Here is a 115,343-nt window from a genome sequence, read left to right on the forward strand (position 1 = left end):
CGGGCGAGCAGCACGTGCTCGCGGGTCTGCGGCATGACGCTGTCGAGCGCGCTGACCACGAGGATCGCGCCGTCCATCTGCGCGGCGCCCGTGATCATGTTCTTGATGTAGTCGGCGTGGCCGGGGCAGTCGACGTGCGCGTAGTGGCGGTTCTTCGACTCGTACTCCACGTGCGCAGCCGCGATCGTGACCGTCTTCGTCTCGTCGCGAACGGTGCCGCCCTTGGCGATGTCGGCGTACTTGATCTCTTTCGCAAGCTTCTGCTTGGACTGGACCTTGACGATGGCCGCCGTGAGCGTCGTCTTGCCGTGATCGATGTGACCGATCGTGCCGACGTTCACGTGGGGCTTCGTTCGAGTGAATTTCTCCTTGGCCATTGCCTAACCTCGCTGCTTGGCGACGATCTCTTCCTGGATCGCGACCGGAACTGGTGCGTAATTCGAAATCTGCATCGTGTGCGTCGCGCGGCCCTGCGTCTTCGAACGCACGTCTGTCGCGTAGCCGAACATGGAGGCGAGCGGAACTTCCGCGCGCACGACGCGCGCATTTCCCCGCTGCCCCATGTCCAGGATCCGCCCGCGACGGCTGTTCAGGTCGCCGATGACGTCGCCGAGGTATTGCTCCGGGCAAACCACCTCGACCGACATGACCGGCTCCAGGAGCACGAGGCCCGCGCGCTTGGCCGCCTCCTGGAACGCAATCGAGCCAGCCACCTCGAAGGCAGGGCCCGACGAGTCGACCTCGTGATAGCTGCCGAAGTGCAGCCGCACCTCGACGTCCACCACCGGATAACCAGCGAGCACCCCGCGCCCGAGCGCGTCTCGAATCCCCTTCTCCACGGAGGGGATGAACTCCTTGGGGATGATGCCGCCAGTGATGTCGTTGACGAAGACGAACCCAGCGCCGCGCGGCGCAGGGCCGAGATCGATCACGACGTGACCATATTGACCGTGCCCGCCGGTCTGCCGGACGAACCGGCCCTCGACGTCGGTGACCTTGCGCGTCACCGTCTCGCGATAGGCGACCTCGGGCTTGCCGACGTTGGCGTCGACCTTGAACTCACGCTTCAGGCGGTCGACGATGATCTCGAGGTGCAGCTCGCCCATGCCGGCGATGATCGTCTGCCCCGTCTCCTCGTTCGTGTACGTCCGGAAAGACGGGTCCTCGAACATGAGCTTCTGGAGCGACACGCCGAGCTTGTCGAGATCCGCCTTGGTCTTCGGCTCGATCGCGATCGAGATGACCGGGTCCGGGAACTCCATCCGCTCGAGGACCACGGGGTGCTTCTCGTCGCAGAGCGTGTCGCCCGTGCGCGTGTCGCGCAGACCCACCGCCGCGTAGATGTTGCCGGCGTAGCAGGTCTTGACCTCTTCACGCTTGTTCGCGTGCATGCGCAAGATGCGACCGAAGCGCTCGCGCTTGCCACGCACCGAGTTCAAGACGCTCGAGCCGCTCTCGACCGTGCCCGAGTAGATGCGGAAGTACGTGAGGTGGCCGAAGGGATCGTTCATCACCTTGAACGCCAGCGCGGCGAACGGCTCGTTGTCCGCCGCCTTGCGCGTCACCACCTTGTCCTTCTTGTCCGGATCCGTGCCCTGCACCGGCGGGATGTCCACCGGCGACGGCAGGAACTGGATCACCGCGTCGAGCAAGAGCTGGATGCCCTTGTTCTTGAACGCCGAGCCGCAGAGCACCGGCACGAGCTTGAAGCCGAGCGTGCCCGCGCGAATCGCCGCGTAGATCTCTTCATGGGTGATCGACGCGAGGTCGCCGGCGATGAACTTCTCCATCACCACGTCGCTCGCGTCCGCACACGCCTCGACGAGGCGCTCACGCAGCTCCCGGCACTTGTCCTCGAGATCCGCGGGGACGGCTTCCCACCGGTACTCGGCGCCCTTCGTCTCGTCGTCGAAGACCGCCGCGCGCATCGTCACGAGGTCGATGACGCCACGAAACTTGTCCTCCGCGCCGAGCGGGTAGTGGATCGCCACCGCGTTCGCGCCGAGACGGTCCTTCATCGAGTCGACGCACATGTCGAAGTCCGCGCCGATCTTGTCCATCTTGTTGATGAACGCGATCCGCGGGACCCGGTACTTGTCCGCCTGACGCCAGACCGTCTCGCTCTGCGGCTCCACGCCGTTGCCGCCATCGAACACCGCGACCGCGCCGTCGAGCACACGCAGGCTGCGCTCGACCTCGATCGTGAAGTCCACGTGCCCGGGCGTGTCGATGATGTTGATGCGGTGCCGGATGCCGGCGTTCGGACCTTCCTTCGGCTCCCAGAAGCAGTTCGTCGCAGCAGCCGTGATCGTGATCCCGCGCTCCTGCTCCTGGACCATCCAGTCCATGGTCGCAGCGCCCTCGTGGACCTCGCCCAGCTTGTAGCTGACGCCCGTGTAATAGAGGATGCGCTCGGTCACCGTGGTCTTGCCCGCGTCGATGTGGGCCATGATCCCGATGTTTCTCGTGCGCTCCAGGCTGTATTCGCGGGCCACTGCTTCCTCCTGCGGTCGGTTTGTCTCTGCTGATGTCGGGGCGTCGGTCTCGGTTGCTCGGTTTCGTCTGTGTCGTCGTCGCCTGCGCCGTTCGTCGCTTCGAACCCCGAACGCACGACACCCTCTCCAGCCCTGCCCGCCTCCGTTTGGCGTGCTTCGAGAACCTGGAGAGGGTGTCGGGGTACGTTCGTTGGCGGCGCGCGTCGCACCGCCATGTTCGAGCACGTAACCCGATCCTTATGTCGCCTTCGCCATCTCGCTCGACGTGTCTCCTGCCGTGTCCGACCGCTTCAGGTCCGAACGATCACCAGCGGTAGTGCGCGAAGGCCTTGTTCGCCTCCGCCATCTTGTGCGTGTCGTCCTTCTTCTTCACGGCGTTGCCGCGGTTCTGCGCCGCGTCGATGAGCTCCGCCGCGAGGCGCTCGCGCATCGTCTTCTCGCCGCGTGAACGCGAGTACGTCACGAGCCACCGCATCGCCAGCGCCACGCGACGCTCCGGCCGAACCTCGACCGGGACCTGGTACGTCGCGCCGCCGACACGCCGGCTCTTCACCTCGAGCTTCGGCTTGACGTTGTCGAGCGCCTTCCGGAAGACCTCGATGGGCTCCTCCTTGAAGCGATCGCGGATGACGTCGAACGCCCCGTAGAGGATGCTCTCCGCCGTCGCCTTCTTCCCGCTCAGCATGAGCGAGTTCGTGAACTTGGCGACGAGCTTGTCCTTGAACTTCGGGTCCGGAATGATTCTGCGCTTCGGAACTTCACGTCGACGAGGCATGGTGCTTCCTTATGGCGGACTGTGGTCGGGGGCTCTCGAGAGCGAGCTCTCGCTCAGCTCTTCGGGCGCTTCACGCCGTACTTCGAGCGCTTGCGGTTGCGGGTCGCCTTGTTGGTCGAGCTCGGCCCCGCGGCGCCCGAGGCGTCCAGCGTGCCACGCACGACGTGGTAACGAACGCCCGGCAGATCCTTCACGCGACCCCCGCGGATGAGCACGACCGAGTGCTCCTGCAGGTTGTGCCCCTCGCCCGGGATGTAGCTCGTGACCTCCATCTGGTTGGTGAGGCGCACGCGACACACCTTGCGGAGGGCCGAGTTCGGCTTCTTCGGCGTCGTGGTGTACACGCGGACGCACACGCCACGCCGCTGCGGGCAGGACTTGAGCGCCGGAGAGGCCGTCTTGTAACGAGCGGCTTCGCGGCCGTTTCGGATGAGCTGGCTGATGGTCGGCATGGTGGTTCGTCTACCCGGAATCGGGGGACGCGGAGGATACCCGGCGAAGGAGCCATGTCAAGCCGTCCGAGAACGGACTTGCCGCCCAGGTTGCTTTTCCTGCCCTGGATCCGAGGTTTTGCCTGATCGAACCCGCTTCGGTTAGCGTCGGATCGTGAGCAAAAAGCTTTCCCGTGCCCAGCGCAAGGAGCACCGCGCGCGCGCCGCGCGTTCCCCCTCGGCCTCCACGTCCACCTCCAAGCCGACCCAGACGGCCAGCCCGGCAGAGGCCCGTGACGCCTCGAGCGTAGCTGCACCCTCCACGGCACGCCAGGACACGAAGGTCTCGACAAAACAACCGTCGAGCGCCGAGACGAGCAAGCACGCTGCGCCCGAGACGAACAAGGCGGAGCGCAAGGCAGAGAAGAGCACGAAGGCAAGCACGCGCGTCGCCGCGGCGAAGCCAGCGAAGGAGCACGAGGAGAGCCCGAGCAAGGCGATCGAGCCCGCGAAGAAGGGGCCAAAGAAGGAGCACGCGGTGCTCGTGCTGTTCGGCCTCGTCGCCGCAGCGTTCGTGATCGTCTACCTGCTCGGGCAGCGCAGCTCGTCACAGGCGGTCCAGTCGGACAAACCCGCCGCGACACCGCAAGAGAAGCCCGCGCCGAGGCCCGCGGACAAACCGGAGACGCAGCCCGCGTCGCTGCCGATCGTCCCCGCCGAAGCGCCCGCGCAGCCGGAGGCGCCGAAGCCCGCCACGAGCGACAGCGCCACGAAGGCGAGCGCGACGGTGATCGCGGAAGAGCCACCCGCGCCGCGAGAGGCGCCCACCACGAGCCCGACGTCCGCCCCCACGGCGAAGGCCCAAGCCGCGCCCAAAACCGGCGCGACCAAGCCCGCAGCGCCGAAGCCGAAGCCCCGCGCCTCGGAGGATGCCTACGAGTGATCGAGGCCCGTGGCCCAGGATGCTTGACGCGCCACATGCATCTCGTTTTCCGTTATCGTAGAAGCGAGCGCAGCCCGCGGGGCGCTCGCCCAGCGCCCCCGCCGAAAGGACAGTTTTCGATGCCCACGTTGCCGGATCCGGAGCCTCTTCGCGCGATGCCCGCCGCTCGTCGAGCGCGCGCTTCCCTCGCGTGCGTCGCCGCCTCCGCGCTGGGTCTCTCCCTGCTCTCGCTCGCGCACGACGCGCACGCGCAAGCGGCGCCGCCTCCGCCGCCTCCGCCGGCCGGAGCCCAGGCGCAAGCCCCCGCGCCGCAGCCCGCCGCGCCTCCGCTCGACGCACCTCCGCCCGCGCCGACCGCGCCCGCAGGCGCCGCGCCGGAGGCGCCTCCGCCCGCGCCTCCGCCGCCCACGGGATACGGCTATCCGCAAGGGTATGCGCCTCCGCAGGGGTATGGCCCGCCTCCGCCAGGTTACGGCCCGCCTCCGCAAGGCGGCGAGTACGGCCCGCCTCCGCCAGGAGGCTTCGGCCCGCAGCAAGGTTACCCGTACGGATATCCGTACTACGGCCCGTACTACGGTGAACCGCAGCCTCCGCCGCCGCGTTACGAGCGCAAGAGCACGCCGATGATGATCAGCGGCATCCTGCTCACGACCGCGGGCGTCGTCGGTGTGCTCGCCGGCTCGGCGGTCGCGAGCACCGCGGCCAACCAGATCCCGATCTACTGCGAATCGCAGTTCGGCCCCACGATCTGCGAGACGCGCGCCGACGAGACCCAGCAAGCCGTGGGCTACGGCGTGATGATCACGGGCATCGTGGCCCTCGGCGTGGGCATTCCGCTGTGGGTCATCGGCAGCAAACGCGTGCCCGTGAAGGCGGACGAGACCTCGCCCGCAGCGCCGTCCACGACCACGCCCGCCGCGCCGCAGACGAGCGTGCGCCTGCTCGTGAGCCCCACGTCCGCAGGGCTGCGCGTCACGTTCTGATCACGACGCGTCGGCGTCGTTCAGGTGCAGTTGCCGTTCCCGTCACACGTGTTGAGCACACCGCCGGTGCAGACTGTGCCCATCGCAGCGGGCGCGGTCGACGGCACGCCGCCCGAGCACACGGGGACCGTGCAGTCGCTCGGCGTCGGGTCGGCAGGCACGTCCGTGTCGTCGACTTGATCCATCGTGCCTCCCATGCCGTCGCAGAACGTCGTGCGACAGTCGCCCGGCGTCTCCGAAGCGACGTCGGTCCCCGGGAAGGGCATCTGCACCACGCACGCGCCCGCCGCACATGCGCTCGGTCTGCACGTGGTGGATCCGCCGCACGCCATGCCGTCGGGCACGGGCGTGTGGACGATCGCGCCGCTCTCGCCACACGACTCGATGTCGCAGTCGTTGTCGTCGGGCGCGGGCGTCTCGCCGGGCGCGGGCGCCGGGACGACGAGGCCTTTCATGTCGCAGACGGCGCGCAGGCAGTCGCCCATGTCGACGTTGGAGACCTCCTTGCCGACGGCGATCTCGAGGCCACACGCGTTCGTCATGCCCATGGCGTTGCACACCGGCACGTGGCAGAGGCCGCCCGTCGGACATTGCTCCGCATTGTTGCATCCGACGCAGAGACCGCCGGAGCACGTGAGCTGGTTGCCGGGTGCGCACTGCGCGCCTTCCATCGCGGCATCCGTCGCGTGGTTCGGCACGCTGCCCGAACACGTGTCGAGGGTGCAAGGGTTGTAGTCGTCGGGTTTGTCCGTGTCGTCGACGACCTCCTCGACCGTGCCTTCGGCCGTGCACTGCTTGCGCTTGCAGTCGCCGGGGACGAGGCCCGCGAGGACGAGTGTCCCCGCCGGCGCCTGGGACTCGACGCAGGCGCCCTCGGCGCACCGGGCGGTCTTGCAAGGGTCGGTCGTGCTGCACTGCGCGTCGCTCGTGCACGCAGCGCCCGAGCCGCCGCCCGACGACGAAGAGGACGTCGTGCCGCTCGCCCCTTCCCCGCACGCAGCGACGAACAGAAGGCTTGCGAGACCGAGCCCGAGGAGGTGATCGAAGCGAAGCATGACGCGATCGTGTCCGCGCGCGGCGATCGCTGTCAACTCGCGCGGCTCTAAGGCGTCGTTCGCGCGAGGCAGGAGAGGACCTCGACGCCACACGAGGTCTCGACACACGCGTCACACGCAGCGGTGTCCGTCGAGGTGCCGCCACACGCGGGCGTGAGCGAGCAGCTCGGGAGGCACGGGTTCGCCATGCATCTGCACTTGGAGAGCAAGTCGTAGACGTCCACCGAGCTCGGGCACACCGAGCCGCTCTCGGGCTTGGCGACGCTCGCGCTGGCCACGTTGGCGCACGGGATACACGTCGTCCCACCGCCTCCGGCGCCGCCCATGCCGCCGTCGCCGCCCATGCCGCCGGCCCCGCCGATGCCACCCGTGCCGCCGATGCCACCCATGCCACCTGCGCCGCCCATGCCACCTGCGCCGCCCATGCCGCCGGCCCCGCCGATGCCACCCGCGCCGCCCGCACCACCTGCGCCGCCCTGCCCGGCGCAGCCTTTCGCGCTCGGCTTCCTGTCGCAAAGCGTGTCCCACTCGGTCGAGTGGAAGAGATCACTGCTGCAGGCGATCGACGCGAGCGCGAAGAACGACGGCAGACAAACCCCGAGGCGGAGCCAGATCGAACGAGCGCGCATCGCGAAGGAGAGCATCCGTGATCCTGGGGCGGATCGACAAGGGCGAAGATGCTCGCGTCACGCGTCGAACGCGTCGCGCAGGTGTTCCCCTTCGAGCTCGGCGAGGAACGGCGTCCTCTCGCACGTCGCCTCGATCCACCGCGCCTCGGCCTCGCCGATCCAGCCGCGCCCCGCGAGCCGGCAGAGCCGATCGACGCGGCTCGCGTGCGCGCGGACCCGCGCCGCCGCATACGCCGCCATCTCGCCACGCCGGATCATGAAGCCCCAGTCGCTCGCCTCCAGGAGCACGAGCTCGCGGATCGCCTGATCGAGCGCGCGCCCCGCGACGCCGTCGGCGCCGCGCCTCGCCCGCACGAGCCCCTGCACCGCGTGCTCCGCGTGGCGCACGTGCCGCACGAGGTGCGCGGGTGACATGCCGTCCGTCCTGTCGGGCTCGAGCGCACGTCCGAGCCACGCCTCGCCGAAGCCACCTTCACCCCACGACGAGGCCGAGGGCTCGGCGACCGCGAGATCCGGCTCGGCCGCGAGGTACGCGCCCAGCGTGACGGGCGCGATCTCGCCTGCGAGCTCGGCGCGATGCAGCGCGCGCAGCGCGTGTTCGAGGAAGAGCGGCCCTTCGAACCACCAGTGACCGAAGAGCTCGGCGTCGTACGGCGCCACCACGACGGGCCTCGGCCCGCGGCCCTGCCCTGCGCGGATCGCGCCCACCCGCTCGGCCACGAAGCGCTCGGCGTCCGCGCGGGCGCGCGCCTCGGCCGCGGCCGGATCCCAGAGCTCCTTGTGCGGCCCGGGGCCGGTGATGCGGTGGTACTTGAGCCCCGTCATGAGGCGCGCGCCGCCGGGCCCGATCTCCCCCGCGAGCGCGGCTTCCGGCAGGTCGAAGCCGATGTCGCGATAAAAATCGCGGTAGTCCGGGTGGCCCGGATATCCGGCCTCGCGCGACCAGACCTCCCGCGAAGCCCGCGGATCCCGGCCGAAAAACGCGACGCCCGAGGGCGAGAGGATCGGCGCGAGCACGCCGCGCGGGGGCCTCGGCAACGCGAGCTCGAGGCCGTGCGCGTCGAGCACGGTGTACCCCACGCCCGCCGCCGCGAGCTCGGGCAAGAGGGAAGGATCAAAACCACACTCGGGGAGCCACAACCCGCGTGGCCTTCGCCCCACGAGCGCCTCGAACGCGCGCAGGCCGAGTTTCACCTGCGCGCGCGCGGACGAGCGCGTCAGCGCGGGCAGGTACGCGTGCGTCACGCTCGTCGTCGAGAGCTCGATCGATCCTCGATCCTCGTGGCCCACGAGCGCGCCGAGCACGTCGCCGGAGATGCGCTCCCACGTCGCGCGCGTGGCCTCGATCCGCGCGCGGTAAAACGCCACGATCGGGCGGAGCGCCGCGTCCGAGCGGGTGCGTCGCTCCTCCTGCGCCGCGAGCCGCTCGAGCCGGTCCATGTGCAGGACGAAGCGCTTTCGAAGCAGCGGATCGGCGAGCATCGCCGCGAGCGTCGGCGAGATCGACACCGTGATCCGCGCCGCGATCCCGTCCGCTTCGAGGCGCGCGAGCACGTCGACGAGCGGCAGGTACGACTCCCAGAGCGCCTCGTGGAGCCACCGCTCCTCGAGCGGCCGCGCGTGCTCCGGATGGCGCACCCAGGGCAGGTGCGCGTGCAGGACGATCGCGACGTATCCCAGCATCGGCGGCAGGATCCTCTCAGGCGCGGAGCAACTCCTGCCCGAGATCCAGGCCGACACGCGTCGCCTCCGCGGACGAACCCGGCCACGCGACGCGACGCTCGCCCATCCGCGGACGCGCGCCGTCCGCCTCGGCGATCATGGCCCGGAGCCAGAGCCCCTCGTCCGTGCGCACCGCGTGCGCCGCCACCGGCGTGCGACAGTCGGCCCCGAGCGCGACCATCACGCCACGCTCGGCCGCCACGCGTGTCGACGTCTCGGGATCGTCGATCGGCGCGAGCGCTCGTTGCGTCTCCTCGTCCGCGGCGCGGCACTCGATCCCGAGCGCGCCCTGCCCGATCGCCGGCAGCATCACGGAAGGATCGAGCACCTCGGTCGCGCGACGCTCGAGGTCGAGGCGCCTGAGGCCCGCGAGCGCGAGCACGATCGCCTCCACCTGCCCCTCGTCGAGCTTGCGCAGCCGTGTGTCCACGTTCCCGCGCAGCGGCACGATCCGAAGATCGGGCCGCGCGAGCCCGATCGCCGCGGCGCGCCGCAGGCTCGACGTCCCCACGCGCGCGCCCGCGGGCAGCGTCGCGAGCGTCGCGCCCGCCTGCGTGATGAGCACGTCACGTGGATCCTCGCGCCGCGGCACACACGCGATCACGAGCCCGTCGGGGATCTCGGCCGGCACGTCCTTGTACGAGTGCACTGCGAAGTGAGCGCGACCGTCGAGCAGCGCCTCTTCGAGCTCCTTCACGAAGAGCCCCTTGCCGCCCACGTCCTGCAGCGGCCGATCGGTGATCTTGTCGCCCGACGTCACGACCTCGAGCTCGCCGACCTCGAGGCCGGGCGAGAGGGCGACGAGGGCGCGCGCGAAGGCGCGGGACTGCGCGAGGGCGAGGGCGGAGCGTCGGGTGGCGAGTATCAGGCGGGTCATCCGAGATCCTTTGCGCGCGGCGAGGGAGCCGCAGTTGATGCGGCGGCCTGCGCCGCGGCGGGCGTTCGTGGGATCGGCGGGCTCTGCGCCTTGCCGTTCGTCCCCGCGGTCGGGAGCGAGATCGCTCCGTCGATCGTGCTGCCGTCGCCGCCCGCGAGGGTGATCGCCGACAGGTCGAAGAGGTCGTGCACCGCCTCGACGTACCCCTCGGCGCGCGCGTCGCCCGCGAGCTCCTTGAGGCGCGTCACCGGCGCGTGAAGGAGCTTGTTCGTCGCGGCGTCGACCATGACGAGCAGCGCCTCCTTCTCCGACGCGCCGAGGTGCTTGAGGCGCCCGGCAAAGCTCCGCTCGAGCTCGGCGAGCAGCACCGCGCGTGTCCGGTGGAAGAGCCCCACGATCGTCGGCGTGAGCTCTCGCTCGAGCGTCCAGTGCTCGAAGGCGCGCGCCTCTTCCTCGACGATCTCCTCGGCCCGCGTCGCCTCCGCGGCCCGACCTTCGAGCGACTGCGCCACGATCTGCGAGAGGTCGTCGACGTCGTAGAGGTAGACCCCGTCGAGGTCGTTCACGGTGGGCTCCACGTCGCGCGGCACCGCGATGTCGATCAAGAACAAACTCTTGCCGCGCCGCACCTTCCGCACGCGCTTGACGAGCTCAACCGTGATCACCGGCGTCGGGCTCGACGTCGAGGCGATGGCGATGTCCACTTCGCCGAGCGTCCGCTCGAGCTCCGCCATCCCGCGCGGCTCGCCGCACACGTCGTCCGCGAGCGCCTTCGCGCGCGCCGGGCTCCGGTTCAGCACGACGATCTTCGCGCCCGCCTTCGCGAGCAGCTTCGCCGCGGCCTCGGCCATCTCGCCCGCGCCCACGAGCGCGGCCTTGCGCCCCGTGAGATCCCCGAAGATCTCCTGCGCGAGATCCACGGCCACGCTCGAGACCGACACCTGCCCTTCGCCGATCGCCGTCTCGCTCCGCGCGCGTTTGCCCACCCGGACGGCCCTGAGCATCGCCTTGCCGAGCGTCTGCCCGAGCGCCTTGACCTCCCGCGCGAGCTCGATCGCGTCCTTGAGCTGCCCGAGGATCTGCGGCTCGCCCACGACCAGCGAGTCGAGCGACGACGCCACGCGGAAGAGGTGCCGCACCGCGTCGCCGCCCTCCTTGCGCGCGAGGTGCGTCGCGACCGCGTCTCCTCCGATCGACGTCAGCGCGGCGATCACCGCGCGGCTCGTCGCTTCGAGGGCACCTCCGCGTGACGGCGCGGCGTACACCTCGACGCGGTTGCACGTCGAGAGCACCACGGCCTCGCCGATCGATCCGTCCGAGAGGAGCCGCTCGTAGAGGGCGGGCAGCGCGTCGCGCTGCACCGCGAGCCGCTCGCGCACCGCGATCGGCGCAGTCTTGTGGGAGAGGCCAACGACGACGATCACGCGCGCCCTAGCCTCCGATCCTCGGAGGGCCGAGCTCCACCACGGGCCGCACGAGGTAGACCACGAGCACCGCGGCCACGCAGCAGAACCCCGCGATCGTCCCGTACGCCGCCTTCCGCCCGCGCCAGCCCGCGGCGGCCCGCATGAGCAACACGGCCGCGATCACGAACCACGTCGCGTACCCCAGGATGGCCCGCAGGACCTCGTCCACGGAGCCGTTCTCCAGGCTCTTCGCCCAGATCGTGCCCGTGAGCACGCCGAGCGTGAGCAGCGGAAAGCCGGCGACGAGGAAGCGGTGCACGGCTTGATCGAGGACCTCGAGCGGCGGCAGGTTGCCGATGCGCAGGCGGTCCGTGTGCTTCTTTTTCAGGCGCTTCTCCTGGACGAGGTAGAGCATCGCCGCGCCGCCCGCGAGCAGGAACAGCGCCGTGCCCGCGAGGTTCGCGAGCACGTGCAGCGCGAGAAATACTGGGCCGAGCGAGTGCGCGGGCCCCGGCTCCCCGAGGAAAAACGTGCCGAGCACGAAGACGAGCCCGAGCGGCGCGAGCAAGACGCCGATCGCGTCGATGTGGAAGCGGCGCCGCGCCGGCAGGTACACCGCGATCGCCAGGATGGACGCCATGGAGAGCGAGAAATGCACCGAGTTGACGGGGCACACGTGCACGACGAGGCTGGCGAACGTGACGTAGGCGAGGTGGAACGCCGCGGCCACGCCGAGGCTCGTCACGGCCATCCAGGTGCGCCGAGGCGGAGGCACCGAGCCCCCTCGCGACAGGGTGAGTCGCGTCTCCTTGCGGGCGACATCCAGGAAAAAGAGGGCGCTCGCTACCCCGTAGAGCAGCACGGCCACGAGAAACGTGCCCGTGGAGAGAGCGCGCGTCATGGCGGGAGAAGGTAGCGCGTCTTGGGTACGGCGGCAGGCCGATGCGCTCGGAGATGGATGGAATCCGTCAGAGCTTCGTGGCGAGGAACGCCGCGAGGAGATCCTCGTCCGTCGTCAGGTTCCTGCCCTGCGACGGAGGACCTCCGCGCTGATGATCGGCGAACGTCCCGATCGGCGCGCCCACGAATCCCGGCACGACGTCGTAGGCGTTGTCTCCGAGGATCATCGAGGTCTCCAGGATCTCCGCCCCGAGCTCGGCGAGGAAGGCCTTCGACTTCACCTTGCCGAGCAGCTCGTGGCTGTCGGGCGACCCGCTGACCTCGCTGAGGACGCGGATCGCCTCGATGATGCGGTATTTTCGCCCCTCGCTCTTGATCGTCAGCTCGTCGTTCCTGAGGTCGACCCTGTCCTCACCCAGCCACTCGTCGAGCGCGACCTGCGGGAAAAATACGCGATTCTTCATGGACGGCGCGCAGTCTACATGGTTCGGCCCTGCCGCAAAGTCAAAGCCGTTCCAGGAAGGCCGGGTTCAGGCCGAGGCCGCGGGCGGCGGCTCGCTCGAGTCGCTGGCGATGAGGCTCGCGCGGAGGCGGCGGGGCAGGTGCCACAAGGTCTCCAGGATCCCCATGGAGACGTAACAGCCGAGCAGCCACACCAGGACGAACGCCGGCTGCATCTGCAACGAGACGACGACGGACGAGCCCACCACGAACGCGGCGAGCAGGGCCGTCTGCGCGTTGAACTTCACGTCCTTGAAGGAGCGGAACCGGATCGTCGAGACCATCAGCATCGAGAGGCCGATCGTCACGACGAGCATCATCACGGTGTACTCGGCGCGGCCGAGCATCCCGCCCGCGGCGTGGCTCGCCACGACGAGCGAGACGAGGATGCCCGCGGCGCCCGGGATCGGCAGGCCCACGATGTACTTCGAAGGCTTCGAGGGTTTGCCGTCGTCGCCCGTGGCGAGCACGTTGAACCGCGCCAGGCGGATCGCCCCGCACGCCGTGAACAGGAACGACGCGACGAGGCCCAGCGTGCCGAGCCGGTGCAGCGTCCACTGGTAGAGCAGGAGCGACGGCGCCACGCCGAACGAGATCACGTCGGCGAGCGAGTCGATCTGCAGCCCGAACGCGCTCTGCGTCTTCGTCGCCCGCGCGACGCGACCGTCGAGCGTGTCGAAGAACATCGCGAAGACGATGAGCAACGCGGCGCGGTAGAAGTCCGCCTCGCCTTGCGCCGTGGCCGAGGTGCGGATGCTGTCGAAGCCGCAGAACACGCTGGTGAGCGTGATCAGGTTCGGCAGCAGGAAAAGCGTCTTCTTGAGCTCGAACTTCCGCAGCCGGATGCCCTTCCCCATCGTCCCTCTCTTCCAGCGCATGATGAGGTCGAGCGTAACGACGCAGCGCGCGATGACGCAAGCAAAGCCCGAAGATCGGACGCAGATCTTCCAAGCCTCGGTAGCGCCTTACGCACCCGAGGGGCGCGCGTGGATGGAAGTGGATACGATGCTTCGCACCCGGACGACACGATCGCCCGTCGCTTGACGGAAGCCGAGGCTGCAGGATCGTCCGCGGGCGAACCAATCCGTTGGAGCAGCAACGAATCGCGTACCTACGACGATCGCTTCTTTTTCTTCGGCTTCGCGGGCGCGCTCCTTCGCTTCTGCGCCTTCTTCGGCGCGGGCGCGGGCGCGGGCTCCTTCGCAGGCTCGCGCGGCCCCAGGACCTCGAGCAGGTCCTTCAAGAGCTTGCGGATCGTCCCGCGCTTGAGGTGGCGCGTCAGGTCCACGAGCTTCTGACGGTCACCTCGCTCGGGGAACGTGAGGAGGTCGAGGACATCCACCTCCAGCCGATCCGCGAGGACCTTCAGCGTGTGGATCGTGGGCCTCGCGAGCCCTCGCTCCACGTTCGACAGGTGCCCCTTCGAGCCGAGCTCGCTCTCGAAGGCGAGCTTCTCCATCGTGAGCTTCTGCTCCTCGCGGAGCTGCCTGATGCGGGTCCCAACCTGGAGGGCGAACGGATCTGGCTCGCGTCTTCGCGGCATGTAGGCACGGTACCCAATGTCGCGACGGGACTGGTTTTCCTAGACAAACTTCCACGCGGGCCCCGAGAGGACGCCCCGCACGTCACGCTCCGCCCGGACTTTCCCTTGGTTTTCGGGAGGCGCGAGCGCGCCCGAGCGGCGACCTCGCGCATCCATTGAGAAAGCGCGAACGAGCCGGAGTCGAGGAGGGGGACGGATGCTGTCGGTCGATGTGGCGCACGGGGTGGACGCGGGGATGTTCGTTCGGGACTATCACGCCTCCGCGCGCAAAACCCCGCTCGTGTACCTGCACGGGCTCGCCGGGCACGGGCTCGTGTTCGAGGCCGTCGCGCTGCACCCGCGCCTCGCCGCGCACCGGCACGTCGTGCCCGATCTGCCCGGCCACGGACGGAGCATCCCGGCCCCGAGGCCCGCGCCGCTCACGGCGTTCGCGGATCACTTCGCCCGCTGGCTCGGCGGCCGCTTCGGCGAACGCGTGGCGCTCGTCGGATACGGCCTCGGCGGCACGCTCGCCATGCTCGTCGCGGAGCGACACCCGAGCCTCGTGCGCGCCGTCGTGGACGTCGACGGCCCCAAGACCGTCGACGACTGCGCGTCCCTCCGCCCCGCCGCGGAGCTGACCCTCACCGAGCTCGGCGGACCAGGCATCGGCGCGCTGCGCGACGCGGTGAGGCGCGCCTCGCGGGCCACGACGGCGGCCGAGGATCCGGGCCGCGTCCCCTGCGACGCACGCCTGCTGCACGCCTGGGGCCGCGAGCTCGTGGCGCTCGCCGACGAGGGCTCGCTCGCCCTCCGGCTCGCGCGTTTGTCCGTGCCCGCGCTCTTCGTCACGGGCAGCCGCGGCTCCATCTCGCAGCGCTCGCTCGAGCGGCTGGCAGAGGCGCGTGTCGTGGTCGCGGAGATGCCCGACGCCGGCCCCTCGCCCTTCCTCGATCGCCCACACGAGTTCGCCGCGATCCTGGGCGACTTCCTGCGCTTCAACGCCTGAACGAGCGGCCGACGCCTGCTCGGATCAAGCGCGGACGAGGACGACCTCGCGCCCGGCCGGCGTCTTCTCTTTCAGGGCGCCGAGCCGCTGCGAGACGGGCGAGATGCCCTTGCGCCGATCGAACACCACGAGCCAGCCGTCCTCGATCCCGAGCCGCGCGAGCGCCTCGTCGACCTGCGCGAGCCCCTCGGGGATCGGATCCGGATCCCTGTCGCGACGCACCTTCACCACGAGCGCGACCGCGGCCCCGCCCTGGCGGATGCACACGTCCATGCGGCCGCGGCCGATGGCGTAGACCCGCTCGATGAGGCCGCCGCTCTTCACGACGCGGTTCAAGAACGCGGTGAGCACGAGCGGCGAGAGCTCGCCGTACGGCGCGCTGGAGAAGAGCGCGTCGCCGTGCCTGCGCCAGAAATCGAGGAACGCCTCGAGCAGCCGGTCCGCGTCGAGCCGGCCATCGGGGCCGACCCACGCCGGCTGTCCGACCGGGAACACCGATCGCACCGCGCCCGGCAAGATCCGCGCGACGAGCGCGTGGAAGATCGGGTTCGCGAGGATCACCGTGCCGTCGGCCTGCCTTCGGACGAGCCCGAGATCGAGGGCGAGCCGCACGTCCTCCGCCGGCGGCTCGCGCGTCGCCTCGGCGAGGATCTGCTCGAGCGCCGCCCGGAGCTTTCCGTCGCGCATGCGATCGCCGATCTCGTCGAGCAAGCCGCCGCGCCGATCGAGCAAGAGATCCTTCGCCCGCTCGATGTCCACGGCCGTCAGCGGGCCTCTGCGACCCTCGCACGCCTCGTTGATCCGCTGCGCGAGCGCGTTCACGAGGAACGGGTGTCCCTGCGTGAGCTCGTGGACGCGATCGAGCGCGCCGGGCAGGAGCTCGATCCCCGTCCGTTCTTCGAGGCCCGCGAGCAAGGTCCCCACCTCGGCGCGCGTGAAGCCGGCGAGCGCGAGCACCTCGGCGTCAAGCCCGGTCGAGCTCGCGGGGGCGCGTGTGCTCGAGGGCGCCTGGCCCACGTCGAGCTCGCGCGGCTCGCGCAGCGAAGCGAAGCCGATCGACCACGGGAACGCGCGCGGGCGCCTGGGTTTGCCCGCGCGGATCTGCCGGACCAGCGAGGTCCGCACGTCCCTCGACAGGGTATCGAGGCCGTCGAGGAGGATGACGAGCGGCCGCGGCGCCTCCTGGGAGAAGGCCGAGAGCGCCGCGCCGATGCGGTTGCCTTGCGGCGCGTCGGGCCAGCGAGGGACCGAGACGTCGGCCGGCAGGTAGGCGGCGAGATCGTATCGCCACGAGTCGAGCATCGCGAGCTCGGCCGCGTCGATGCTCGTGAGCGCGGCGCCGGGCTCGAGCGAGAGCACCGCTGCGACGTACTTGCCTTCACGGTTCAGCACGGCGGCGAGGTCGAGCAGCGCGGTCGTTTTGCCCATCTGCCTGGGCGCGTGAAGGATGAAGTAAGTGCCCTGCTCGATGATTTCCCGGACGCCGGGGACACGGGACAGCGCGGGGACCGTGTGGTGGCGCGCCGGATCGTTCGGGCCAGCCGTGTTGAAGCGGCGGGTCATGCGCGGAGGATCCCAGCGCGAAGGTGGGGCGTCAAGCGAACCCCTTGAAGTCGCACGGTTCACGCACGTTGATTTTGCGCGCCTCACGAACCGACACGCGTGGCCAGCAATCTTGCGCACGTGAGGCGCGCGCGTGGCGCGTCGTCACGCAGCGTGATACGCACGAACGTCGAGCCCGGCCACAGGCCTTGGTGCTCCCGGCGTGGCGCGCCGGTGACCACACGCGCCTCCTGTGCTCGATGTCTCCGCCCTTTGCTGGACCTCTCGCGACGACGTCGGGCAGCGACTCCTCCCCCTGCTCGACCTTCGGGGCCGCGCGGGCACGCACGCAGCGCGCCTCTTGGCTCTGCTCGCGCCGCCGTCGCTCGCCGCCGCGCTGACGCGGATCGCGCTCGATCACGACGCCCCCTTCTGGCATCGCGTGTACGCGCTCCGCGCCCTCGCGCGGGCGGGCGTCAGTTTGTCCGACGAGAACCTCGCGCGCCTGCTCGACGAGCTCTGCGCACGCGAGCCCCACGCGGCGCGCGAAGGCGACCGGCCTTTCCCCACGACCCCGCCCCTCATCGAGCTCGCCCCCTTCGCCTCTCGTGGCGCGCGCCGGGCGGAGCTGCTCGCGCGCCTCGAACGCGTGAGCCCAGCGGCGCGCCGCGCGTGGCTCGCCGCGATGGGCCCGTGCGCGGACCACCGCGACGAGGAGCTCGAAGCGTGGCTCGTCGCGCGCTGGATCGACGACGTCGCGCAGAGATCCCCCGAGGAGGAGGACGCCTCGTTCGCGTTGCATCTGGCCGAGGAGCACCCGGACGCGCTCGACGTGCTCGCGGCGTACTTGCGTGTTCATCCCCGGGATGCCGAGATCTTCGAGGAGATCCGCCGCTTCCCCGAGCTCGCCCACCGCCTCGGCGACGAAGCGCGCGCCGAAGCAGCCGCGGCCCTCGTCCTGCCGCGCCGGGACCTCATGCGTCATTTCGGCCTCGCGGCGCTGCGTGAGGCCGTCCGAAAAGCCATCCTCGACCACAACGACGCCCTCCTCGATCCCCTCGAAAGGCCGGAGTACCCCCGTTATCGCGGAGCGCTCGCCTTCCTGGAGGAGGACGAGGAAGGCCCCGCGATCGCGACCGACCTGCTCGCCCACGCGCGCCTCCACGAAAACGGACGCGTCGATCTCGGCCTCGTCCTTTACAAACGCCAGCGCCTCGTCGCGCTCCGCCACCTGCAGGAGCGCGGCGCCGAGCCGGAAAACCTCGCCCTTTCCCGCGCGATCCTCCTCGACATCGCGAAAAACCCCGATACGCGTGATCGCCCCGCGCTCCTCACCGCAATCCGTTTCCCGGATCCCGCGGCCCGTTTCCTCGCCCTCGACGTGCTCGACGCCGTCGCCGAGGACGGCCCCGCGTTTCGCGCCGCGCTCGAATATCTCGCGGAGGATCCCGATCCCTACGTCCGTCTCCGCGTATCGGGTGCCCTCGCGCGGCGCGGCAATGCCGCACGCGTGCAAGACCTCGTGGAGGCCGCTCGATCCTCCGCCGAAGTCGGACTCCGCGGCACGGCCCTCCGGCTCCTCGGCATGCTGGCCGAGGCCCGGGACCATTTTGATCTCTTCGAGCGAGCCCTCCTCGAAGATCACGCCGAGGAAGCGCCCGAGGGCCACAGCCCGGCCGTCGAGCAAGCCGCGATCGCCCTCGGCTCCGTCTTCGGCCCCGAGGCCACGACCGCCCTCCTCCGCGGCCACCTGCTCGCGCCGAGCAACGCCGCGCTCGACGTCATCGAGGCCGCCCTCGTGGTGGTCCTCGACGAATGCGAGGGCAAACCCCGGACGGCCGCCGCGCGGCGCCAGGAGATCACCCTCCGCGACGGCGGACGGTGCGCCTCCTGGTCACCCTTCCCGTCACGGCGATGGCGCGGGTGACGGCGGCGCCACGTCCCGCTTCCGGCACGGCCCCATTTCTTTGAGCACCTCCAGCGGCAGCGCCACGTCCAGCGTGAATCGACCGTCCCGCGGCTTGACCGTCGCGTAATCGAGCAGCTCCCGCAATCGCTCGTCGCCCTCGTCGTCGGCCCCCGCGCGGGCGAGGGTCAGCGCCGTGCCCATCGATTTCGCCAGGTCCGCCACGTCCGCCTGGTTCGGTCCATTCACGTCCGCCACGATGGCCACGTCCTCCGACGTGTCCACGTGCAGATCCACCCGGTCGATCGCGGCCCGTATCCTCGCCGCGATCTCCCCCTGCTGCTCGGGCAACATGTCCGCGAGCTCCTCGGGCGAGAGCACCCCGTAAATGTCGCCGTATTGCGACCATGCCGGGATCGGCGGCTCGCTCTCTGGCGATTTCGACTCGAGCCGCTCGATCGCCGCCTCGATCTCCTCCGCGTCCGCCCCGGCGAGGACGAGCTCGTCCCCCCACGTCCCGATCACCCGGCCGCTCTCCGCCTCCTCCCAGATCGCGCCCTTCTCGCCGAACGAGCGCTTCGGCCAGCCCGTCTTGTCGATCCGCGCCGCGCCCTCGGCGATGGACAGGATCGCCACCTTGTTCGACGAGAGCGCCACCCGCTCGACGTCCTGCATCAAATCGATCCCGAACTGCTCCTTGAAATCCTCGCGCCCGCGCCCTCTCGCCTTCGCCTCGGCTTGCCGCTCCAGCATGCAATCGAGCCATATCTGCCCGATCGGCGAATCCTTCAGCGCCGCCACCTCGAACACCACCGCGCTCTTTCCCTTCTCCGTCGGCAGCGCCACGAGCAGCGGATCCCGCTTTCGCAAGATCCCCTCCTCCTCCCCCGGGCGCGGGGCCGCCGGCGGCAGGGTCCTCCGTTTGCGGTTGCGCTCCTCCTCCCAGGGCTTCGGGAACCGCGGGAACTCGGCTTTCAGCACGCGCTCGGGCTTCTTGGCTTTGTCGCCGCGTGACATCAAGAACGCCGAGAGCCCGAGCAGGACGGCGAACGCGACGAGCCAGGCCACCCGTCTCATCAGAAATCCTTCCGTTCGAAGAGGTGAATGCCGAGCGAGAGCGCCGAAAGGCCGAAGACCACGAGCCCGAGCAACATGCTCGTCAATGCGGCCGAGTCCACGCGCTCCGAGCTCGCGATGTCCGCGGCCGAATGCGCGAGCGACGAGACACGCGGCAAGAACAGGGTGACGCCCCGGAAGATCGAGCGCGAGATCCCCGGATCGAAAAAATCCGCGAGCCGCTCCCGCTCCCCGGCCACGATCCCGAGCAAGACGAGCGCGCCCCCGGACGCCGCCGAGAGCGCCGCGCTGCGAGCGGCGATGGCCACGGTGAGCATCGCGCCATAGATGGCCGTGAACGTCACGCTCGCGAGCAGCGCCGAGACGAGGAGGCTCCACGAATATACGCCCGTCTTCACGCCGAAGATCAGGACGAGCCCGCCCGCTCCATAAAGCGCCCCGATCAGCGCGAGCGCGAGCACGCCGAGGAACGTGCCCACGACGAGCTCGAACCGCCGCACGGGCAGCGATAACAGGTGCTCGATCCGCCCCGGCGCGAGCAGGCTGGGCCCGAAATCGGCGCAGGCCACCACGTAGAAGAGCTGGCCCCCGTAAAAGATCAGGTACGACGACGCCTTGAAGATGGGCCGAAGCGCCAGGTCCGCCGCGCGGATCTGCGAGTTCACCGGTTTGCCGAAGAACCGCGACGCCGCGAGCGCCCCGTCCACGACGTCCATCCGCAAAGACAACCCCAGCACCACGAGCACGAGCGTGATGCCCAGCCCGAGCGCGAGGAACCATTTCCGCGACGCCGCCTCGCGCAGGAGATCTCTGGCCACGACAAACGATTTCACGCGCCTCCCTGTCCCCCGCCCTGCCCGAGCGCCTCCGCCAGCACTTCCTCGAGATCCCGCACGTCGTGCGCGAGCCCCACGAGCCGCGCCCCCGCGCGACGCGCTCCATCGATGTATTCGTTCAGCGCCGAAGGATCCGGCGCGTCCACGACGAACACCCCCTCGCCCTCCCCGGCCCGAAAGCCGAGCGCGAGGAGCGCCGCGGCGTCCACGGGAGGGGCGAACGTCAATCGATACCGCGTCTCGCTCCCGCAGAGCGCCTCGATCGGGCCCTCCCGCAGCAGCCGCCCGCCCGAGAGAATGCCGATACGATCGCAGACACGCTCCGTCTCGGCGAGCAGGTGCGAGTTCAAGAAGAGCGTCGCGCCCCGCGCCCGCTCCTCGGCGAGGATACGCCGGATCTCGGCCCGCCCGAGCGGATCGACCCCGTCCGTCGGCTCGTCGAGCACGAGCAACATCGGCCCCCCGAGCAGCGCCGCCGCGAGCCCGAGCCGCTGGCGCATCCCCTTGGAAAAACCACCAATGCGCCGGGCCTCCTCCCCGGAGAGCCCCACCCTCCCGATCTGCCGCCGCACCTCGTCGTCCGCCCGCGGGAGCCCCTTCAAGCGCGCCACGCTCGAGAGGAATTGCACGGGCGTGAACGCGTGCGGCAAGAAGAGGCGCTCCGGCAGATACCCGATCTGGGCGCGCGCGGCGGGATCCTCCGGGTCCTTGCCGAGGACCCGCACCACGCCCGCGCTCGGCCGCACGACGCCGAGCAGCGACTTGATGAACGTGGTTTTCCCCGCGCCATTGAGCCCGATCAGGCCAAACGCCGCGCCCTCGGGGACCACGAGATCGAGCCCCGCGAGCGCCTCCCGCCCCGCGCCTCTTCTCGGCCAGCCGCCGCCGTACGTTTTACGGAGCCCCCGGGCCTCGATGGCCAGCATGCAGGCGACCCTATCACCCCCTCCGCCGCCGCGCGACGAGCGCGAGGGCCCCGAACAAACTCACGAGCGCGAGGGGCTCTTCCCTCGTCGACCCCGGAAAACCACACGCGCACCCACGCGCGCCCGGCGTGACCTTCCCGCCCCGCGCCGCCGCGCCCGTGCCCTTTGCGCCGGCCGAAGGCTCCTTTCCCATCGGCGACGGATCCCCGAACACGCCGAAGCTCGCCCAGAAGTACGGGTGCGCCGTGGCCTCATCGGCGAGCATCCCGAGCTGCACCTCGCGCAGCGCGGCGCTCCGGCCGCTGCCCTTCGTGACGCGCTGGTAATAGTCCACCATGAGCCGCTGCGTCTCCTCGTCCGCCACCTTCCACAGGCTCGCGACGAGCGCCTCGGCGCCGGCCACGAAGAGCGCGCGCCGCAGGCCGTACACGCCCTCGCCGCGCTGCACGTCGCCGAGCCCCGTCTCACACGCCGAGAGCACCACGAGCTTGGTGCCCCAGAGATCGAGCGAGCTCGCCTCGAGCGCCGTGAGGATCCCGTCCTCGCCGCCCCCGCCCCTCCTCGAATTCGCGCCCGCGAACGCGAGCCCCGAGCGCAGCAGCGGATCGTCCGGCAGCCAGTCCGGCGAGGGCTCGAGCTCGAGCCCACGTTCGCCCTGGGGAGCTCGCGCCGCCGCGCCCTTCGCGGCCAGGAAAAACCCGTGCGTCGCCACGTGCACGATCCGCGGCGCGCGCGCCTTCTTCAGCGTCGACTCCGTCGCCTCGAGGTCCACGCGCACCGCGGCGCCTGGCAGGATCGGCGCGAGCGCGCGCGCCTCCGCCGCCGTCGCCGGCAGCGGCTCGAAGTACGCCTTGTCGAGCCCCCGTGACCTCCCGTCGCCCTTGTCCTCCAGCATCACGAGCGCGCTCTCCGCCTGCTCGCGTGGGCCAAACGCCGGGTTCGCCAGGACGATCGCGCCCGCCCGCTCCGGCGCCGTCCGCGCGAGCCTCAGCAGATCCCGCCCGCTCGTGAGGTACGAGATCTCGTACCGCTCGACGAGATACTTCCCCTCCTCGTCGACGAGCGCCGCGAAGGGCACGAGCGACAGCGCGCCGTCGGCCGCGATCATGAGCCGCGTCTTTCCGCCGAGCAGCGGCCGGATCTTCTGCATCACGAGCGCGTCGAGCGCCCGCGCCGGCTTTCGTGGATCCTGATCGAGCGCCGCCGTCAGCGCCTCCCGCAGCGCCTTCGTCGCCTCCTCGATCGGCGCGCTCTCGCCGAGATCGACGAACGCGACCTTCCCCGACGCATCCAGCACGTACGCCGCGAAACGCGCGGGCCCCTCGGGGCTCGGCATGTCCACGTCCGCCGAGCGCCGCGGCGTGTAGAGCGCGATCTCCACGAGCGCCGTCCCCGCGGGCACTTGCGCCTGCACGCGCTCGATCGAGACGGGCGTCTCCTCGGCCCGGAATACCTCGCTCTGCGCGCCGATCTTCTCCTCGAGCGCCCGCGCCGCCTCCTCGCGCTCGCCGAGCTCCGCCTTGAACGCCTCGAGCGGCGCGCCCGCGGGCCCTCGCATCGCGAGCCGCGCCACCTCGGCCCGCGCCGCCGCGAGCTCGGCGGCGAGCTTCGCCTCCGCGGGATCGAGCCTCTGCCGGAGCGCCGCGAGCGAGCTCGCCATGACGTCGAGCACGCGCCCTTTTCGCTGGAAGATCGTGGTGAGCGCGAGCCTCCTCGCCTCCGGGTCCGCGGGCATCGTCCGCGCGTGCAGGCTCGTCAGGAAATCGGTCCCCGCGCGCATCGTCTCCACGAACGCGCGCTTCTGCGCCTCGGATCCGCCAGCGATCACGAGCGCCGCCTGCCGCTCGCGGATCTCGGCCGCGCGCCTCGCCGCGCGCGCTGCGTGGTCGAGCTTGCCCGCGTCCACGTAGAGCGCCGCGAGCCCTTCGAGCGCCGCCGCGACCTCCTCGTGCTCGCCCCCGAACGTCGCCTCGAAGATCCCGATCGCCCGCTTGTACAGCGCCTCCGCCTCCCCGTCGTTCGACGTTCGGGGCTTCGGGTCGCCTTTGGCGCCCTGCGCCCCGAGCCCCCGCTGCCTTCGCGCGAGATCCGCGAGATCGAGCAGCGACGACGCGACCGCCGGGTGGTCCTTCCCGAACGCCTTCTCGCGCGCCGCGAGCGCCTCCTCGTGCAGCTTCTTTGCGCCCGCCGCGTCCCCGCGTCTCTCGCGGATGCGCCCGAGGATCGCCCTCGACGCGGCGCGCTGCGGGTGCATCGGGGCGAGGGCCTCGTCGCGGATCACGAGCGCGCGCGCCGCGTTTTGCTCCGCCTTGTCGAGCTTCCCGGCGCGGCGATAGAGATCGGCGAGGTTCCCCGCGACCTCGGCCACGGAGGGGGCCTTCGGCCCCTTGTTTTTCTCGTGATACGCGAGCGTGGGCAGGAGCTTCGCCTCGGCGCGCGGAAAGTCTCCCTTCTGCATCGCGATGAGCCCGAAGATCCATTGCAGGACGACGCGCAGCTCGGGCGCGTCGCTCCCCTTGGCGGCGAGTTTGTCGAGGAGCGCCTGCGCGCGCGCGAGCCGCGGCTCGGCCCGATCGAACGCGCCCGTCTCCACGTCGAGCATCGCGCGCTTCACGAGCGCGACCACGTACCCGAGGCTCTCCTCGCCGTCGCCCACTTTGGCGATCGCGACGAGCTCGTCGAGCAGGACGACCGCGCCCGCGTAGTCTTGCAGGGCGATACGCGTGGTGACGAGCTCGTCCATGAGCTCGGTCGCGTTCGAGCGAAACCCGGTCACGCGCGCCTTGAGCTCGAGGGCGCGCGCGCGGATCGGCTCGGCGCGCGTGTACTGGCCGGTCTCGTGATACAAGCGCCCGAGGTTCTGCAGCAGATACCAGTATGGTTTCCCGTCGCGCGTGGCGGCCTCGCTCGCCTCGATCGCGCGCAGCAGCGTGGCCTCGGCCTCGTCGTAGCGCCGCAGCCCCTTCAACGACTCCGCCTTCCCCGCGAGGGGCGCGATCACCGTATCGCCGTCCTTGCCGCCGTGCCGCTGCGAGGCCAGCGAGATCGCGCGCTCGAAGAGCGTGAGGGCGCGCGCGTGATCCCCCGCGCCCTGCACGGCCCGCGCGAGCCACTCGACCTCGCGGAAGAGCTCGTACGCCCCCGGGGGCGCTGTCTTTTCGGTCCTCTTGAGCAGCAGCTCGCGGTAGGGGACCTCGCGCGCGAACTGCTTCGATTCACGATGGAGGTCCGCGACCTCCATGAGGCTCATCCCTGTCTCGTGGCTCTGCGGGTCGATTTTCTCCCGGATCGCGAGGGCCTTCAGCGCGGGCACGAGCGCCTCCGCGAATCGTTTCCTCCTGCGCAGATCCTCGGCCTCGGACACGAGCCTCTGCGCCTCCTCCAGCGCGGCCTTCTCGGCGCTCGTGAGCGCGACTTTCGGCGCGGCGGGCTTCGGCGGCGCGCTCGACGCGGGCGCCGCGACGAGCGTCACCCCTGCGAGCAGGAAGACCGAGGAGATCCGACGGAACGTGCGGGGAGCTCGCGCCATGATGCGCTTCTACCGCTGCCAGGCCCTCGTATCCACATCGTTCCTCCTCCTCGCGGCCTGCGCGGCGCTCAGTGGGCGATGCAGTCGTTCAGCTCCGGCCCGCAATACATCTGCGCGCACGACGAGCATGCCTGCGAAACGGGTCCGCTGCCGGACGTGCAGGTGTCGAGGCAGGGTATGGGGCAGTTGACTTCACAGGCGCAGGCGAGCAGCGCTTCGGCGTACGGCTGCGCGGCGGGGCAGGGCGGGTCCGTCATCCCGAGGAGGATCGAATTACACGTGCTGCATGCCCCGGCGTCGGCGCCCCCGGCGCCGGAGGACGAGGAGCTGCTGGCGGAGCTGCTGCTGCTCGCGGAGCTGCTGCTCGCGGACGCGGACGAGCTGCTGGCGCTCCCCTGACCACACGCCGTCCCGCATGCGACGAGGTCGGGGTCGGGGTTCTGGGTCAAGATCGAGAGGATCTGGGCGCAGTTCGCGTCGAGCGCGCATTGCCCCCGGCACTCCTGCATCGGGCTCGGCATCGAGCAATCGAGGTACTCCGGCGGGCACGACTCCGCGCCGCATTCGAGGACCTTGGCGCAGGCTTTCTCGCAGAGCTGCCCGCCGCCCATCCCGCTCCCGCTGCTGCTCCCGGGGCCGCTCCCCCAGACCTCCTCGTCCCCGCCCGCTCCCCCGCCGCCCGACACCGCCTCGGTTTTGCAAGCGCCGGATACCACCGAAGCGCTCACGAGGAGAGCTCCAACCACGAACCCGAGAAACCTCATCGCGTCACCTCGGGCCGAACGTACCACGTCCCGGCGCTCGATGTGCGGTAAGCTCGCGCCATGACGCGCTTCCACCGCTGCCTTGTCCTCGTTTCCACATCACTGCTCCTCCTCGCGGCCTGCACCTCGGCCCCCCCGTCTTCGAGCGGCGGCGCTGGCGCCGGCGGCACCGGCGGCGACGGTGGGGCCGGCGGCGAAGCGGGCGACCTCATCGTCGGCGGCGATCGCCCTGTGACCGTACACGTCCCGCCCGGCCTCGACCCGGCCAAACCCTCGCCGCTCGTGATCCTTCTGCACGGTTATGGCGCCTCTGGCTTCGTCCAGGAGCTCCTTTTCCAGTTGAAGCCCCAGGCCGACGCGCACGGCTTCCTGTACGCGCACCCCGACGGCACGGTCGACGCGAATTCGAAGCGATTCTGGAACGCGACCGACGCCTGCTGCAATTTCGGCGGCGCTGCCGTGGACGACGTCGCGTACCTCTCGGGCCTCGTCGCGGAGATCGGGCAGCATTACAAGGTCGACCCGAAGCGCGTCTATTTCCTGGGCCACTCCAACGGCGGCTTCATGTCGCACCGGATGGCCTGCGACCGCTCGGACCTCGTCGCCGCCGTCGCGAGCCTCGCCGGCGCGACCTACGGCGACCCGTCGCAATGCACGGCGGAGAAGACCGTCGCGGTGCTGCAGATCCACGGCACGGTGGACGACACGGTGCTCTACGAGGGCGGCGCGCTCGCGGGCGTGGGTTATCCGGGCGCGGTGGCGACGACCGAATCGTGGGCGCAAAAAAACGGCTGCGCGCTCATGGCGTCGCCGGGGGAGGCGCTCGACATCGAGGCGACGCTCGACGGCGCCGAGACGAGCGTTTCGAAGTACGAGGCGGGTTGCAAGGCGGGAGGGGCGGCGGAGCTCTGGACGATCGACGGCGGGACACACGTGCCGGGGCTCGGGGCGAATTTCGCGCCGAAGGTGGTGGAGTGGCTGCTTTCGCATCCGAAGGAGTGAGGGGGTAAGGAGACGCGTGATGGCCAAAAAGGGACGAGCAAACGCTTCGCCTGCGGGAAGCCGGCTGGTGAAGCGTCACCAGAGGGCGAATGACGAGCGCGACGGCAGAACCATCAAGCTTGTTGTGACCGGACCTGCGGGAACGCGTACCGAACCGATGCCGAAACGGGTTCCCGTCCACAAGAATGTGCGCCCGCCCGATGAGCATCCCCGCCCCTCGCTCAAGGACAAGCGAAGGTCATCGGTACCAAGCTATGAACTTTGCTATGCGTGCACGGCCTTCGGAAAGGTCAGACGGTATCGAACGGACGTCGGCCATGTTCATCTCTGCGATGAATGTGCGGAAAAGGCACACGAGGAAACCTTCGGGTTTCGCCACGACGTACGTACAATCCGAGGCGGTGGGGTCGAAACAAACCTGAGAAAGCATTGAAGGTGCGACGACCCGCTTGGGATGCGGGCCCCGTAGCTCGCAGGGAGCACGGGCGGCGAGGGCTGCAAGGGCTACGCCGGCTCGACCCAGGTCCAGACGTCCGAGAAGAGGCAGATGTAGATCGTGGCGGTTCCGAACCCCACCACCCCGACTGCCACGTCCGGCACGACTTCATTTCCTAGCTCCGGCGGGATCGTCTGATATCCGGGGTACGTCTTCTCGATCTCTTCTGCGATCACCGCCGGCTTCTCATCGGCCTCGCCCCTGTCGTGGATTCCGTAATAGGGCCCGAGCAGGCTCACGTGGAAGCTGAGTGAAGCTTTGCGGCCGGGAACGGGCTCCAGATCCTTGGGGCGATAGAGGCGGGCCGAGTAGGCCGGCTCGGTCCACCCCGCGAAGAGGCTGAGCGATTCATCTCGAACGCGATGTCGAGCATACAGGCGGGTGAGCATCGCGTTCCACGTCGGGTACTCCGCGCGGCCGCGGTTGGCGGCTTCCACCAGGCGACGGTGCTCCTCCGTGTCCTCGTAAAAGGGCTCGCCGGGAGGGACATACATGCGGTCGAAGTTACGCACACCCCGCGGGTAGAAGCGGTAGACGAGGTCGAGCAGCTCGGAGCGAGTTCTTTTTGTCATAGCTTCACCGTGGCGCCAAGGTTCGGGTACATGGACTTGAACGTTGCCTTCACCTTCGTGCGGAACGTATCGCAGAAGATCCCCGGCGGGAGGTTGAAGTCCATACCGTAGGCGACCTCCTCCGTGACGTTGACGCTCATGGTGGCCGCGAGGCTCGCCGAGATCATCCCCATCTTCTCGGGCCGGAGCGGCATTCCGATGGTGAGGGGGCAGATCCACGTGGAGCTGCCACTCCTGCGCTTCTTGATGAACTCCAGGTTTGCCTTGGCCTCCTGCCATCCGCCGGCCAGGCCCATGCCGTCATCCGGGACGATGGTGACGAACGGGAACTCCGAGGGGCTGAAGCGCACGACGGTGACCGACCCCATCGCCACGCATGGGTTCTCGGTTGCTTCGGCCGCGAGCGGCTCCCCCCCGGGCGGCGTGAGGAAATCTCCCCCCGTCGTCGCACCGACCCCGGATCCGATCGGGATCGGCTGCTCATCCTCGAAGCCGCCCGACGTGTTGACCCAGCATTCATCCGGGTCGACGGTGTTGCACCCGGCCACGACCATCACGAGGAGCGAAGCGATCGAACGGAACAACGTACGCATGGGAAGATCCTTTCTATCTGGTCAGCGACGAGCTCCAAACCGAACGATGGGCCCCGCAGAGCAACGCACCGAGACGCCGCTCCACACGGCATACGCGGCGCCCGTGATCCACGCGGCCGCGCAGTCGACCGAGACGCCGAGAGTTCCCGAGAGGTACGCGCCGAAGACGTCGAGCCGCAAGCTGGCCCCTGGCGCGACTCCCTGCACCTGGCCGCAGAGCCGCGGGCCGCAGATCGGGAGCGAATACGCCGCGAGGGAGAGCCCTGCGCTCACGTTCACGCGCTCCCAGGAGAGACCGACGCCGACCGTGGTCTCGTTGTTGACCCCGAAGCGTCCGCCATTCGCGCCGAGAAACGAGACGGTGTCGCGCGCGACGAAAAACCCGCGCTCGCCGCGAAGGCTGAGGCTCGCGCTCGGGCTGATGGCGAATCTGCCCTGCGTGATGCCTGCTGCGAGCACGCCGAAGCCAGCTCCCCCCGAGAACTCGACGCCCATCTCGGCGCGGGCGCTCTCGCTGAACGAGAGCAGCGCTGCCAGGGTGATCGGAAACAAGAACGCCCAGGCCCGCCGGACATGGAACCCAGCGGCGATGTCCTCGTTCTGAAGAGCCATGACACGCTCCCTCCCCGTCGCAGCACGCGCCTCGTGTCACAGTGGGGGAGGCTACAGGGACCAACGCGACACGAGCAACCGTTTTCCGGGCACCCAACGACAGGCCGATTCGCGTCTGCCCCCGCCTTTCCGACTTGCCACGTATTCACGTACCGCGTTAATCTCCGCTGCTCGGAGAACCCGTCAATGTCGAAACCGAAGCTCAGCGAGCAAGTCCAGAATCAGATTCGCGTCAGCGAGAGGGTCGCGGCGTCCGCCCGGACGCACGGGCCTGCCATTTCGCCGATCCTCGCCGCGTACGCGGAGGAGGTCCAGGGGCCGGAGACGAAGGCCACGGTCGAGGCATTCCAGACGGTCTTCGGCGTGCTCGCCGACGGCCTCGATCGGCGCACGGCGGCGCTGCGCGAGACCGAACTCGCCCTCGCCGGCGAGCGCGCCGACGACGGACCCGTCCGCGCGACCCGGGACCAGAAGGCCGCCGCGCTCACGGCCCTGCTCTCGCAGCTCCGCCGGGCGGTCGACGACCACCTCGGCGCCGACGCGCTCGCGACCTACGGGCTCGCCACCGAATCGCCTCGTGTCCCGGCGAAGCTCCTCCAGTACGGCATCAACGTGGCGCGCCAGCTCGGCGAATTCCCGAGATCGGTCGTCTCGCCGCTCGGCACCACGTTCGATACCAAGCTCGCCCTCGACGTCCTGAAGACGCATTGCAAGGAGCTCGAGGCCGCCGTCGCGGACGATCATCGCGAGGCGCGGGAGCTGGAGACCGCGCTCGCCGCTCGCAATCGCGCGACGGCCGCGTGGTCCGATACCTACCAGGGCACGGCTTCCTCCCTCGAAGGGCTCTACCGGCTGGCCGGCTATCGGGACCTCGCCGAGAAGGTCCGGCCGACGCACCGCAAGCTCCGCGGCGAAGAAGAGGGCCCCGAGCTCGACGTGGCCACGCCGGACGCCGACTGAGCCTCGTTCACCGAATCTGGCGCCTCCGCGACGACCGCGAACGCGACGGTTTCGGTCGCAGTCGCCTCCGCGGCGACCACGAAGGTACTTTTTCCGTCAAAGACGCCTCTGCGACGCCCGCGAAGGCGCGCGGGTCGGCGCCGCGCGGGTCCGCGGCGACCGCGAACGCGTCTCGCCACGAAAAAACGGGCCCGCGGCGGCCCCCAAGGCGTCCCCTTCCGAGACAACACGACCGCGGCCGCCGCGAAGACGTCCGCGACCGAAACCTCGGCACCGCGGCCGCCGCGGAGCGGTTTCCCACCACGACTTCGGGTCCGCGGCCGCCGCGGAGCCGTTTCCCACCCGGACTTCGGCCTCGTGGTCCGCCCCCGCCCCGCCCCCCCCCTTCCGTCCCCCGCACCCCGCGGCTCGTACGTCGCGCGTTTCTTGCGTGATCACGCAAACCCGCGCGTGCACATCGACCCGCCCCGAAGGCTCTCCCCTCCGCTGCTGCACGCGCCCGGATCCACCTCGTCCCCATTCCTCGACGTACCTGCATCCATCCGGATCCACCTCGCCCCCGTTTCTCCCGGCGTTCGCCCCGAAAACCCCTCCCGCTGTCCAGGCACGACGCCTGCAATCAGAGCCTCCTCGCGACGGAGCCCATTTTCGCGGTCGTCGCTGGAGGATCTCATGTCGAACATCCGCTGCATCATCGCCGAAACCCAGAGACACCTCGACGACGCCGTCCGCGTCCGCTTCGACGTCTTCGCTCGCGAGCTCGGCTACCTCGATTCGAGCGACCACGTCACCCCGCGCGAGCTCGATCCCTTCGATACCCTCTCCACCACCCTCCACCTCGTCGCTTATGACGGCGACCTCGCCGTCGGCACCCTCCGCCTCCTCCTCCCCAACCCCGAGATCGCCGCCACGAATGGCGCCGCCTTCGGCCTCTCCGTCGAGTCCCATTTCGACCTCGCCCCGCTCGCCGCTGCAGGCCTCCGGCTCGCCGAGACCTCCCGGTATTGCGTCCGCGCCACCCACAGAAACTCCATGGCCACGGCCGAGCTCCACGCCGCCGCCGTCCACCTGAGCCGCGTCCTCGGCGTCGACCACTGGATTGCCGCGGCAAACACCGAGACCGACGGCCTCGAGGACGCCCGCCTCATGCAACACGTCGCCGCCGAGCTCGGCTTCGTTCGGAACGATCTCCTCCTCTCCCCTCGCCTCCCGCCGCCGCTCCCCCCCGCCGCGCCGCGACGACCCTTCTTCGACGATCAGGCGCGAAATCAGGCGAAGACCTCGCCCTCGCGATCACGACTCCCCCGCACCCTCGACCTCTACACCCGCCGCATGCGCGCCCGCCTCGTCGGCCCTCCCGTCTACGACCCGCGCTTCCGCATGTGCGCCCTCCCCCTCCTCGCGGCCGTCGCCGAGCAACGCATCGTCCGGCGCCACGCGGGATCCATTGCCGCTTGAACGATAAGGAGCATCATGATGACCTCCCTCACCGACACCCTCGACCACACCGTCTCGGACCTGCTCCGCGCCCTCGACGCGCACCCCGCCGCCCGCCGCCTCCTCGAAGGAGACCTCTCCACCGACGAGTACGCGGCCTTCCTCGGACAAACGTATCTCTACGTCCGCCATACCCGCCCCTTGCTCCGCCGCGCCGGCGAGCGGCTCGCGCGAGCGGGCACGTCCCCCGACCTCGCTCGGCTCTTCCTGCAAAAAGCCGAGGAGGAGCAGGGACACGAGGCGTGGGCCCTCGAAGACCTCGCCCGCATCGGCCGCCCCCTCGAATCCGGCGCGCCCCCGCGGCCCTCGTACGCCGTCGCCGCTTACGTCGCGTGGAACCAGTTCCAGGTCGAGGCCGGCTCGCCCCTCGCCTTCCTCGGCACCGCCTACGTCCTCGAAGCCCTCTCCCTCGCCCGCGCCGGCAAGGCCGCCGAGCGCCTCGTCGCGCGGGGGCGTATCGCCGGCATCGAGCGCGGCGTCCGCTTCCTCCGCGGACACGCCGACGCCGACGAGGGGCACGTCGACGCCCTGCGCAGCCTCTTCGCGCGGCTCGACTCCACCGAAGACCGCCGCGCCATCGCGCTCTCGGCGGCCGTCACGGCGGCGCTCTACCTCGGGATGTTCTCTACCGCTGGCGCCACGCCATGTGAATGAGGGCGGCGCGGTTCGGGATGCCGAGCTTGTCGAAGATGTGGGAGAAATGCTTCTTCACGGTGAGCTCCGTGATGCCGAGCTCGGAGGCGATGAGCGCGTTGTCCCAGCACACGCGCTCGGCGACCTTGAGCTCCGCCGCCGTCAGGACCTTCAGCCACGCGGCGGGGACCGGCACGAGCTGGGGGACCTCCTCGAGCACCATCACGAACGACCCGCCGCTGAAGCTCGGCAGCGTCTGAATCGACACCTTCAGCTCGGCGTGCGCGCCGCTCCGCCAGAACGGATCCGGCGGCAGCGCAGGCTTTTGCTTCACCATCGACGCGAGGCGCGCGGCGAGCGGGGCGGGCAACGCGCCCTCGAACTCGGTCGGCTTGAACCAGGCCTCGAGCATCTTCTCCGCGCTCGCCGTCCGCGCGATCTCCGCGCCCGACGGCCCGAACACGATCGCCTCGTGCCCGAGCCCCGAGAGGATGCCGTCGAGCAACGACGCCCGCTTCGCCATCGCCCCGAAGCTCCGGCAGTTCTTCACCGCGTTCGTGAAATACCGCGGCAGCTCCTGCAGGATCGCGCGCTCGCGGTCCGAGAATGGGATCCGCTTGTCCCGGTAGAGGATGAGCCCCCCGTGCCACGAAGGATCCTCGCGCAGCATGACGGCCATCACGTGCTCGAGCCGCATGCCGATGTCGCGGCAGTGGTTGTAGAGGTAGCTCCGCTCCATGGCCACGCGCGGGAGCATCTCGGTGTCGCGAAGCACCTCGTTCGGCCGCTCGGCCACGGCGATCCGGACGAAGTCGTGCGGGACCATCTCGCCGTAGCCCTGGAAAAACCCCTCGGGCATCTCGGCGACCGCCCAGTCGTAGACGGCCTGCCCTTCGGGCCGGCTCACGCAGAGCGCCCCGTGATCCGCCGGCACGAGCCGCGAGAGCAGGCCATACGCCCGGCCGAGCACCTCGTGCAGATCGAGAGATCCGCCGAGCTCCGCCACGAGGTCGAACATGAGGCCCTGCTCATGCTGCGTGAGATCCGGAGGCCCCCTCATGCGCGCCATGATGAACCCTCTCGGGCCGCGATTCAACGTCCGCCTTCGTCTCGGCCCTTCGAACCCGGTCCGCTCCGCCCGGCCACGTGGGGCCACGAGCGCGCCTCGGGCGAGGCCAGCGGATGCTTCCGATACCATTGATAAAGCGCGTGCCCCGGCGGCGGCGGCGCCCCGCCCCCATCGGCTCCCCCGCCTCCCTTTTCATCGGGCGCGACGTCCTCGTTGCTCGACCGGATCTCGTACTTTCGCATCATCTTCTGGACGAACGCCCGCCCCACGCCCGCGATCCTCGCGGCTTGCGACACGTTGTACCCCGTCTCCCGCAGCGCCCGCTCCACGTAGGCCCGCTTGTAGGCGTTCTCCATGTGCGAGAGCCCCACGTGCAGAGGCAACTCGAGGTTCACCGGGAACCTCGCCGAAGGCGCCTCCTCCGTGTCGTCCGCTGCCCAGGGCGGCTCGTCGAGCCCGAGCGAGAGCATCATCTCCACCTTGTTCCGGAGCTCCCGCACGTTCCCCGGCCAGGGCCGCGGGTGGGCCTTCATTCGCTCGAGCACCTCGTTTGGCAGGAGCGGCGGCGCGTCCTTCCGCCCTTGCCATTCCTTCTCGAAATGGCGCACGAGCAGGGGGATGTCGTCGAGCCGCTCCCGCAAGGGCGGCACCTTCACCTGCACGACGGCCAGCCGATAATAAAGATCCTCGCGGAACCTCCCGCGCTCGACCTCGGCCGAGAGCGAGCGGTTCGTCGCCGCCACGATCCGCACGTCCGCCCGCCGCGGCTCGTTCTCGCCGACCCGGGTGATCGTGCGGGTCTCCAGCGCCCGGAGCAGCTTCGGCTGAAGCGAGAGGGGCAGCTCGCCGATCTCGTCGAGGAACAACGTCCCGCCGTGCGCCGCCTCGAAGCGGCCCACGCGGTTCTCGGTGGCGCCCGTGAAGCCGCCGCGCCGGTGGCCGAAGAGCTCGCTCTCCAGCACGCCCGCGCTCACCGACGAGCAATCGAAGACCATGAACGGCCCGCTCGCGCGCGCGCTCTCCTTGTGGATCGCCGCGGCCACGAGCTCCTTGCCCGTCCCCGTCTCCCCCTCGACGAGCACCGTCGCGTTCGTCTTCGCGACCCGCTCGAGCAGCGCGAAGAGCCGCCGCATCGGCACGCTGGCGCCGACGAGCCCCCCGAAGCTCGTGCGGGACGAGAGCGGCAGCACCACCACGTCTCGGATCATCTGCAGCCGCAGCCCCGAGGTGCCGAGCCCGATCGCCGAGTCGGGCCGGGCGTAGGCGTCGCGGATCCGGACGCCGTCGACCGACGTCCCATTGCGGCTGCTCGTGTCGATCACACGCAAGAGATCGCCCTCGATGCGGAGGAGCAGGTGGTGCCGGCTCACGGTCGGGTCGTCGAGGACGAGATCACAGTCCTTCCCGCTCCCGACCTTCACCTCCGGCCCGAGCACCTCCGTGACGACCCCTGCCATGGGCCCTCGGCTCACCTCGACGCGGATTTTATGCGTCCGGAGCTCGAGCCCCCTGTCGGCCTCCATGGTCCAGGTATTCCAGTCCTTCATAAGAGAACCGTTGTAACCGAGCCGCCACGCGCCGGACAAAAATGACGCAATCCGGCGTCCGTCTCCGGTGCATAGCAACTTGCATCACCGAAGCACTACGACGAAAGTGGTATGAAGGCGACGTGGGCGGGAGCCGTAATCCCTTTTGGCAGGGGCGAGAAGCGACGCTCCGAGCGAGCCAGGGGCGACGGCGATAAGGCTCACCAGATGGCTACCACGAAAGTGGTACGAAGCCTCGGAGCAAACGAGCCGTATCCCCTCATGAGAGGCCGAAGTCGGGGGGGCGCAACGAACGCGACGAACGCGACGAACGCGACGAACGCGACGGGCACGGGTCAGCTTCGGATCGTGGCGCCGAACACGTTCTTGGCGAAATCGGTGTAGGTCATGCGGACGCGCCCTCCGCCTTCCGGCAGCGCGACGCGGGGCGGTTTGTCGCCGCCGTCGTCCCGACCCCACGGGTTTCGGAGGACGATGGAAGCCGGCTTGCCGTCCTTGCCCGCCTCGAGCCACTCGACCGAGCACCAGTGGTACGAGTTGAACTGGAGGATCACGGGCACCTTCTCGCCCCGCGCCGCCGCCCTGGCCACGAGCCCGGCGACCTCGTCCCCGGGCCGCGAGAGCGTGGTCACGCTCGTGAACGGCACGCCCAGGATGGCCTGAAAAAGGCTCGTGAAGCCATACACCGCCATCTGGCTGTCGCCGCGCATGGCCGCCCAGAACGTGTCGTCGTCGTCCGGGTTGTCGTAATCGAAGAGCCAGCTCATCGCCGATGCGTGGTTCATGATCGCCGACTGGAAGAGCCGGTCGAGGTCCACGCGCCCCGATTCGTCCCGCGAGATCGCGCTGCGCGGCATCACGAGCTTCTTGCCCGACCGGAGCGTGACCTCGCGCTCCTGCCGCGTGATGCCGTCGACGAGCCGCACGAGCTCGGCCGGATCTCGCCGCAAGAGCAGATACTCCATCACCCCGGCGCCACACGTCCCGCGCCCCCGGCCCTGCTGCACCCGGAGCGGGTTGTCGACGTGGCGGATCACCTGCCCGAGCAAGAGCTCCGGCTCGATGCCCGCCTCGAGGAGCAGCGCCGGGTTTCGTGGCGTCCGCGCGAACGTCCCGAGGTGCGGCAAGAGCTTGCCCTCGTGCAGGCGCCCCGCCGAGAGGAGCCGCTCGAGCGCCGCGTTCGCGGGCGCGTCGTCGCCGATCGCCCCTCGCACGGCGTCGAAGAGCCCCGCCCGATCGGCAGGCAGCGGCCCCTTCGCGGCTCCGCCCCCACGATCCGCGGCCGGCGGCGGCGAGTCCGGGTCCGCCACGGCCCCGGGCCCCGGGCCCCGAAGCTCCGCCGCGTCCTCGAAGAACGCCACGTCCTTCGGCGAAGGCCCGCCCGTCGCCTCCTCCGCCGCGACCTCGGTCCGCGGCGGCGCGCCGCCGATCGCCGCCGCCATCGCCTCGTGAAGCTTCTGCTTGCCGTCGCTCATTTCGATCCTCCGGTGGGCGCGTGGCCGCCACGCGAATACGATAGCAAACGCTCCCCCATGACGCCCGGGTAGGACATCAAAGTCGCGGATCGACCGGCTCGCTCTCCAGGGCGAGGATCGCAAAGACACATTCGTGTACCCGCCGCAGCGGCTCGCCCCGGACGAAACGCTCGAGCGCCTCGACGCCGAGCGCGAGCTCACGGAGCGCGAGCGACCGCTTCGCGCCGAGGCCACGATTGCGGAGCCGCGAGAGGTTCTCCGGCAAATCGTACTCCGGCCCATAAATGATCCGGAGATACTCACGGCCGCGGCATTTCACCGCCGGCTGCACGAGCCCACGTTTGCCCCGGGCGAGGAAGGAGATCGGCTTCACGACCATCCCCTCGCCGCCCTCCGAGGTGAGCTCCTCCCACCACATCACGCCCGCCCGCTCGCTCTCCTCGTCGCCGGGCGTGACCTCCACGTGCTCCGTGCAGCAGAGGACCTCTCGCCCGTCCGCCTCCGCGAGCCGCGCCGCCGTTCGCAGGTGGAAGAGATGGTCCTGATCGACGAACACGCGCCCCTCGGCCGCGAGCAGATGAAAAGGTGCGACGCGATAATCCTCGATACGCTCGACGGGCCAGCAGTACGGCGCGTAAGCGTCGACGTAGCGCGAAGCGGCCCGCGCCCGCGCCTGCATCCGCTCGAGGAGCGCGCCGGCCTCGATCCCGCGCGCCTGCGCCTGCGAGAGCGCCTCGACCGCGCCCCCGAGCGAGGACCGGGCCGCGCTGCCCACGGGGGCGTATTGCGTCCGGACGAGCGCCTGCGCCTTCGCCGACCACGGCATGATCTCGGCGTCGAGCACGAACCACGGCCCGATCTCCTCGAAGAGCCCGCTCGCCTCGGCCGCGCGCCGCAAGCGCGAGAGCAGCGCCTCTTCGAGCGCCCGATCGTCGAAGAATGGCCTCCCCGTGCGCGTGTACACGATGCCCGCGCGGCCGTCCGTCGCGCCAAACCGCTTCTTCGCCGTCGCGTCGTCGCGACAGACGACGATCACGGCCCGCGAGCCCATGTGTTTCTGTTCGCAGATGACGCGCGGGACGTCATTCCGCCGGAAATACGCGAACGCCTCGGCCGGGTGCTCCAGCGTGCCCGGGAGCTCGCTCGTCTCGGTCGGGGACATCGTCGGCGGCAGGTGGACGAGCCAGCGCGGATCGACGGCGAACCGGCTCATCACCTCCAGCGCCGCCGCCGCGTTCTCCTCGCGCACCGTGACCCACCGGGCGAGGCGCGTGTTCACGGGCCGCTTGCCGATCACGTCCTCGATGTCGAGCGTATCGTCGTGCTGCTGCTGCGCTGTGCGATCTCCCTCGGAGGTCGCGGGGACGAGCGGCCTCTTGGGCTCGCAATATGGACGCGCCGCCGGCACGCTGACGATCTCGCGCTCGGGGTACCGCAGCGCCGTGAGCGCGCCGCCGAAGACGCAGCCCGTGTCGATGCAGATCGTGTTGTTGAGCCAGTCGGCCGTGGGGACGGGCGTGTGGCCATACACGACCGTCGCGCGGCCGCGATAATCGGCCGCCCAGTCGTGCCGCACGGGCAAACCATATTCGTCCGTCTCGCCCGTCGTGTCCCCGTAGAGGCCGAACTCGCGCACGCCGCCCGAGGAGCGCCCCTGCATGGACGCCTTCATCCCGGCGTGCGCCACGCAGAGCTTGCCGTCGTCGAGCACGTAATGGCTCACGAGCTCGTCGATGAAGCGCGCCACGTCGGCCTTGAAGGCGTCCGTCACGCCCTCGAATTCGGCGAGCGTCTCGGCGAGGCCGTGCGTGACCGCGACCTTCCGACCCCGCAAGACCTTGAGCAACTTCACCTCGTGGTTGCCCGGCACGCAGAGCGCGGCCCCGCTCGCGACGGCCGTCATGACGAGGCGCAAGACGTCCACGATCCGCGGACCCCGATCGACGAGATCCCCGAGGAAAATGAGGCGCCGGCCCGGCGGCGCGGTCACGCGGACGCCGTGCGGGGCCGCCGCGGGATCCCACGCGACCGTGTAGCCGAGGTCCTCGAGCAGCGCCTCGAGCTCGTCGCAGCAGCCGTGCACGTCGCCGATGACGTCGAAGGGCCCGTGCTCGTCGCGCCGATCGGTCCAGAGGCGGGTGCGCTCGAGGGTCACGTCCTCGATTTCCTCGGGCCTCCGCAGCACGTGCACCACGCGAATGCCCTCGCGCTCGATCCCGCGCAGCGAGGCGCGTAGCTCCTGCGACTGGCGCCGCACCACGTGGGCCGCGACGTTTCGATCTGCGCGGCCCTCGTTCCGCTCGGCGCAGACCCGCTCGCCCACGTCGAGCGCGATCGCCGTGACGAAGACGTGGTGCTTGCGCGCGATCGAGACGAGCGGCTTGCGATACTCGGGCCGCACGTTCGTCGCGTCGACCACCACGAGCTTGCCGGCCTCGAGGCGTTTGTCCACGACCAGGTGCAGCACCTCGAACGCCGCCGCCGACGCGCTCTGATCGTTCTCGTCGTCCGAGACGAGCGCGCGGAAGCTGTCGGACGAGACGACCTCGGTCGGCGCGAAATGCCTCCGCGCGAAGGTGGTCTTGCCAGAGCCCGACGCGCCGAGCAGCAGGACGAGGCTCGGCGTCGGCAGGGTGATCGTGCGGCCTTTCGCGGGAGCCGTCTCCGCGCCCTGGGTTTCCGTGCTCATCGGGAGAACACCGCCATTTGCGTGGGAGAACCCAGCGTCTCGTCGATCGGCCCGATCGGGGCGAGCCGGACCGCATACCCATGGCGCGCCGCCACGCCGCCCGCCCACGCCTCGAATTCGGCGCGCGACCATTCGAACCGGTGATCCTTGTGCCGCATGCGGCCCGCGGGCAGCGCGGCGAAGAGGGCGTTGTATTCGGCGTTCGGCGTCGTCACGACGACGACGCGGGGGCGCGCGTGCTCGAAGACCACGCGCTCGAGCGCGCCGAGGCGCGAAGGTTCGAGGTGCTCGATGACCTCCACGAGCGCGGCCGCGTCGAAGCCGGAGAGGCGCGCGTCGCGGTAGAGCAACGAGCCGTGCAGGAGCTCGACGCGCTCGGATTTCCGGCCGCCGTGCCGATCGAGCTTGAGCCGCTCCGAGGCGACGTCGAGCGCGCGTTGCGAGACGTCGACGCCCACGATCCGCGTGAACGTCCGGTTTCGTACGAGCTTGCCGATGAGCTTGCCCTCGCCGCAGCCGAGGTCGAGCACCGTCACGGCGCCCTCGTCCGAGAGCGCCCGCGCCACCGCGTCGAGCCGCGCCTCGTCGAGGCGCACGGGGGCCTCGATCGCGGCCTCCTCCTCGGCGTGCGCGGAGGCCTCCGCGTCGGGATCTTTGGCCTCGCCCGCGACGAGCCGATCGAGCGCCGCGCGCGCGAGGCGCGTCCGGTGCTTGAGGTACCGACGCGCGATGAGCTCCTTTTCGGGGTGCGTCGCGAGCCACCCCTCGCCGTGGTAGACGAGCTTCTCCACCTCGTCGTCGCCGACCCAGTAATGCTTGTCGTCATCGAGCACGGGGACGAGCACGTACAGGTGCGAGAGCAGCTCCACGAGCGGGCAGCTCCTGCGCAACGTGACGTCGTGGTGCGCGCCCTCGCCCCAGGCGGGAAACCGCTCGTCGAGCGGCATTCGTTCGGCCGTGACCTCGTAACCGAGCGGCTCGAAGAGCGCGCGGAGGAGCGCCGCGCCGCCCCGGCAAGGCACCGCGGAGAGCTTTGCCTCGAGCGGGATCGGCGTGGCGACGAGCTCCGGGCGATCCTTGCAGCGCCCCGCGAGCGCCGAGCCGAGCACCTGCGCGATGGCCACGCTGAGAAACGACGACGCGGCGTAGGGCCGGTCGTTCACGTACTGATCCACGAGCCCGCCCTCGGAGGAGCCGGGCCTGCCGCGCACGAGGGCGACCGGATCGAGCTCGACGAGCAGCGCGGCCGTCACGGCCTCGTCGGCGGCCTCGGGGTAAAACACGTGCGCGCGCCCGAAAGCGAGGGGGAAGGTCTGGAGTTTGTCGGGGTGCTTGTGCAGCAAGTACCCGAGCCCCGACGCGTGTGGACCCGTGGCGCGGAGGGTGAAGAGCATGCGAAGACCGTTCGGCCGAGGGTAACAAAGCCCGGCGCCGGGGTCACCCCTCGATCGTCCCGCGGGGCGACCGTTCTTCCCGCGAGAGCCGCCTCGCGACGAACGCGGAGAGGCCGACGACGAGCACGATCGGCACGCCGCCGCCCGTCCTGCCCCGGCCCGCGCCCGAGGCCTCGCAGAACACGCCGTTGCCTTCGAAGCCCACGGTGGGCACGGGCTCGCAGGCGCCGATCGTGGAGGTCTCGGAGGTGCAGAACGACCCCGCGGGACAACCGTTGCCCCCGGCGCCGCGGCAGCCCGCCTGGCAGAGGCGCGCCGGGATGTCGCAGACGCGCCCGCTGTCCGCGGCGCCGCAATCGGCGTCCTTCGCGCATTCGTACGGCGCCGCGACACATTCGCCGATCGAGGCGTCCGTCGACGTGCAGAGCTCGCCGTAGGGGCAACCATTGCCCGATTCGCCGCGACAACCCGGCACGCAAGCGCCCGCCTCGCAGACGATACCGCTCACGGGATGGCCGCACTGAGCGTCCGCGAGGCACGGCTCCGCGCAGCCCTCGTCGATCACGTCGTCGCAGTCGTCGTCGATGCCGTTGCACATCTCGGTCGAGGGCATGCCCGGCGTCGCGCCGCAGGTCGCGGCGGAGGACGCGTCGCAGACGATCACGCCCGCCGCGAGGCACGCGCCCACGCCCACCGTGCACGGGTCGCCGAGCCCGAGGCCCTCGTCCACCTCGCCGTCGCAATCGTCATCCACGCCGTTACACGCCTCGATCGAGGGCACGCCCGGCGTCGCGTCACACGTCGTGCCGCGGGGACCGTCACACACCATGACGCCCGCCGCGAGGCACGCGCCCACGCCCACGGCGCACGGCTCCCCGAGCCCGAGGCCCTCGTCCACCTCGCCGTCGCAATCGTCGTCCACGGCATTACACGACTCGAACGCCGAAGGTTCGCCCGGGAAGGCGTCGCAGACGCTCGCCGCTTCATCGGCGCTGCACACGAGGACGCCCGATACGAGGCACGCGCCGATCCCCACGTCACAAGGCGCGCCGAGGTCGAAGCCCTCATCGACCGCGCCGTCGCAATCGTCGTCGATGGCGTTGCAGCGCTCGACGCCGGGCTCGTTGGGGAACGCGTCGCAGGACCGCGTGAGCCCGTCGCACTGGATCGAGCCCGTGGCGAGGCAAGCCCCGACGCCGACGTCACAAGGCTGGCCCGCGTCGAGGCAGTCGTAGAGGCAGGTCGCGCCATAAAGGGCGATCGAATCGGCCGCGAGCCCGGCGAGCGTGAGGGCGCCCTTCTCCGAGATCTGGTCGACCGAGAGGCTCTGCGCGTCGCTCGAAGAGCCACACGCGAGCCGGAACGGCGTCTGGTTGGCGATACCGAGATCCACGCGCGCCACGGCCCAATCGAGGAAGACATCCGCGTCTCCGCTCACCATCGAGGGGGCCACGACGGAACGCGCGTGGGTCGTCGTCGGGTAACTCTTCAGGAGCTGCGCCGAGCTCCGGAGCTCGACGAGGTCCGTGCTCCCGTCGACGCCCATGATGAGCTCGTGGCTCGAAAGGTCGCCGTCGGTGTCGATGAGACAAACCCAGCCGGACGCCTTGAAATTCGCGGGCGGCGCCTCGAGCACCACGTCGTTGATCCGCAGCCGGACGTAAAGGAAATTGGCGTCGCCCGCGAAGTACGCCGCGGCGCCGAGCGCGGGGTCGCTGACGACGTCGCGCTCGGACGCCGCATCCCCGGCGGGATCCATGACCGGCACGCCGCCGCGGACGAGCGGCTTCCAGGCCGCATCGGCGGGGAACGTCTGCGCGTGGGCCGGCTCGATCCCGAGGAACGAGGCGAGCCCGAGCGCCGCGGCGAGCAGGGCGGATCCAGCGAAGCGACGAGGGCGAAAGGTCGAGGCCATGAGACGTCCGATCGATCGTGCCGACAAGCGCGTCGCGGCACAAGAGGCGCTCACGAGAGCTCCGCCATGCGCTCCTCGAAGGCGCGCAGGTTCGGCCTCCCCGCGCCGCGATCGTAGACCGCGAAGACCACCCGATCGAAGGCGCCCTCGAAGCGCGGGTGCACGATCCACCGGGCGAACACGTCCGCGACCTCGCGCGGATCGTTGCGGAACACGCCGCACCCCCAGGCGCCGAGCACGAGGGTGCGGTGGCCGTAGAGGGCCATCGCCGCGAGCACGTACGCCGCGCGCCGCTCGAGGGCCTCGCGGATCGCGGGGCCGGCCTTCTTGTCGCGGCGTAACGCCTCGCCGGCGTTCGGCGCGGGCGCCGTGACGATCGACAACGTGAACGGCGCGTCGAGCAGCACGAGGCGTTCGTCCCGGAAAAACGGCACGTCGGGCGAATAGATGAGGTGATCCGTGTAGATCATGGAGTCCGTCGCCCGGTTCACCTCGTAATACCGGGGCTGCCGGAGGAGGCAGGTATAAAGCGCCGAGCACCTTGCGAGGTCCTCCTCCTGGGCCTTGGCGCCACTCAGGAACCCGCCGCCCGGGTTCTTCGCGGACGCGAAATTGAGCGCGGCGACGCGCGCCTCCCCCTCGCCCACGAGCCTTCGGCCCGCCACCGCGGTCGTCTCGTCCGTCACCTCCACGCGCGCCCGCCCCGCGCGGCGCTCGCGTGGCTCGGCATTCGCGAGGCTGCCCGGCGCGTGAAGCACGGTCCCCGCCGCGGCCGCTTCCACGAGGGGGCCGATTCGCACACGGACGCCCCCCGCGCTCTCGTATTCGCCCCTCGCCACGATGTCGAGGGTCTCCGTCGCGACGCTCGCGAGCTTCATGCCTCCGAGGATACGCGACACGCGCGGCGGCGAAAAGGCCATCCGCTGGATCCGTCGATCTTCCTGTAAGTGCCGGCGCGCGCTTCCGTTATGCTCGGGCCATGACCTCACGTGCGCGTGCTCTCCTCGTGCTCCTCGCGCTCTTCACGACGCTCGCCCCGAGCGCGGGCGGATGCGGCGGCGCCTCGGCTCCTCCCTCGATGGCAGATGCGCCCGCGGGCGCGCCGGCCGCGGAGGGCGCGCCCGCGCCGTACGATTCGACGGAGGCGGAGTCCGCTGCCCCGTCGCGAGGAGCCGAAGCCGAGGAGGCGAGCGCGCCGTCGCCGATGGCGCAGGCCGCTCCCCGCGCGCCCGCGGCCGCGCCGGGCGGCGGCGCAGCCCCGCGCGTGGTGGCCGACGAGAAGGCCGGCGCGAAGGAAGAGGCCGCGGCGAAGCCCAAGCCCGCCGCGGGATCGGCCGAGGCGACCACGTGGAAACGCGCGGAGAGCGGGGCGCACGCGGTGCGCGTCGAGATCGGCGATCACGAGGCGCTGCCGGTGCGCAGCGTGCAAACCAAGGTCGCGATCGACGGCTCCATGGCCCGCGTCGTGCTCGACATCGTGGTCAAGAACAACCGCGCCCAGACCTACGAAGGCACGCTGAAGCTCCGCCTGCCCGTGGGCGCGTCGCCGTATTATTTCGCCTTCGGGCAGGACGCGATGGCCATCGCGGGTGACGCGGCGCCGGCGTTTTTCCCGGCCGAACGGGCGCGCGGCATGGGCAGCGATCCGCTCGAGATCCGGCGCGCGCGGCAGGACGCCTGGCAGGGCGTGAAGGAGGCGCGTATGGTGCCGAAGGAGAAGGCCGCGCTCGCCTACACGCAGACCGTGCGCCGCAACGTCGATCCGGCGCTGCTCGAGTGGGCCGGGCCGAACGTCTTCAACACCCGCGTCTTCCCGCTCGTCGCCGGCAAATCCCACCGCATCGTCCTCGGCTACGACGTGCCGCTGACGCGTATCGGCGAGGACCTCGAGTACAGCTTCGATCTGCCCGAGAACGTCGGCAGCAAGGCGATCGACTTCGCCGTCGCGGCCCCGCAGGGCGCGGCCGTCGAGGTCACGCCGAAGTCCCAGCCCTTCTCGGGCCCGGACAAACGGTTCTATCGCTTCGACGATCCGTCCGGAAAGACCGTCACGCTCCGCATCAAGAAGCCCGCCTCCACGCACCTCGTCGCCACGGACGCCGCGACGGGGCCGTATTTCACGGCCGACATCGCGCCGCAGTTCCCCGCCACGGCCGCGGCGAAGGGCGAGGAGGCCGCGCTCTTCCTCGTCGACACGTCGCTGTCCTCGAACCCCGATCGCATGAACGTCTGGCTGAAGCTGCTCGACGCGATCCTCACGAACAACGAGGACTCGATCAAGCGCTACAACGTCCTCTTCTTCAACGTCGAGCAGAGCTTCTGGAAGCCGAGGTTCGTCACGAACGACGCCGCCTCGCGCAAGGAGCTCCAGGCCTTCGCCGCGAACCTCGCGCTCGAAGGCGCGACCGATCTCGGCGCGGCGCTCGGTCGGGCCGCGAGCGCGCAGGGCGCCCCGCAATACGACGTCTTCCTCCTCAGCGACGGCGCCGCGACCTGGGGCGAGCCCGACGCGCAGACCATGACGCGGCGCCTGCAAAAAACCGCGGTCCGCTCGATTTACGCGTATCAGACCGGGCTCGCGGGCACCGATGTCGATGCGCTCACGCGGCTCACGCGCGAGACCGGCGGCGCGCTCTTTTCGGTCACCGGCGACGCCGAGGTGCAGAAGGCCTCGACCGCGCACAAGAGCCGCCCCTTCCGCCTGGTCTCGGCAAAGGTCTCCGGCGGCGCGGACATCCTCTTCGCCGGCCGCCCCCGCTTCGTATTTCCCGGCCAAACCTTGCGCGTCGCCGGCCGCGGCACGCCCGACAAGGACGCCGCCCTGGAGCTCACGCTCGAATCGGGCAGCGGCACGCAGGTCGTCAAGGCCCCCCTCGGCCAGGCCATCACCTCGCCGCTCGCCATTCGTGGCTATGGCCAGATCGCTGTCGCGCAGATCGAGGAGCTCGCCCCCGCCACCGAGGTCATGGCGAAGGCCTACTCGATCCACTTCCGCGTTCCCGGAAAAACTTCGTCGCTGCTCATGCTCGAATCCGAGGCCGACTACCAGCGCTTCGGCATCGTGCCCGAGGACTTCGCGCGCACGATCAAGTCTGCGGCGGCCTCGCGCGTCGTCGAGGACACGCTGGCCCTCTCGGCCTCCGCGCTCGGGAATCCCAAGGCCACGTTCCTGCGCTGGATCGACGGTCTACCCCAGACCCCCGGCGTGAACGTCGCCGTGCCCACGGGCTTCCGCCGCGCCCTCGATCAGATGCCCGAGGAGAGCTTCCGCGTCGACGCGGCCCCGCTCGTCGTGAAATCCCGCGACAAGAAATCGATCCCCGCCCCCGTGCTCGCCGATCTCGCCGCGCACAAGCTCGATTACGATCGCATGGCGACCGAGGCCGAGCGGCGGCGGAGGTCGCTCGGGCCCGGCGACGCCTTGAAGGCATTGAGCTCGCTCGTCGAGGAGAACCCCGGCGACGCCGTGCTCGCGCGTGACATCGGGGTCACCGCCATGAGCTTCGGCCTCCCCGCGGACGCCTTCCACCTCTTCCGCCGCGTCGCCGCGTCGCGCCCCTACGAGCCGCAGACCTACCGTGCCATGGCGCAGACCCTCGCGCGCCTCGGCCGCGCGGACCTCGCGATGGCCTATTTCGAGGTCGGCCTGGCGGGGCGGTGGGACGCGCGGTTCGGCGAGTTCCGCAAGATCCTCGCGCTCGAATACTTCGACCTGCTCCAGCGCGCGGCGCGCGGCGACATGAAGACGAGCATCCCCGAATACGTCAAGAGCCGCCTGCCCCAGGTGGCCCGCGAGACCCAGCTAAAGAGCGCCGATCTCGTCGTGATGATCACGTGGAACACGGACGCGACCGACATCGACCTGCACGTGACCGAGCCGAGCGGCGACGTCTGCTATTATGGCAACCGCCAGACGCAGATCGGCGGCCAGCTCACCCTCGACGTCACGCAGGGCTACGGCCCCGAGATGTACGTCCTGAAAAACGCGAGGGACGGGCGTTACAAGATCCAGGCCCATTACTTCGCCTCGGACCGGAACCGCGCCTCGACGCGGACGAAGGTGCAGGTGATCGTCTTCGAGGATTTCGGCACGAGCGCGCAAAAGGCGACCGAGAAGGTCGTCACGCTCGAGTATGGCAAGCAGAAGCACGATCTGATCGAGGTGCTGCGCAAGGCGCGGCCCGGCCAGAAGCCGAAGTCGACGCTGGAGATCGCGGGCCCCTGAAGCGGTTGCCTCGATTCAGGGGGATTGCAGGAGGTTCGATTCGTCGATCCCGAGCTGCAGGATGCCCGCCGGCCCCGCCGGGACGTAGACCTGATCGTCGACGATCCGCGCGGGGCCCGTCCCGTGATACCAGTACCAGGTCTTGAAGAACGCCTGCGCGCGCGGCGCCCCCGGGTCGTCGAGGTCCACCAGCACGAGCCCGTTGTACGTCCGGAGGAACGCGCGTTTCTGCTCGACGTGCTCCAGCGTGAGGGAGGTCGGCAAGGGCGTGGTCGAGAGCTCCACGAAATCGTCGCCGTCCGGGCGAGGCGCGAAGACGGAGAACGACGGCTCGATGGACGTGCCATAGAAATAGCTGTACGGCTGCCATTGCAGGCCATGCACGGCGACGGGGAGGCCGCCGTCGTCGACGCCGATCGATCTCACGCGGCGGAACGGCAGGTGCTCGTAGTTCTGCAGGTACGCGAGGTCCTCGTGGAGCTCGAGCCTGGCGATCGCCGAATCCACGAACTGCTGGCCCCACGCCTTGTCGTGCGTGAAGAGCGTCGAGCCCTGCTTGGCGACGAGCTCACCCGGGACGTTGATCGCCGGGCCGAGCGCGGGGGCCGCGGGGTCCGTGAAATCGACACGACGAACGAACTATTGCGCGTAAGGCCGAGGATCCAGCGGCAGCTCGACCGGACGCTTGAGGGTGACGTAGAGCGATCCGTCGTCGTCGAGCAGACGTACGGCGTGGTCCTCCACGGGGGTCTGGAGGACGCCCCCGATCTTCGGATTCGTGGGATCCGAGAGGTCGAGCGCCTCGAACGAGTATCGCGTCCTCACGCGGCCATGAGACGTGTCGTAGCAATAGCTGGACGTATTCGAGCTCGGATCGCCGGGGTACGGCGCGCAGGACGACTCCGCGTCCTCGTGGTCCGTGCAGGAGGCGAAGCCGCCCACGCAATAAGGGGCCTTGCCATCGATTTCGTAGCAGGTCCGCTCGCCGACGTCGTACGTGCAGCCCTCCTCGCCGAGGCAGTCGGCGGTCGTCGAGACGTACTTCCAGCAAGTGTTCACGTGAAACGGCTCACCCCACACGCTCTCGATGCTCGTGAAGACGAGGGAATCGCCGACCACGCGGACGGCGGGGCCGTAGATGTCGCCGAAATACAGATTTCCCGCGGCGGGCAGCTCCGTCGTGACGAGCGAGCCCACCTGCGTGGGATTCGTGGGGTCCGAGAGGTCGAAGACCTGCACGGTGGTCTCGTAATTCGGCCAGCCGTTCGGGACCGATTTCACCGAAACCATCTCGTCGCCGACCTGGAAGAGCTCCGCGCCCTCGGGCACTTCGAAGCTCGCGACGGGCTGGGCGACGTCGACGTCCCCGCCCCTGGGGACGATCTCCACGGTCTTCGGGCCGTTCGGGTCCCACCACCAGTAATACCAGTTCGGCTCCTTCACCCGGGCGATGTACGCATCGCCGATCGGAAACACCTGGCTGTACTCGGGCGCGAGATCGAGCTGGTCCCGGAGCCGGAGAAAACACGCAGCACGTCGCCGCGTAGATCCATGTGAAACTGCGAGCGCACGAAGCCCGGGACGGTGATCTCGTCGCGCAGGGTCATCGAACCGTCGATGTTCGAGATGTCGACGACCGCGACCTGGCTGCTCTCGTTCACCCAGGAGGCGTTGCCGCGGGCCACGAGCAGGACGTCACCCTCCGCGTGCACGTCCGTCACGTCGCCGCCGAGCGTGATCTCCGATTTCGAGACGAGCTTGTTCGGAGCGACGTCGAAGCTCTTCACCGTGCTCTTCAGCACGTAATCCCAGCCGTTCGGCGTCTGGTTGTACTGCCATTCGCTCGCGGCGACGTAGAGCGAGTCCTTGTCAGCGCCGTTCGCATACCGGCTCGTCTGGATGTTGCCCGGAATGTAACGCTGCGAGAGGAGCTTCGGGTGCTGCCGATCGGCGATGTCGACGAGGAGGATGGTCCCGCCCGTCCGGTCCTTCACGATGAACTTCTCGGGGTGCCCCTCGTAGCCGGACCACTCGTTGAGCAGGATGACGGCGCGATCGCCGTCGACGTACATCTCGACCGGCCTGCCGTGGACGGGCAAACGCCCGATGATCTCCGTATTCGAGAGGTCGCTGATGTCGATGACCTGCAGGCCCCGATAAAGATTGAGGTTGAGGAGCACGCCGTCGCCGAGGACGCGGTAGATGTCGCCCTCCTCGAGCTCGCGCTCTTCCTCTTCTTCTTCTTCCTCTTCTTCCTCCTCTTCGCCCCATTGCAGCCAGGGCTCGTCGGCCGAGAGGAACGACGTGGCGCCTTGCGGCGGCGTCGGCGGCGGCGCGGGGCGCGCTCCGGGGCCCGTGGACAGCGGCGGGAGCGGCCGGGCGTCGCGGGGCTCGTCGCCCTGCGGGGAGGGCACCGGTTCGAGGTCGACGTCGCTGCGACCCGCGAGGGATTCCCCGCTCGGCTCGGACGCGCAACCGGCGAACACCACCACGAGCAGGGAGCCACAAAGCCCGGCGCAAGAGAAGCCGGCCTTTCGAGAACGCATGACCAACGTCCTTTCCGGAAATCTGGATGGACCCACGAAATCTCGAAGATCTAACCCAGTCCGGGGAGCTTGGTCAAGCGGGATGCCCGCCAACCATCACGTCGACAATGTGCTGCCCATTCAAGGGTGAACGTACAGGAGCGTGCCGCCGGCGGGTGTCATCGCGCCGTGCCACGCGGGCGGCACGGGCGGATCGGTGAATTCGAAGAGCCAGGCCGCGTCCGCGGGCGAGACATTCACGCAGCCATTGCTGCGGGCCTTGCCGAATTCGTCGTGCCAGTACGCGCCGTGAATGGCGTAGTTCTGGTGGAAGTACTGGACGTAAGGCACGTCGTGCAGCTCGAACGCGGCCTCGCTCGCGGGATCGCCGTCCATCGTCGCCGTCACGTGCTTCGATTGCACGAAAAATGTGCCCTGGACCGTCGCGCCCGTCGTCTCCGGATCGGAGAGGCCACCCCTGCCCGTGGAGACGAGCGTGGCGAAGACAGGGGTCGTCCCCTCGTAAGCGACGAGCATCTGGAGCTCGATGGAGATGTCGATCCAGCGCTTGCCGCGCCTGGCGTGGCCCCAGAGATCCTGCCCGAGCCGGCCGATCCGCAGGCTGCTCGCCGCGAGCCACACACCCTCGGTGGTCTCGAGGTACGCCGCGAGCGCCTCGCCGGGTTTGCCCTCCACGCGGTGCGCGCCGCCGCTCGACGCGTGTCCCGTGAGCACCCAGCCGCTCCGGAAAGGGACGTACTCCGCGGGCCGGAGCTTTCCCTCTTCGTCGGGCCGGAGCGCGCGGAGCCCCTGGTGCATGACGAAGGCCGGCACGCCCGGGGCCTTGAAGACGACGCCGCGTAATTCCGAGAGGTGCGCGGGGCGTGTGCGATCGATCGGGACGAGGTCGAGCTCGGTCGTGAGGCCGAAGCGTCGCCCCGTCCAGTCGAAGGTGGCCATGAGCCCGAACGCCGAGCGAGCCTTGGCGCGGCCGCGGTGCGCGTGGAAACGGACTTTTTCCTCCGCGCCGGCGGGCTTGGGCAAATCGCGGCCCGATTGGAGGAAGGGGGAGACGGGATCGGCCTCGCCGATCATCCTGCCAATCTCCTGCACGATCCATTCATTCATGCCCCGGGCGCCGAGGGGGCGGCCCTCGACGGTGCGCTGCTCCGCGGGCGTGGGGAGGTGGACGTAGAGGTGCGGCGGGGGGCTGCGCGAAACGACGTAATGGTAAGGAAAAGGCTCGCCCCGGCGCGGGCCGCGGACGGCGGCGAGGACGACGGGGTGGTCGACGTCGAGCGTCGCGCCGATGCCCACGCAGACGTAGCCGCGCGGGTGGATCCGATAAAAGCCGCCCTTGCACCGCTTGAAGCCGGCGGGCGCGGCGGCGCGGGGGACGACGGCGCCGGCGCGCAGGTAGCCGAGGCGCGTGGACTGGTAATCGGGCGCGATGTACACGAAATTGCGCATCGCGATGCTGGCGAGCTCGTGGCCCTGGCCGGGCTCGAGGTCCGCCTGCGTGGGCCCCTCGGGCTCGGGCGCGCGCGCGGCCGAGGGCTCGGGCGGCAGCGGGAGCGTGGTCGCCGAGCCGAGCGGCGCCGGTGCCACGGCCGGATCGCGCCCCTCGACGGTGCGGCCCGGCGGCTCGTCCTGCGCGCCACACGCGGGCGACGCGGCGAGGGCCAGGACGAGCGCGGCGACGCGCACGCGCGGCACCTCGTCCTCGGGCGTTCGGCGCGGGTCCACGGCGGGGACTATACTCGATCCTCGCGCCACGCGCGGGGTTTGCCCGCGGAGCAGGAAGGTGGCATTTTTGTGCTGCCAGACGTGCTTCGGATCTGCTACCTTGACGTGGTATGGATCCCAAGCCCGACCGGTCGAGGATGCTGCTCGCTCCGCCTCGTGATGGTGCGGTGCTGTCGTTCCCGCCGCCGGGCTCACGCCCGGGACGTTTCCCGCCGGTGGATGAGCACATCGTCGTGCCGGAGACGACGCGGGACGAGATGATCCGCGGCCGCAAGGTCGTCGCGCAGCCGGCGCTCGAGCCACACGCGGACCTGCAGACGAGCCTGGATTTCTTGATCCTCCCGCACGTTCGGCCGGGCTACCGGCCCTCGACGGAGCTGCTCACCCGCGTGTCCGAGGGGTCGAACTTCGCGACGGACCTGTCGATCCGGCGCGAGGGGCAGGATCCGGCCACGGGGCGGCGGTGGTTGGAGGAGATCTCGTTCGAGATCGTGAACGAGCAGAGCGTCCGCGACGTGCGCGAGAAGGCCGAGGATCTCGTCGAGCGTGGTGTGCGTCGCGTGTTCGCGATCTTCGTCAAGCGCCGCGAGGTCTGCGAGTGGTCGGCGCAAAAACGCGCATTCGTGCCGCTCCCGCTGGATGGCATGCTCGAAGATCCGTGCTTCGTGCGTCCCATTGCGGTGCGGGCGCTGCTCGACGTGCAGAATGCGGAGCGCGAGGTGGTCCGGGCGCTCGAGCGAAAAGGGAACGAAGAGCTCGAACAACTGAAGGAGAGCGCAGCCCAGAAGGGCCGCGAAGAGGGCCGCCGCGAGGTGCTCCGCTCTCTCCTCCGGGCGCGCTTCGGCGAGGTCTCGGCGGCGGTCGAGGCGCGGATCGCCGGGGCGACGTGCGCGACGCTCGACACGTGGACCCTGCGCCTGCTCTCCGCGACGACGCTGGACGACATCTTCGCCGAGCCCTGAGCGCGTCGGTGAGGCACGATGGCTCGCCATGCCTCGCGCCCTCGCCCTGCCCCTCACCCTCGTAACGCTGGTCCTCCTGCCCGCTTGTGGCCCGTCCGAGGCCTCCGGCGGAGGGGCAGCGCGCCCGACGACCTCTATCTCGTGGGCGAGAAGGGCACGATCTGGCGCAAGAAGGGCGGGGCGTGGTCGCTCGTTTTGCCCGCGCCGGCGTCGGCGAAGCTGCTCACGGTGTCCGGGTGCGGGGCGAAGGAGGTGTACGCGGTGGGCGGCGCCGTCGTGCTCCGCTCGAGCGGCGACGGTTTTTCCGAATTGAACATTGATTTGACGAACCTCGTCAACGGCGTCGCCTGTGGGCCCTCGGGGTCGGCGCTCCTCGTGGGTGACGGCGGGCAAAAGCAGAGGCTCGTGAGCGGGGCGTGGATCGACGAGTTCGTGATCGAGCCGTACGACGACCTGCACGCGGCCTGGTCGGACGGGACCGGCTCGTTCTGGGCCGTGGGGGGTGACTTCCATGGCCCGAAGGCCGCGGGGGTGCGGCGCAAGGGCGTCGTCGCTCGATATGGGCCGGGGACGGTCCCCGGCGACGTGCAATGACGCGCCTCAGCCGCCCTCCACCTCGTCGAGCATCGCCGTCAGGGCGCGGAGCGCGTCCACGGTCGTGAACAGACCCACGACGGTGTCGCCCTCGACGACCACGGCCGAGCCGTACTTCTTCTCGGCCATCGTGCGCGTGACCTCGGCGAGCGGGGTCTCGGGCGAGACGCTGTAGGGCGGGCCCAGGATGAAGTCCTCGACGCACGCCATGCCGGCGTCGACGACGCGCATGTTCTCGACGATCTTGAGCTCGCGCTCCGAGAGCAGGCCGATGAGCTTGCCAGCCTCGTCGACGATGGGCAGGTGGCGAAAGCCGTGCTCGTCGAGGAGCTTCATGGCGCGCGCCATGGTGGTCGTGCGCGGGACGGTGAGCGGACTACGGGTCATGTACGTGCGGACGATGCGGCGCGTTCCCATGCGGTAACGCGGTACCGCGGCGCGCCTCGCTCCGCAAGCGGGGAGCAGCCTGCCGCGACACGTCGCGCCCTCAAGGCGACGGCAGGAGGGGCGCGAATCGCTCCTCGAACGCAGCGTCGACGAGCAGGCTGTGATCGAGCTCGACCGTCGTTCCGTCCTTGCCGACGAGCCGGTAACGCGCTTCGCCCATGGCGTCGACCGCGACGAACGAGGTCGTCTGGGCGCGGAGCTGGGGCTCGATCGCGAAATACCGGGTCAAGAAGACACGAATGCGCTCGGCCGCACGCTCGTTGTCCATGTACACGCCGCCGTGCGGGAGGCGGAAATAGACGCGGCTATGGGCGTCGACGCGGACGTAATAAAATGCGTGGCTCTGCACGCCGTGCCCCCAGAAGCCGACGAGCAGGTATCCCTCGGGCGCGCTGCGGAGAAACGGGCCGATCTCGGCCTGGGCGAGGGCGACGCCGTGCGCGTGCGCGACCTCCGATCCCACGAGCATGGCCGCCCCGTCGAAGGGACGCAGCGGACCCGTGGGGAGCATGCCCTCCGGCGGGAGGATGCCGAATCGGTCGTGGAAGGTCTGGACGAGTCGCTTCATCGGCAGGCGAAGGGCTCACGCGAGCACGCGCCCCTCCATTCCGCCGGCGACGAGCAGCGCTTCACCCGAGAGGTGACCCGCCATCGCAGGCGAGGCGAGGAACAACACGGCGCGCGCGACGTCCGTCGGGGTCGCGAGCTTTCGCAGGGGCATGGTGCGCAGCGTGGTCTCGAGCGCGCCGTGCTGCTCGAGGCACGCCTCGACCATCGGCGTCACGGTCCAGCCGGGCTCGACGAGGTTGACGCGGCCGCGCGGATCGAGGGCCACGATCTCGTTCTTGAGCGAGAGCGAGAGGCCCCGGAGCCCGGCCTTGCTGGCCGCATATTCGCTGTGCCCGCGCTCGCCGAAACGGCCGGCGGTGGAGCCGACGAGCACGAGGCTCGCGCCGCGCTCGTCCTCGCGCGGGCCCGTTCGCGCGAGGGAGGCGAGGAACGCGCGGGCGGTCCAGATGGCGCCGAGCAGGTTCGTCTCGATCACGTCGCGGGCGCGGGCGGGCGCCATCTCGTGCAGCGGGGTCGCGTCGGGCGGCCAGACGCCGGCGCACGCGACGCAGACGTCGACGCGGCCGAACCGAGCCTCGGCCTCGCGCATGGCCTGGTCGACGGCCGAGGGATCACGCACGTCGCCCACGAGCGAGACGGCGCGCGCGCGGTCTCCCTCGGGCATGCCGCGGCGCGAGAAGGCCGCGACGGAGGCGCCCTCTGCGAGGAAGGCGCGGCATATCTCGTTGCCGATGCCGCCGGAGGCGCCGGTCACGAAGACGACGGAGCCCTGTAGTTCCAGGTCCACGGACGTGCGCATAAAACGAACGCGGCCCGACGACAAGCAGGAGAGCACGGCCGAACCCTCCTTCAGCGCACGAACACCGGATTCGTGAACGAGAGGGGCGGGACGCCGGGCACGTAGGCGTCCATCGTCCTCGTGCCTCGCGCGATGGCGAGGATCCAGTCGCCCTTCTCGAAGGTCTCGCGAAAGCGCTGCTCGACGGGGCCCTTGCGGCCGGTGATGGGGAAGGTCCGCAAGGTCTTTCCGCGCTTGACGAGCTCGATCCGGTCGACGTCGATCCAGGGCGGCGCGTCCACGCGGACCGTGACCTCGGCCTCGCCCGGCGGGATCGTCTCGCCCATTCCAGCGCCAGCGACCTCGATCCGGACGAACGGCCCTCCCGACACGCTGACGTTCCCCTTCCGCAATGCGTCCACGAACGCCGCCTCCGAGAAGGCGCCCTTCGCGTCGCTCCCGACGAACACCAGGTTCCGGGGCAAACCCGCCTCGTGATAAGCGAGCTTGTGCGAGTCGGAGTTGCCCGTGCCGACGACGCGGAAGCCGGCGTCGAGGAGCGCATACCAGTCGCGCATGACGGGCTCGACGCCGGCGATGTAACGGGAGTGGTCGCCGTTGTAGACCTCGAGCAGATCGAAGCCGAGGTCGGCGAGCGGCGAGCGATCGAGCCAGCCCTTCACGTCGTCGGGATCGAAGCGGAGGAGCTCGAAGTACCCGATCCCGCCCCAGCGAGGGTGGTTCACCTGGAGGATCGTGCTCGTACCGTAGGGTTTCTGGGCCCGCGCGGCGGCGAAGATCTCGGCCGGCAAGACGCCGATCCAGGGGAGCGCCGGGGCGGCCGGGAGCATCGGAAAAACGTTGAAATGGCCCCAGGCGGGGGAGGTGACCTCGTCGCCGACGATGCTGACGAGATCGGCGCCGAGGCCCATTTCGCGGATCGTGGGGCCGTAATCGGTGACGGCGTTGTGATCGGTGGCGACGGCGACGTCGACGCCCACGGAGACGAGGCTCCGCACGCGCTCGGCGAGCGGCGCGGGGGCGTCGGGGGAGGGCTCGGCGTGGAGGTGCAGATCGGCCGAGACAAACCCCTTCGTGTCGACGACGCGCTCGAGCTTGGCGCGGACCACGACGTCCCGGCCAGCCGTGATCTCGACGTCCTCCTCGTGGGCCGAGTACGCGAAGCCGCGCGTGAGGGCGACGTGGTATTTGCCGGGCGGGACGAAGAGCTCGCGCTCGCCGCGGTCGAGGTAGGCCACGTTGAGCGAAGCGCCGGAGACGGGTTCGTCGCCCCAGTCGGGATCGGGCGTGCCGTCCTTGCCACGCACGAGGAGCCGCGCGGGGATGGGATTTCCGGCCTCGGTGACGCTGACGCGCAGGCGGCCGGCGATCGGCTGGGCGCGGGCCGCCTCGGCGGCGAGGGATTCGACGCGAAACCAGGGCCCCGGGGCGTGGCCCGGCGCGACGAGGCGCGCGTCGAAGCAGCCCTCGGGCAGCTCGATCGTGCGGTCTGTCTTGCCAACCACACGCGGGTCGGCGGCGAGCTCGGCATAAACGCGGCGGCGGCCGGCGCCGTCGCAGCGGGCGAGCTCGACGCGGCCGCCGCGGGCGGCGACCGTGGGAAGGGCGACGCGGCGGCGCGCGGCGGGGGCGCGGCAGGGCAAGGCGAGCGCGGCGTCGCCAGCGGAGCGGTCGCTCAGGGTGACGGCGACGCGGCGACGCTCGGAAAAGCCGGCGTGGACGACGGGGACGACCCGCTCGCCGGTGAGGGCGGCCTCGAAAAACCCATATTCGGGGGAGCCGAAGCGCGCGAAGAGGGGGCCCTCCTCGGAGCAGAGCGCGTACGCGGTGCCGAGGCTGTCGCGGGCGACGAACTCGGCGCGGAAATGCAGGGCTCGGGTGACGGCGCCCGCGCCCTCGACCCACGTGGGCACGTTGCCCCAATGGATGTTCTCGCCGAGGGTGACGGCGAGCGCGGGGAGGCGCTTGGCGGCGCCGAGGGGGCCGGGATCGACGGGCTCGATCTCGGGCGCGGCGACGGCGGCGCTCTCGATCCAGAGCGCGTCGCCGGTGCCGAAATGATAAAAACTCACGTGCGAGAGGGGCTGTCCCCGCACGGCGCGATCGACGCGGACCACGTTTTTCTTCTCGCCGACGAGATCGACGCGGACGACGTCGGAGGCCGCGACGCCGAGGCCGATCTGGAGCACGGATTGGAGGGAGACCATTCCATCCGCGCCGCCCTCGAGGCCATAATCGACGAGGTGGCCCTTCGCCGAGACGACGGCGACACGCCCGGCGTGCGAGAGCACGAAATCCCCGGGGCGGGCGTCGACACGCAGGCCCTTCAGGGGAACTTTGTCGCGGGCTTCGACGGGCGCGGCGGTGCCGAGGGCGCCACGCGGAGGCTCGAGGGAGACCTCGCGCGGGACGACGGGCGCAGGCGGCTCTTCGGGCGGATCCGAGGCCGAAGCGCCCGTGGGGCCGGTGGGCGCAGCGGCGCAGGAGGCGGCGAGCGCAGCGAACGCGAGGACGAACGGGGAGGAGAGGCGCATCGAGGGGCGGGAGGATAACCGAAATGCGTCAGCTCCGGCCGAGGATCTTTCCGAGGAGCTCCCGCACGCCCCGCTTGTCGAGCTTGCTCTCCTCCCCCGGCGCCGCGTGGCATTGCGGAATTTGCAGGCACGACGGGCACCCGTCGGGCGCGGCACAACGCGAAGGGCAACGCTCGACGATCGCCAGGGAAAAACCACACACGACGCGCAGGACGTCGAGCGTCACCGCCTCGGAAAAACCCACGCCGCCGGGGTGGGCGTCGACGAACACGATCGCCGGGGTTTCTGTCGCGCCGAAGCGCGCGACGCGCACGATGAGCAGGTCCTCCTCGCGGCACCACACGAACGCGGGCAAGGTCACGCGGAAGAGGTGCACGAGCGCGTGCAGCGTGCCCTCGCCGATCGGCCCGAACGAGGCCTCGGGCAGGGCGAGGACCGCCGCTTTCGTCGCGTGACGAAACACGAGCGGATCGGCGTACATCGTGACGTCGCGCGGCTCTCCGTCGGGGCCGTGGCGGCGCAGGCCGAGGCTGCGCTCCTCGACCTCGACGAGCCGGCGCTCGAAGAGGAACGGCGCGCCGCCGAGCGACCTCCGTGGCTCGGCGCGGCGCTCGGCTCGCTCCCCTTCCCGGCCGTCTTTTTGCGGAGCTTCTTTGCGGCGCTCGACGGGCGTGACCGAGACCTCGCGAATGGGGCTCGTGACGAGCGCGCGCTCCTCGCGCTCGCACGCGATGCGGCCGGAGGCGAGGCCGTCCTGCTCGGAGGCGGGTTTGACCACGTAACGGCCGCCGCGAAACACGAAAATGCGGCCCGGGTACGCGGCCGAGAGCATGCGGGCGCGCTCGACGCCGTAGAGGACCTCGCCCGTGTGGCGATCGACGAGCCACGCCGGCTCGGCCGCGACGTCGAAACAAAGCGCCGGGTGCGCCTCGCCGGCAGCCGAGAACCGGTGGACCTCGCGGCGCTCGCCGGTCTGCGGGTCGAGGACCGTCAACGTGGTCCGCGCGAGGCGCGTGGCCTCGGTAGAATCGGCTTTCCCAGGCGAAAGCGCGCTCTCGACGACGGGACGGGAGAAGTCCGCGGCGAGCTCGTCCTCGCTCCACGCGGCCTCGACGAGGGCCGCCCGGAGGTGCGCCCGCTGGATGGATTCGGCGAGCGGATCGACGACGAGGGCGCAGCCGAGATCGAGGTCGGGGTGGCGATATTGCGGGCGCTCGGCGGCGAGGAGCGCGGAGAAAGGATCGGAGTCGGGCTGCCAGAGGACGAGGACCTTCCGTTCGAGATCCGCCTGCGCAATGGCCTCGGCCTCGAGCTCGCCGGGGGATTGCGGGGGTCCGAGTTGGTCCGGCGAAACCTCTTTGGGCTCGGGTTTCGGGGGCGCGATGGCCTTGCCGACGCGCTCGCCGGCGCCGAGCGCGGCGAGGCGCGCCTCGGGCACGGTGGCGGCGCGAAAGCCCACGTGCGCGGCGAGGATCGGGCTCTTTCCGTACGTCGCGGCGCGGACGCGCGCGATCACGACCTCGGCCTCGGAGAGGGCGCGCGAGAGCTCGCTTCGCTCCTCGGCGAAGGCGCGGCCACGCGTGGCGACGTCGCGACCGAGGCTCCATTCGTTCGCCCGCGCGACGTCGGCCCGCGAGAGGACGTCGTCGTACCCGAAGAGCTCCGCGGAAAAACCCTGCGCGAGGGATTCGCCGAGCGCACGCACGGCCGGGTGGACGTCGGCCTGGGCGCGCGGGCGCGGGGGAAGGAAATACGAGACGACCGGGGGGCGCGGCGCGCCGTCGACCTCGGGGCCGAGCACGAGCATGGGGCGGCCGACGAGGCGCTCGCCGAGCTGGCCGAGGTCACGGAAGGTCGGATCGGCCGTGCAGAGGAAACGAATTCGCTCGCCTTTTTCGATGACGCGGGCGGCGGCGCGGGCCGAGGCGCGGCGGAGGCGGCGGAGGAGCAAGGCGAGGTGCGCGCCGGGGGCGCCGTGCCATTCTTCGAGATCCGGCAAGACCACGAGCCCGAGGCCCCCGAGGAACGCCGACCATTCTTTTTGCCTGCCACAAAGCTCGCGGTGCACGCCCTCGGGGTCGGCGAAGACGAGCGAGGGGGAGGCGTGGGTCGGATCCGCCGCGCCGGCGCCCGCGGCGATGTTCGCCGCGTGGACATTCCATTTCCAGCGTAATGCTTCGGCCCGCGCGAGGACGCGCTGCTCGGCCACGCGCGCGGCGGCGGCGGAGGGGGCGAGCCAGAGGACGTTCTCGGCCTCGACGAGGAGCGCGTAAAAGAGGAGCAGATCGAGCGTCGTGGTTTTTCCGGAGAGCGGCGGCGTGCAAAGGAGGATATTTTTGCGCTCCTCGAAGGCGTCGCAGGCGAGCCCTTGATGGACGTAGAGGCCCTTCTCGGCGCCGAGCTCGCGGGAGAGATCGTCGAGCAGACGTTTGGCGCGTAAATCCGTGCCCGGCGAGATGCGTGCGGGCTCGACGCCCGGCGTCTCGGGCGGCAGGAGCAAGGGGCCCTGGGCCGCGTGAATGGACTCGACGAGCGGGCGCAGCGGCGGGCGGGGCGCGGGGGGCTCTTCCTTCCTTTCGGCCTCAGGTTTGTCGGGGCTCTTCGTGCGGGTCGCGAGGTTCCGGCGGAGGCCGTCGAGCGCGATCGCCGATCCGACCCAGAGCGGCGCCGGGAAATGCCCCGCGAGCGCGGCAGGCAGGGCGAGCGCGGCGAGGCCGACGAGGGCGAACACCAGCGGGCCTTGCCAGCGCACGAAGCGCGATTCGACGAACTCGACGCTCGTCCAGTGGCCGAGCAGCTTGAAGACGCGGCCAAAACGATCTTCGGCGAGCGGCGTGCTCTCCACGGGTTTGACCGGGAGCGGTCGTCCCTCGGCGAGGGCCTTTGCAATGGCCTTCTGCTGCTCCAGCCGCTCGCGCGCGAGGACGTCGTCGGGCTTCTGCTCGAGCGAGCCGAGCTCTTCGAGGGTCCGCGCGGCCCAGAAGACGAGGCCGAGGTAAACGGCCGCGCCGAGGAGCAAGGCGAGCGGCAAATGCACGGGGCCGGGGAGCACGAATCGCCCGCCCGCGGCGAGGGCGAGGACGCGGCGTAAAACCTCGTAGGCTTCCCTCCCCTCCCCCGGGGCGAGGAGCAAGAGCGCGCGCTCCTCGAGCAGCAACATGTCGTAATGGGCGAGCAGCGCGTCGACGAGGGCCACGACGAGCGAGAGCGCGAAGACGACGAGGCCGGCGAGCGCGAAGAGGGGGCCCGTGGAGACACGAAGGGCGCGGAGCTCGAAGCGGGCCCGCGCGAGCGCGCCGAGGTAAAGGAGCACGGCGAGGGCGACGGCCATGCCGCCGAGGCTCGTTCGAATGGGTTTGGCCTGGGCGAGGCGGGACCATTCGCCGAGGATCGTGAGGATCGTGTCGATCACGCGTCCTCCGATCTCGAGAGGGCCAATGCTTCGAGCGGCAATCCGGTGCGCGCGACGACGAGGAGGATCGAATCGGGGTCCGGGGAGAGGGCCCGCACGTCCCAGGCGCTTTCAAAACCGCCCTCGGCGAGCGCGGCGTCGACGAGCGGGCGGGCCTCGGGCGGCGCGAAGAGGAGCCGGAGCGGCGCGGGGGCCTCGGCCGCGTATTTCGAGGCGAGCTCGAGGCCGGGCGAGAGCTTGAGGAAGAGGCGACGGAGGAACGACCTCGCGGAGGACTCGGCCGCCTGGTGCAGCGCGGATTTGCCCTCCTCGAAGGGCGAGGTCTCCTCGAAGGATTCGAGCTCGGCGTGGCAAAACGAAAGGAGCTCGTCGGGCGCGGCGAACGGCGCCTCCGTCCAGGGGCGCTCGGCGAGGCTCTCGCGCAGCCAGCGCTCGGCGGCGGCGCTCGGCTCGGGGGGGCGAATCTCGGCGTAAATGGCGTCGACGTCGTCGGGGCCGACGATGGCCGCGTGCAAGGCCGAGGAGGAGAGCAATCCGCCGGAAGAGAGGTGGCGCTCGCCCTCGTGCTCCTCGCGGACGAGGGCGCGTTCGGCGGCGGCGAGGGCGGCGCGCGTGGCTTCGAGCGCGGCGATGGTCCTCTCGATGCGGCCGACGAGGTGGGCGAGGACGCGCTGGACCCAGAGGAGACGCGCATAATGCAGGCGTCGCTCGTAATGGCCGACGAGGTCCTCGCGGATGTGGCGCGTGATCGACTGCGCGAGGTCGTCCCGGGCCTCGCAGGCCCAGTTGTGGTGGCGTTTGCGGTGCTTCCAGAGGCGATACCCCGTCGAATAGGCCGAGATCGCGGCGCCGGCGAGGAGGGGGACGGGCGGGGTGAAAAAAGGGCGGAGCCGGCCCTCGGGCAAGGGGGAGAGGGAATCGAAGAAGGGCGGGAACGGGGCGAGGAGGGCGCGATAAGACGAGACGAGCACGCCCGAGAGGAGGAGCGCGGAGACGAGGCCGAGGGCCGCGCCGAGCACGATCATGCGGCGGGGACGCGGGCGATAGGAGACGGCCTCCGAGAGGGCGGCGAGTTTCTCCGCGAGCGGCGAGGGCGGGAGCGGCGAGAGCTCGGGCGCCTCGATCGCCCGGACGACCTCGTCGAGGTGCCCCTTGGCGCGGGTGCGTGCGTCCCGTAAAACCAATAAAGCCCGCGCGTGGCCCGTCGGGCGCTCGGCGACGAGCTCGGCGACGCGCACCTCGATGGCGCGCTCGCCACCTTCGAGGCGGACCTTGCCGCGTTGCTCGAGCGCCGCCGCGAGTTTGTCCATGCGAAATCGCTCGACCTCGTCGCGGAACGCGGCGATCGTGGCCTCGGCGCGGGCCCGGTAGAGCGATCCGAACTTGCGTTCGAGGATCGTCTCGGGGTCGTCGTCCCATTCGATCGGGGGGACGTCGATCGTGGGCGGCGCGAGCAATTCGGCGAGCGGCTCGGCCTCGGCGAGCTCCGTGTCGAGGCGGCCCTGCGTGGGGACGAGCGTCGCCGAGAGCGAGGCGATGTCGAGGGCGGCCGGATCGACGGGCGCGCGGAGGAGCGCGAGGATCTCGCGGCCGAGGCGCGCGGCCGCGATACGCGAGAGCGCGGCGTGATCGAAGACGAGGCTCGCGCAGGCGAAGGTGGCGAAGGTGCCCGGCGGGCCGTCGTCCTCGACGAGGCGGCGAACGCCCCGATCGTCGTCGCGCACGGGAGGCAAGCAGAGCGCCCCGAGGAACGCGGCGAAGGACCGGACCATCTCGGCGCGGGAGAGGAGGTATTTGCCGCTCTGGTCCTCGACGAGATAGACGCGGCCGCCGAGGCGCGCCCGGGGCGAACCGTGGGTTTGGCGGGACAGGTCGGCGAGGGACGCGGCGGCCCGCGCGATGACGGCCCGATCGCCGGCGCGTGGGCAAAAGAGCAAGGGGCAAACGAGGAGCGCGCCGTCGCCCGAGCGCAAGATGGCCGAAAAGGCGCGGCGGAGGCCCGCGGCGAGCGCGGCGGCGAGGGGCGCGACGAGCGGCGCGACGGGAGCCTCGCCGAGGTCGGCGACGACGAGGACGTCACAGAGCGGGCCGCGCGGGTCCGTGGGGGACGAGGAGCCGAGGTAATGGCCGACGTCGAGCAGCGCGGCGAGCGCGTCCTCGGCGCGCTTCACGACGGGCGAATACGGGTCCTTCGCGGCCGGATCGAGCGCCGCGCCGCCTGGCTCGGCGTCCGCGGAGACGGCGACCTCGATCGCGACGAGGGAGGCATTACGAGCCGCCGCGCGCGCGACGTCGCGGCCGAAGGCGCCCACGCCGACGAGCAGCGTGGGGCGCCTCGTTCGATCGTCGTTTCCGCGCACGCGCCCCCCGGGGCCTCAGAGCCCTTTTTCCCGGCGGAACGCCGCGAGGCATTCGAGCTCGCGGGCGAGGTGCTCGAGCTCGGGTTTGCCGCCCGCGCCGTCCGCGAGCTTCACCAGACGCTCGATGTCGGTGACGTGCGCTTCGAGGCGCGAGCCGAGCTCGGCGTGCTCGCGATCTTCCTCGATCCGGACGAGCGCTGCCGTGTACGCGCGCCGCACCCAGGTCTTCTGCGCTTCGATACGAGCGCGATAACTCGTGAATGCCTGGTCGCGGAATTTCCCGAGCCTGCGGCGATCCTCGGGGAGATCCGGGTCCTCGATGAGGTAGACGCCCTCGGCGCGGCGGATGACGCCGAAGCAGATCGCGAGCGTGAAATCACGCATGTCGTCCGTGCGGACCTGCTCCTCGCCCGCCTTCTCCTGGACGCGCGAGCGCCGCTCGGTCCAGGCGATCTTGGAGTCGTTCTCGCGCACGCCGTCGATCGAGATGCGGAAGAGGCGCGTGTCCGGGTCCGGCGCGCCCTCCCAGTTGCGATCGATGTGCAGCGGGATCTGCGGCACGCCCTTGGGCAAACCCGGCACCTTCGCGCCCTCGGCGAGCTCCTTGTCCTTCACCGCGCGGTAACGGCGCTCGTAGTCGGACAAACTCTTCACCGCGTGCAGCGGGCAGCCGAGCCGCGCGAGGTAGAAGATGATCTCGAAGGCTCGATCCGAGGCGACGATCTGGCCCCTGTCGACGCGATGAGTCGCGAGGTGCGCGAGGATCGGGCCGAGCGTGCGCTCGTAATCGCCGTGCATGACGACGTACGCCTTGTCGGGCAGGAGCGGCGCGCCCGCGCCGAGCGTGACGAAGGGCGCACATTTCGCGGCGGCGAACTCGAGTTTGTCTTTGATGTACTTCTGGATCTCCTCCTCGGGCGTGCGCCGCGCCTCCTCGATCCATTGCGGATCGGAGGCAGGCGGGAGCGGGCCGCCGCGGCGCTCGAGCCGGCGCGTGGCCGAGACGAGCTGCGCCTCGAAGCGGAGCTCCTCGTCGATACGCAGGCCGCGCTCCTCGAGCCCACCCGCGATGCGGCCACGAAGCGCGGCCGAGGCGAGCTGGACGAGGTCGTCGATGATGCGCCTCTCAATGTCCTGCTCGGCCCCGCCCTGGCTCGCGACCGCCGCGAGGCGCGAGAGCGCGCCGGAGAGCTGGAGATCACTCGGGCGCACGAGGCGCGCATACAGGTGATCCCAGAGCCGCTGGCCCGTGCGGTGATCCTGCAAGACCTCGACGTCGAGCACGTACCGATTCGCGTCGCCGCCCTCGTGCCGGCGCCCGCCCGCGGCGACGATCCGCGCGGCGCGCTCTTCGAGCCTCCGCTGGATGCGGTCGACCCGCGCGAAGAAGTGGAAGCTCGAGAGGCGGCGACGGTCGAGCTCACGAAGGACGGCCGCGAAGTACTCGATCATGGCGTTCGCGCGGATGCGGGCGCGCAGGCCGTCGAGCACGTCGCGGTACCAGCCGGCGAAGGAGGCGGCGACCTCGAAGTAATCGTTTTGCCGGCCCGGGAGCTTCTCGAGCAAGGTCTCCGGCGCGGCCGCCGCGAGCTCGTCGACGCGGCGCTTGAAATCCTCGGCGAGGCGGCCGTCCGAGAGGACGAGGCCCCGCTCGTAGGCCTTGCGCGCGGTCTCCTGCTCGGCCGCGACGGCTTGCCGCAGCAAGGCGTGGAAGTAACGCGCCTCGGTGGGGCCTTTGTCCTTCGCGAGCTCGGTGAGCGAGAGCTCGCCGGACTCGGACGCGACGCGCAGAGCAGCCTCGCGCGCCCGCTCGCGCGCGGCGTCCTCGCTCTTGCCGACCTGGACCTTGAGCGCGGCGAAGGCCTGCGCGGTCTCGGAGCGGACGCGCTCGGGGTCACGCTCGAACGCCGAGAGCTCGGCCTCGTCCCAGCCGCGCAGCTTGATGGCCTCGTCGACGCGCTTGGCCACGTCCTCGCGGCTGCGGCGGAGGAACGCGCCAATCGTGCCCTCGCCGCCGCTGCCGCCGCCGCGCGCCCACTCGACGGCGCGTCGATAAGGCTCGGCGTCCTCGCCTTTGCCGTCGGCCTTGCTCTCGAGGCCGCGGACGAAGGCCTGATCGGCCGCGTCGAGATCGGCGCCGTCGCCGAGGGCCGCGCTGCCGCCGGGCACGGCCGCGAGCAAGAGCTCCGCGCCGAGCTTCAAGGCCGCGTGCTCGAGCACGTCCGCCACGGGCAGGACGAGCGCGCCGATGCCGAAGGAGCCAAACGATTTGGTGAAGGCCTGCTCGTCGAGCTGCATGAGCTCGCGCGTGTCGTTGTCGAGCGTCGAGCCCTCGCGATCGAGGATCGAGGTGAAGATCTGCGCGTGCGCGGCGTCGGCGATCGCGGGGTAGACCTCCTGCGAGTCGGCGAGGACCACGCCGCTGTCGGTCTTCTCCTCGACGAGGTAGATCTGATCGAACGGCGGCCGGTCGACCAGCACGCGCTCGGGGTTGTCGGGGTCGTAGTGGAACTCCACGGGCGCGGCGGGGCCGGCGCTCTGCAGGAGCTCGAGCTCCTGGAGGGCCGCGTAGCCGTTCGCCATGATCTTGTCGAACTGGTTCGGCGGCAGGCCCTTGCCGCGAAAAACGTTCGGCAGGACGAACGTGCCGATGATGCGATGCCCGCGCTGGCCGCCGAGGAGGCGCCGGACCGTGAGCGCCATCATGGCGAAGCCGCCGGAGCCGGTGCCGCCGGCGAGGGAGGCATAGACGTGGATCTTGGCGGCCTTGTTGGCGCGGAAGGGGTTGTGGACGTCGTAGGCGCGCCGGATGGCCTTCTCGAGGGTCTCGAGGATCTTGGCGCGATCGTTCTCGAGGTGGTGGTAGAGCGAGAGGCGGCTCTCGATGCGGATCTGGCCCGCGCCCTTGCCGCGATGCGCGCGGGGCTGGTACCACGCGGGCCACCACTGCTCGAAGAGGGGATCGGCCTTCGCGTGGAGCTTTCCGCGCTTGAGCTCGACGTACTCGGGTTTGTCGAAATCCGAGAGGACGAACTTGTGGGCCGCGTCGATCCAGACGAGCCGCGCGAGGTCGTCGGCGTCGGTGTCGAACGCGAAGAAGTGGACGAGATCCTTGTATCGCTCGAACGAGTCTTCCTGCTTCACCTTGCGGGCGAGCTCGTCGACGATGGCGCCTCCCGCGCCCCCGAGGCCAATAAAAAACGCGGGGGCGATCTTCTTTTCGCTGAGCGGCATGCGGCTTCCCCTCCCCGAGAGCGGGGGCCGCCGAGCCTACCAGAGAGACGAAGGGGCTGGAAAGGGTGATGCGGTGAAGCCGCCGAGCGGCCTCACCGCGGGCTCCACCAGAACACGAGCCCCGTGCCCTCGATCGCGTATTTCACGCCCGGCGTGACGCGGAACCAGCCTTTCACGAGCCGCGGCTCGCGAGGCTCGCCCGGGTTGAAATCGTCCTCGCGCGGCAGCTCGGTCGCGCGTTTGCCCGCGGCGGGGCGGGCGAGCACGGCACCGCCGGGGCCCGCCAGGAGCTCGACGACGCCGCCACGCGAAACGGGGCCCATCGGGCCAACCGAGACGCGCGCGGAGCGATAAAGCCCCGCCTTCACCTTCGCGCCGAGCGGGAACTTCGCCTGGCGCGGCAGATCGGGGTCGCGGCGATCCTCGTAATGGAGGATCGCCGTGCGCCGGAACCGCGCCGGGAGCAGGAGGCCGATGGCGACGAAGAACGTGAAGAACGCCACGAGGAAGAGCTGAATGTTGCGGCCATGGCGCTCCCAGAAGGTCAGCGGGACGATCGTGACCGGGACGCGGACCATGACGGCCCGGTCCTCGAAGCCCTGCGGTTTCTTGGGGACGACGCGGAGCGTGATCTCGCGCGGGCCGGGGGCCGTGTCGCGGCCGACGGCGAGGTTGACGGCGAATTGTTTCTTCGTGGCAGGGCCGATCTCGACGTCGGGATGGGAGAGGGACATCCCCGGGGCGAGGCCCTCGCTCTCGAGGTCGGCGAAGATGAGCTCGCCGACCTCGCTGCCTTCGAAAGAGAGGGTGGCCGCGGCGTGGCCGTCCTGTTTGACCGTGCCAAACGGAGAGGTGACCGCGGCCTTCAGGTGAATCGGCGGGATGACGCGGATCGTTTTGCCGCGGGCCTCGCGGGTGAGGACGCCGCTCTCGCCCGGGCTCATGCGGCCGAGCAGGCACGTGGCGCCCTTCTTTTCGGGGATGATCGTGGCCTCGAACGAGCCGTCGGGCAGCGGGCGGAGGGGCACGGGAGAAGCCGCGGCGAGGGCCACGTCGTCGCAAATGTCCACGCCCGCAGCGGCGGCGAGGGAAAACGCGTGGCGATCGAGGAAGGCCTTCGCCGGGACCTTGCCGCCCGGGGTCGCGAGGCGGAGGCGCACGGTGGCCTTCTTGCCCACCTCGACGACCTCGGGCAAACCGGGAAACCCGAGATGCAAATCGAGGTTTTGCAGGACCGCAAAACGGCCGCCCGCGCCGCCGCCAGAGACGTCGAGGCGATAGGCGCCGGGCTCGGGGGCGTCGAGGCGCAGGAGGCGGTAGGCCGGGTTGTCCGAGAAATACACGCCAGGACGATCGCCGGTCGTGACGACCTCCGCGCCCTTCGGGTCGAAGAGGCGCATGCCGAGCTTCGGGGGGCCGACGAGGACGAGGTCGAGCGAGCTCGCGCCCTCGTCGACGACGAGCGGGATCGTCGGGGCCGTCGCGCCCTCGGTGAGGCGGCTGCCGAAGAGGCGGGCGTAGATGTCGGCGAAGAGGCGCGGCAGCTCGTCGGCGCGATCGGTGGCGACACCCACGCCGCCCGTGCGGCGGCCGAGCTCTTCGAGGAAGGCGCGAGGGGCGCTCCGGGACAAACCGACGGCGTAGATGCGGGTCTTGCCGAGGGCCGGGACGATGTCGTCGAGCACCTTGGCCTGACAAACTTGTTCGACCCGGGATTTGCCGCCCGAGGCGCGCGCGGCCTCCGCGAGTGGACCTTGCGGGTCGGGATCGCAGCGGCCGTCCGTGAGGAAGACGATGAGGTCCTGATCGCCGGGGGCGCGGGGCTTCGAGGCGAGGACGCGGCGGGCGCCTTCGAGGCCGGCGGTGAAGTCGGTCCAGCTCCCGTCGTTGCCGACGGCGCGTACGGCGCGCTTGACCCGGGCGCGATCGTCGGGGCTCTCGACGACGACGAGGGCGTCCATCGTGTCACGCGCGGCGCCGTCGAAGCCGACGACCGCGAGCTCGTCCCCCTTGCGCGTGAGGTCGACGAAGAGCTCGGCCGCGACCTTGCGGATCTCCTTGGGATCGGTGCCGCGCATCGACGAGGAGGCGTCGATCACCAGCACCGTGCGCAGCGCGCCGTCGGCCGCGGCGAGGCCCGGCGCGAGGCTGACGCCGGTCGTCATCGCAGCGGACAGGAGGAGCCTCGGGAGGAGCTTCATGCCACGCGCGTCCGCCTCAGTTGAACAGCGTCTTCGAGGCGCCGGTGGCGAGGACCATGCGCTCGGCGAGAAGGCAAGCGACGAACTGGTGGAACGAGGCCGCGAGGTGCGGCGCTTCGCGCGTCATGCGCTCGAGGGAGTCGATCGAGAGGCGATAGAGAATCGTGGGGCAAAGCGTGACGACCGTGGCCGAGCGACGCGCCCCGAGGTAGAGGCCACTCTCGCCGACGACGGTGCCAGGGCCCATCGTGCGCAGGCGCTTGGTCTTGCCGCCGTCGAGCTCGAGCCACGCGGTGAGCTCGCCGGACTCGATGAGGTAGAGGTCCTTGGAGACGTCGCCCTGGCGGTAGATCTGGTACCCCGCGGGCGCCTCGACGCGCTCGAGGTACTCGAGGAAGCCGGAGACGAACTCGCGGGTGCGGAAGACGTTCTCGAGCTCGTCGACGAGCTTCGTCGGCGGGAGCATGCTCGGCGGCGCGGCGCGCAGGACCTCGTTTTCGACCCACTCGAGGCCGTGATCGAGGTCGGGGAAGAAGCGGACGCGCTTCGATCCGTCGGCGAACCCGCCCCGCTCGAGCTGCTTGCGCACGGCGCTCGGCAGGTCGGTGAGCACGAGCGTGACGCCGTTCGACTCGGCGAGCTTGCGCATGCGGACGAAGGAGAGGACCGCGGAGCTGTCGATGCCGTCGACGTGGCGGAAGTCGAGCAGGACGTAACGCGTCGGGGCAGGATCGTCGCTGAGCATGCGGCTGTGGACGCGCTTGAGCAGCGTGTAGGAGGTGCCGAAGAAGATGTAGCCCTGGAGCTGGAGGATGTAGAGCTCCTTGCCGCGCTCCTCGAGGGTGAGCTCGTCGCCGGCGCTGCGCTCGACGTTGCTGCGGACGTCGGCGCCGATGGCCTGGCGCTTGATGACGTCGATGCGGCTGTAGTTGACCGCGAAGAGGACGGACGAGACGACGATGCCGACGCCGATCCCGGGGAGGAAGCCGATCCACGCGATGACGACGAGGATGATGACGACGAGGCCGTACTCGACGCGCGGGAGGCGGAACCAGGAGTCGTAGAGGGTCTCGAGGAGGAAACCCGCGCCGAGGAAGACGAGCAAGCCGCCGAGGACGGGCTTGGGGAAGTACGAGAAGACCTGCGCGCCGAAGAAGAGGGCCGCGCCGCAGATACACGCGGAGATGATGCCGGCGATGCGGCTCTCGGCGCCGGCCTTGTGGTTCAAGGTCGACTCGCTGAGCGAGAGGTACCCGACCATGCCGAAGCCGAGGCCCGCCGCGAGGTTGGCGATGCCCGTGGCGCGCAGCTCGCGATCGAGGTCGATCTCGCGCTCTGTGGCGATCTCGAGGCCCGAGGCGTTCAGCAGGATCGAGATCGTCGCGAGCATGGTGATCGCGAGGAGGTTGCCCGCGTTCGAGCCGATCTCGGCCCAGTCGATGTGGATCGCGGCGGCGGGCGACATCGGCGGCCAGAGCGCGCCGCTCGGGAACGGGCCGAGGAGCATGCCACGATCGAGGGCCTCACCGACGGAGCCACCCGCCGCGTACACGACGAGGTAAAACATCGCGATCGCGAAGACGAGCAGGCCCGGCAGGAGCAGGAAGTGGTGGTAACGCCGGAGCAGGATCGTCAAGAAGATCCCGAGCGTCAGGCCCGGGACCCAGTTGACGATCGCGTCGGTCCGCAAGAGCAGCGGGAGGGACGCGAGGGAGAACTCGGTCCCGGCCATGACGGAGATGGAGCCGGTGAAGAGCAGCCAGCCGGTGCCCGCGAGGAAACCGCCCACCACGGGGTAAGGGATGAAGCGGACGAGGGTGCCGAGGCGGAGGCCGCCGAGGACGAGGAAGAGGCCACCCGTGACGAGGGCGGAGAGCGAGACGACGGCGACGATCGTGGGGAAAGGATCACCACCCTTGGCCGTGATCCGACTGCCGATCGCCGAGGCGACGAGGGCGAGGACGACCGCGGTGTTCTCCTGCGGCGCGGCGATGACGGCGCGGTAGGAGCTGCCGACGGCGACGATCGCGCCGATGATCGCCGAGCCCGCGAGGGCCATGCCGATGCCCGCGGGCAGGTACTTCGTCAGGTTGCCCGAAAAAATGAGGGCCGCGAGCGTGATGCTGAACGTCGCGACGAGGGTGCCGGACATGGCGCCCGCGAAGAGCCCGGACAGGACGCGCGATCCACGGATCCCACGCCCGATGGAGGGCGCGGGCGTCGAAGGCATCGGCGGACTCTGCTGCCCTTCCATCGTCGTCGTCGGGAGAAGCGCGGGGGGCGTCATCTTCCGCGAACATGGCCTCGCCTGGCAAGGGCGGCGCACACGCTCGCCCCCCGAGCGCGCGCTCAGCCGAGCTCGCGAGCGATGGCCTGGGCCTGCTCTTGCAGCGCGACGGCCTCGTTCACGTGGCCCTGCTGGTGATGCAGGCTGGCGAGGTCGCCCAGGATCTTCCCCTCGTCCCTTCGATTTCCGACCTTGCGCGCGATGTCGAGGGCCTGCTCGTAGAAGGTGCGCGCGAGCTCGAAGCGCCCTTGCTCCTTGTGCAGGACCGCGAGGCTCTTCAGCGCGAGACCCTCGTTCCACAAGCTCTGCGCCTCGCGCGCCGTGGTGAGGGCCTGCTCGTAGAAGGCGCGCGCGCTCTCGATGCGGCCCGTGGCCCAGTTGACGCGGCCGAGGCCGAGCAGGCCGAGCGCCTCGGAGGCGCGATCGCCGAGCTTCTGCGCCTCGTCGAGCACGCGCACGTGCTCCTGCATGGCCTCCTCGTGCCGGCCCTGGAGCTCGAGCACGTCACGGCCGAACTCGTACCGCACGACGACGCTCTCCAGCGTGGGCTCGGTCGTGAGCTTGAAGTAGGCGCGGTAGAGGCGCTTGGCCTCGCCGTGGGCGTAACGCTCCGCGGCCTTGCGCGCGCCGGCGAGGAAGTACCAGCGGGCGCGCTTCGGTTGCCCGGCGCGTTGCCAGTGGCGCCCGAGCGCGGTGAGCTGCCCCGTGAGGTCGTCCTCGTGCGCGACCTCGATGGCCTCCGCCGCGCGGCGGTGCAGCTCCTGCAAGCGCGCGCGTGACTGCATCTCGTAGGCCGCGTTCCGCAGGAGCACGTTGCTGAAGCGGTAGCGGCCCTTCGCCATGGGCGACCAGATGCATTGCTCCTCGCCGACGTGGACGAGCTCGGGCAGGAGCGGGTCGTCGTCCATCATGCGCGAGAGGATGCGCAGATCGAACTCGCGGCCGAGCGTGGCGGCGGCCTGGACGACACGCTTGACCTTGGGCTCGAGGCGATCGAGCCGCGCGATGAGCAGGCTGTTCACGTCGTTCGGGAGGAGGAAGATGCTCGGCGTCGAGACGCCCGTGTCTTCCTTCTCCTTCTTCTTGCCCGCGAGCTGATTCGCTTCGAGCCAGTACGTCATGATCTCCTGCGCGAAGAACGGGTTTCCGTTCGCGTTTTCGCTCAGGAACATGGCGAGCACCTCGGAGACGGGGCCACCCATGAGGCCCTCGGCGAGCTCGCGCAGCTTGTCGCGCGAGAGCGGGCCGAGCGTGACGGCGTGTTGCGGGACGTTCTCGTCGAGCTCGATGCGGAACGGGGTGCCGTCGTCGTTGTGCCGGCAGGTGCAGAGGATCGCGACGGGAGCATCCTTCACGGCCTGCGCGACGTGGCTGATCGCCTCGAGCGAGTCACCGTCGGCCCAGTGCGCGTCTTCGAGGTGGAAGATCACGGGCTGGAGGAGGCTCTCGGCGCGCAGCCAGAGCGAGAGCGCGGAGAGCGTCCCGGCGAAGCGCAGCTTGGGATCCATGCGCTCGTAGACCGATCCATCCCAGCGGATGCCGATCATCGCGGCGAAGACGCTGCGGGCCTTCTCGAGCTCGCGCTTGAGCGTGGCCTCGCTCTCGGGGAGGCGATCGATCAGGCGATCGAGGGCGTCGTCGAAGTTGACGTGTTTCTCCTCGCGGCCCGTCGCCGAGGACTGCGCGAAGTACTCCTTCAGCGCGTACTCGAAGGGGTTCAAGCTCGAGCGGAGCGTCTGATCACATCGCGCGTCGATCCAGAGGACCGGGCGCTCCTTCTTGCGCTCCTCGAGCTTGCGGCGGTACGTGTCGACGAGGAAGCTCTTGCCGAGGCCGGGCTCGCCGTCGACGTAGACGATCCCCGCGTTCTCGGCGGCGAAGATCGGCGCGAGGTGCGCCGTGAGGGCGGAGAGCTCCTGCTCGCGCCCGACGAGGCCGCGGGCGAGGAACTCGCGCTGCACGGCGACGCGCTTGCGATCGAGCGTGTAGACCGCGATCGGATGCTCGAACCCCTTGAAGAGGTGCTCGCCCGCGGGCTTGAAATGGTGCGTGCCCTGGGCGCGCGCGTTGACCTCGCCGTCGCACCAGAGCTCCTTCCACGGCGCCTTCATCATGAGGCGCGCCGCGAGGTTCGTCGCAGGGCCGAGGCACGCGAACTCCTGCCGCTCGGTGCCGCCGTTGAAGCCCGCGTACCGGAGGCCGTGGGTGATGCCCGCGCGGATCTGCATCCCCTTCGGCGCGCTCTTGCGTAGGCCGAGCGCGAAGTCGAGCGCGCGCTCGGTGTCGTTCTCGTGCGTGATCGGCGCGCCGAAATGGACGAGGCAGTTGATGCCCTTGTCACCCGAGTCGACGCCGGTGAAGGTGCCGCCGTAGCGGCTCGCCTCCACGTCGACGAGCTTGATGAGCTCGTCGAAGCTCGGGATCTGATCGAACGAAAGAAAGACGCTCGTGACGTGGCGGAACTCGCCCTGCGGGGGCATGTCGCGGATCCCGGGCGGGACGAAATGCGCGCCTTCGCCGGGCGGGCGGATGCGCGGCACGCGCGGCAGCGGCAGGTCGGAGAGGTCCGAGACCTTGAGCACGGCGTCGGCGATGGGCACGACGGCGCGGCCCGGGATGCGCTGCTGGAAGGCGAGATCCATGAGGATGTCGCCCTTCTCGGCGTGGTGCTCGATCGAGGCGCACTTGTCGATCGCGGGCCCGCGGAAGTAGTAGTACGCGCGCTCGGGCGAGGTGCGGACGATGCCCCACTCGACGGCGCCCCACGAGAGGCCGACCTTGTACGAGAAGGGGAACGTGCCGAAGCGGGTCGCGCGGACGGCGCGGTTCAGGAAGAACTGGCGCATCTTGAGCGCCGCGGCGAGCGCGTGCTCGGCGACGTTGCGCCCCGTCGAGTGCGGAAAGACGGCCGTGAACGCGTCCCCCGCGAAGCCGACGATGGTCCCGCCGAGCTCGTGCACCGCGCCGATGAGCGGGTCGAAGTAGAAGCGCAAGGTGCCGGCGAGGATCTCGGCGCCCTCGCGGCCGTGCGGGAAGAGCCGCTCGGTGAGGTTCGTGAAGCCCGGGATGTCGATGAACAGCGCCGCCGCCGCGAAGTTGCCTTCGGTCCTGCCCCTCGAGTCCTGGTACAGGATGAAGTCGGGGACGAGCGGGTTCATGTGTCCGAGGCGAGGAGCCCGAGGCGAGGTGGGTGGAGCGCGACGCCAGAAGGCAGAGTGCAGGGGAAACGGGCAAAAATCAACGGAAGCTTGACGACAGGACGCACGCCCCGCGGGCGTCGGCCACGCGTGCTGGGCGCGGCCGTGACCAGGCGCGGGAAAGTGGAGAGCGGCGCGCGATACCCCCTTGGCGACCTCTCGGGCCTGGGATACCCAAAAAGTGCCCCTGTCCTTCCATCGGGACGGCGCCGCGGCGGAGAGCCGCGGCGGGGGTGCGTGAAGAGACGCATGAGCGCGAGAAGATCCGCGGATTCGGAGCACGACGGCGACCTCGTCGATCCCTCGTTCGGGGCCGGAGGGACGCCCGAGCCACCACCCGTGTTGAGGCCGTCGAATCCGCCAAACCAGAGCAACGTCCTCGTGGGCGGCGGCGAGCGTGAGGCGCGGGCCTACGTGGGCCCGACGGCGCTGCCCGCGGTCGCCGCGCCAAAATCCACGGAGGGCGCGGGCAAGGTCGCCATCGCGAGCAGCGTGGATCCGCGGCGGATGCCCACCGTGCGTATCTCGCCCGGCCGAGCGCGTCCGCCGCTCGCGCCCGGCGAACGCCCCGCGCCGCCCGAGCCGCTCACCTCGCCGTACGGCCCGGTGAGCCCGCGCCCGGCCCCTCCGCCGGCGCTCGTCGTGCCACACGGGGCGCCGCACAGCATACCCCCCTCGGCGGCGAAGGTCTCGTCGCGCCGCAATCCTTCGGGCAGCCCGGCGATGGTGATCTGGGTGCTGGCGGTGGTGCTGGCCGGCCTCATCGGCGCAGGCGCGGCGCTCTGGATTCGCCGGAACATGGCGGCGAAGGAGCCGCCGCCCGCGCCCGCCGCGCCGCGATAGGCGGGAGAAACCCGGCAAAGCCGAGGAACCTCGCCGGTCGGACGGAACAATACGCCCGATCGAGCCGGTCCGCGCATTGCATCCCGTTCGGAGCGGAGGACCGAACATGGATCGGAGCACGTATTGGCTCAGGGCTGCGTGGAACGATTTCCTCGCGTTTTTGCCGGATCTCCTGTGGGGTCTCGCCATCCTGGTGGTCGGCTATTTCATCGCCCGGCTGCTCGGCGGCATCGCCAGGCCGCTCTTGCATCGGGTGGGCTTCGACCGGCTGGTCGACAGGCTCGGCCTCGCCGTGCGAGCGGACCGGACGGAGCAGGGATCCCGCTGGGGCGCGTCGATCGTCTTCTGGGTGACGATGCTCATCGTGGTCATGTACGCGGCCGACGCGTGGCGCCTCGGCGCCGTGGCCTCGGGGATCGCGGCGATCATCGCGTACCTGCCGCACGTGCTGGCGGCGGCCGTGATCTTCGGCGCGGCGCTGCTCTTCGGCAACTGGGTGCGCGGGCGCATGCTGGAGACGGGCGGCGCGAGCGCGCCGGGTGACCTCTCGGTGGCGTCGCAGCGGCCGCTCGTGGCGGGCGCGATCCGGGCGGGCATCCTCGCGCTCGGCGCGTTCATGGCGCTGCGCGAGCTGCAGATCGCCGAGGAGATCGTGACCCTCGCCTTCTCGCTCACGCTCGGCGCGATCGCGCTGGCCGCGGCGCTCGCCTTCGGGCTCGGCAGCCGCGACGTGGCCGGCCGCGTGATGCGCCGCTGGTACGAGGAGCGGCTCGGCAAGCGGGCCGGCCTCTCCGGCGGGGAGGACGATTCGCAGATCATCCAGCCCTGAGCCCGCGCGCCTGCGCAGACGAGGCCCCTCGCGCCGCGGAGGCGGGAGGGGCCCCGCGTCCCCGCGGGTATGCGTCCGTTTTTCCCGGTCGTGATCGCGGAATGCTCGGCGCCGTCCGGGCCCGAGCGTGCAATCAGGGCGCGAGCTTGGCGACGAACATGTCGGACCAGCTCATGGTGTTGGTGAAGGTGCTGCCGCCGAAGCTGAGCGATCCGATGTAGAAGGCGCCGGTGAGGTACACGTTTCCGGCGGCGTCCACGGTCGCCGCATGGGGGATGTCGTCCGCCGCGCCGCCGAACGTCCGGTTCCAGAGCAAGGCGCCGGCGGAGTCGTACTTGACGACATAAATGTCCTCCGCGCCGACCGAGGGGATGGAGCCGCCGCCGCCGAGATCGATCGAATCGTAGAACCCGCTGACGACGAGGACGTTGTCCGAGCCGTCGACGAGGACGTTGTCCGCGTTCTGGATGTAGGGCCCGCCGAGCAGCTTCTGCCAGAGGAGGTTGTACGACGAATCGAGCTTGGCGACGAAGGCGTCGCGCGTGTTCACGGCCGTGATGTCCCCGGCGCCGAGGTCGATCGACGAGGTGAAGTCGCCCGCGATGAGGAGGTTTCCGGACGAATCGACGGCGACGCTGCGGATGTTCTGATCCGACGGCCCCCCGAACTGGCGCGACGACTGGAAGTTGCCCGCCGGATCGAACCGCACGAGGAAGGAGTCGTTGAAGTGGGTCTGCGGCAGCGCGATCGGCCCGGCGCCGAAATCGATCTCGCCCTGCTTCACGAGCGCCACGAAGTGGACGTCGCCCGAGGGCGCCACGACCGGCGAGACCGTCTGCGACTCGCCAGCGCCGACGAAGCGCCGAGCCCAGGCCGTGTTTCCGCTCGAATCGAGCTTGACGAGGAAGCCATCACTCGAGCCCATGAGCAGGCCCGTGCCGAACTCGATGGCGCCTTGCGCCCGGCCCGTGACGTAGGTGTTGCCCGACGCGTCGACGGCGAGGGCGCTATTCTCGTCGTGGAGGGGGCCCGTGAAGGTCCTCGCCCAGACCGAGCTCCCGTTCGGGTCGAGCTCGAGGACGTAGATGTCGCGCCGATCATTCTGCGATCGGACCTGCCCGAAGCCAAAATCGGCGAAGCCGCTGTACTCGCCGGTCACGACGATGTTGCCCGAGGGCTTCACGGCGATGCCGGTCGCGCGCCCATGCTCGGTGTCGACGATGTGGCGCACCCACACCGTATTGCCAGAAGCGTCGAGCTTCATGATCACGCCGTCGCTCTCGGTCGCCGTGACCGGGCCGGCGCCGAAATCGACGGTGTCGTAGAACTCGGCGACGACGTAGGTATTGCCGGCGCCGTCGCGCGCGATTCCGTTGCCCGCCTGCCCGCGCGAGCCGTGGAACGCGCGGCTCCAGACGTGCGCGCCGGCGCTGAGGCATCCGCCGTAGCCGTCACAATCCTCGTCCTCGGGGGTGTTGCAATCCTCGACCTGGGGCGTGAGGTCCGGGAGACAGACGAGCTCCTCGTACCCGCACACGTACGTCCCTGCGGCGCAGATCCCGAACTGGCCGGTGGAGCAGGTCGTGCCGATGGCGGGATCGTCCTCGTCGATCTCGCCGTCGGAGTCGTTGTCGTATCCGTCGCAAATCTCGTCCCCGGGAGGGCCGATGATCCCGAGCTGGGCCTCGCGATCGGTCGGCAGGTCGAGCGCCTCACCGCTGCCGCAGCCAGTCCAGGTCGCAGCAGCCGAGAGGAGCACGAGGGATGCGATCGGCAGGCCATACGAAAGGCTCGATGCCCTGGGAGATCGCCGATACGTCGTGGGCTTCATGGGTCACCTCGCTTCGGGAGGAAAGCTGGCCTCCCGGGATTGCGTGGATGGGAAGGGGCGAGGGTAACAGATCGGGAGGAGGGGTGACAGCGGGAAGGGCGGAGGGGAAAGGAGAGTGAGGGCGGAAACGGGAGTGTTGCTGCTGCCGCTGCTGCCGCTGCCGCTGCCGCTGCCGCTGCCGCTGCCGCTGCCGCTGCCGCTGCCGCTGCCGCTGCCGCTGCCGCTGCCGCTGCCGCTGCCGCTGCCGCTGCCGCTGCCGCTGCCGCTGCCGCTGCCGCTGCTTTCTGGGCGCTTGTACTTTCTTCTCGTCCGGGGAGGGCGAGTGTGCCCGCGTGCTCGGAAGGCAAAAGGCCAAGCCGTGCTCGCCGTGCTCGCGCTTCGCGCTCCGCGCGGCTGCGCGCGGTGCGAGGCAAAGCCTCGCAGCCTTTCGCCTTCCTCCGCGCGCGGGCCGGGGAACGGGGTCCCCGGTCGGGGATACGGAGGAAACGATGGTGCTCAGGATTTACGGCGTGGCGATCGAGATGCTCAGGGTGTTGCGGCCGGTGATGGAGCGGATTGCAACGAAGGATCCGAACCTCGGCGATCAGATGCGGCGGGCAGCAACGAGCGTTCCCTTGAACTTGAGCGAGGGCGCTTATTCGCAGGGAAGGAACGAACGGGCCCGGTGGCATACGGCCATGGGTTCGGCGGCGGAGGTCCGCGCGTGCCTGGATGTGGCAGAAGCGCTCGGGTACGTGGATAACGTGGACGAGGAACTCCGCCTCAAGCTGGACCACATCATCGGCACCCTGCACAAGCTCACGCGGCGGTGAGACGCACGGCGGGCCGTCCTCCCCGGGCGGCCCGCCCGTTCCCCTTGGATCACAGCCCCCATTGCGAGCCCCCTCGACCCATTCCCTATGGATCGTGGGCTCTCCCTGGGCGAACCAATCTCCCCGTTTAGGGATTTCCTTCTCCCGCAACCTGTGAGACAAAACAAGCGACGCCAGCCGGCGCTTGCAACACCGACCGGCGTCTGACCCGCAAACCCCAAGTGCCTGGAGTTCACGAGCTGTGATCAAGGTAGACGTCTGTCCTGAATCCGCCAAGAAACCTGTCCCCCTTCCCTCCCCGGAGGCGCTCTTCGCGCGGTTTTACCGTGAACACCGGGGCTTCGTCCGTTCCGTCCTCCTGAAGCATGGCCGCGTGGAGCCGTGCGAGGCCGACGACCTCGTGCAGGAGGTCTTCCTCGTCGCCTGGCAGCGGTGGGGCGGGCTCGTGATGGGCGAGCAAGCGCGGGCCTGGCTCTGCACGGTCGCGCTTTATCGCGCGGCGAACCATCGCAACCTCGCGCGGAATCGATGGGAGACGCTCCCGGGTGAGCTCCCGGAGCCGCTGGTCCATTCGCGCATGACGCAGGCCATCGACGCGGCCCGCCTCTTCTGGAAGGCAATCCAGAAGCTTGGCGCAAAGCTCGCCCCCGTGCTCTGGGCGTACGAGATGGAAGGTCGCTCCATGCGGGAGATCGCCCGCGCGCTCGGGATCCGCCTGAAGACCGCGTACGCCCGCCTGCGGCTCGCCCGAAACCGCCTGGCGCTCTACGCCTCCGCCTGACGTCCCCGCTTCGCCCCCCTTGCTACGTCCGGATCCCGAGCAGATTCAGCGCGTCGGCCCAGAGTTGCCAGAGGGTGCGGAAGGGGTGGGTCGCGAGGAGGACGCCGCCGTTCGGGAGCCGATGCACCTCGAAGGGAGCATGTTCCTCGATGAAGCGGGCATGCTCGGCCGATGCCACGTCCACCTTCTCCAGATTCATGCCCTTCTCCCCCCTCTCCGTCCGCATCTTCTCCACCTCCAAGAGCAGATGTCGAGCTTTGGGCTCGACGGCGAGCCACTCCGCGTCGGCACTTGCGCACGCCTCCAGCGCGTCGAGCAGCGTGCTCGGCGGGAGCGAAAGTGCGGCGAGCACTTGCTCGCGCGTGAGGACGTCTCCGCGCGCGAGGGGCACGGATGCACCGGGAGGCGCTGCTGCCACGTATTCGTGCAGTCTCTCCAGAGACCAGCCGGCCGCGAGACCCAGACGCGCCTCCGGGTCGCGGTAGTACATCCACGACATGGCGAGATCGCGCCCAACCGCGCAGTCGGCATGGTAGGTCCCACCCATCTCGATGGGTGCCTCCCAGTCGAGATCCCATCCGACTCCGCCTGTCGTGATGGCGGGATGGCACGTGCAGAGGCGCAGGAGAAGGTCCTTCATATCGATCATCGCCAGGATGCATGCGACGGCAGAGTGAGCCTCCAGCGGTCGCACGCGGGTGTCCCTCACGATATGGATATGCCTCGGATAGATGTCGTTGATGGTGAACCTTTCCTCGACCCCGCCGACACCCAGCGTCAGCGGCCCACCCCAGACGAGGCGGAAGCGAGAATCCGCGTCAACTTCTACCGACATCCCGTACGGGCACCCTGATGCTCCTGCGGAGTAGAAATGCGCTGCCGCGTGCCCTCGTGCCCAGGCCGCGGCCAGCGCCAGCTCCCTGCGCGACACGGAGAGCGGCTCCCCCGTTCCCTCAATCGTCCCGTCGATGCTCCCCCCCTCGGGAACCAGCGTCGCCAGGACCGCCATGAACACCTCGAATCGTTTCGCCTCCTCACACCAGGCGAAGAAGTGCGTCATGGATCCGCGTCGCGGAGTCCAGCCGTCGGGCTTGCTCATAGCTTGATCACATGAATGAGGTGGTTGGTGCCGTCGATGAGCACCGGTTTGTTCCCTTCCAGCGGGTCCACGAGAACGTTATTCACGACCTTGAAGGCATGGTCGTTCATCGTTCCAACCTTGCTCATGATGAGCTCGACACGTGCAACATCGCCGTCCAGGCCTAGCTTCTTCAGCGTTTTCATCGCATTCGTCAGTTGGCCGACGACTTCTCCGCCGTTCACCTGCCCGCCCTTTGCCTCGCTCAAGGCCAGCTTGTTCCCCTTCGTCACCGTAAGGAAGTCGGGTGCCTGGGCGATGCCCTCGGGCAGGCTGCCCTTGGGCTTCGGAATGCCCAACACCTTGCGCACCCCATCATCCCCGACCCCGATCATCGCCCGCCCCTCATCCTTCATCAAGTACAGCCCCGCCCTCCCCTCGAACTCGTTCGCGATCGTCCCGACTGCCCCCTTCATCGCCCCGTCGAGCGACTTGTACTTCATCCTCCGGCTCTGTTTCAAGGCTTCGAGGAACTCATCCGTGTACCCGACCATCCCCGCCGCGACGATCTTCGCCCCCGGCTTCACCCCGGACGCCTTGATCCCCGCCCAAGCCTTCGTGATCTTCCCGAACCCGAACCCCACCCCCGAAAAGATCCGCTCCTCCGTCGACAGCTCCTCCCCGCCCGGCAAACAAAACCGCTTCCCCGTCACCGCCTCGCACAGATCCAGCGCCGGCCCCACATACGGCACGAATCCAATGCCGATCCGCGTCGTCGCGTGCACCAGCGTTTGCATCACCTCGACATACGGACCCACGACCCCGTCGACCGCGGAGACCGCCCCCGCGAACGCGCGGATCGTCTCCACGAGCTGGGTCTCTTCGAGGTTCAGCGTGAAGCCGTCCCACTGGTTGAGGTTGTCCTTCATCTCCTCGGCCAGCGGGCCAAAAGCCGTTCGGAGAACGCCGTCCACCTGCGCCCGCAGATCCGCCGGCACCGGCGAATCCAGGAACCAATCCGACGCGTCCATGAACTGCTTCACGTGGTTCGTGACCCGGATCTGCGCATTCAGGAACGCCGCCGTCTCCGCCTGCGACACGCTCATCCGCGCGAGCAGCGCTTTCTCGATCGCCGCCATGTTCGCGCGCCACGCTCGCACGTGTGTCGCGAAGTCCGCGCGATTGACGACCACATTGCCCAGCACGTCCTCCGACAGCGCCGCGATCACCGCGTCCGCATACGCTGCATAAGGATCCTTGCCCGGATCAAACGCCCCCGCGACGCCCGAGACATCGGGCACCTCGACCCATGGCGTCTGCGACGGCGATAACCCGTACTCGTTCGGATCGTCCGGCGAGAACCCCGCGGCCCGCGCTTCGCCGGTCACGAGATCCACGACATCATCCGCCTGCGCGCCGAAATGGTCGAGCAAGCTCGCAAGCTCGACGTCCAGGGTCGCGATGTCCTGCGCGAGCGGCGGGTTGATCTCGGAGAGCGTGAAGCCGACCTGCGTGCTGCCGTTGAAGGCGACCCCGTCGCGCCGGACGAGGAACAGCGGCTTGGGGAGTATCGATCGTGGGCGCGACGAGGGTGACGACGTCCAGCGCCTGGGTGCGGGCATCGTCGTTGCCCGAGCAGCTTTGGCCGCACGCTCGGTTCACCTCACATCGCTACGCGAATGCTGGAATGACCTTCTTCCGCAAGAACTCGACGCGCTTCTCCAACGAATCTGCATTTGCGGGCGTGGGCATTGCCGACACAGGAAATGCCTCGTGGAGGTCGCCGCTGCCTCGAACCGCGCGAATCCAGTCGTCCATCAGCTCACAGTAAACCTCGAGGGCTTGCGTAGGCGACGATGCTCTATCGGTCACCAGATAGGCCATGGGCACGTCGCCGACGATCACCCACAGCCACTCATCGATTGCGCCCACCGGTCGAATCCGGAATAGAAATACCCCGACCACCCGGCCGATACCCAAGCCGAAGTGCTCTTCTTCGATGGCAGCGCACCACGGAAACCTGGCCATGTAATCACGAGCGGCTCGAAGCATCGCTTGCAGCTCGTTCGTTTCGGCGTCATCCTCTCCGCGCATGTCGGTTATCGGCTGGACCTTCGAACGGTCGACTTGGCTGGTCATTTCGCACCTTTTGTCGGGGCTGCCTTGGCCCCCCATCTCTTGAAGTCGCCAGCCTGGCTGTGCTGACGGACGTGCTCGCTGTGTGGCAGTGGCTCGATATTGTCTACGTCGTTCGAGCCGCCCTCGGCTAGCGGCTTCTTGTGTGCGACGTCCTGGTTTCGGCTGGTCTTGGGGTCCTTGGGCCATGGCTGTCCGGTTGCGGCCTCCCACTGCTTGCGAAGCTTCTTGCTCGGCACCCGTGGTGTAGCACTTGTACCACCAGCGCCATCGCCCTGCGCCTTTGCGTTCTGCGGCGCGCTCGCGTCGATGTTGGGACCGGGTTTCTCGCGCGTTGCCGGCTTCGGCTTCGCCCCTTTCGGCTTCCCGAAGGGCCGCGTCGTCGTCTTGACCGTGGAGGTCGTCCCGCTCCCCGTCCCCGGCGGTGACCCCTGCCCCGCCGCCCCGCCCTTCGGCTTCGCGACCGTCTTCGTCCTCGTCTTGACGGTCGTGGTCCGCACGGGCCGGGGTATTTTCGCTCCCCCCACGCTCCCGCTCGCCGTCGCCAACGACTGCCCATTGTGCTTCCCGGCGGGCTTCCCCGCATTCGGCGCGAAGTTCTTGTGCCGGGCGTGGCAAACACCGTGGGCGCACTCGTAGGCTCGGTCGAGAAGCGTCGCATCCTCCGGGGGCAACCTCCAGGCGTCGTCCCAGTCGAAGGTTTGTACTTCACCCGGGCCCATCTCTCTCGGATCCTTTGGCCCCGGCGGGGGCGGCTGGTTTTCCGCCACGACGGGCTCCGGGCTTGGTCGCTTGACGAGGACCCTCGTGCAGGGACGGGAGCCCGTGCCGCCGCGCCGCCGCACCTGCCCCGCCTCGGGACACCGCTCGAACCGCTTCGCAATCGGCCGCGGCTTCGATTTCGAGGGCTCGGCCTTTTTGGTCTCCTCCTTCTTCTTCTCGCCTTCCCCCTCCACCTTCGCCACGACGACACGAGGCTTCGGCGGCGCCGGGCATTCGAGCCGATGATGCGGAATCGGCAAGAGCTTCGCGCTCCGGGGAGGGGCATTCGGGTCGAACACGTACACCGCGAGGCCATTTCGCCTCGCGATGTCCACCTCCGAGGGCGCGGTCAGGGGACCGCCGCTGGCGGTGACGGCCCAGGACGCCTGATTCTTCGGCACGTTCGGCGGACGCACGCAGACGTGAATGACGTTCGGCGCCTCGAAGACCCGGGCCATGATCGGGTCGCGCGACGCGGCGCACCCGGGCAAAACACACAAGAATGCGACGAACGCCGCGACGACGAGCGCCGCGACGAAGAAATCCCCTCGTCTCATCTGGAATCCCCTCCTCGGATGAGGTCTGGCCCTATCTATCAGGGGGACGAACGGGTCGGGCAAGACAAAAGACGGGACGCACGGACGTAGTCTGTCCGCGACCGAGCCTCACGACCGGCTCGACGCCTCCATCCGCCACGCCCGCCCCCCTCCAGCGCGCCCTTCCCCCCGCCTCGAACCTCGACGCCCGTTTTTGCTCGGCCGGACGGCACCCGTCGAGCGTCGCCCTCCCTTTTCGGCCGCCCGCATCACCCCCGCGCGCTTCACCGGCCTCCGTCGGCCGCCCGATCCGCCGTCGTGTGGCTTCGACGCGTCGAAATGGCCTCCCGCGCGCCCCGCGTCAGCCTCGACGTGCGCCCGTCGGCCGCCCTGCCGCCACCCGCTGAGCCTCGACGAGAGCCAGTCGGCCGCCTGTAGACGCCCGTCGACCCTCGACGAGAGCCAGTCGGCCGCCCGCCGGTACCCGTCGACCCTCGACGAGAGCCAGTCGGCCGCCCGCCGACGCCGGCCGACCCTCGACGACCGTCGATCGGCCGCCCAAATTCGCCCCGCGACGCGCGCCTCGGCCCTCCGGCGGATCAATAATCGTCGTCGAGGCTCGACGCCCCCCGTCCGGCCAGTTTTTTGGGGTTGCGGCCTGCACGAGGGCTCCTGTAGGGTGCCTGCCATGGCTGGCATCGTGACCCTCGTCGCACGGACGGGGATTTTGACCCTGTACGAAGAGTTCTTCTTCACACGCGGGCGCCTCGCGGCGCATCCGCTCACCTCCTTCCTCGTGCCGGAGCTCGACGCCTTTCGCTCGACGCTCGACGCTACCTTGATGGAGGAGCTCGTTTTGATCGGCGAGCGCTTCGAGGCGAACGCCGGCGTGGAGTTCGTGGACGACGACCTCGATCGGCTCACCGATACCGTCGCGGCGCTCTCGCTCATCGAGGCGAAGAATGATCGCGGCGCCATGCCCTACGTCCATTACTTCGCGCATCAAAGGCCGAGCGACCTCAAGCGCCCCATCCTCGGCGGGCAGCTCGATACCATGCGCCTGTGGCCGCCCTCGCTCGTGGCCTCGACGAGCGTGCAGCTCCAGAATGTCGGTAACGAGCTCGCGCTCACGGTGGAGCGCGCCGATCAGAAGACGGCCGCGCAGGGGGTGGTGAACCAGAAGATCGCCGATTTCCGCGCCGTGGGCACGCGCAAGCAATGCATCGACGCATTTAATGCGCTGCGCAAGTCGCTGTATGGCAAGCTCGGCGAGATCCAGCACAAGAACCCCGACCTCGGCGCCGGCTGGGCCGATTCTTTCTTCCGTTCGGGGTCGAGCGCGGAGCGGCTCACGGTGAGGGAGCTCGACCGGCGTATCGCCGCGGCCGAGGTGGAGCTCTCGGCCATGAAGAAGCAGCGCGACGAAATGGCGGCGCAGGAGGAGGCCACCGCGCGCGCCAAGGCTGACGCGGAGAAGGCGCAAAAGAAGGCCGAGCTCGCCGCCGCCAAGAAGGCCGCCGAGGAGCTCGCCGCGCGAATGGCTGAGCTCGAAGCGTCCATCGGCGAGGGCTAACGCTCGGCTCTCACGGGCCCGTGGGAAGAACTGCGCATCGCGCAGTTCTTCCCCCCTCGGTCCAGGCCGTGCCTGGTCCGGGTGCAGGGGTGGACAACCCCTGCCGGGGCCTGGGGCAGCGCCCCAGCGCAACGCCTCCCGCGCTACAGCGCCCGCCGCATGAACAGATCCTCCAGCGTCTCCCGCCGCGGGACCACCTCGAGCACCTGCGCCCCATCCTCGAGCGCCGCCCGCAGCACGTCACCGACCTGCTTCTCGCCCTCGACCTCCACGACCACCACGTCCGCGCGCTCTCGCACGCCGTGGCCTTGCTGCGCGAGCGCCTCACGTAGCGCCGCGCTCGCGCCCGCGAGCGTCACGTCGGTGCGCAAGACGTCGCCCCGCAGCAGCTTGCGGAGCGCGCCGCGCACGACCACGCGGCCTTCGCGCAGGATGGCCACGCGATCACACATCGCCTCGACGTCGCTCAGGATGTGCGTCGAGAAGAAGATCGTCCGGCCCGCGGCGCGCTCCTCCAGGATGAGATCACGCACCTCCTTGCGGCCCACGGGGTCGAGGCCGCTCATCGGCTCGTCGAGCACCAATAGCTCCGGATCCGACACGAGCGCCGCGGCGAGCCCCGTCCGCTGCAGCATGCCCTTCGAGAGACGACGCACCGGGCGATCGGCCGCGTAGGCGATGCCCACCTTCGCCAGCATCGCTTGCGTCCGTGACGCGAGCTTCGCGCCCGAGAGGCCCGAGAGACGGCCGCAGAGCGTGATGAACTCGCGCGGGGTCAGGTACGGGTAGACGTACGGGTTCTCCGGCAAGAAGCCGAGACGGCGACGCGCCTCCGCGCTCGGGACGGGCGCGCCGAAGAGGAACGCCTCGCCGCCCGTGGGCTTGATGAGGCCCGTCAGCATCTTGATCGTCGTGGTCTTGCCCGCGCCGTTGGGCCCGAGGAAGCCGAAGATCTCGCCACGACGCACGTCGAAGTCGACGCCCTTCACCGCCTCCACGCGACGGCTGAAGAGGCCCACGTGGAAGGTCTTTTTCAGGCCCCGCACCTCGATCAGCGTCTCGCCCGCGGCGGCCTCGCCCGCCGCGCCGCCGCTCACGTCGATGGCCGCGGATTCACTCATGCGCCTTCCTCGCCGCCCTCGCGACGCGCGCCGGGCACGCTGCTCGTGTACTCGTGGAGCTTGTACTGGATCTTGCGCGGGCTGATGCCGAGGATCGTCGCGGCCTTCGAGGTGGAGCCCTTGCACGCCTCGAGCGTCCGCAGGATCGCGTACTTCTCCAGGTCGTAGATCGTGCTGCCGGGGATCGGAGGCATCACGCCTTCACCGCCGCCCGCGGCGAGCGAGGCAGGCAGGTGGCGACGCTCCACGCGCGGGCCTTCGCAGAGGACCACCGCGCGCTCGACCGCGTTCTCGAGCTCGCGCACGTTGCCCGGCCAGTTGTAGGCCGCGAGCGCGGCGAGGGCGTCGTCGGTGAAGCCCTCGATGCGCTTGCCGTTCTCCTCGGCGTAACGGCCGAGGAAAAACGCGGCGAGCTCGGGGATGTCGCTCGCGCGCTGGCGGAGCGGCGGGATCTCCAGCGTGACGACGTTGAGCCGGTAGTAGAGGTCCTCGCGGAACTGGCCCTCCGCGATGCGCTGGCGGAGGTCCTTGTTCGTCGCCGCGATGATGCGGACGTCGACCTTCAAGGTCTCGTTGCCGCCGACACGCTCGATCGTGCGCTCCTGCAGGAACCGCAGCAGCTTGACCTGCGTGGCGAGCGGGATCTCGCTGACCTCGTCGAGGAACAAGGTGCCGCCGTTCGCCTGCTCGAAGCGGCCCTCGCGCCGACCGACCGCGCCCGTGAACGCGCCCTTCTCGTGGCCGAAGAGCTCGCTCTCCAGCAAGGACTCGCTGAGCGCCGCGCAGTTCAGCCGCACGAGCGGCGCCTTCGCGCGCGGGCTGCCGCGGTGGATCATCTCGGCGATGAGCTCCTTGCCCGTGCCGGTCTCGCCGACGATGAGCACACTCGCGCGGCTCGGCGCGACCTGCTCGACGAGCCGGATCAGCTTGACCATGCCCGGGTGCGAGGCGATCACGTGCCCGAAGGCGTTGCGCTCGCGCAGCTTCTGCCGCAGGCGCGAGTTCTCCTGCAGCAGGCGCGCTTGCTCGACGGCGCGCTCGACGACGACCTCGAGGACCTGAAAGTCCAGGGGCTTCGTCAGGTAGTTGTAGGCGCCTTTCTTGACGGCCTCGACGGCGCTCGAGATGGTGCCGAAGGCCGTCATCACCACGAACGTCGCCGCCGTCCGCGCCTCCTGCGCCTTTTCCATGAGGCCGATGCCGTCGAGGCCCGGCATCTTGAGGTCCGTCAAGACGACGTCGGGCTGGAACTCCTCGAGCTTGCCGAGGGCCTTGAAGCCGTCCGCCGCCGTCTCGGTCGTGTACCCCTCTTCGCGCAGGATCTCGGCGAGCGCAGCCCGCGCGTTGGCCTCGTCGTCCACGATCAAGATCCGGCCGCGGGAACCCATGCTGGGCCCTGGATAGCACGGGTGGTTGCGCGGCGTGGTCGCGATCCGTACCGGGACCCCACCGGATACTTCCTGCTTTCCCGGCGGTAATGGTACAACGGCCCGCGCAGCGAGGACGGTCCGCTCCCGTGGGGGGAGAGACCCCTCCCCCCTGCCTTCCGAGGGTCGATGCGTACGCTTCAGAACGCCCGCTTTGCCGAGCCGCTGCGGCTCGTCGCGCTCACCGCGCTTCCCGCCATGGCCTCCCTGCTCCTGGTCACCGCGGATGCGAAGGCGCAGCAACCCTTCGGCCCTCAACCGCCGCCGGGGCAGTTCCAGCCGCCGCCCGGGCAGTTCCAGCCGCCGCCGGGAGGACAGTTCCAGCCGCCGCCGGGAGGGCAGTTCCAGCCGCCGCCGGGAGGGCAGTTCCAGCCGCCGCCGGGGCAGTTCGGGCCTCCGCCGGGAGGGCAGTTCGGGCCGCCGCCGGGGCAGTTCGGGCCGCCTCCCGGGCAGCAGGGGCCGCTCCCTCCCGAGCCGGGGGCCGCCTTCGCGCCCGCGCCGGAGGCGCCCAAGGTCGACGAGCTCGAGGAGCGCGCGCGTACGCTGATCGAGCAGCCGAACTCGTTCGGCTCGACGGGCCTCTTGCGGACCTCGTTCGCCGGCTCGGGCGCGAAGGGCACGTTCCGCGTCTCGTTCCTCAGCGACTTCTTTTCGACCTCCAACTTTCTCTGTGATCCGGAGCTGTCGACCGCGGCCGGGCAGCGGATCACCTGCAACCGCGAGAACCTCGCGGACTCGGCGAGCCACGTCGGCGCGTTCTTCGCGCTCTCGGCCACGCCGTTCTCGTTCCTCGAGGCGTTCGCGTCGATCCGCACGTACGCGAACTCGAACGATCAAGGCAAGCCCCAGCTCCTGCAGGTCCTCGGCGACACGAACTTCGGCTTGAAGGCGTTCACGCCCTCGCGCGTGGGCACGTACTTCAGCTTCGGCGCCGAGGCGCAGCTCTTCCTGATGAACGGCACGGGCAGCGTGGGCGTCTCGGGCGCAGGCACGAGCGCGCTCTTCCGCGCCCTCGCGAGCATGGATCTGCGCAAGCCCGGCGGTCAGGGCTTCCCGCTGCGCGTGAACCTGAACATCGGCTACAAGGTCGACAACTCCGGTCAGCTCGTGCGCGAGGTGGAGGAGGGGCGCGCGCTCGAGTTCCGCGACGGCCGCGACCGGCAGCCGATCTCGCGCATCGAGCGCTTCGGCCTCGGGATCAACCGCGTCGACTTCTTCCAGCCGTGGCTCGGCGTCGAGCTGCCGTTCCGCTTCGCCCAGCCGTACATCGAGTACACGGTCGACATCCCGGTGAACCGGCAAGGCTACGAGTGCCACACGGGCCGCGTCTCGCGCGGCGACGTCTGCCTCGGGCTCGCCGATTTCGCCGCGGCTGATCCGACGAGCGCAGGCGGGCCCGGCTACGGGGGCGTCCCCTCGCGCCTGACGATCGGCGCGCGCGTGACGCCGTTCAGCAAGGCGTTCCGCGGCCTGTCGGCGCACGCAGCGGTGGACATCGGCCTCTCGGCGACGTCGGTGTTCATCGAGGAGGTCGCGCCGCAAGCGCCGTGGACCGCCTACCTCGGCATGTCGTACGCGTACGACACGCAGGAGCCGCCGCCGCCGCCGCCCCCGCCGCCCCCGCCGCCGCCCCCGCCGCCGCCGGAGCCCGTGATCCTGCCGGCGCCGCAGTCGCTCGTCCGCGGCACGGTGCACGAGACGAACAAGCCCGAGGCCGTGATCCCCGACGCGATCGTCACGATCGAGGGCAACCAGGATCCGCCGTACGCGACGAGCGCGGCGGGCACGTTCCTCACGCGGCACCTCGAGCCGGGGACGTACACGTTCTCGGTCCGCGCGCAGGGCTTCAAGCCGACGACGTGCCAGGCGACCGTGGTCGCGCCGCCGCCGCCCACGCTCCCGAAGGCGCAGCCCGCGCAGCCCGCGCAACCCGCGCCGGGTCTGTTCGGCGCGACGGGAGAGTTCGGGCAGCAGCCGGGACAGTTCCAGCCGCCCGGGCAGTTCCAGCCGCCCGGACAGTTCCAGCCGCCGGGGCAGTTCGGGCAACCCGGCGCGTTGCCGCAGCAGCCGCCGCCGCCGGCCCCCGCGACGCCGACGCCGCAGCAAGGGCCGACGATCGTGGACGTGGACTGCGCGCTCGAGGCGCTGCCGAAGATCGGCGCGATCTCGGCCGTGGTGCGCGACGCCGAGTCGGGCGAGCCGATCCCGGCGGCGGTCGTGCGCGTGACGGACGCGACGGGCAAGGAGCGCACGGCGACGGCCGACGCGAAGGGCGCCGTGACGTTCCGCGACGTGCCGACGGGCGGGGCGAAGGTCCGCGCCGAGGCCGCGGGCTTCATGAACCACCTGAACGAGGCAGAGGTGCGGCTGAACGACGAGGCGAAGCTCACCCTCGCGATGAACAAGCGCCCGGCCGCGCGCGCCGCGAACGTCAAGGTGCAGGGCAACGAGATCAAGATCTCGCGGCAGGTGCACTTCGAGAGCGACTCGGCGAAGATCCTCGGCGACTCGAACACGCTGCTCGAGGAGATCGCGGACGTGCTCCAGCAGAACCCGAAGATCCGCAAGATCGAGATCCAGGGCCACACGGACAACACGGGCACGCCGGAGCGCAACCAGGCGCTCAGCGAGCAGCGCGCCCAGGCCGTGCGGAGCTGGCTCGTCGCGGCGGGCGTCGACGCCTCGCGCCTCGTGGCGAAGGGCTACGGCCAGAGCAAGCCGCTCGGCCCGAACGTGACGGCCGCGCAACGCGCGAAGAACCGGCGCGTGCAGCTCATCATCCTCGAAAAGGACCGGTGATCTCCCTGCGCCCGCGCCTCTCGCTCCCCCTCGCCTGCGTGCTCGCGCTGCTCTCCGCGTGCACGAGTACGCAGGCGCCCTCGGAGCCTCCCAAGAAAGAAACCACCGCTGCCGTGACGAGCGCCGCCGCGCCGCCGCCTGCCCCGGCAGCGGCGGACAGCGGCGCTGTGGACGCGTCCGCGCCGCCCGAAGACGCGAGCGCGGGGGACGCGCAGGCGGCCGAGCTCGCGGACGCGGCGAGCGACGCGGCCGAGGCAGAGGCGCCCTTCGTGAAGGACAACAAGGTCCTGCCGCCGAAGGAGAGCGAGGAGCTGCAGAAGCGCGCGGCAGATCTCTTCGAGGCGATCAAGAGCGACGATCCGGCGCGCGGCGAGGCGTTCTGGTTCCCGAAGGAGCCGTTCGTCTCGCTGAAGGACGTGAAGGGCCCGGACAAGTACTGGGCGCAGCTCCACCGGACGTACGCGAAGGACATCCACGCCCTGCACAAGAAACGCGCCTCGTGGGAAGGCGCGACGTTCGAGGGCTTCGAGCTCGGCTCGACGCCGAAGTGGGTGCCGCCCGGCGAAGAGGGCAACAAGATCGGCTACTACCGCTCGTTCCGCGGGAAGCTCCGCTACAAGATCGACGACAAGACGCAGTCGCTCGAGGTGCGCGTGATCATCTCCTGGCAGGGCCGCTGGTACATCACGCACCTCAGCAAGTGGAAGAAGTGAGCGGCGCGGCGAGGCGCGCGCCGCAGGTTTCGGACGAGCGCGCGGGCGTGGTATCGTCGCCTCGGCCCGGGGAGCGCCGCGCATGTTCCAGATCAAGCTCGACAAGCTGAACACGCTGATCGAGGTCTCGCTCGAGGGGCTCGTGCAGCTCGACGAGATGAAGCAGTTCGTCGCGGAGCTGCGGCGCTCGGCCATCACGATGACGGGCCCCGAGCTCAAGATCTTCGGCGACATGCGTCGCTTCCGGCCCGCGTCACCCGACGTGGTGGAGGAGATCCGCGAGGTGCACGAGTTCGCCAAGAGCATGAACGTGCGGCGCATGGCGAGCGTGCTCGAGAGCGAGGTGCTCGCGCTGCACATGAGCCGCCTCGCCCGCGAGACGGGCGCGGACAAGTTCCTGCGGCGCTTCACGGACGAGCAAGAGGCGCGCGAGTGGCTCGCGACCGGGGATTCGTTGCGCAAGAGCCGCAGGCAGCCATAACTCCCGCGGCTCTCGTGTCGCCGCTCGTCTCCGTCCTGATCCCCTACCGCGACGCGGGAGCGACGCTCGAAGAGGCGCTCGCCGGCATCCTCGCCGAGCGGGAGGTGCCGATCGAGGTGCTCGCGGTGGATGATGGCTCGACGGACGCAGGCCCCGCGATCGTGGCGCGCCTGGCCACGCGAGACGCCCGCGTCGTGCCGCTCGCCACGGGCGGCGTGGGGATCGCGCGCGCCCTCGCCGCGGCGCACGCGGCCTCACGCGCGCCGTTCCTCGCGCGGATGGACGCGGACGACATCTCGCTGCCGGGCAGGCTCGGGCTGCAGGTCGACGCGCTCCGGGCGAACGCGCGGCTCGGCGTCGTGGGGACGCGGGTCGAGCCCTTCCCGGACGAGGCCGTGGGCGAGGGGCTCGCGCGGTACGTGGCGTGGCAAAACGCGATCGTCACGGCCGAGGATCACGACCGCGAGATCTACGTCGAGGCCCCGCTCTGCCACCCGTCCGTGATGTTGCGGCGCGAGGCGTTCGAGGCCGTGGGGGCGTTCCGCGACGTGCACTGGCCCGAGGACTACGACCTCTGGTTGCGGCTACACGCCGCGGGCTTCGGGCTCGCCAAGGTGGATCGGACGCTCCTGCGCTGGCGACACCACCCAGGCCGCGCGACGTTCCGCGACGGTCGTTACGCGATCCAGCGGTTCATCGAGGCGAAGGCGCACTACCTCGCGCCGCGCCTCGCGCGAGATCCACGGGCGCTCGTGGTGTGGGGCGCGGGGCCGACGGGGCGCAAGCTCTCGCGCGCGCTCGCGGCCGAGGGCGCGAAGGCCGCGGCGTTCGTGGACATCGATCCGAAGAAGATCGGCCGCACGGCGCGCGGGGCGCCGATCACCGCCAAGACGTCGCTCGATCCCACGAGGCACCTCGTGCTCGTCGCGGTGGGCGCGCGCGGCGCGCGGGACTTGATCCGCAAGGATCTCGCGGCGCTCGTATTCGTCGAGGGGCGCGATTTTTTCTGTTGTTCCTGATCAGGATTTGCCCGGGAGCAGCCGAACTCCCCCGCTCGGCCCCTGCCCCACCGGCTTGTGCAGCACGATCCGCCTGCCCGCCGCGCGCCCCTCGGCGTGCGCCTCGGAGCGCGGACCACCCGCGTACTTCACGTGCTGGATGCGCGGGTGCCGCTGCCGGTAGTACCGGCCGAGGTCGGCGTCCTTCACCCAGACGAGGCCCTCGCTCGTGTTGATCTCGCGTTGCGCCCCGAGCTTCTCGTCGAACCCGGCCATCACGCCCGCCACGAAGGTGCGCCGATCGCGGTTGCCCCCGAGCCCCTTCAGCTTCTTGTGCGCCTGCCAGAGCTGCTCGGCCGTGCGCGTCAGGAACGCGTACACGTAACTCGCCATCTCGAGGTTCGCGTGCGCGCCGCAGATCTCGAGCACGCTGCCGCGTTTGCCTTCGAGCGGCCGGTACACCGGCACCCAGATCACCTCGACGAAGAAGTGCTTGCCCAGGATCGACGCGAGCCGCCGCTCGGCCTCGGTCACCCGGCCCGTGGGCTTGCCGAGGTGCCGGAAGCCGTACCCCCGCGCCTGCCGCTCCGCGACGCTGTCGATGTTGTACTTGAGCATCAAGCGCTGGGCGGCGTTCATCGCGGCCTGCGCCTCGTTCACGTTCGCGCTCTCCGCCAGCGCGAGCAGCTTCGTGATCCGCTCGAGCACCCGCGCCTCGCCCGGCTCCGCCTCCTTCGCGTCGGGCAGGCCCGAGGCGTGCGCGTCGATCCCGAGGCGCTCGCAGACGCCGCGGAAGGCCGGGCCATGCGCCTGCTCGCTCGTCTGGCCGAGCACCTCGTGCACGTACTGATGCGCCATCTCGTGCTTGAGCACCTCGACCACGACCCCCCACGGCCGCTCGAGCACGAGCCGCCGGCCGATCTCGATGCAGCGCGTCTCGCGGTGCCAGCGCCCGAGGAAGCGCTCCGCGTCGCCGAGCTCGATCGTCGGGATCTTCAGCGCGCGCCGGAAATGCGTGGCGTTCAGGTCCTGGTAGGTCGAGCGCAGCTCGCGCAGGAGCGCGGCCTCGAGCTCCAGCGTGAGGCGCGCGTGTTCGGTCGGCTCGGTCGTCGTCGACATCGCTCTACCCTGCTCCCAAGCAGGTTTTTCCCCAGCCTGCAAGCGCGCTCGTCAGAGGATCCGCATGCCGTGGAGATGCGCGTGGATGTCGAGGCGCGCTTGCATGTTGTACTTGTGGTCGGGACAAGCCGGGTGCCCCTCGTACCAGTGCTTCGGGCACGCCCCGCCGCAGATCCCGAAGATCGCGCATTGATGACACGGGAAGCGTTTTTCCCGCACGTGCTCGGTGAACAGGGCGAGCGAGCCGCGCCTGCGCTGCTGGGCCGGCGGCGCGTCGAGGCGACCGAGCACATCTTCGCGTTCGTGTCGCGGCACGAGCGGGTGTTCGGTGCAGGCGAAGAGGGAGCCGGAGCTGCTGATGACCTCGTCCGTCGTCCGCATCGCGACACAGGTCACGGGCCTGGGTTTGGCAGGGACGACGGGAAAACGGAGGCCGAGGCGCAACATCTGCACCATCCACGACACCTTGAGGTCCGCGAACAGCTCCTTCTCCAGCTCGATCGCCGAGACGTCGTTCGACCAGGAATACACGGCCTGGAGGTCGAAGCTCACGTTCGGGTGATCGAAGCCGAGGCGCTTCATCTCGTCGAGGTATGCCCCGACGAACTCTGCGTTCCGGTTGTCGATGTTCGTCCGCAGCCGCCACGCGAGGCCCGCGAGGTCGGGCTCGTCGAGCGCCGCGCGGAGGATCCCGGTGATCACGCGGAAGCTCGCGCGGCCATTGAGCAGCGGACGGTGCCGATCGTGCGTCGCGGCCGGACCGTCGAGCGTCACGTCGAGCGCGCGCAGTCGAGCGCGCGTGTGTAATGCGCGCAGGCGCTCGATGGAGAGGAGCGTGCCGTTCGTCGCCATGTACGAGGCGTACTCCACCGAGCGCGCTTCGGCGGCGGGGACGACGGCGTCGCTGATGCGCAGGATGGACTTGTACCCCGTCATGGGCTCCGCGCCGAACCAGTTCACGCGAATACTGCGCAGGCCGGGCCGCTCCATCGCGGCGATGATCCGCGCGATGGTCGCGCGTTCGCCTTCCTCGCCGAGGCCGCCGCGCTGGTGCGTCTGACCGCAATAATCGCAGCCCATGTTGCAATACGACGAAGGCAGCAGCGTGAACGTCGCGGCGGACGGGCTCTCCGTGGCGCGCGCGTTTCTCGCGACGAGCGCCTCGAGCTCGTCCTGCTCGGCCGGCACGACGATCTCCGCCGCGCGCAGCTCGTCGAGCAGCGCCTCGTTCCTCGCGGGCACCACCCGCGCACGCAGATCCCGGCCGACCTCGTCCGGCACGAAGAGGAGCTTGCCCGTCCGCCCGCTCAGCACGAGGCGCGACGATCCGCTCCCCGGCGGCGAATACGCGTGATCGCTGACCGTGAGGTAATGGCTAACCTTTTCCATGAACGCCTTCCGTATCCTCGCCGTGCGTATCCGAGGGGTGCACCGCGTCGGTCGGGACGAGCGAGCCCCGCTCGAAGACGTCGTTACCGTCGATGAGGACACGCGCGTCGTCGAAGACGAGGTCGAGGTGTCGCAAGGCCTGGAAGGCGACACGGCCGGGCTGGCCGTGCTCACCAAAACCGATGTGCACGCCGGGGTGACGCTCGTTGAGGTGCGAATTCATCGGGATGAACCGGGTGATCCCGACGTTCGTCCCGAACCCGAGCTCGCCCACGTTGCGCGACGCGACCTCGGCGAAGACCTCCGCGAGCAAGGCCGAGACAGCCGGATGGTCGCAATGGTACGAGGCCATCTTGCCGTCCTCGATCTCGATGGTGACGGGGCTCTCGGCGAGGCGCGCGTCGATTTCGGTGTGGAAGTTGTAGTTGAACGCGCCGTCGGCGACGAGCCGGCCGCGGATGACCGCCGGAAACGTGTTCACCTCGCCCGCGGGCAGGACCAGGATCTCGCCCAGCCCCGGCGTGCCGTGGTTGCTCATCCAGCGATAACGCGTGGGATCGAGCATGACCTCGAGGTCGGTGCCCCCCTTCGACGTGATCTGCAGGCGACGCGCGCGGCCGAGCTTGTGGAGCGCCTCGGCATTGATACGGCGCTGATCGTGGGCGGAGACCTGGAAGCCGAGCTCGAAGAGGTCGGACGTGCAGTTGACGAGGCGGTGCACCGACGTGTGCTCGCGATCCGCGGCGATCGCGCGGCGGAGCACGCGGCTGAACGAGACGGTCGAGAGCTCGCAGACGATGATCGTGGTGCGCTCGACGTGGGCCGCCGCGCGCAGCCGCGCGAGGCTCCGCGTGAGGTCCTCCTCGAATCGTGTATCGTCGCGGTGCGAGAATCCGAAGGCCTCGAAGGGGATCTTGTTGAGCTCGAGCGTCGCCGCGATCCACGCGCCCGCCTCGGCGCAGGCCGCGTGGACGGCGATCACCACGCCGGTGCGCTCGTCGACGCGCGCATAACCATCGAGGAAGATGTCCACGCCTCGCATGGCGAGCTCCGAGAGGTCGCCGTTACCCGTCGAATTCGTCTGCATGCCGATCCTCCTTTCATCGATCACGGAGGCCCGCGGGCCGGGCGCGCCGCATTTCAACGCGGCGCGCCCGACCTCGCGGAGCGGATGAGGCGGTCTACGCCTCCTTCACCGAGCAACCGAAGTTGATCGACCACTCCGGCGTCTCGACGATGGACGTCGTGCCCGAGACGCGGCCCGACAGCGAGAGCTCCTTGCGCTCGGCGTCGCTGAGCTGCGGGACCAGGCTGTTGATGACCGCCTTGCGCTCGTCGGACGTGAGGGAACCGAGGTTCTTGAGAGCCATGGAATGCCTCCTGACTTGAATCGAAGGTCGATATCACGCTGAGAGCGGCCGCCGGCATCGCCGCAATCAACGACACCGACCATTACATTTCACATGGCGACACGCAACCAATAAATCCAAAATCGTGTAGGACATTTATCGTCACTGCGCTCGGCGCACGACGCGACGCAATACGACGCTCACACAATCGAAGGAATAAAATGCTCGTCCACGCGGGGCCGCTCGCCTGCCGCAGGGGCGGGTGGTGCCACGCCGCGACGCGACGCGCTCTCCCGTCGACGCGTCGCAGGATCGTTCAATTTGCTTGCGCGCGAGGCGCATGTGTGGGTGTTCGCGCGCAGACGACCTTTGCGCGAATTTCGCGCGTCTTTCGGCGCGATGTCGGAGCGGCTCTGCCCCGTCGCCCGGCTCGCGCCGACACGAACACGTCACCAGCTCGTCGCAGAGCCGTGATCTGAGCTAGGATGGCGATCTCCGTGTCCGCGACGAACTACCCCCTCGAGCCCAGCGCGGAAGGCGCAAGGACGAGCGAGCCCGCGTCCCTCGCGCCGAGGTCGCAGAAGCTCCGCCGCCTGGCCCGCGCGCGGCGGCTCCTCGCCTGGCTCGTGCTGCTCGCGCCGGTCGTGCTCGTCCTCGCGGTCGACATCACGATCCGCGGCGGGAGGCTGCTCGACCTGCGCGGCAAACACGTGGCGAGTTACGCCTTCGCCATCGTCGAGAGCGCGATCCTCTGGGGCCTCCTGCTCTACTCCGCGTCCGCGCGGCGCGGGGCCCTGCGCTGGATCTCGGCCTCGCTCTTCGTGCTGCTCGCGACGCTCACGCTCGGCGTGCAGATCTACTTCCAGCGTTGTTACTCGACGTACGTGAACCTCGACGCGCTCCTCTTCGCGACGTCGTTCTCGGAGAGCGTCGTCGGGCACCTGCGCGCCGACGGCGGCAACCTCGCCTCGGCCATCGCGCCGCCGCTCGTCTGCGCCGCGGCGCTGGTCTTCGCCGCGCGCAGGCTCGTGCGGCCGAGGCACACGCGGGCGGCACGCGCGGCCCGGATCCTCGCGCCGATCGTGATCACCCTCGGCTTCGTGATCCCCTGCTCCTACCGCACCGTGCAGGCCTCGACGCCCGACGTGATCTACCTCCACGCCATGGGCGGCGTGCTCGAGCAGATCACGGGCCTCCGGCCGCCCGAGCACGTGCGGCCCGGCTTGCGCACGCCGCCCGCGCTGCCTCGCGCCACGGCCCTGCCGAGCGGCGCACGCGTCGCGCGGCCGAACGTGCTCTTCGTGATCACCGAGAGCGTTCGCGCCGACGCGCACTGCTCTGCCCCGACGGACGATTGCCCCTTCTCGCCGGCGACGAACGCCGCGATGAAGGACCGCATCCCGCTGCGCCAGATGCGCTCGAACGCCTCGACGACCGCGATCTCGCTCGCGGTGCTCTGGTCGGGCCTGCCGCCGACGGCCTCGCGCGAGGATCTGCACGGGTATCCGCTGCTCTTCGATTACGCGACCGCGGCCGGCTACGACACGGCGTACTGGACCAGCCACCACATGATGTTCGCGAACTCGCGCCTCTACGTGCAGGACCTGCCGACCTCGCACCAGACCGGCGCCACGGACCTCGATCCGCTCGCGGACATGGATCTCGGCGCGGACGACGAGCTGCTCACCGAGCGCATCCGCGAGGAGATCCGCGAGATGCGCGAGCCCTTCTTCGCCGTCGCGCATTACGGCAACACGCACATCCCCTACCGCATCGATCCCGAGCACGCGCCCTTCCAGCCCGCGAAGGACAGCAAGGCGCCCGAGGACAACGAGGCGTACCGCAACTACTACCTCGACGCGGTGCACCTGCAGGACAAGACGATCGGCGAGATGTTGCGCTTCGTCCGGGAGCAGCCCTTCGGCGAGCGCACGATCGTGATCTTCACCTCGGACCACGGCGAGTCGTTCCGCGAGCACGGGCAGCTCGGGCACACGGGCGCGGTGCTCGACGAGGAGATCCACGTCCCGGCCTGGATCGACGCGCCCGAGGGCACGCTCACCGAGGCCGAGCGGGCCGCGCTCGTGTCGCACGAGGAGCGCATCGTGTTCCACACGGACCTCGCGCCGACGATCCTCGACATGCTCGGCCTCGAGCACGAGGGCGGCTTCTCGCGCTGGTATGCCGCGATGATCGGCAAGAGCCTGCTCGGCCCGATCGAACGAACGGAGCCCGTGCCGCTCACGAACTGCTCGGGCGTGTGGGGCTGCGCGTTCCGCAACTGGGGCATGATGCGCGAGAACCTCAAGCTCGAGGCGCGCGAGTGGGACACGGCCTGGCATTGTTACGACGTGCTCGCGGATCCGAAGGAGCTCCGTGATCTCGGCGCCGCGGCGTGCGGGGACATGGCCACGCGCGCGGAGGCGCTCCACGGCGGGCTGCCGGGCCTCGCGAAGTGAACGGGACGTGAAGAGCAAACGAAAGCTCGGCCCCGCGGGGCAGCGGCGGAAGCAAATTCGGCGTCGGCGCAGGGTCTTCGGCCTGCTTTGTTTGCTCGCGCCGGCCCTCTGGGTGCTCGTCACGGATCTCGTGCGGCGGCACGATCACCTCGCGCGCCTCGATCGGTGGCACCGGCTCGGATATGCCGGGGGGCTCGCCGAGAGCCTCGTCTTCTGGTTCGTCCTGCTCTACGTGGCCGCGCGCGCGCGTGGGCCCTTCCGCGGCGTCGTGGGGGCGCTCTTCGTCCTTCTCTTCTCGGTCGCGCTCGGCGTCGAGGGGGCCTTCCACAGGCAGTGGAACACCTACCTCTCCCTCGACGGGCAGATCCATTCGAAGTCGGTCCTGCACTCGATTTACGGCTACCTCCCGCTCACCCGCCCCGCGTTGCTCTTCGAGGTCCTCGTCGCGATCGCGGCCTCGATCGGGATGCTCGTCCTCGCGCGCAGGTTCGTCCGGCCTCGCAGGATCCCGCGGCTCGTCGCGCCGATCCTCGTCCCTGCCGTGCTCGTCCTCGCGGTGAAGACGCCCGTCAGCTACCGGGTCCTCATGTCGTCGCCGCCGGATCTCATCTACTTCCACGGCCTCGCGGCGGTGGTGAAGGAGAACCTCGACATCACCAACGAGTCGCCCGATCTCCGCGTCGAGCGCAGGCGCCCCGAGCCCGTCCCGAAGCTCTCCTCGAAGCCGAAGCGGCCTCGCAACGTGCTGCTCATCCTGCAGGAGAGCCAGCGCGCGGACGTCTCGTGCGTCGCCTACGACCCCGAAGGGGATTGCGCGACGCCCTTCTCGAACGAGGCCGCGCCGAACCGCATGCCGCTCATGGAGATGCACGCGCACGACTCGACGACGGCGATCTCGATCTCGAACATCTGGTCCGGCGTGCGCCCGACCGAGCCACGCGCCGTCTTGCATTCGGTGCCGCTGCTCTGGGAGTACGCGGCGGCGGCGGGCTTCGACACCGCCTACTGGACGAGCCAGAACCTCATCTTCGGCAACGCGCGGCTCTACGTGCAGGACATCCCCGTGAGCCACTTCGCGGTCGCGACGCACCTCGACACGATGGCGGACCTCGACGCGGGCGCGCACGACGCCGTGCTCACCGAGCGCGTGATCGAGGAGTTCGGCGAGCTCGAGGAGCCCTTCTTCGCCGTCGTGCACTACTCGAACGTGCACTACCCCTACGTCTACGACGAGAAACACGCGCCGTTCCAGCCGGCCACGTTCAAGAACGCGCCCGAGCTCAACGACCAGTTCCTGAACTACTACAAGAACGTCGTGTACCTGTCGGACATGGCCGTGGGCAAGCTGCTCCGGCACGTGCGCGGGACCGAGAAGGGCGCGCGTACGGTCGTCGTGTACACCTCGGATCACGGCGAGTCGTTCCGCGAACACTGGCAGATGGGGCACACGAGCTCGCTCTACGAGGAGGAGATCCGCGTGCCGACGTGGATCGACGCGCCCGAGGGCACGCTCGCGCCGGAGGAAGAGGCGAGCATCCGCGCGGCCGAATACGCGTACGTGTATCACCTCGACCTCGCGCCCACGTTCCTCGACCTGCTCGGCGTCTGGGACGATCCCGCCCTCGTGCCTTTCCGGCGCCGCATGATGGGCCACCCGCTCACGCGGCCCGAGCGTACGATCGAGCCCGTGCCGCTCACGAACTGCACCGGCGTGTGGGAGTGCTCGTTCCGCAACTGGGGCGCGATGCAAGGGCCGCTCAAGGTGCAGGCGCGCGAGTGGGACGCCGAGTACCACTGCTTCGATCTGCGCACCGATCCCGACGAGGAGAAGAACCTCGGCGAGGCCGCGTGCGGGGCGCTGCCGCTCTACGCGCGCTCGCTCTACCATGTGATGCCGAACGTCACCCCGCCGGGCCGCCCCAAGGTCAACTGGGGCAAGTGAGGCGCATGAACGAGAGTCTTTTCCTGCCCGCCCTCGCGACCGCACACTCGCACGCATTCCAGCGCGCGATGCGAGGCGACGCGCAGAGGCCCGGGCCTTCGGGCACCGACGATTTCTGGTCCTGGCGCACGTCGATGTACACGCTCGCGAACACGCTCACGCCGGAGAGCATCTTCGCGATCGCGCGTGTCGCATATCGCGAGCTCCACCGCGCCGGCGTGCGCACGGTGGGCGAGTTCCACTACGTGCATCACCAGCCGGGCGGCGCGCCGTACGAGGATCGTGTGGTGCTCGCCGATCGGGTGATCCGCGCGGCGAAGGCCGAGGGCCTTCGAATCACGCTCCTCCGCGTGATCTACCACCGCGCGGGCGCGGGCCGGCCGCCCGAGGGGGCGCAGCGCAGGTTCAGCGACGCCGAGCTCGATCACGCCCTCGCCGACGTGGAGACACTCGCCTCGCGGTGGGCGCACGATCCCGACGTCCGGATCGGCGTCGCGCCGCACAGCGTGCGCGCGGTCCCGCCCGATTGGCTCGGGCCGATCGCGACGTTCGCCGAGGCGCGTGGCCTCATGGTGCACGCGCACGTGGCCGAGCAGCCCGCGGAGATCACGGCGTGCCTCGCGGAGACGGGGAAAAGGCCGGTCGAGCTGCTCGCGGAGCGGGGCGTGCTCTCGCCTCGATTCGTGGCGGTGCACGCGACGCACCTCGCGCCGCACGAGGCGCGCCTGCTCGGCGAGGGCCGCTCCTTCGTTTGCTTGTGCCCGACGACCGAGCGGGACCTCGGCGACGGGTTGCCGGACGTGACGGCGCTCGCGGCCGCGGGGGTGCGGCTCTCGGCGGGGATCGACAGCCATGTCGTGACGGCGCCGCTCGAGGATCTTCGTTGCATCGATCTCGGCGAGCGGCTGCGCACGGGCAAGCGCGTCACGTTGCGCGGGGAAGGCGGGCGGACGCCTGCGGAGGAGCTCTGGCGAATCGGCTCCGAGCTCGGCGCGCTCGCGTGTGGTTTTGCCGATGCGGGGGGCGAGATCGAGGTGGACCTCGAGGCCCCCGAGCTCGCGCTCGTGCGCCCCGAACACCGGCTCGACGCCGTGGTGTACAGCGGCAACGCTGGAATCTTCCGCCACGATTGACTGATCCCCCTGGTCATACGAATGACCACAAGTCGGATGCGGCCGACACGTCGTCATGCATTCGATGCAACTCGATTGCAACATACACCGCAACCCCTGTGGGTTGAGCCACAGCGGCGACGCCTCGATTGGCATAGTCGAGCCAAAGTATCCGCATGTTCGGATATTTACGCGTCCCGCCCCTGGTAAACGTGTGTCCCACCGTCCGAGCTGGGCGCCCGCATGTATCGCAACAAGATTACAATTGATATGATGCCTGGTCATTACGCATCCCGGCATGGATGCGATTTCGAATCGATTTCACTTGAATGAAGTGGCGCGCGCCCTGTACATTGCGGCAGTCCTTTTTTTTCCGACAGCAAAAGGAGAGCCGCATGCGCAATCTTCAGTACACGGTCGTTCTCGGGGGTCTTTTCTCCGCCTTCGCGCTGCTCGGCGCGGGCTGCAGCGCCGATTCGACCGAGATCGGCGAGGGCATCGACGTCGGTTCCGAGACGGAAGCGGCCGGCCTCCCCGTCGTGCGCACCTGCGGCACGAAGGAGCTGACGGCGGAGGAGGCGGAGGCCGTCGAGGCCGAGTTCGAGCAGCTCGCCCCGTGGAAGGACAACTTCAACGCCACCATCGGCGCGAACATCCCCGTCTACTGGCACGTCATCAACAAGGGCTCGGGCATCTCGAACGGCGACATCCCGCAGACGCAGATCGACGCCCAGATCAACGTCCTCAATGCGGCGTACGCGGCCTGGGGCGTGACGTTCACGCTCGCCAGCGTCGACCGCACGACGAACTCGACGTGGTACACGGCGGGCCCGGGCACGACGGCGGAGAGGCAGATGAAGCAGACGCTCCGCAAGGGCACGGCGGAGGCCCTCAACGTCTACAGCTCGAACCCGGGCGGCGGCCTGCTCGGCTGGGCGACGTTCCCCTCGAGCTACGGGAGCAACCCGAAGGACGACGGCGTCGTCCTGCTCTTCTCCTCGGTCCCCGGCGGCTCCGCGGCGCCGTACAACCTCGGCGACACGGGCACGCACGAGGTCGGCCACTGGATGGGCCTCTATCACACGTTCCAGGGCGGCTGCCAGAAGAACAACGACTACGTCTCGGACACGCCGGCCGAGAAGAGCGCGGCGTATGGCTGCCCCACGGGCCGCGACTCCTGCAAGACGTCCTCGGGCGCCGACCCGATCAAGAACTTCATGGACTACACCGACGACGCCTGCATGGACCACTTCACCGCGGGCCAGAGCCAGCGGATGCAGTCCATGTGGAACACGTACCGCAAGGGCAAGTGATCTCCGTCTGACCGTCGGTTGAAAAAGGAAAACCCCGCCTCGGTCCCACCGAGGCGGGGTTTCTCGTTTCGAACGCTGTCGCCGCGAGAGTTACTCCGCGTTGTCCTTCGGGCCTTCGTTGTACGAGCGCGGGCGGTGCTTCGGATCGACGCCGCCGTGCTTCTCGCCGTTGTCGAGCGTGTCGATCGCGAGGTACGCGAGCCACGTCCCGGGGTGCTCCTCGGCGAGCGTGCGCAAGGCGTCCTCGTGCTCCTTCAGCTTCTTCTCGTCCCAGAGGCACTGGAGCCCGAGCGCGATGAGGCCGATCTCGTTCGGGCCCGCGCCGAAGCCCTCCTCGTAATGCGGCCACGCCTCGTCCGGGCGGTGCATGCGGCAGAGCGTGTCGCCGGTATACACGTGCGCCATCGCCCATTTCGGCGCGAGCTCGAGCGCCTTCCGGCTCTCGGCGAGGCGCGTCTCCATGTCCCCACGCGCGCCCTTCATCACCGAAAAATTGAGGTGCGCCTTCGCCGAGTTGGGCACCGCGTCCTTCGTCGCCTCCCAGAACGTGAGGTCGGACCGGTAATCCATGGCGTGGGCATAAGCCTTGACACACTGGAAGGCGAGAAACGCCGAAAAGAGCGCCGGCACGACGTACACGAGCCGCGGGCGCTTCGCGAGGCGCTCGTGCAAGGCCGCGAAGGCGACCGCGAGCACGAGCGAGGTGCCGATGACCGGGAAATACCAGAATCGCTCGGCCCGCACGGTCGGCAGGACAACCGGGATGTTCGAGTGCGGGAAATAACTCACGACGAGCCAAACCAGGCCCACCGCGACGAGCCCGAGCCCGGCGCGCCCGAGCGGGCGGGCCGCGTCGGGAGAATCGGGCGGGACCACGCCGCGCGAGGCGTCGGCGAAGAGGCCAAGCGCGAGCGCGAAGAGGGGCACGGCCAGAATCGCCCAGGGAAAACCACGCACGGTGACGGAGATCCCACGCGATCGCAGGACGAAGACCTCGAGGGGGAAACTCGTGAGCGCGAGCGCGAGGAGCAAAGCCGCGACCGCGGCGAGCCAAGGACGGAACGGCGCGGTTGTCTTGGCGAGCCCGAGCCGCACGATCTCCTTGCGCGCCGCGCGCTCGCGGGCGACGCCGACGATCCACGCGGCGATCCCCGCGAGCGGCGGGCCGATCATGAACAGGCCGCCGAGCACGCTTTCGGGGAAAACGAGGCGATCGGGCGCGGGCTCCTGCGGGAACGAATAATCGCCGCTCAAGGTGCGCGGAAAAACCACCTGCACGAGGCCACGCCAGTAGACGCGCAACGCGCCGGCGACGCGGTGCGGGAAATCGATGCCGGCGAGGGGGTTGTTCAGCGGATCTTTGGGGAGCGGGGCCTGGTGGAACCAGAGCAAAAAGGCGCGCGCGGCCCGCGAGAGGAGCGAGGCGCCTTCGGGCAAGGGCTCGAGCAGCTCCTGCGGGGTCGGCGAGGGGAACCAGCGTTTGCGCAATTCGACGTAGAGGACGAACGCGAAGACGGTGGCCGTGAGCGCGGCGAGCGTGCGCAGGATTCGCGCGGGGCGCTCGGGGTGGAGGTGCGGCGCGAAGACGAGCGCGGCGAAGGGGACGAGCGGGACGCAGACGACGGCGCTCTCCTTGCTGAAGAGGCCGAACAGGAGGGCGAAGAAGACACCCGCGGGCATGAGCCAGCCCGGCAGGGCGAGGGCGAGCAGGGCGAGCAGGGCGCCCATGCCGCCGAAGACGTCGGCGATACCGACGATGCCGCTCACGGCCTCGGTGAGAATGGCGGCGGAGACGAAGATCGCGCCGGCCAGATACGCCGTGCCCCGACGCCGCGTGACCCGGAAGGTCACGAGCGAGAGGAGCGCGCCATTCACGGCGTGGAAGAGGACGTTGTAGAAATGGTGGAAGAAGGGCTGCTTGGAGACGGCCCAGAGCGCGCGCCAGAGGAAATTGGGGACGGGGCGGTAGGAGCCGACGCTGCGATCGGGCGGCAAGCCCCAGAAATCGCGGAAGATGGCGTCGATGTAGCGCAGGCCCCCGGTGGCATTGACGTAAGGATTGGCGAGCAGCGCCTCCTGCTCGTCGAAGATGTAGTTCGTCGTGGGCGCCCGCGTGTAGAGCACCATGCAGAGCAAGATGAAGGGGGCGAGGACCCAGAAAAACCCGGGGTCGTACCCCAGCACGTATTCGCGGCACCAGGTGTAGGCGACACGAAACGGGTTTGTCCGGGGCGCGGGCGCGGGCGCGGGCGCAGGGGAGTTCGGGGGCGCAGCGCCGCTCGCCGGAGCGGAGCCCCCGAGCGTGGAATCGAGGTCGGGATCGCCGGCGCTCACGCTACTCGTCGGAGATGGGCCAGATGTCGCCCCAGAGCGAGGCGCCCCCGTCGATGGGGAACACCGCGCCCGTGATGAAATCGTTACGCTCGCTCGCGAGGAACACGATCACCCGCGCGACCTCGTCCACGTCGCCGAGGCGCTTGAGCGGCGTCGCCTTGCGAGCGCCCTCGAGCATCCCCTCGCCGTATTGCACGGTGCCGCTCGATCGAATGGTGCCCGGCGCGACCGCGTTGACCCGGATTCCGTGCCGGGCCCACTCGACCGCGAGCGTCCGCGTGAGGTTCTCGACGCCCGCGCGCGCGGCGCCGGTGTGCGCCATGCCGGGGAAGCCACGCACGACCTGGGCCGTGACGTTGATGATGCGGCCGCGCTTCTGCGGGATCATGGCCGCGTTCGCGACCTCGCGGGTCATGTAGAACGTGCCGTTCAGGTTGTTGCGGACGACGGCCTCGAAGCCCTTCGGCGAGATCTGCTCGGCGGGGCTCGGGAACTGGCCGCCCGCGTTGTTCACGAGGATGTCGACGCGGCCGAAGCGCTCCTTCACGGCGCGCACGAACGCCTCGATCTGCGCGGGCTCGCGGATGTCGCAGGGCAGGCCCAGGGTGCGGGCTTCGGCGAGGCCCGCTTCGCGCAAGGCGCCGAGGCCGGCCTCGATTTTCTCGGGTTTGCGGCCGCAGATGGCGATGCTGGCGCCGAGCCGGCCGAGCTCCCGCGCCACCGCGAGGCCGATGCCGCTGCCGCCGCCGGTGACGATGGCCACCTGCCCCTCGAAGAGGCCAGGCGCAAAGAAGGGTCGCGCGTCTTCGTTCTCGTTCACGAGTGGGGCGTGTACAACGGGCACGGCCGGCTGTCACGGGGCGACGCCCTGACGGAACACATGCGCTTTGCTTCCGTGAGGGGGCTGCTCTGTGCCAAGGTGCGCGCCGTGCCGTGGGTGAAAGCGCTCCTGCGCGGGCAGAAGGTGTACGCGAAGGCCGACGAGGCGGGCCGCCTGGTCTCGGACGGTGGTCGCGTGGAGATCCGGTACAAGCCGAACGACGGGCGGAAATACGGCGCCCGCGAGGACAACCTGAAGGTGGTCCCGGGCGAGGTGCTGCCGGAGGACGCGTGTGGTCCGGCCGAGGCCGTCGAGAAAAAAGAGGGCGAGGCCAAGGTCGCGACGAAGTCCGCGGGGACGAGCGGGCCGAGGGCGACGACGTCCGAGGCGCGCAAGGCCGCGGCGAAGGCCGCGCACGACGCCGCGCCGCCGCCCGCCGAGGGGCAGGTGGTCGCGTACGCGGACGGCGCGTGCACGGGCAACCCGGGGCCGGCGGGGCTCGGGGTCGTGGTCGTCGACGGGGACCGGCGCATCGAGGTCAGCGAGTACCTCGGCGACGGAACGAACAACATCGCGGAGCTGACCGCGATCCTGCGCGCCGTGGAGGCGGTGCAGGAGACCGGAAAGCCGCTGCTCGTCCGCACCGACAGCCAGTACGCGATCGGCGTCCTGCAGAAGGGCTGGAAGGCGAAGGCCAACACGGACCTCGTCGCCCAGGTGAAGGATGTGCTGAAGCGCAACAAGACGCGGCTCGAGTACGTCCCCGGACACTCGGGCGTGGCGCTGAACGAACGTGCGGATGAGCTGGCCCGGGAGGCCGTGCGATCACGGCGCTCGACCCGGCGAGCCGTCACGAAGAGCGAGTAGAGTACACGCCATGGTGGTGGTGCCGAAGCAGAAGCCCGTCGTGTTGTGCTTGCTCGATGGATTCGGGGAGCGAGAGGCGCGGGAAGGGAACGCGGTCCGGCTGGCGAAGGCCGAGGCGATCACGCGGCTCGGGGAGCGGTTCGGAAAGACGCGCCTCGGGGCGAGCGGCGAGGCCGTGGGGCTCTCCGCGGGCAAGTGCGGCTCGGGCGTGCTCGGGTACGAGGCGATCGGGACGGGCAGGACGCCGCGGCCCGCGCGGACGCGTATCGACGAGGCGATCGCCGCGAAGAAGCTCTGGGCGAACAAGATCATCGAGCGGGCGATGTGGATCGCCTGCGATCGGAGCTGCCGCTTGCACCTCTTCGCGCCGATCTCGGCGGACGGCGCGCACGGGACGCTCGATCACCTGCGCACGATGGTGCGGGTCTGCGAGGCGAACGACGTGAAGGTCGTGGTGCACGCGTTCCTCGAGGAGAAGGCCGCGGCGCCGCGCAGCGCGTGGAAGCTGCTCGAGCCGCTCGCCTTCGAGCTCGAAGGCAAGGGCGTGATCGGCACCGTCATGGGGCAGTCGTACGCGATGGATCGCAGCGGCCGCTGGGACCGCGTGCAGAAGGCCTACGCGGCGATCGTGCGGGGCGAGGCGAAGACGAAGGAGACGCCGTACGAGGCGCTGCAGGTGGCCTACCAGGCGAAGCTCACGGACGGGAACGTCGAGCCCACGCGGATCGGCGAGTACGAGGGGATGGTCGGCTCGTTCATGGCCGACTTCGCCTCGGGGCAGAGCGCGGGCTGGTCGTGGTTCGGCGAGGAGGCGGGGCTCTTCTTGACGCACCGCTCGGATCGCGTGGAGCAGCTCGCGGCGATGATGGTTCGTCGCAACGTACCGCCCGAGGTCGTCGAGTACCTGACGGATCGGAAGAAGCCCGTGTACGCGTTCGACGAGTTCGGCTTGCTCTCGCTCGTGGAGCTCGATCCGGAGCTCGAGGTGCGCAGCGCGTTCCCGGACGAACCCCCCGAGGGCACGCTCGGCGAGGTGATCGCGGCGGCGGGGCTCACGCAGATCCGGATCGCGGAGCCGGACCGCGCGAGGCACGTGGCGCGAGGTTTCGACGGCGGGCGCAGGGCGCCGAGGGCGGGCGAGGAGATCCGCGTCGTCGAGGCGGCGAGCGTCGCGGAGACGGCGACGCGCGTGATCGAAGGCGGGAGCCACGACGTCGTGATCGTGAGCCTCGCGGCGGCCGATCACGCGGCGCACCGCGGCGACCTCGCGGCCGCGATCGAGGCGGTCGACGCGGTCGACGCGGCGGTCGCGCAAATCGCGGCGGCGACGGAGGCGAAAGGCGGCGCGCTCTTCGTGGTGGGCACGCACGGCGGCTGCGAGGAGATGCTCGACGCGGAGGGCAAGCCACGCGGCGGTCACACGACGAACCCGGTGCCGTTCGTCTCGACGAGCGAGCGCGGGAGGCTCGCGGAGGGCAAGGGCCTCGCGGACGTGGCGAAGGCCGTGCTCGAGGTGCTCGGGATCGAGGCGCCGAGCGGGATGACGGGCGATCGCAGCCCGCAGTAGGGGCCACGGATTTGCAGTCGCAGATAGGGCCGTACCGGGTCCGGGAGAAGCTGTCCGAGGGGGCGATCACCACGCTCTACCGCGCCGAACACGAGCGGCTCGGGCGGGTGGCGATCGTCAAGGCGCTGAAGGGCACGCTCGCGGAGGGCTCGCCGCTCGGCTCGGCGCTCGAGCGCGAGGCGCGGATCCTGGCGAAGATGGGGCACGCGTCGGTGGTGCGTTGCCTCGACGTGTCGCCGGGCAAGAGCGCGACGTGGGTGGCGCTCGAGGACGTGCCCGGGCCGCGGCTCTCTCAGGTGCTCGCGCGGGCGAAGAGGCTGCCGCCCGAGGTGGCGGCGGCGATCGGGCTCGGCGTCGCGTCGGGGCTCGGGCACGCCCACGCGCGGGGCGTCGTGCACCGGGACGTGCGGCCCGAGGGCATCGTGCTCGCGCCGGACGGGCGGAGCGTGCTCGTGGATTTCGGGGCGGCGATCGACCTGGCGGCGCCGAGCGCGCCTTCGCCGTTCGACGGGAGCGAGCGGTTGTCGGGGCCGGAGTACGCGGCGCCGGAGCAGATCGTGGGGGAGCCGGCGAGCCCCCGATCGGACGTGTTTTCGCTGGGGGTCGTGCTCTACGAGATGCTCGCCGGGGCGCGGCCGTGGGACGAGGGTGAGGGGCGCGACGACCTGGCGCGGCGGGTGCGGAGCGTGGAGCCTTCGCCGCTCGAGAGGCACGGGGTCGTGGCGCCGCGGGCGCTCGCGCGGATCGTGACGCGGTGCCTGGCGAAGCGGCCGGAGGATCGGTTCGAGGACGGGGGCGCGGCGGCCGAGGCGCTGGCGGAGGCGCTCGACGAGGCGAGCCGCGACTCGTCGAGGAAGCTCGTGACGCGGGCGCTCGCGCTGTCGTCGCTGGGCGAGGAGATCGGCGAGGAGAAGGGCCACAGGCAGCCGAAGAAGGGGCCGCCGCCGCTGCCGCTCGGTCCGCTCGCGCAGAGGCTCGCCGTGCTCTTCGGGCTGGCGTTGCTGGGGGCGGTGGTGATCGAGGCTTTCGTCCGCGAGGAGGACGTGGCGGCGGAGGACGCGGGCGAGGCGGACACGACGGAGCGGGGTCACCTGAAGGTGCTGGCGCGGCCGTGGGCGGAGGTGCTCGTGGACGGGCAATTCGTGGACGTGACGCCGATCGGGCGGCCGATCCCGGTCGTGCCGGGGCGGCATTACGTGACGTTCAAGCACCCGAACGCGCCGGACGAGAAGCGGGAGATCCGGGTCATTGCGGGACAAACCGTGCTGCTCGACGTGACGATGCGGCTCGAGCGGCGCGCGGCGCCGGCGGTGGACGCGGGGACGGACGCGGCGGATTCGCCTTAGCGGTTTTTTCGGACGATCGCCTCGAGGGCGAGCAGGGGTCGCTCGCGCTTCAGGCTGAGCTCGCCGAGGCAGGCGGAGGTGCCGCGGTCGAGGGAGCGGCAGGCGTCGGGGCGCATGGGATAGATCGAGCAGACGAAGCGGCGCGTCTGCGGGTCGGGGACGAGCGCGGCGCAATGGCCGTCCTCGATCCGCATGAAGCAGCGGTTGCCGAGGAACGTGGTGAGCGCGCGGGCGTCGTCGTCCATGCGGTCGTGGTCGACGCCGAAGACGCGGACGTACTCGGGCAGGTCGGAGAAGCAGCAGGTGCCGCAGAGCAGGCAATCGGAGGGGACTTCGGGGAGGGGGGGCGGTGGCATGGTGGGGAAAATTCGTCAGGGCTGGCAGGTGCCGGCTTTGCAGCTCAGGCCAGTCTGGCAGTCGTCGGGGACGAGGCAACCCTTGCCCTGGGCGCACTTCTTATCGCACGACCCGCCGCAATCCCCATCGGTCTCGTTGCCGTTCTTGACGCCTTCGAGGCAGTTGGGGGGCTGACAAGCCTTGGGCATGCCCCCGCAGTTCCCCTCCCCCTCACAATCCGTGCGCGAGTTGCATTTGAAGGTGAGCGGGCAGGGTGCGCAGGGGCCGCCGCAATCGACATCGGTCTCGCCGCTGACCGAGTCGAGCGCACCGTTCGTGCAATGCGCCGGGACGCATTTTCCGATACCCAGGACGCATTTGTTTGCCCCACACTCGGCGTCCGCCGTGCACTCGACGCACTTGAAGCTGATGTCGCAAAGGCCTGGCTTGCCCCACTCCGTCGTGCACTGCGTCAACGGATCGGGCTGCGGCGCCATCCACGCATTGCAACCATCGACATAACACGGGTTCCCCCAGTCGTACTTGTCGGTCGGATCATCGATCTGCGTGACGCTGCCCGACGCGTCGCACTCCCGCCGCTTGCAGTCGCCGTAGATGGACTCGCCGACGGGCGTGCCCGGCATGATCACGGTCATCCATTCGCACGTCCCGGCGTTGCATACGCCGCCGATCCGGCATTCGGTGCTCTGGCATCCGTCGTCGCCGGTGCATTGTGGTAAAGCTCCGCCTTCGCCGCCCGAACCTCCCGCGCCGCCAGCGCCAGCGCCGCCCGCGCCGCCCGTCCCGCCGTTGCCGCCCGTGGTCTGCAGATCCGGCGCGCAAGACGCCGCCAGGAACGAAATCGAGAGCCCCAACCAAGCCAAGACGTGCCGATGCATCACCGCCTCCAGGCGGGAAGATAAGCAGATGTCGCTGGAAAATCGAAAGAAAAACGGCGGCGCGAGGCGGACCCCCGCGCCACGCCGTCACCGCTCAGGGGCAAGCAACGCAGGTCGCGCCGCCGCAATCGATGCCCGCCTCGTCGCCGTTCTGCACGCCGTCCGTGCAGCTCGGCGCCGCGCAGTAGACGTCGATGCAGACGCCGCTCTGGCAGTCCGTCGGGAGTTTGCAGCCGAAGTCCGGCGGGCAGGGCAAGCAATCAGGGCCGCCGCCACAATCGACGTCGGTCTCGCTCCCGTTCTTCACGAGGTCCATGCAGGTCGGCGCGGCGCACATGCCGCCCGTGCAGACGCCGCTCTTGCATTGCGCGCCGTTCGTGCAGGTCTTGCCGTCGTCGCAGGGCAGGCAATTGCCGCCGCAATCGATGTCACCCTCGCCCGGGTTCTTGATCCCGTTGCCGCAGTTGACGCTCACGCAGACGCCCTGCATGCACAACTGGCTCGGGTCGTTGCAGCCCTGCACGCCCTCGATGCACTCGACGCACTGCCCCATGTCGTTGCAGATGTCACCCCCGCAGAGGTACCCCTGCGGCTGGAGGGCGTGCATGAGGACGCCGTCCAGGCAGACGTCGTCGGTGCACTGGTTGCCGTCGTTGTAGACGTCTTCGTTCTTGAAGACGGGCGCGGGCTCGGCGCTCTCGTTGCATTGCACCTCGACGCAATCGCCGTACACCTGCGAGGGCACGGGCGTGCCCGCCGGATGCAGGGCCTTGCGGACGCACTTGCCCGCCTCGCACGCAGGCTCGCCGCAGAAGTTCGCGGCACCCTGCATCGTGCAGTCCGACGGCGACATGCATTCGGACGCGCCGCCCGCGCCGCCCGCGCCGCCCATGCCGCCGTCGCCGCCCGCGCCGCCGCTGCCCGCCATCCCGCCGCCCGACGACGAGCTCGACGTCGGGGTGTTCGACGGGGGGTCGGACCCGCAGCCGACCGCGGACGCCGCAATCGTCGCGCCGAGGATACAAGCGATCATCCAAGCTCGTTCGATTCTCATCAAAGCATTCCTCCGGGCCGCGTCGCGCGCGGCGCTCTCTTCCGTGAACGATAGTCGAGTGGCTGCACGATACCCCAAGAGGCTGGGGCGCGGGATGGAGATCCGCGAGGGGCTCAGGGCGTGAAGCAGGTGGCGGCGCAGCTCCCGCCGCAGTCGACGCCGGTCTCGGTGCCGTTCAGGGTGGCGTCGAAGCAGGTCGGCGCCGCGCACTTCGCGCCCTGGCAGACGCCGTGCAAGCAGTCCGAGGGGCCCTTGCACGCGGCCCCGGTGACGAAGTTCGGCGGGCAGTCCGGGCCGCCGTAGTCGGGGAAGGTCTCGTTGCCGTTCAGCGAGCTGTCGAAGCACGTCGGCGCGGCGCAGGTCTTCGTGGCGGTGTCGCAGGCCGCCTCCATGCAGTCGAGCGGCCCGTTGCAGACCTTGTCGACGTTGCACGGCGCGCACGTGTTCCCGCCGCAGTCGATGTCGCTCTCGTTGTTGTTCTTCACCCCGTCCTTGCACGAGGCCGGCACGCACTTGTTGATCGCGACGTCGAGCGTCTCGATGTCCTTGTAGTTCTTCGACGCGACACAGATGTTGCCGCTCGGGCACTCGTTCGAGGGGCCGCCGACGTTGCAGCGCACGCACTGGCCGGCGGCGTCGCACTTGCCGTTCATGCCGCAGGCGAAGCCTGCGTCCTGGTTGATGTGCAGCGTCGTGCCGCCCGTGCACGTATCGAGCGTGCAGGGATTGCCGTCGTCGTACCTGTCGTTCGTGTCCTCGACCTCGACGACCTCGCCCATGGCGCCGCAGACGGCGCGCGTGCAGTCGCCGTACTTCTGGCTCTGGAGGACGGTGCCCTCCTGCTTCAACGCGAGCATGCCGCAGACGCCGGCGTTGCAGGTCCGGACGCCACACTCGGAGTCGGCGCCGGGGCAATCGGCCGCCGACCCGCATCCATTCATGCCGCCGCTGCCGGCCGTGCCGCCGCCCGTGCCGCCGCCCGCGCCGCCCGTGCCGCCGCCGACGCCGCCTTCGCCGCCGACGCCGCCCGCGCCGCCCATGCCACCCGCGCCTGCCCCTCCGGTCCCGCCCGGGGTGCCCGGGTTCGTGCCGGTCCCGCAAGCCACCCCGAAGGTCGAGAGCCCCGCGATCACGAGGGGCAAAATCCAAGCTCGTCCGATACGCATTCTAGAAGCTCCTCCACGCCGAACGCGGCGTTTTTGATCGTTGCTACGGCAGCGAGGGGCCCGCGCCCGCGAGGAGCGGGCGCCTCGGACCCCACGCAAGCCACGTCATGGTCACGGCTGGCAGGTGCCGGCTTTGCAGGAGAACCCCGTCTGGCAATCGTCGGGGACGAGGCAACCCTGGGTCTCGGCGCACTTCTTCGGGTTTGCCATGTCCTGCGCGCACGCCCCGCCGCAATCCGCGTCGGTCTCGTCACCGTTATGAGCGCCGTCGTTGCAGTTGGGCTCGAGGCAAACCTTGGGGTTGCCCATGCATGTACCCTCCCTGTCACAATCGGTGCGCTGGTTGCACTTCAACCCGACGGCGCAAGGCGCGCAAGGGCCGCCGCAATCGAGGTCCGTTTCACCGTCGAGCGATTCGAACACCCCATCCATGCAATGCGCCGGGACGCATTTGCCGATGCTCACGACGCATTTGTTCGCGCCACAATCACCGTCGCCCGTGCACTCGTTGCATTTGAAGCTGGTGTCGCACAGTCCGGCTTTGCCCCATGCCGTGCACTGCCTCAGGGGATCGGGCTGCGGCGCCGTCCACGCACTGCAAGCATCCTTGTAGCACGGGTTCCCCCAGTCGTATTTGTCGCTCTGATCATCGACCTCCGTGACGGCGCCCGACGCGCCGCACTCCCGCCGCTTGCAGTCGCCATACACCGGCGTGCCGGCCGGAGTGCCCGACGCCTGCACGGTCGTCCATTCGCACTTCCCGGCATTACACGATCCGCCGCTCCGGCATTCGTTGTCCGGGCAGTCCGCAGGGGTCGTGCACGCGGGCGCCGCGCCGGTGCCCCCCGTGCCGCCTCCCACGCCGCCCTCGCCGCCCGCGCCTCCCGTGTTCGGCGAACTATCATAATTGAAACTCTGGAACTCCACGCACCCCGCCGGCACGGACAAGGCGGACACAAGCGCGAGCGGTACGACCAAGAGCCAAGACATTCGGTTCATCGATGGCTTCTCCCTGCCCCGCCCGGCGCCCGCAGGCGCACGGCAGGTCGGCCCGGGAAGCTGGCTTGCCCGGGCAGTTCGTCGGGACACATGACACGTCGTGGACGATGGTAGCGAATCGGCCCGGAAAGGGCGAGCCTCCGGCGAACTTCCAGCCGGGATCCGGCGCCGGGGCGGGCTCCGGCCACGCGCCGCCGGGTTTCACCACGTCGCGGCGAGGCCCCGCCACCCTGCCGGATTGACGCGGAGAAATCACCCGGGTAGCCCTTCGGGGGCCGCGCCGTCGCCGGGCGGCGAGAAGCGATCCGCGTGCCCGAATCCATCCTCCGTCCCGCCGCAGAGGTGCTCTTTCGCGAGGAGCTCGACGCGCTCGCCGCCGCCGATCCCCACCCGAAGCCGCGTGGCTTCCGCCTCTCGCCGCGCATGATCCGCACCTTCCTGCTCGGCTCGGGCGACACCAAGCTCCCCCGCCCGGGTGGCCAGGGCGAGATCGCCGTCACCCAGAAATTTTTCGGCGACGACGCGCTCGTCGAGCGCGCGATCGTGACCCTCGCCTCGCCCCGCGCCCTCCTGCTCGTCGGCGAGCCAGGGACCGCGAAGTCGATGCTCTCGGAGCTGCTCGCCGCGGCCGCGACGGGGACGAGCCTGCTCACGGTGCAAGGCAGCGCCGCCACGACCGAGGATCAGATCAAGTACACCTGGAACTACGCGCTGCTCCTGGCGAAGGGCCCCGTGCGGGAGGCGCTCGTGCCTTCGCCGCTCTTCACCGCGATGCGCGAGGGCCGGATCGCGCGCTTCGAGGAGCTGACGCGTTGCCCCGTCGAGGTGCAGGACAGCCTCGTCGGCATCCTCTCGGACAAGGTGCTGCGCGTGCCCGAGCTCGAGGGCGACGACGGCATCCTGTTCGCGCGCGAGGGCTTCAACCTGATCGCCACGGCGAACGCGCGGGATCGCGGGGTGAACGAGATGAGCGCGGCGCTCCGGCGCCGGTTCAACTTCGAGTCCGTGCGGCCGATCCGCGACCCGCTCGTCGAGATGGCGCTCGTCGAGCGCGAGGTGCAAAAGCAACTCGCGGCGGCCGGCGCGAGCGTGCCCGTGCCACGCGACGCGGTGGAGCTCGTGGTGACGACGTTCCAGGAGCTGCGCTCGGGCCGGAGCCGCGAAGGCGTGCACCTCG

At 70.0% G+C, this 115,343-nt stretch carries 89 protein-coding genes (1 of these 89 running past the window's edge); 28 read left to right on the plus strand and 61 right to left on the minus strand.

Features of this window, described 5'->3' with window-relative positions; all coding sequences use genetic code 11:
* The 4 genes from GF068_RS35520 to rpsL form a co-directional block, all read right to left on the minus strand.
* Nucleotides 1–377 (minus strand): GTP-binding protein (locus GF068_RS35520; RefSeq protein WP_240807920.1); only part of this gene is annotated, 377 nt, incomplete at its 3' end.
* A 3-nt stretch (nucleotides 378–380) separates the two neighbouring features.
* Nucleotides 381–2,495, minus strand: a complete 2,115-nt coding sequence (gene fusA, locus GF068_RS35525) for an elongation factor G (RefSeq protein WP_338046703.1) — start codon at nucleotides 2,493–2,495, stop codon at nucleotides 381–383.
* A 304-nt stretch (nucleotides 2,496–2,799) separates the two neighbouring features.
* Nucleotides 2,800–3,270: a 30S ribosomal protein S7 gene (rpsG, locus tag GF068_RS35530; protein ID WP_136932397.1), complete on the minus strand. Its 471-nt coding sequence runs from the start codon at nucleotides 3,268–3,270 to the stop codon at nucleotides 2,800–2,802.
* 53 nt (nucleotides 3,271–3,323) lie between these two features.
* Nucleotides 3,324–3,722, minus strand: a complete 399-nt coding sequence (gene rpsL, locus GF068_RS35535) for a 30S ribosomal protein S12 (RefSeq protein ID WP_136932396.1) — start codon at nucleotides 3,720–3,722, stop codon at nucleotides 3,324–3,326.
* A 154-nt stretch (nucleotides 3,723–3,876) separates the two neighbouring features.
* On the opposite strand from rpsL, the gene GF068_RS35540 reads away from it, so the two are divergent.
* Both GF068_RS35540 and GF068_RS35545 read left to right on the plus strand, forming a co-directional pair.
* Nucleotides 3,877–4,644: a hypothetical protein gene (locus tag GF068_RS35540; protein WP_153823988.1), complete on the plus strand. Its 768-nt coding sequence runs from the start codon at nucleotides 3,877–3,879 to the stop codon at nucleotides 4,642–4,644.
* A gap of 119 nt (nucleotides 4,645–4,763) precedes the next feature.
* Nucleotides 4,764–5,627, plus strand: coding sequence for a hypothetical protein (locus tag GF068_RS35545; RefSeq protein WP_153823989.1), 864 nt, complete (start codon nucleotides 4,764–4,766; stop codon nucleotides 5,625–5,627).
* A 20-nt stretch (nucleotides 5,628–5,647) separates the two neighbouring features.
* Here the strand turns inward: GF068_RS35545 and GF068_RS35550 are convergent, their stop codons facing one another.
* The 9 genes from GF068_RS35550 to GF068_RS35590 form a co-directional block, all read right to left on the minus strand.
* The gene (locus tag GF068_RS35550) at nucleotides 5,648–6,682 is read right to left on the minus strand and encodes a hypothetical protein (RefSeq protein WP_153823990.1); all 1,035 of its coding nucleotides are present in this window, start codon (nucleotides 6,680–6,682) and stop codon (nucleotides 5,648–5,650) included.
* A gap of 47 nt (nucleotides 6,683–6,729) precedes the next feature.
* Entirely contained in the window at nucleotides 6,730–7,326 is a 597-nt protein-coding gene (locus tag GF068_RS44560) for a hypothetical protein (RefSeq protein ID WP_206079623.1), read from the minus strand.
* A 42-nt stretch (nucleotides 7,327–7,368) separates the two neighbouring features.
* Entirely contained in the window at nucleotides 7,369–8,994 is a 1,626-nt protein-coding gene (locus tag GF068_RS35560) for a glycoside hydrolase family 57 protein (RefSeq protein ID WP_153823992.1), read from the minus strand.
* Nucleotides 8,995–9,010: 16 nt separating this feature from the next.
* Nucleotides 9,011–9,910 carry a hydroxymethylbilane synthase gene (hemC, locus tag GF068_RS35565; protein ID WP_153823993.1) on the minus strand — a complete coding sequence of 300 codons (900 nt, stop codon included), beginning with the start codon at nucleotides 9,908–9,910 and terminating at the stop codon, nucleotides 9,011–9,013.
* Nucleotides 9,907–11,334 (minus strand): glutamyl-tRNA reductase, encoded by a 1,428-nt coding sequence (hemA, locus tag GF068_RS35570; protein WP_338046704.1) that lies wholly within the window; start codon nucleotides 11,332–11,334, stop codon nucleotides 9,907–9,909. Before hemA ends, hemC begins: the two co-directional genes overlap by 4 nt.
* A gap of 7 nt (nucleotides 11,335–11,341) precedes the next feature.
* Nucleotides 11,342–12,217 carry a cytochrome C assembly family protein gene (locus GF068_RS35575; protein ID WP_153823994.1) on the minus strand — a complete coding sequence of 292 codons (876 nt, stop codon included), beginning with the start codon at nucleotides 12,215–12,217 and terminating at the stop codon, nucleotides 11,342–11,344.
* Between the two features lie 67 nt (nucleotides 12,218–12,284).
* Complete coding sequence (locus GF068_RS35580; protein ID WP_153823995.1) at nucleotides 12,285–12,680, minus strand: hypothetical protein; 396 nt, start codon at nucleotides 12,678–12,680, stop codon at nucleotides 12,285–12,287.
* A 66-nt stretch (nucleotides 12,681–12,746) separates the two neighbouring features.
* Nucleotides 12,747–13,595, minus strand: coding sequence for a CDP-diacylglycerol--serine O-phosphatidyltransferase (gene pssA, locus GF068_RS35585; RefSeq protein ID WP_240807922.1), 849 nt, complete (start codon nucleotides 13,593–13,595; stop codon nucleotides 12,747–12,749).
* Nucleotides 13,596–13,828: 233 nt separating this feature from the next.
* Nucleotides 13,829–14,260 (minus strand): helix-turn-helix domain-containing protein, encoded by a 432-nt coding sequence (locus GF068_RS35590; RefSeq protein WP_153823996.1) that lies wholly within the window; start codon nucleotides 14,258–14,260, stop codon nucleotides 13,829–13,831.
* 196 nt (nucleotides 14,261–14,456) lie between these two features.
* On the opposite strand from GF068_RS35590, the gene GF068_RS35595 reads away from it, so the two are divergent.
* Nucleotides 14,457–15,248 (plus strand): alpha/beta fold hydrolase, encoded by a 792-nt coding sequence (locus GF068_RS35595; RefSeq protein WP_153823997.1) that lies wholly within the window; start codon nucleotides 14,457–14,459, stop codon nucleotides 15,246–15,248.
* 24 nt (nucleotides 15,249–15,272) lie between these two features.
* Here the strand turns inward: GF068_RS35595 and GF068_RS35600 are convergent, their stop codons facing one another.
* The gene (locus GF068_RS35600) at nucleotides 15,273–16,811 is read right to left on the minus strand and encodes an ATP-binding protein (RefSeq protein WP_153823998.1); all 1,539 of its coding nucleotides are present in this window, start codon (nucleotides 16,809–16,811) and stop codon (nucleotides 15,273–15,275) included.
* A 340-nt stretch (nucleotides 16,812–17,151) separates the two neighbouring features.
* Here GF068_RS35600 and GF068_RS35605 point away from each other — a divergent pair, with 340 nt between their 5' ends.
* A complete protein-coding gene (locus tag GF068_RS35605; RefSeq protein WP_153823999.1) occupies nucleotides 17,152–18,717 on the plus strand; it encodes a HEAT repeat domain-containing protein in 1,566 nt (521 codons plus the stop codon).
* Here the strand turns inward: GF068_RS35605 and GF068_RS35610 are convergent.
* The 5 genes from GF068_RS35610 to GF068_RS35630 form a co-directional block, all read right to left on the minus strand.
* Nucleotides 18,697–19,773, minus strand: a complete 1,077-nt coding sequence (locus GF068_RS35610) for a hypothetical protein (RefSeq protein ID WP_153824000.1) — start codon at nucleotides 19,771–19,773, stop codon at nucleotides 18,697–18,699. The two genes, GF068_RS35605 and GF068_RS35610, sit on opposite strands and share 21 nt — an antisense overlap.
* Nucleotides 19,773–20,591 carry a hypothetical protein gene (locus GF068_RS35615; protein ID WP_338046705.1) on the minus strand — a complete coding sequence of 273 codons (819 nt, stop codon included), beginning with the start codon at nucleotides 20,589–20,591 and terminating at the stop codon, nucleotides 19,773–19,775. Before GF068_RS35615 ends, GF068_RS35610 begins: the two co-directional genes overlap by 1 nt.
* Nucleotides 20,592–20,602: 11 nt before the next feature.
* The gene (locus tag GF068_RS35620) at nucleotides 20,603–21,535 is read right to left on the minus strand and encodes an ABC transporter ATP-binding protein (RefSeq protein WP_153824001.1); all 933 of its coding nucleotides are present in this window, start codon (nucleotides 21,533–21,535) and stop codon (nucleotides 20,603–20,605) included.
* A gap of 13 nt (nucleotides 21,536–21,548) precedes the next feature.
* Nucleotides 21,549–25,064: a CHAT domain-containing tetratricopeptide repeat protein gene (locus tag GF068_RS35625; protein WP_153824002.1), complete on the minus strand. Its 3,516-nt coding sequence runs from the start codon at nucleotides 25,062–25,064 to the stop codon at nucleotides 21,549–21,551.
* A 68-nt stretch (nucleotides 25,065–25,132) separates the two neighbouring features.
* A complete protein-coding gene (locus GF068_RS35630) occupies nucleotides 25,133–25,792 on the minus strand; it encodes a hypothetical protein (protein WP_153824003.1) in 660 nt (219 codons plus the stop codon).
* A 96-nt stretch (nucleotides 25,793–25,888) separates the two neighbouring features.
* Here GF068_RS35630 and GF068_RS35635 point away from each other — a divergent pair, with 96 nt between their 5' ends.
* The gene (locus tag GF068_RS35635) at nucleotides 25,889–26,830 is read left to right on the plus strand and encodes a CE1 family esterase (RefSeq protein WP_153824004.1); all 942 of its coding nucleotides are present in this window, start codon (nucleotides 25,889–25,891) and stop codon (nucleotides 26,828–26,830) included.
* A gap of 504 nt (nucleotides 26,831–27,334) precedes the next feature.
* On the opposite strand, the gene GF068_RS35640 is transcribed toward GF068_RS35635, so the two are convergent.
* From GF068_RS35640 to GF068_RS35650, 3 genes are read right to left on the minus strand one after another with little or no spacing between them, the layout of a single operon-like run.
* Complete coding sequence (locus GF068_RS35640; protein ID WP_153824005.1) at nucleotides 27,335–27,898, minus strand: hypothetical protein; 564 nt, start codon at nucleotides 27,896–27,898, stop codon at nucleotides 27,335–27,337.
* Nucleotides 27,895–28,491: a hypothetical protein gene (locus tag GF068_RS35645; protein WP_153824006.1), complete on the minus strand. Its 597-nt coding sequence runs from the start codon at nucleotides 28,489–28,491 to the stop codon at nucleotides 27,895–27,897. The genes GF068_RS35640 and GF068_RS35645 overlap by 4 nt, the downstream gene beginning before the upstream one ends.
* Nucleotides 28,492–28,512: 21 nt before the next feature.
* Nucleotides 28,513–29,103 (minus strand): hypothetical protein, encoded by a 591-nt coding sequence (locus GF068_RS35650; protein ID WP_153824007.1) that lies wholly within the window; start codon nucleotides 29,101–29,103, stop codon nucleotides 28,513–28,515.
* A 186-nt stretch (nucleotides 29,104–29,289) separates the two neighbouring features.
* Here GF068_RS35650 and GF068_RS35655 point away from each other — a divergent pair, with 186 nt between their 5' ends.
* The 3 genes from GF068_RS35655 to GF068_RS35665 all read left to right on the plus strand — a co-directional run bounded on the left by GF068_RS35655 (nucleotide 29,290) and on the right by GF068_RS35665 (nucleotide 32,214).
* Nucleotides 29,290–30,063 (plus strand): hypothetical protein, encoded by a 774-nt coding sequence (locus GF068_RS35655; protein ID WP_153824008.1) that lies wholly within the window; start codon nucleotides 29,290–29,292, stop codon nucleotides 30,061–30,063.
* Nucleotides 30,064–30,735: 672 nt separating this feature from the next.
* Nucleotides 30,736–31,521, plus strand: coding sequence for a GNAT family N-acetyltransferase (locus GF068_RS35660; RefSeq protein WP_153824009.1), 786 nt, complete (start codon nucleotides 30,736–30,738; stop codon nucleotides 31,519–31,521).
* A 15-nt stretch (nucleotides 31,522–31,536) separates the two neighbouring features.
* Nucleotides 31,537–32,214 carry an iron-containing redox enzyme family protein gene (locus GF068_RS35665; RefSeq protein ID WP_153824010.1) on the plus strand — a complete coding sequence of 226 codons (678 nt, stop codon included), beginning with the start codon at nucleotides 31,537–31,539 and terminating at the stop codon, nucleotides 32,212–32,214.
* Here the strand turns inward: GF068_RS35665 and GF068_RS35670 are convergent.
* The 7 genes from GF068_RS35670 to GF068_RS35700 form a co-directional block, all read right to left on the minus strand.
* On the minus strand, nucleotides 32,186–33,262 hold the full coding sequence (locus GF068_RS35670) for a helix-turn-helix domain-containing protein (protein ID WP_170319871.1): 1,077 nt from the start codon (nucleotides 33,260–33,262) through the stop codon (nucleotides 32,186–32,188). The genes GF068_RS35665 and GF068_RS35670 overlap by 29 nt on opposite strands.
* A 23-nt stretch (nucleotides 33,263–33,285) precedes the next feature.
* Nucleotides 33,286–34,809 (minus strand): sigma 54-interacting transcriptional regulator, encoded by a 1,524-nt coding sequence (locus GF068_RS35675; RefSeq protein ID WP_153824012.1) that lies wholly within the window; start codon nucleotides 34,807–34,809, stop codon nucleotides 33,286–33,288.
* A 335-nt stretch (nucleotides 34,810–35,144) separates the two neighbouring features.
* The gene (locus GF068_RS35680) at nucleotides 35,145–36,284 is read right to left on the minus strand and encodes a peptidoglycan-binding protein (protein ID WP_153824013.1); all 1,140 of its coding nucleotides are present in this window, start codon (nucleotides 36,282–36,284) and stop codon (nucleotides 35,145–35,147) included.
* 76 nt (nucleotides 36,285–36,360) lie between these two features.
* The gene (locus tag GF068_RS35685; RefSeq protein ID WP_153824014.1) at nucleotides 36,361–38,973 is read right to left on the minus strand and encodes a polynucleotide kinase-phosphatase; all 2,613 of its coding nucleotides are present in this window, start codon (nucleotides 38,971–38,973) and stop codon (nucleotides 36,361–36,363) included.
* A complete protein-coding gene (locus GF068_RS35690; protein WP_153824015.1) occupies nucleotides 38,970–40,367 on the minus strand; it encodes a 3' terminal RNA ribose 2'-O-methyltransferase Hen1 in 1,398 nt (465 codons plus the stop codon). Before GF068_RS35690 ends, GF068_RS35685 begins: the two co-directional genes overlap by 4 nt.
* 43 nt (nucleotides 40,368–40,410) lie before the next feature.
* Nucleotides 40,411–42,282 carry a MopE-related protein gene (locus GF068_RS35695; protein WP_153824016.1) on the minus strand — a complete coding sequence of 624 codons (1,872 nt, stop codon included), beginning with the start codon at nucleotides 42,280–42,282 and terminating at the stop codon, nucleotides 40,411–40,413.
* A 50-nt stretch (nucleotides 42,283–42,332) separates the two neighbouring features.
* Nucleotides 42,333–43,160: a TIGR02452 family protein gene (locus GF068_RS35700; protein ID WP_153824017.1), complete on the minus strand. Its 828-nt coding sequence runs from the start codon at nucleotides 43,158–43,160 to the stop codon at nucleotides 42,333–42,335.
* Between the two features lie 101 nt (nucleotides 43,161–43,261).
* On the opposite strand from GF068_RS35700, the gene GF068_RS35705 reads away from it, so the two are divergent.
* Nucleotides 43,262–46,507, plus strand: a complete 3,246-nt coding sequence (locus GF068_RS35705) for a DUF2135 domain-containing protein (RefSeq protein ID WP_153824018.1) — start codon at nucleotides 43,262–43,264, stop codon at nucleotides 46,505–46,507.
* A gap of 15 nt (nucleotides 46,508–46,522) precedes the next feature.
* Here the strand turns inward: GF068_RS35705 and GF068_RS35710 are convergent, their stop codons facing one another.
* The 4 genes from GF068_RS35710 to GF068_RS35725 form a co-directional block, all read right to left on the minus strand.
* Nucleotides 46,523–47,014, minus strand: a complete 492-nt coding sequence (locus GF068_RS35710) for a hypothetical protein (RefSeq protein ID WP_153824019.1) — start codon at nucleotides 47,012–47,014, stop codon at nucleotides 46,523–46,525.
* A gap of 132 nt (nucleotides 47,015–47,146) precedes the next feature.
* On the minus strand, nucleotides 47,147–47,950 hold the full coding sequence (locus tag GF068_RS35715; RefSeq protein WP_153824020.1) for a hypothetical protein: 804 nt from the start codon (nucleotides 47,948–47,950) through the stop codon (nucleotides 47,147–47,149).
* Nucleotides 47,947–49,053, minus strand: a complete 1,107-nt coding sequence (locus GF068_RS35720; protein WP_153824021.1) for a beta-propeller domain-containing protein — start codon at nucleotides 49,051–49,053, stop codon at nucleotides 47,947–47,949. The genes GF068_RS35715 and GF068_RS35720 overlap by 4 nt, the downstream gene beginning before the upstream one ends.
* Before the next feature lie 120 nt (nucleotides 49,054–49,173).
* Entirely contained in the window at nucleotides 49,174–50,778 is a 1,605-nt protein-coding gene (locus tag GF068_RS35725) for a L,D-transpeptidase (protein WP_338046706.1), read from the minus strand.
* Nucleotides 50,779–50,993: 215 nt separating this feature from the next.
* On the opposite strand from GF068_RS35725, the gene GF068_RS35730 reads away from it, so the two are divergent.
* Nucleotides 50,994–51,740: a hypothetical protein gene (locus GF068_RS35730; protein WP_153824022.1), complete on the plus strand. Its 747-nt coding sequence runs from the start codon at nucleotides 50,994–50,996 to the stop codon at nucleotides 51,738–51,740.
* Between the two features lie 84 nt (nucleotides 51,741–51,824).
* On the plus strand, nucleotides 51,825–52,334 hold the full coding sequence (locus tag GF068_RS35735; RefSeq protein ID WP_153824023.1) for a hypothetical protein: 510 nt from the start codon (nucleotides 51,825–51,827) through the stop codon (nucleotides 52,332–52,334).
* Nucleotides 52,335–52,340: 6 nt separating this feature from the next.
* Here the strand turns inward: GF068_RS35735 and GF068_RS35740 are convergent, their stop codons facing one another.
* From GF068_RS35740 to GF068_RS35785, 10 genes are all read right to left on the minus strand, one after another.
* Nucleotides 52,341–52,751 (minus strand): CBS domain-containing protein, encoded by a 411-nt coding sequence (locus GF068_RS35740; protein WP_153824024.1) that lies wholly within the window; start codon nucleotides 52,749–52,751, stop codon nucleotides 52,341–52,343.
* 70 nt (nucleotides 52,752–52,821) lie between these two features.
* Nucleotides 52,822–53,349 (minus strand): hypothetical protein, encoded by a 528-nt coding sequence (locus tag GF068_RS35745; RefSeq protein WP_153824025.1) that lies wholly within the window; start codon nucleotides 53,347–53,349, stop codon nucleotides 52,822–52,824.
* Between the two features lie 15 nt (nucleotides 53,350–53,364).
* A complete protein-coding gene (locus GF068_RS35750; RefSeq protein ID WP_153824026.1) occupies nucleotides 53,365–54,186 on the minus strand; it encodes an SDR family oxidoreductase in 822 nt (273 codons plus the stop codon).
* Nucleotides 54,187–54,200: 14 nt separating this feature from the next.
* The gene (locus GF068_RS35755; RefSeq protein ID WP_153824027.1) at nucleotides 54,201–56,684 is read right to left on the minus strand and encodes a CehA/McbA family metallohydrolase; all 2,484 of its coding nucleotides are present in this window, start codon (nucleotides 56,682–56,684) and stop codon (nucleotides 54,201–54,203) included.
* 28 nt (nucleotides 56,685–56,712) lie between these two features.
* The gene (locus GF068_RS47230) at nucleotides 56,713–60,096 is read right to left on the minus strand and encodes a Zn-binding domain-containing protein (RefSeq protein WP_153824028.1); all 3,384 of its coding nucleotides are present in this window, start codon (nucleotides 60,094–60,096) and stop codon (nucleotides 56,713–56,715) included.
* Complete coding sequence (locus GF068_RS35765; protein ID WP_153824029.1) at nucleotides 60,093–62,456, minus strand: hypothetical protein; 2,364 nt, start codon at nucleotides 62,454–62,456, stop codon at nucleotides 60,093–60,095. The genes GF068_RS47230 and GF068_RS35765 overlap by 4 nt, the downstream gene beginning before the upstream one ends.
* 15 nt (nucleotides 62,457–62,471) lie before the next feature.
* Nucleotides 62,472–65,690: a tubulin-like doman-containing protein gene (locus GF068_RS35770; RefSeq protein ID WP_153824030.1), complete on the minus strand. Its 3,219-nt coding sequence runs from the start codon at nucleotides 65,688–65,690 to the stop codon at nucleotides 62,472–62,474.
* A gap of 92 nt (nucleotides 65,691–65,782) precedes the next feature.
* On the minus strand, nucleotides 65,783–67,891 hold the full coding sequence (locus GF068_RS35775; protein WP_153824031.1) for a vWA domain-containing protein: 2,109 nt from the start codon (nucleotides 67,889–67,891) through the stop codon (nucleotides 65,783–65,785).
* Between the two features lie 16 nt (nucleotides 67,892–67,907).
* Nucleotides 67,908–70,043 carry an SLC26A/SulP transporter family protein gene (locus GF068_RS35780; RefSeq protein ID WP_240807924.1) on the minus strand — a complete coding sequence of 712 codons (2,136 nt, stop codon included), beginning with the start codon at nucleotides 70,041–70,043 and terminating at the stop codon, nucleotides 67,908–67,910.
* 197 nt (nucleotides 70,044–70,240) lie between these two features.
* Complete coding sequence (locus GF068_RS35785) at nucleotides 70,241–73,336, minus strand: tetratricopeptide repeat protein (protein WP_153824033.1); 3,096 nt, start codon at nucleotides 73,334–73,336, stop codon at nucleotides 70,241–70,243.
* 288 nt (nucleotides 73,337–73,624) lie between these two features.
* On the opposite strand from GF068_RS35785, the gene GF068_RS35790 reads away from it, so the two are divergent.
* Both GF068_RS35790 and GF068_RS35795 read left to right on the plus strand, forming a co-directional pair.
* Nucleotides 73,625–74,218: a hypothetical protein gene (locus tag GF068_RS35790; protein ID WP_153824034.1), complete on the plus strand. Its 594-nt coding sequence runs from the start codon at nucleotides 73,625–73,627 to the stop codon at nucleotides 74,216–74,218.
* A gap of 106 nt (nucleotides 74,219–74,324) precedes the next feature.
* Nucleotides 74,325–75,047 (plus strand): mechanosensitive ion channel family protein, encoded by a 723-nt coding sequence (locus GF068_RS35795; RefSeq protein WP_153824035.1) that lies wholly within the window; start codon nucleotides 74,325–74,327, stop codon nucleotides 75,045–75,047.
* A gap of 133 nt (nucleotides 75,048–75,180) precedes the next feature.
* Here GF068_RS35795 and GF068_RS35800 read toward each other — a convergent pair whose 3' ends face one another.
* Nucleotides 75,181–76,878, minus strand: a complete 1,698-nt coding sequence (locus GF068_RS35800) for an SBBP repeat-containing protein (protein ID WP_153824036.1) — start codon at nucleotides 76,876–76,878, stop codon at nucleotides 75,181–75,183.
* Between the two features lie 488 nt (nucleotides 76,879–77,366).
* Here GF068_RS35800 and GF068_RS35810 point away from each other — a divergent pair, with 488 nt between their 5' ends.
* On the plus strand, nucleotides 77,367–77,690 hold the full coding sequence (locus GF068_RS35810; protein WP_153824037.1) for a four helix bundle protein: 324 nt from the start codon (nucleotides 77,367–77,369) through the stop codon (nucleotides 77,688–77,690).
* A gap of 241 nt (nucleotides 77,691–77,931) precedes the next feature.
* Nucleotides 77,932–78,471 (plus strand): sigma-70 family RNA polymerase sigma factor, encoded by a 540-nt coding sequence (locus tag GF068_RS35815; protein WP_170319872.1) that lies wholly within the window; start codon nucleotides 77,932–77,934, stop codon nucleotides 78,469–78,471.
* A 22-nt stretch (nucleotides 78,472–78,493) separates the two neighbouring features.
* Here the strand turns inward: GF068_RS35815 and GF068_RS35820 are convergent, their stop codons facing one another.
* The 4 genes from GF068_RS35820 to GF068_RS35835 are packed head-to-tail and all read right to left on the minus strand — an operon-like array spanning nucleotide 78,494 to nucleotide 83,004.
* Nucleotides 78,494–79,531 carry a hypothetical protein gene (locus GF068_RS35820; protein ID WP_153824039.1) on the minus strand — a complete coding sequence of 346 codons (1,038 nt, stop codon included), beginning with the start codon at nucleotides 79,529–79,531 and terminating at the stop codon, nucleotides 78,494–78,496.
* Between the two features lie 35 nt (nucleotides 79,532–79,566).
* Nucleotides 79,567–81,171 (minus strand): hypothetical protein, encoded by a 1,605-nt coding sequence (locus GF068_RS44565; protein WP_206079624.1) that lies wholly within the window; start codon nucleotides 81,169–81,171, stop codon nucleotides 79,567–79,569.
* Nucleotides 81,172–81,220: 49 nt separating this feature from the next.
* A complete protein-coding gene (locus tag GF068_RS35830) occupies nucleotides 81,221–81,688 on the minus strand; it encodes a hypothetical protein (protein ID WP_153824040.1) in 468 nt (155 codons plus the stop codon).
* The gene (locus GF068_RS35835) at nucleotides 81,685–83,004 is read right to left on the minus strand and encodes an HNH endonuclease signature motif containing protein (RefSeq protein ID WP_153824041.1); all 1,320 of its coding nucleotides are present in this window, start codon (nucleotides 83,002–83,004) and stop codon (nucleotides 81,685–81,687) included. The genes GF068_RS35830 and GF068_RS35835 overlap by 4 nt, the downstream gene beginning before the upstream one ends.
* A gap of 667 nt (nucleotides 83,005–83,671) precedes the next feature.
* Here GF068_RS35835 and GF068_RS35840 point away from each other — a divergent pair.
* The gene (locus tag GF068_RS35840; RefSeq protein ID WP_153824042.1) at nucleotides 83,672–84,556 is read left to right on the plus strand and encodes a hypothetical protein; all 885 of its coding nucleotides are present in this window, start codon (nucleotides 83,672–83,674) and stop codon (nucleotides 84,554–84,556) included.
* A 143-nt stretch (nucleotides 84,557–84,699) separates the two neighbouring features.
* On the opposite strand, the gene GF068_RS35845 is transcribed toward GF068_RS35840, so the two are convergent.
* Together GF068_RS35845 and GF068_RS35850 are read right to left on the minus strand one after the other, a co-directional pair.
* Nucleotides 84,700–85,677 carry an ABC transporter ATP-binding protein gene (locus tag GF068_RS35845; RefSeq protein ID WP_153824043.1) on the minus strand — a complete coding sequence of 326 codons (978 nt, stop codon included), beginning with the start codon at nucleotides 85,675–85,677 and terminating at the stop codon, nucleotides 84,700–84,702.
* Nucleotides 85,674–87,065: a sigma-54-dependent transcriptional regulator gene (locus GF068_RS35850; protein WP_153824044.1), complete on the minus strand. Its 1,392-nt coding sequence runs from the start codon at nucleotides 87,063–87,065 to the stop codon at nucleotides 85,674–85,676. The genes GF068_RS35845 and GF068_RS35850 overlap by 4 nt, the downstream gene beginning before the upstream one ends.
* Nucleotides 87,066–87,233: 168 nt before the next feature.
* Between GF068_RS35850 and GF068_RS35855 the strand changes: the two genes are divergently transcribed.
* The 4 genes from GF068_RS35855 to GF068_RS35870 all read left to right on the plus strand — a co-directional run bounded on the left by GF068_RS35855 (nucleotide 87,234) and on the right by GF068_RS35870 (nucleotide 92,116).
* Entirely contained in the window at nucleotides 87,234–89,903 is a 2,670-nt protein-coding gene (locus GF068_RS35855) for an OmpA family protein (RefSeq protein ID WP_153824045.1), read from the plus strand.
* Nucleotides 89,900–90,616 (plus strand): hypothetical protein, encoded by a 717-nt coding sequence (locus GF068_RS35860; RefSeq protein WP_338046707.1) that lies wholly within the window; start codon nucleotides 89,900–89,902, stop codon nucleotides 90,614–90,616. The genes GF068_RS35855 and GF068_RS35860 overlap by 4 nt, the downstream gene beginning before the upstream one ends.
* Before the next feature lie 82 nt (nucleotides 90,617–90,698).
* Nucleotides 90,699–91,097: an STAS/SEC14 domain-containing protein gene (locus GF068_RS35865; protein WP_153824046.1), complete on the plus strand. Its 399-nt coding sequence runs from the start codon at nucleotides 90,699–90,701 to the stop codon at nucleotides 91,095–91,097.
* A 14-nt stretch (nucleotides 91,098–91,111) separates the two neighbouring features.
* Nucleotides 91,112–92,116, plus strand: a complete 1,005-nt coding sequence (locus tag GF068_RS35870) for a glycosyltransferase (RefSeq protein WP_338046708.1) — start codon at nucleotides 91,112–91,114, stop codon at nucleotides 92,114–92,116.
* On the opposite strand, the gene GF068_RS35875 is transcribed toward GF068_RS35870, so the two are convergent.
* From GF068_RS35875 to GF068_RS35890, 4 genes are all read right to left on the minus strand, one after another.
* Nucleotides 92,117–93,214, minus strand: a complete 1,098-nt coding sequence (locus GF068_RS35875; protein WP_153824047.1) for a DUF2786 domain-containing protein — start codon at nucleotides 93,212–93,214, stop codon at nucleotides 92,117–92,119.
* Nucleotides 93,215–93,265: 51 nt separating this feature from the next.
* Nucleotides 93,266–94,603 (minus strand): radical SAM/SPASM domain-containing protein, encoded by a 1,338-nt coding sequence (locus GF068_RS35880; RefSeq protein WP_153824048.1) that lies wholly within the window; start codon nucleotides 94,601–94,603, stop codon nucleotides 93,266–93,268.
* Nucleotides 94,590–95,690, minus strand: a complete 1,101-nt coding sequence (locus GF068_RS35885; RefSeq protein ID WP_153824049.1) for a 2,5-dihydroxypyridine 5,6-dioxygenase NicX family protein — start codon at nucleotides 95,688–95,690, stop codon at nucleotides 94,590–94,592. Before GF068_RS35885 ends, GF068_RS35880 begins: the two co-directional genes overlap by 14 nt.
* 94 nt (nucleotides 95,691–95,784) lie before the next feature.
* Entirely contained in the window at nucleotides 95,785–95,973 is a 189-nt protein-coding gene (locus GF068_RS35890) for a hypothetical protein (protein WP_153824050.1), read from the minus strand.
* Between the two features lie 476 nt (nucleotides 95,974–96,449).
* On the opposite strand from GF068_RS35890, the gene GF068_RS35895 reads away from it, so the two are divergent.
* From GF068_RS35895 to GF068_RS35910, 4 genes are all read left to right on the plus strand, one after another.
* Complete coding sequence (locus GF068_RS35895; protein ID WP_338046709.1) at nucleotides 96,450–98,411, plus strand: LTA synthase family protein; 1,962 nt, start codon at nucleotides 96,450–96,452, stop codon at nucleotides 98,409–98,411.
* Between the two features lie 7 nt (nucleotides 98,412–98,418).
* A complete protein-coding gene (locus tag GF068_RS35900) occupies nucleotides 98,419–100,353 on the plus strand; it encodes a sulfatase-like hydrolase/transferase (RefSeq protein WP_338046710.1) in 1,935 nt (644 codons plus the stop codon).
* A gap of 5 nt (nucleotides 100,354–100,358) precedes the next feature.
* The gene (locus GF068_RS35905; protein ID WP_153824052.1) at nucleotides 100,359–101,486 is read left to right on the plus strand and encodes a formimidoylglutamate deiminase; all 1,128 of its coding nucleotides are present in this window, start codon (nucleotides 100,359–100,361) and stop codon (nucleotides 101,484–101,486) included.
* Nucleotides 101,487–101,860: 374 nt separating this feature from the next.
* A complete protein-coding gene (locus GF068_RS35910; RefSeq protein ID WP_153824053.1) occupies nucleotides 101,861–102,778 on the plus strand; it encodes a zinc metalloprotease in 918 nt (305 codons plus the stop codon).
* A 90-nt stretch (nucleotides 102,779–102,868) separates the two neighbouring features.
* On the opposite strand, the gene GF068_RS35915 is transcribed toward GF068_RS35910, so the two are convergent.
* A complete protein-coding gene (locus GF068_RS35915; protein WP_338046711.1) occupies nucleotides 102,869–105,112 on the minus strand; it encodes a tetratricopeptide repeat protein in 2,244 nt (747 codons plus the stop codon).
* 1 nt (nucleotide 105,113) lies between these two features.
* Complete coding sequence (locus tag GF068_RS35920) at nucleotides 105,114–105,932, minus strand: SDR family oxidoreductase (protein WP_338046712.1); 819 nt, start codon at nucleotides 105,930–105,932, stop codon at nucleotides 105,114–105,116.
* 108 nt (nucleotides 105,933–106,040) lie between these two features.
* Between GF068_RS35920 and GF068_RS35925 the strand changes: the two genes are divergently transcribed.
* The 3 genes from GF068_RS35925 to GF068_RS35935 are packed head-to-tail and all read left to right on the plus strand — an operon-like array spanning nucleotide 106,041 to nucleotide 109,712.
* Nucleotides 106,041–106,799, plus strand: a complete 759-nt coding sequence (locus GF068_RS35925) for a ribonuclease HI (RefSeq protein WP_338046713.1) — start codon at nucleotides 106,041–106,043, stop codon at nucleotides 106,797–106,799.
* 10 nt (nucleotides 106,800–106,809) lie between these two features.
* Nucleotides 106,810–108,366, plus strand: a complete 1,557-nt coding sequence (locus GF068_RS35930) for an alkaline phosphatase family protein (RefSeq protein WP_170319873.1) — start codon at nucleotides 106,810–106,812, stop codon at nucleotides 108,364–108,366.
* Nucleotides 108,367–108,377: 11 nt separating this feature from the next.
* A complete protein-coding gene (locus GF068_RS35935) occupies nucleotides 108,378–109,712 on the plus strand; it encodes a serine/threonine-protein kinase (RefSeq protein ID WP_153824056.1) in 1,335 nt (444 codons plus the stop codon).
* Here GF068_RS35935 and GF068_RS35940 read toward each other — a convergent pair.
* From GF068_RS35940 to GF068_RS35960, 5 genes are all read right to left on the minus strand, one after another.
* The gene (locus GF068_RS35940) at nucleotides 109,709–110,068 is read right to left on the minus strand and encodes a YkgJ family cysteine cluster protein (protein WP_153824057.1); all 360 of its coding nucleotides are present in this window, start codon (nucleotides 110,066–110,068) and stop codon (nucleotides 109,709–109,711) included. The genes GF068_RS35935 and GF068_RS35940 overlap by 4 nt on opposite strands.
* Nucleotides 110,069–110,083: 15 nt before the next feature.
* Nucleotides 110,084–110,947: a hypothetical protein gene (locus GF068_RS35945; RefSeq protein WP_153824058.1), complete on the minus strand. Its 864-nt coding sequence runs from the start codon at nucleotides 110,945–110,947 to the stop codon at nucleotides 110,084–110,086.
* A gap of 94 nt (nucleotides 110,948–111,041) precedes the next feature.
* Nucleotides 111,042–112,001 carry a hypothetical protein gene (locus GF068_RS35950; RefSeq protein ID WP_153824059.1) on the minus strand — a complete coding sequence of 320 codons (960 nt, stop codon included), beginning with the start codon at nucleotides 111,999–112,001 and terminating at the stop codon, nucleotides 111,042–111,044.
* 113 nt (nucleotides 112,002–112,114) lie between these two features.
* Complete coding sequence (locus tag GF068_RS44570) at nucleotides 112,115–113,167, minus strand: hypothetical protein (protein ID WP_153824060.1); 1,053 nt, start codon at nucleotides 113,165–113,167, stop codon at nucleotides 112,115–112,117.
* Between the two features lie 111 nt (nucleotides 113,168–113,278).
* Nucleotides 113,279–114,166, minus strand: coding sequence for a hypothetical protein (locus GF068_RS35960; protein ID WP_153824061.1), 888 nt, complete (start codon nucleotides 114,164–114,166; stop codon nucleotides 113,279–113,281).
* Nucleotides 114,167–114,475: 309 nt separating this feature from the next.
* Here GF068_RS35960 and GF068_RS35965 point away from each other — a divergent pair, with 309 nt between their 5' ends.
* Nucleotides 114,476–115,343, plus strand: partial view of an ATP-binding protein gene (locus GF068_RS35965; RefSeq protein WP_338046714.1) — the 5' portion only. Its footprint extends 266 nt past the window's final position; only the first 868 of its 1,134 coding nucleotides appear in the window; the start codon lies at nucleotides 114,476–114,478; the stop codon falls past the right edge of the window.

The organism is Polyangium spumosum (genome assembly GCF_009649845.1).
In the GTDB taxonomy this organism is placed as follows: Bacteria; Myxococcota_A; Polyangia; order Polyangiales; family Polyangiaceae; genus Polyangium; species Polyangium spumosum.

Bases quoted from the DNA above. Each gene is read 5' to 3' on its own strand.
- GF068_RS44570 (WP_153824060.1), bottom strand. From the start codon at position 113,167: ATGCGTATCGGACGAGCTTGGATTTTGCCCCTCGTGATCGCGGGGCTC.
- GF068_RS35580 (WP_153823995.1), bottom strand. From the start codon at position 12,680: ATGAAGAATCGCGTATTTTTCCCGCAGGTCGCGCTCGACGAGTGGCTG.
- GF068_RS35795 (WP_153824035.1), top strand. From the start codon at position 74,325: ATGGATCGGAGCACGTATTGGCTCAGGGCTGCGTGGAACGATTTCCTC.
- GF068_RS35655 (WP_153824008.1), top strand. From the start codon at position 29,290: ATGTCGAAACCGAAGCTCAGCGAGCAAGTCCAGAATCAGATTCGCGTC.
- GF068_RS35810 (WP_153824037.1), top strand. From the start codon at position 77,367: ATGGTGCTCAGGATTTACGGCGTGGCGATCGAGATGCTCAGGGTGTTG.
- GF068_RS35680 (WP_153824013.1), bottom strand. From the start codon at position 36,284: ATGAGCGACGGCAAGCAGAAGCTTCACGAGGCGATGGCGGCGGCGATC.
- GF068_RS35640 (WP_153824005.1), bottom strand. From the start codon at position 27,898: ATGACAAAAAGAACTCGCTCCGAGCTGCTCGACCTCGTCTACCGCTTC.
- GF068_RS35635 (WP_153824004.1), top strand. From the start codon at position 25,889: ATGACGCGCTTCCACCGCTGCCTTGTCCTCGTTTCCACATCACTGCTC.
- GF068_RS35545 (WP_153823989.1), top strand. From the start codon at position 4,764: ATGCCCACGTTGCCGGATCCGGAGCCTCTTCGCGCGATGCCCGCCGCT.
- GF068_RS35905 (WP_153824052.1), top strand. From the start codon at position 100,359: ATGAACGAGAGTCTTTTCCTGCCCGCCCTCGCGACCGCACACTCGCAC.
- GF068_RS35785 (WP_153824033.1), bottom strand. From the start codon at position 73,336: ATGAACCCGCTCGTCCCCGACTTCATCCTGTACCAGGACTCGAGGGGC.
- GF068_RS35960 (WP_153824061.1), bottom strand. From the start codon at position 114,166: ATGAACCGAATGTCTTGGCTCTTGGTCGTACCGCTCGCGCTTGTGTCC.
- GF068_RS35755 (WP_153824027.1), bottom strand. From the start codon at position 56,684: ATGCGCCTCTCCTCCCCGTTCGTCCTCGCGTTCGCTGCGCTCGCCGCC.
- GF068_RS35685 (WP_153824014.1), bottom strand. From the start codon at position 38,973: ATGAGCACGGAAACCCAGGGCGCGGAGACGGCTCCCGCGAAAGGCCGC.
- GF068_RS35930 (WP_170319873.1), top strand. From the start codon at position 106,810: ATGGTGGTGGTGCCGAAGCAGAAGCCCGTCGTGTTGTGCTTGCTCGAT.
- GF068_RS35610 (WP_153824000.1), bottom strand. From the start codon at position 19,773: ATGAGACGGGTGGCCTGGCTCGTCGCGTTCGCCGTCCTGCTCGGGCTC.
- GF068_RS35550 (WP_153823990.1), bottom strand. From the start codon at position 6,682: ATGCTTCGCTTCGATCACCTCCTCGGGCTCGGTCTCGCAAGCCTTCTG.
- GF068_RS35850 (WP_153824044.1), bottom strand. From the start codon at position 87,065: ATGGGTTCCCGCGGCCGGATCTTGATCGTGGACGACGAGGCCAACGCG.
- GF068_RS35700 (WP_153824017.1), bottom strand. From the start codon at position 43,160: ATGAAGCTCGCGAGCGTCGCGACGGAGACCCTCGACATCGTGGCGAGG.
- pssA (WP_240807922.1), bottom strand. From the start codon at position 13,595: ATGCGCTGGAAGAGAGGGACGATGGGGAAGGGCATCCGGCTGCGGAAG.
- GF068_RS44560 (WP_206079623.1), bottom strand. From the start codon at position 7,326: ATGCTCTCCTTCGCGATGCGCGCTCGTTCGATCTGGCTCCGCCTCGGG.
- GF068_RS35945 (WP_153824058.1), bottom strand. From the start codon at position 110,947: ATGCATCGGCACGTCTTGGCTTGGTTGGGGCTCTCGATTTCGTTCCTG.
- rpsL (WP_136932396.1), bottom strand. From the start codon at position 3,722: ATGCCGACCATCAGCCAGCTCATCCGAAACGGCCGCGAAGCCGCTCGT.
- GF068_RS35865 (WP_153824046.1), top strand. From the start codon at position 90,699: ATGTTCCAGATCAAGCTCGACAAGCTGAACACGCTGATCGAGGTCTCG.
- GF068_RS35835 (WP_153824041.1), bottom strand. From the start codon at position 83,004: ATGAGACGAGGGGATTTCTTCGTCGCGGCGCTCGTCGTCGCGGCGTTC.
- GF068_RS35800 (WP_153824036.1), bottom strand. From the start codon at position 76,878: ATGAAGCCCACGACGTATCGGCGATCTCCCAGGGCATCGAGCCTTTCG.
- GF068_RS35910 (WP_153824053.1), top strand. From the start codon at position 101,861: ATGCGCAATCTTCAGTACACGGTCGTTCTCGGGGGTCTTTTCTCCGCC.
- GF068_RS35665 (WP_153824010.1), top strand. From the start codon at position 31,537: ATGATGACCTCCCTCACCGACACCCTCGACCACACCGTCTCGGACCTG.
- GF068_RS35620 (WP_153824001.1), bottom strand. From the start codon at position 21,535: ATGCTGGCCATCGAGGCCCGGGGGCTCCGTAAAACGTACGGCGGCGGC.
- GF068_RS35845 (WP_153824043.1), bottom strand. From the start codon at position 85,677: ATGAGTGAATCCGCGGCCATCGACGTGAGCGGCGGCGCGGCGGGCGAG.
- GF068_RS35625 (WP_153824002.1), bottom strand. From the start codon at position 25,064: ATGGCGCGAGCTCCCCGCACGTTCCGTCGGATCTCCTCGGTCTTCCTG.
- GF068_RS35940 (WP_153824057.1), bottom strand. From the start codon at position 110,068: ATGCCACCGCCCCCCCTCCCCGAAGTCCCCTCCGATTGCCTGCTCTGC.
- GF068_RS35705 (WP_153824018.1), top strand. From the start codon at position 43,262: ATGACCTCACGTGCGCGTGCTCTCCTCGTGCTCCTCGCGCTCTTCACG.
- GF068_RS35770 (WP_153824030.1), bottom strand. From the start codon at position 65,690: ATGCCGCTCAGCGAAAAGAAGATCGCCCCCGCGTTTTTTATTGGCCTC.
- GF068_RS35775 (WP_153824031.1), bottom strand. From the start codon at position 67,891: ATGAAGCTCCTCCCGAGGCTCCTCCTGTCCGCTGCGATGACGACCGGC.
- GF068_RS35650 (WP_153824007.1), bottom strand. From the start codon at position 29,103: ATGGCTCTTCAGAACGAGGACATCGCCGCTGGGTTCCATGTCCGGCGG.
- GF068_RS35745 (WP_153824025.1), bottom strand. From the start codon at position 53,349: ATGAAGCGACTCGTCCAGACCTTCCACGACCGATTCGGCATCCTCCCG.
- GF068_RS35820 (WP_153824039.1), bottom strand. From the start codon at position 79,531: ATGACGCACTTCTTCGCCTGGTGTGAGGAGGCGAAACGATTCGAGGTG.
- rpsG (WP_136932397.1), bottom strand. From the start codon at position 3,270: ATGCCTCGTCGACGTGAAGTTCCGAAGCGCAGAATCATTCCGGACCCG.
- GF068_RS35660 (WP_153824009.1), top strand. From the start codon at position 30,736: ATGTCGAACATCCGCTGCATCATCGCCGAAACCCAGAGACACCTCGAC.
- GF068_RS35790 (WP_153824034.1), top strand. From the start codon at position 73,625: ATGAGCGCGAGAAGATCCGCGGATTCGGAGCACGACGGCGACCTCGTC.
- GF068_RS35575 (WP_153823994.1), bottom strand. From the start codon at position 12,217: ATGACGCGCGCTCTCTCCACGGGCACGTTTCTCGTGGCCGTGCTGCTC.
- GF068_RS35590 (WP_153823996.1), bottom strand. From the start codon at position 14,260: ATGCCGCGAAGACGCGAGCCAGATCCGTTCGCCCTCCAGGTTGGGACC.
- GF068_RS35880 (WP_153824048.1), bottom strand. From the start codon at position 94,603: ATGGAAAAGGTTAGCCATTACCTCACGGTCAGCGATCACGCGTATTCG.
- GF068_RS35675 (WP_153824012.1), bottom strand. From the start codon at position 34,809: ATGAAGGACTGGAATACCTGGACCATGGAGGCCGACAGGGGGCTCGAG.
- GF068_RS35600 (WP_153823998.1), bottom strand. From the start codon at position 16,811: ATGACCCGCCGCTTCAACACGGCTGGCCCGAACGATCCGGCGCGCCAC.
- GF068_RS35695 (WP_153824016.1), bottom strand. From the start codon at position 42,282: ATGGCCTCGACCTTTCGCCCTCGTCGCTTCGCTGGATCCGCCCTGCTC.
- GF068_RS35690 (WP_153824015.1), bottom strand. From the start codon at position 40,367: ATGCTCTTCACCCTCCGCGCCACGGGTCCACACGCGTCGGGGCTCGGG.
- GF068_RS35595 (WP_153823997.1), top strand. From the start codon at position 14,457: ATGCTGTCGGTCGATGTGGCGCACGGGGTGGACGCGGGGATGTTCGTT.
- GF068_RS35855 (WP_153824045.1), top strand. From the start codon at position 87,234: ATGCGTACGCTTCAGAACGCCCGCTTTGCCGAGCCGCTGCGGCTCGTC.
- GF068_RS35950 (WP_153824059.1), bottom strand. From the start codon at position 112,001: ATGAGAATCGAACGAGCTTGGATGATCGCTTGTATCCTCGGCGCGACG.
- GF068_RS35560 (WP_153823992.1), bottom strand. From the start codon at position 8,994: ATGCTGGGATACGTCGCGATCGTCCTGCACGCGCACCTGCCCTGGGTG.
- GF068_RS35720 (WP_153824021.1), bottom strand. From the start codon at position 49,053: ATGCGTTCTCGAAAGGCCGGCTTCTCTTGCGCCGGGCTTTGTGGCTCC.
- hemC (WP_153823993.1), bottom strand. From the start codon at position 9,910: ATGACCCGCCTGATACTCGCCACCCGACGCTCCGCCCTCGCCCTCGCG.
- GF068_RS35890 (WP_153824050.1), bottom strand. From the start codon at position 95,973: ATGGCTCTCAAGAACCTCGGTTCCCTCACGTCCGACGAGCGCAAGGCG.
- GF068_RS35780 (WP_240807924.1), bottom strand. From the start codon at position 70,043: ATGTCCGGCACCCTCGTCGCGACGTTCAGCATCACGCTCGCGGCCCTC.
- GF068_RS35740 (WP_153824024.1), bottom strand. From the start codon at position 52,751: ATGGGAACGCGCCGCATCGTCCGCACGTACATGACCCGTAGTCCGCTC.
- GF068_RS44565 (WP_206079624.1), bottom strand. From the start codon at position 81,171: ATGCCCGCACCCAGGCGCTGGACGTCGTCACCCTCGTCGCGCCCACGA.
- GF068_RS35885 (WP_153824049.1), bottom strand. From the start codon at position 95,690: ATGCAGACGAATTCGACGGGTAACGGCGACCTCTCGGAGCTCGCCATG.
- GF068_RS35645 (WP_153824006.1), bottom strand. From the start codon at position 28,491: ATGCGTACGTTGTTCCGTTCGATCGCTTCGCTCCTCGTGATGGTCGTG.
- GF068_RS35875 (WP_153824047.1), bottom strand. From the start codon at position 93,214: ATGTCGACGACGACCGAGCCGACCGAACACGCGCGCCTCACGCTGGAG.
- GF068_RS35830 (WP_153824040.1), bottom strand. From the start codon at position 81,688: ATGACCAGCCAAGTCGACCGTTCGAAGGTCCAGCCGATAACCGACATG.
- GF068_RS35670 (WP_170319871.1), bottom strand. From the start codon at position 33,262: ATGGCGCGCATGAGGGGGCCTCCGGATCTCACGCAGCATGAGCAGGGC.
- GF068_RS35840 (WP_153824042.1), top strand. From the start codon at position 83,672: ATGGCTGGCATCGTGACCCTCGTCGCACGGACGGGGATTTTGACCCTG.